The sequence below is a fragment of the Streptomyces sp. NPDC006430 genome, assembly GCF_040612395.1.
Taxonomy (GTDB): Bacteria; Actinomycetota; Actinomycetes; order Streptomycetales; family Streptomycetaceae; genus Streptomyces.
The window spans coordinates 225,344-328,413 of the sequence record NZ_JBEXQA010000006.1; the positions used below are offsets into that span (position 1 = coordinate 225,344).

Consider the following 103,070-nt stretch of genomic DNA (forward strand, 5'->3'; position numbering starts at 1 on the left):
CCCTCGCGCTCCCCGCCCAGTTGCGCCGCTATCTGGCCCGGCTGCTTCCGGCCGAGCGGCAGGCGGCCCGCGCCCTGCGCCCCGTACTGGCCCAGCTGGCAGGCGTGCCCATGCCCGCGCAGTGGCTGTACGAGGCCGCCGCGCGCTGGGACGAGGAGCTGGCCGCCGTCCAGGCCGTCGTAGAGGCCGACACCACCTCGCTGCGGCTGGTCGCCGAGCCGGGACCGGGGGCCGACGCGGCGCTGCGGACCGGCCTGCTCGGCATCGCCCTCCAGCAGCTTCCGGTCGAAGCGGTCGTCGCCAACCGGATGCTGCCCCAGGGCTCGCCCGACCCCTGGCTCGCCGGTCTCGTCGCCCAGCAGGAGAAGTACCTCGCACAGTGGGCCGGGAAGACGCCCCTGCTTCCGCTGGGCCACCTCGGGAGGGACCCCCGGGGCCCGGAGGAGCTGGGGCAGCTCCCGGGGGCCGAGAAGCTCGTTCCGAGGGCGGTGGGGACGTCGGCCGCCCCCGCGGCCCGTCGGGCCTGGACCGTCGAAGACCGGCGCGCCGAGGACGGGGTACTCGTCTGGGTGGTACCGCTGCCCGGCGCGCACAAGCGGGACCTCGACCTGGTCCGGCGCGGCGACGAGCTGCTGTTCGCGGCCGGCCCGTACCGAAGGATCGTTTCGTTGCCCTCGGCGCTGCGCCGTTGCACCGTCTCCGGTGCCGCCCTCGTCGACGGCGAGCTTCGCGTCCGGTTCACGCCGGACCCGGGACTGTGGCCCCGTAGGCCCTGAAACGTGGTACCCCCGTTCGGGTAACGTCGAAGGTAGTACGCACCGCACGCCCAGCAGCCGCCCGCAGGAGAGTCCGCCATGAGCGAGGCCACCGATCGTCCGACCGAAGACGCCTGGGCCAAGGCCTGCGCCGAAGACCTCGCCGCAGAGCGGGAACGCCGCCGGGCCGGGCAGCCGGGCGGCGGTACCGGTACCGCCGCCGAGGAACTGTTCAAGCTGTTCGGGGCCGTCGCCGACAAGGTGTCCGAGCTGAACAACCCACTCTTCGGCGTCGCCGCCCAGGGAGCGGTGCGCCAGTTCGTCAACCAGGCGAAAGCCGCCGCCAAGCCCGTCGTCGAGCGCAATCCCGAGGTGTTCGACCACCTCGCCGCCGCCGGCTCGGAGCTGCTCGCCGCCTACCGCTCGGCGGTGGAGGGCCACGAGCGGCGCTGGACCCGCGACGAGCCCGCGCCCGGCGGGGGTGCGGACCGGCCGTCGGGGGACGCCCGCGACCCCCGGCACGAGGACGGGAGCGGCCCGACGCAGCGGATCGATCTCGACTAAGACCCCGCTGCCCTCGGGTACCGTTGGCCGTGGCGGGGTTTGACCGGAAACCGAGGGACTAATGGGACTCACCATCGGCGTCGACATCGGCGGCACGAAGATCGCGGCCGGTGTGGTCGACGAAGAGGGCACGATCCTTGAGACGTACAAGGTGCCCACCCCGCCGACCGCGGACGGAGTGACGGACGCGATCTGCGCCGCAGTGTCCGAAGTCAGCAGCAACCACACCATCGAGGCCGTCGGCATCGGCGCCGCGGGATACGTGGACGACAAGCGTGCCACCGTACTCTTCGCGCCCAACATCAACTGGCGGCACGAGCCGCTCAAGGACAAGGTCGAGCAGCGCATCGGGCTGCCGGTCGTCGTCGAGAACGACGCGAACTGTGCGGCCTGGGGCGAGTACCGCTTCGGCGCCGGCCAGGGCCACGAGGACGTCATCTGCATCACGCTCGGCACGGGCCTGGGCGGTGGCATCATCATCGGCAACAAGCTGCGGCGTGGCCGCTTCGGCGTGGCCGCCGAGTTCGGGCACATCCGGGTGGTCCCGGACGGCCTGCTGTGCGGGTGCGGCAGCCAGGGCTGCTGGGAGCAGTACGCCTCCGGCCGCGCGCTCGTCCGGTACGCGAAGCAGCGTGCCAACGCCACTCCCGAGAACGCGGCGATCCTGCTCTCCCTCGGCGACGGCACCCCCGACGGCATCGAGGGCAAGCACATCAGCGAGGCCGCACGGGCCGGTGACCTGGTGGCCATCGACTCCTTCCGGGAGCTGGCCCGCTGGGCCGGTGCGGGCCTGGCGGACCTGGCATCGCTGTTCGACCCGTCGGCGTTCATCGTCGGCGGTGGGGTCTCGGACGAGGGCGACCTCGTCCTCGACCCGATCCGCAAGTCCTTCAAGCGCTGGCTGATCGGCGGCGCGTGGCGTCCGCACGCGCAGGTGCTGGCTGCTCAGCTGGGTGGCAAGGCCGGCCTGGTCGGCGCGGCGGACCTGGCCCGGCAGGGCTGACGACGTCGTTCACCGGACTGCCCGCCGCGCCCTCTGGGGCGCGGCGGGCAGTCTGGCTATGTTGCCGGGTATGGACGTGACTGCGATGCCCCCGCTGCCTTCGCCGCCGGACAGCGTGACGGAACCCGACGGGTCCGCCGTGATCCGGGTCCTCAGCTACAACATCCGCTCGCTACGGGACGACGAGGAGGCATTGGCGCGGGTGATCCGCGCCTGCGCTCCCGACCTGGTCTTCGTCCAGGAGGCCCCGCGGTTCTTCCGCTGGCGCAAGCACGCGGCGCGGCTGGCCGCCAAGTGCGACCTGGTGGTCCTGTCGGGCGGCGCGACCGCCGCGGGCCCGTTGCTCCTGTGTTCCCTGCGCGCCTTCGTGGAGCGGACGCAGGACGTACTGCTCCCGCTGACCCCGGGCCTGCACCGGCGCGGCTTCGCCACGGCGGTGGTCCGCTTCGGCTCGGTGCGGGTGGCGGTGCTGAGCGCGCACCTGTCGCTGGACGCGGCGGAACGTCGTACCCAGGCGGAACTGCTGCTGTCCCGGATCGGGTCCGCAGACGCCCCGTACGCGATCGCGGCGGGCGACATCAACGAGACGCCTTCGGGCCCGGCCTTCCGTCGCCTGTCCACCGCCCTCCAGGACTGTTGGACGGTGTCCCCCTGGGGCGGCGAACACACCTTCGTCCGGTCCGGCCCGCCGAGGCGGATCGACGCGATCTTCGCGACGCCCGGTGTGGAGGTCCTGACCTGCGGCGTTCCGGTCGGTCTGGAGGGGATCACGGAGTCGGATCTGTCCGCGGCGACGGACCACCTACCGGTGCTCGCCGCCCTGCGCCTCCCGGCACATCCGTAGCGCGCCTCCGTAGCGGGGAGCCGGCGCGGCCGGTTCCCCGCAGGGCGTCGGTCCTGCGGGGAACGGTCAGACCACGGCGCCGCGACCCGGGTCGTCGTCCTCGTCGTCGCCCTGGGACATCCGCGCCACCAGCGTGGCGAAGCCGCCGAGGAAGCCCCCGATGCCCAGCGTCGTGAGCCACCAGGTCATGTCCCACTGGAGTAGTACGGCCACCAGCAGCAGCACCGGCCCGCCCACCACCGCCAGCCACGCGAACTTCGCCGTCGTGTCCGCAGGCGGTAGCTCCGGCTCCGGAGGGACGAAGTGGCCCTCGTCCTTCTCGTCGGGCTCCGCCGGCGTGTGGTCCCGGGGACCGGTTCCGGCCCCCGGCCCCACGCCCGGGGCGAACACCACCGAGCTGCCCAACGCGGGGGCCGCGGGAGGCTCTTCGTCCGAGGGCGCCGCAGGCGTCTGCGGTGCCGTCGTCGGCTTCACGTCCTCTTCCGGCAGCATCAGGTTCTCGATCGGTCTGAAGGGTCGCGCTCCCGGCGGGTCAGGCGGCTCCTGCCCGTACCCGGCGACGATCGCCGCCCATGCCGCCTCCTCGTCCAGCGGGGGGACGCCCCCCGAGGACTCCTCGTGCTCAGCCACCGCTGGCCGCCCCTTCCCTGCCGACGCTCTTCGCGAGCCGCCCGACGAACGCATAGCTGTCCGCGAAGATCCGCTCCGCGTCATGGTCCAACGTCGCGACGTGGTAGCTCTGTTCCAGCAGGGTCTCGGTCACGTCCGTCGACGAGATCCGCGCGAGGATCCGCGCCGAGTCCGCCGGCGGCACGACGTGGTCCTGCGGGCTGTGCAGCAGCAGCACCGGCTGCGTCACCTGCGGCAGCTCGGCGTCCACCAGCTGGAAGAACTTCCGCAGCGAGTGCGCGGCCCGGGTCGGGACGCGGTCGTACCCGACCTCCTGGGCGCCCGGCTTCGCGATGTCGTTCGCGATGCCCGGGACCGACCGGAGGAAGTGCTTGGCCACCGGGAGGGCGAGGGCCAGCGGGTCGTGCACCTTGTTGGCCGGGTTGACGAGCACGATGCCGCTGATGGCGTCCCCGTGCTTCGCCGCCAGTCGCAGGGTCAGCGCCCCGCCCATCGACAGGCCGAAGACGAACACCTGCGTGCACCGGTCCAACAGGTCCCGCAGCGCCCGGTCCACCTCCGCGTACCAGTCCTGCCAGCCCGTGAGCTGCATGTCCTCCCAGCGCGTCCCGTGTCCGGGGAGCAGCGGCAGCGACACCGTCAGGCCCTGTCCGGCGAGGTAGTCGGCCCACGGGCGCAGCGACTGCGGGGTAGCGGTGAAGCCGTGGCAGAGGAGGACACCGACGTCCCCGCCCTCGTGGCGGAACGGCTCAGCTCCAGGGAGGACGGGCACCAGGGTCTCCTTAGGTGGGGTGGGGGTGCGTAGCGCTGTGTGACTTCACCGTACGCGACCGGGGTGACACCGACCAGGGTCGTCTGCCGCTGCGGCCCGAGCCAGGGGATAAGGTCTGTTCGACAGACACAGGAAGGCTTTCGAGTTGATCTACGGCGCAATGAAGTTCTCCATCGGGGGTTCCCTGAAGCTCGCCTTCAGGCCGTGGGTGGAGGGCCTCGAGAACATTCCCGCCGAAGGGCCGGCGATCCTCGCGAGCAACCACCTGTCCTTCTCGGACTCCTTCTTCCTGCCGGCCGTGCTGGACCGGAAGGTCACCTTCATCGCGAAGGCGGAGTACTTCACCTCCCCGGGCGTCAAGGGGAAGCTGACGGCCGCCTTCTTCAAGGGCGTCGGCCAGCTCCCGGTGGACCGCTCCGGCGCGCGGGGTGCGGGCGAGGCCGCGATCAAGAGCGGCATCGAGGTCATCGAGCGCGGGGAGCTGTTCGGTATCTACCCCGAGGGAACGCGTTCACCCGACGGCCGGCTCTACCGGGGCAAGCCCGGTGGCCTGGCCCGCGTCGCCCTGGCCACCGGAGCGCCCGTGATCCCCGTCGCGATGATCGACACGGAGAAGATCCAGCCGCCCGGCAAGGTCGTCCCGAAGCTGATGCGCCCGGGCATCCGGATCGGCAAGCCGCTGGACTTCAGCCGCTACCAGGGCATGGACAGCGACCGCTTCATCCTCCGCTCGGTGACCGACGAGGTCATGTACGAGATCATGAAGCTGTCCGGCCAGGAGTACGTCGACATCTATGCGACGGCCGCCAAGCGCCAGATCGCCGACGCCGAGAAGGCGGAGAAGGCGGCCAAGGCAGCTGCCGACAAGGCCGACAAGGCCGACTAGAGCGCGGAGCGGACCCGGGCGGCAGCGCCCGCAAGGGGTGGGGGAGATGGCGAAGCGCGAGCGCGTCGTACGCATGTCGGTCGAGCAGCCGTTGTGGCGGGCCCTGACCGCCTACCGGCTGATCACCATGGTGTACGCCGTGCTGCTGTTCGCCTCGGCGTACCGGCACTTCGACCACCCCTGGGTGGCCGTCGGGTACCTCGTCGTCCTCGCCGGTTGGACCCTGGCCACGTACGGCAAGGTGGCCAACGCCGCCCGCTGCACCAAGCGGTTCCTCGTCGCCGACCTCACCGTCGCCCTCGTCGGCATCCTGCTGACCCCGCTCGCGGACACGCAGGCGCGGATCGCCGCCGGCGGGCCCACGCTCCCCTCCATCTGGACGGCGGGATCCGTCCTCGCCTTCGCGATCAAGGGCGGCTGGCGCTGGGCCTGCGTCGCGTCGAGCTTCGTCGCCGCCGCCAACCTCGTGCAGCGGGGCGAGCCCACCCGCGACACCCTGCACAACGTCCTGCTGGTCTGGGTCGCGTCCATCGCCATCGGGTACGTCGTCGAGGTCGCCCGGGCCAGTGAGGCCACCCTCGCCCGCGCGCTGGAGATCGAGGCCGCCACCCGCGAGCGCGAGCGCCTCGCCCGGGACATCCACGACGGGGTCCTCCAGGTCCTCGCCATGGTCCAGCGGCGCGGCACCGAGCTGGGCGGCGAGGCCGCGGAGCTCGGCCGGATGGCCGGGGAGCAGGAGGTGGCGCTGCGCACCCTGGTCTCCAGCGGGCTGGTGCCCACCTCCCGGATCTCCCGCGACGAGTCGCTCGGCGCGCTGGTGGACACGTACGACGTGGAGGAGCCCGGCGCCGACCAGGGTGAGCTGGACCTGCGGACCCTGCTCGCCCCGCACGCCGGTTCCCGGGTCAGCTTCGCCGAGCCGGGAACGCCGGTGCTGCTCCCGGTGCCCGCGGCGAAGGAGCTGGCCGCCGCCGTCGGCGCCGCCCTCGACAACGTGCGCAAACACGCCGGGGACGGGGCCAGAGCCTGGATCCTGGTCGAGGACTGGGGCGACGAGGTGATCGTGACGGTCCGCGACGACGGCCCCGGCATCCCGGCCGGCCGGCTGGACCAGGCGGAGGGAGAGGGCCGGATGGGCGTGGCCCTGTCCATCCGCGGGCGGCTGCGCGATCTCGGCGGCACCGCCGAGCTGGTGTCCGTCCCCGGGCAGGGCACCGAAGTGGAACTGAAAGTACCGAGGGGGAGAACCCAGTGACCGAGCTGAGCGAGATCAAGGTGATGGTCGTCGACGACCATCCGATGTGGCGGGACGCCGTCGCCCGAGACCTGGCCGCCGCGGGCTTCGACGTGGTCGCCACCGCAGGCGACGGCTCCGAGGCGGTCCGCCGGGCCCGCGCCACCGCCCCCCACGTCCTGGTCCTCGACCTCAACCTGCCGGGCATGCCGGGGGTGCAGGTGTGCAAGGAGCTCGTCGGCGCCAACCCCGCCCTGCGCGTCCTGGTCCTGTCCGCCAGCGGGGAGCACGCCGACGTCCTGGAGGCGGTGAAGTCCGGCGCGACCGGCTACCTGCTGAAATCCGCGGGCGCCCAGGAACTGATCGACGCGGTCCGCCGCACGGCGGCCGGAGACCCGGTGTTCACCCCGGGCCTGGCCGGGCTGGTGCTCGGCGAGTACCGGCGCCTGGCCACCGACCCGTCGCCCGCCACCTCCGACGAGCCGAAGGCTCCGCAGCTGACCGACCGGGAGACCGAGGTGCTGCGGTTGGTGGCCAAGGGACTCTCGTACAAGCAGATCGCGGAGCGACTCGTCATCTCCCACCGCACGGTGCAGAACCACGTCCAGAACACCCTGGGCAAGCTCCAGTTGCACAACCGGGTCGAGCTCGTCCGGTACGCGATCGAGCGGGGCCTCGACGACGCGTAGCCCGCGCGAGCGGTGCCGTACGTCGTACTTACCTCCTCGTACGAGTGAACGGCGGTACTCAACGCCCCGTAATTCCACCGGAATTGCCCCTTCCAGCGCCCTCGATGTGACCTGGGTCACCACTAGCGTGACCGTCGTGCGGGCTCTGTGGCCCCTGTGGCGAAGGGAAATTCCATGAAGGTCGGAGTGCTGACGGGCGGCGGCGACTGCCCCGGGCTCAACGCGGTGATCCGGGGCGTCGTCCGCAAGGGCGTGCAGGAGTACGACTGCGGGTTCGTCGGGTTCAAGGACGGCTGGCGCGGAGCGGTCGAGGGGGACACCCTCCCCCTCGACATCTCCGCAGTCCGCGGCATCCTGCCGCGCGGCGGAACCATCCTCGGCTCCTCGCGCACCAACCCGTTCAAGCTGGAGAACGGCGTCCGGCGGATCAAGGAGAACCTCGCCAAGTACGAGGTCGACGCCCTCGTCGCGATCGGCGGCGAGGACACCCTCGGCGTGGCCGCCGAGTTGTACGGGGAGTACGGCATCCCGTGCGTCGGCGTCCCCAAGACCATCGACAACGACCTGTCGGCCACGGACTACACGTTCGGCTTCGACACGGCCGTGGGCATCGCCACGGAGGCCATCGACCGGCTGCACACCACGGCCGAGTCGCACATGCGGGTGCTCGTCGTCGAGGTGATGGGCCGGCATGCCGGATGGATCGCCCTGCACTCGGGGCTGGCGGGCGGCGCCAACGTCATCCTCATCCCCGAGCAGCGCTTCGACCTGGACCAGGTGTGCGCATGGGTGACCTCCCGGTTCAAGGCCAGTTACGCGCCGATCGTCGTGGTCGCCGAGGGCGCGATGCCCAAGGACGGGGAGATGGTGCTGAAGGACGCCACCACGGACTCGTTCGGCCACGTCCGACTGTCGGGGGTGGGGGAGTGGCTGGCCAAGGAGATCGAGGCGCGCACGGGCAAGGAGGCCCGCACCACGGTGCTGGGACACATCCAGCGCGGGGGCACGCCGAGCGCGTTCGACCGATGGCTGGCGACGCGGTTCGGACTGCACGCCATCGAAGCGGTGCACGACGGCGACTTCGGGAAGATGGTCGCGCTGAAGGGCACGGACATCGTGCGGGTGCCGATCGCCGACGCCACGTCGAAGCTGAAGACCGTGGACCCGGCGCTCTACCGGGAGGTCGGGGTCTTCTTCGGCTGAGCCTGCCCGGTCGGGGCAGGTGCGCGGACCGTGGGCCGTCCCGGTCGTAAGGTGGCAACGGCCCATGGTCCGATTCTTTTGCGCAGCGCGGGAGCGAACGTGGAAATCCTGGCATTCGGCGTGCAGGACGACGAGAAGCCGCTCATGGAGAGGGCGTTCGCCGTCGCGGGGGACCACGAGGTCCGCTGCCTGGGCGTCTTCCTGACCGAGGACACCGCTCCCATCGCGGCCGGGTACGAGATCGTCTCGTCCAGCGTGAACGCGGACCTCAGCGGACGGGTGTTGCGGACCCTGGCCGCGGGCGGGACCCGGATGATCGCCCAGAGGTCCACCGGCTTCAACAACATCGACCTGGCCGTCGCACGGCAGCTCGGCCTGACGGTGAGCCGGGTGTCGTACTACTCCCCGTACGCGGTGGCCGAGTTCGCCTGGACCCTGGCGCTGGCCGTGAACCGGCGGATCGTCCGGGCATCGAACCGGACGCGGGACTTCGACTTCCGGCTGAACGGGCTGATGGGCCGGGACATGCGGGGCCGCACGGTGGGCGTGCTCGGCACCGGCAAGATCGGGGAGGCGTTCACCCGGATCGCGCACGGCTTCGGCATGAACCTGCTGGGCTGGGACGTGGCGCGCAACCCCGCCTGCGTGGAGCTGGGCATGAAGTACGTGGACAAGGACGAGCTGCTCACGTCCGCGGACCTGGTCAGCCTGCACGTCCCGCTGCTGGAGTCCACGCACCACATCATCGACGCGGCGGCGCTGCGGATGATGAAGGACGAGGCGATCCTGGTGAACACCAGCCGGGGCGGGTTGATCGACACGGATGCGCTGGTGTCGGAGCTGCGGGCCGGGCGCTTCACGGGGGTGGGCCTGGACGTGTACGAGGCGGAGGCCGGGCTCTTCTTCCTGGACAAGTCCCTGGAAGCCGTGGGGGACGACACCCTGGCGCGCCTGATCACGTTCCCGAACGTGGTGGTCACCTCGCACCAGGCCTACTACACGCATGACGCCGTGGGACAGATCGTCGACACGACGGTCCAGAACGTGGCGGACTACCTGGCCGGCCGCCGCTCGGAGAACACCCTGTCCCCCGCCCCCTAGTCGTATTGCCCCCGGACTTCGGCTCGCGTTCACTCGGCCGTCGCATGGTGCGGGCGGGCGGCGACTATATTCCTCACGTGGATTTCTCCGATCTCAACCGCTGGGTTTTCGCCGGCCTGGCCCTCCTGACCCTGGCCGTCCTGGTGCGGGAGATCCGCCGGCTGCGCCGGGCGGAGCCCGGCGACCGGGCCGGCCGTAGGTGGGACGTCGCCGACCAGTGCGTCGGGCTGGTGGTCGCCGTCGGCGGCGCGCTCGGCAGCATGGAGCTCTTCCTGGCCGGCCTGGCCCTGACCGGCGTGGTGCTCGGTGCCGAGGCCGTCCGCGCGGTCCTGGCCCGCCGCCGCAGGACGGCGGACCGGCCGAGCGCGTGACCCGTGGCTGCGCCCGCACGCGGGCGGCGGCCCCGCCCGGGCGCGGGTCCGGGCCGCGCAGCCCGGACCCGCGCCCGGCCCTAGACCGCTGCGGCCGTCACTGTGGCCAGGAGCTCGCGCAGCAGGTCCGCGCCGTGGAGGGTGAGGACCGATTCCGGGTGGAACTGGACGCCCGTGAAGCCCCCGGCGGCCGAGCGCAGGGCGTGCACCTCGGCCGTCACCGGGTCGCGGGAGACCTCCACGCCCGACAGGGCCAGCCGGCCGGCGAGCTCGTCGGGGCAGTGCGCCGTGTACGTGTTGTAGAAGCCCACCACCTCCTGCGTACCGAAGAAGTCGATCCGGGTCTGCGCCCCCTGCGCCGGCTCCGCCTTGCGGACCAGCGGCAGCCCCAGCTCCGCCGCCAGCAACTCGTGCCCCAGGCAGACCCCGAGCAGGCCGCCCCGGTGCCCGGCCAGGAGTTCGCCGGCCAGCCCGCGCAGCATCCGCATCTTGGGGTCGGCCGGATCCGCCGGGTTCCCCGGGCCCGGGCCCAGCACGATCGGGCCGTCCCAGTTCAGCGCCGTGTCCCGCAGTCCCGGATCGTCGTAGCGGCGTACGGTCACCTCCAGCCCGGTCACCCGCAGGACGTGCGCCAGCATCGCGGTGAAGGTGTCCTCGCCGTCCACCACCAGCGCGTGGCCGGCCAGCGAGGCGGGCTGCTCCTGGGGTCGGAGCCAGAAGGGGGCCAGGTCCGCCCGCCGGGACGCCAGGGCCGCCTGCACCCGGGGGTCGTCCGCCAGCCGCATCCCCTCGAAGGCCGGCCGGGGCGCGGCCGTACGGACCCCGAGGGCCGCCAGCACCCCGGCCGCCTTCGCGTGCGTCTCGGCCACCTCGCCCGCCGGGTCCGAATGCCGCACCAGCGTGGCGCCCACCGGAACCCGCAGGGTGCCGTCCGCGGCGATGTCCGCCGTCCGGATCAGGATGGGGGAGTCCAGCGTCTGCGCACCGGCGGAATCGACGCCCAGCAGCGCCAGCGCCCCCGCGTAGTAGCCGCGCCCGCCCGTCTCGTACCGCTCGATCACCCGGCAGGCGTTCTGCACGGGCGAGCCGGTCACGGTCGCCGCGAACATGGTCTCGCGCAGCACCTCGCGCACGTCCAGCGAGGTCCGGCCGCGCAGCTCGTACTCGGTGTGCGCCAGGTGCGCCATCTCCTTCAGCCGCGGCCCGACGACAACCCTCCCCCTACGCCCTGCGGGCCTGGGTGAACCCCCACCCCAGTCGCCGACCGTGCACATCATCTTCAGCTCCTCGTCGACCACCATCGACAGTTCCTCGGTCTCCTTGCGGTCGCCGAGGAAGTCGAGGAGGGACTCGGCTGTCGGACCCCCGGCCGGATAGCGGTACGTCCCGCTGATCGGGTTCATCACGACCGTGCCGCTGGACACCCGCACGTGCACCTCGGGGCTGGCCCCGACGAGCGTGCGCCCACCCGTCACGCGCCCCCGCCCGTTCGAGGAGGACCGTTCGGGCCCTTGTCCGTTTCCGGTGTGCACGACGTACGTCCAGTACGCGCCCCGCTCGCCCAGCAGCAGCCGTCGGAACAGCGCGAGGGCGTCGGCCCGGCCGAAGCCGTCGATCCGACCCTCGTACGTCCGCCGGATGACGAAGTTCGCGCCCTCGCCGCGCCCGATCTCGTCCCGGATCACGCGCTCGACGATGGTCGCGTACTCCTCGTCGGGCACGTCGAAGCCGCCGCCCTCGACCCGCACGGGGTGGTCCGGCAGTGCGGCCAGCACCTCGGCGAGGGGCAGCTCGTACGCCTGCTCGGCGACCAGCACGCTCAGGGGCGTGCCGTCGTCGCGCACGTCGAAACCGCGCTCCCGGATCTGTCGGAAGGGGACGAGGGCGAGGGTGGGCAGAGCGCGGACGGGTAGATCGGCGAGGTGCTCGACCTCGTGGACCGCGCCGATCAGGAGCTCGACGGTGTCGTGGTCGCGGCCGGGCGTCCGGCGGCGCAGCAGGGCGAACGGCGGGCAGGAGTCGTCGTCGAGCAGGCCGAGCAGTCGGCCGGGTTCCGTGCGGCGTTCCATGGTGGTCGTCCTTTCGGTGGATCTCTTCGAAAGGGGCGGCCGGGCTTCGCACACACCGAAGGCCGCCCCTCGGGGCGGCCTTCGCGTCGTTCGTGTCAGTGGGTACGCGCGAGGTGTGGGCCGCCGGGAGCGGTCCACCACCAGTTCTGGATCACGTGCGCGTACATGCGGGAAACCCTAGCCCACCCGGCGGCGCGACGGGCCGACAACACCAGGAGAGACATCCGTCTCACGTAGTGGGCGTCGGAGTGGACGCCGCGCGTGACGACGTAATGTGTACGGGGTGACCGTGAACGCTGAAACCCAAGCCCCCGCCGACAAGGCGACCTGGCGAGACCTTCCCGCGGCGCAGCAGCCTTCGTACCCCGATGCCGAGGCACTGCGCGCTGTCGTCGCGGACCTCGAGTCGTATCCTCCGCTCGTTTTCGCGGGTGAGTGCGACCAGCTGCGCGCCCGTCTGGGAGCCGTCGCCAAGGGCGAGGCGTTCCTGCTCCAGGGCGGCGACTGCGCCGAGGCCTTCGACGCCGTGTCCGCCGACCACATCCGCGCCAAGCTGAAGACGCTGCTCCAGATGAGTGCCGTACTGACGTATGCGGCCTCCGTGCCCGTCGTCAAGGTCGGCCGCATCGCGGGCCAGTACTCCAAGCCGCGCTCCAAGGACACCGAGACCCGCGACGGCGTCACCCTGCCGACCTACCGCGGCGACTCCGTCAACGGCTTCGCCTTCACCGAAGAGGCCCGGATCCCGGACCCCGAGCGGCTGAAGCGCATGTACCACGCGTCCGCGTCGACGCTGAACCTGGTGCGCGCCTTCACCACCGGCGGTTACGCCGACCTGCGCCAGGTGCACGCCTGGAACCAGGACTTCGTGAAGTCCTCCCCCTCCGGGCAGCGCTACGAGCAGCTCGCGCGGGAGATCGACAACGCGCTGAACTTCATGAAGGCGTGCGGCACCGACCCGGCCGAGTTCAAGGCGGTCGAGTTCTACGCCTCCCACGAGGCGCTGCTGCTCGACTACGAGGGCGCGCTGACCCGCACGGACTCGCGCACCGGCAAGCTGTACGACACCTCCGGCCACATGGTCTGGATCGGCGAGCGCACCCGCCAGCTGGACCATGCGCACATCGAGTTCTGCTCGCAGATCGCCAACCCGATCGGCATCAAGCTCGGCCCCACCACCACGGTGGATGAGGCGCTCACGTACATCGACCGCCTGGACCCCGAGCGCCAGCCGGGCCGGCTGACCTTCGTCGTCCGCATGGGCGCCGACAAGGTCCGCGACAAGCTCCCCGAGCTGGTCGAGAAGGTCACGGCCTCGGGCGCGACCGTCGCCTGGGTCACCGACCCGATGCACGGCAACACCTTCGAGGCGGCCTCCGGCCACAAGACGCGCCGTTTCGACGACGTGCTCGACGAGGTCAAGGGCTTCTTCGAGGTCCACAAGGCCCTCGGCACCCACCCGGGTGGCATCCACGTCGAGCTCACCGGTGACGACGTCACCGAGTGCGTGGGCGGCGGCGACGAGATCTTCGTCGACGACCTGCACCAGCGCTACGAGACGGCCTGCGACCCGCGGCTCAACCGCAGCCAGTCCCTGGACCTGGCCTTCCTGGTCGCCGAAATGTACCGCGATCAGTGAGTGCCGTTCGTGACGGCCTGAACGCCTGAACAGCTACGACAGTGGGGCGCGGATCCGTGTGATCCGCGCCCCACTGTCGTTCCCGGGACTTTCCGGCGACCCGCACTTTAGGTACGGTTAGGTAAGCCTCACCGAATCGGGGATGGCTCAAGAACCGTTCCTGTCAGGGAGGTGAACCGCGTGTACGTCTGCTCTTGCTTCGGCATCACCGACGAGCAGGTCAAGGACCACGCGGCCGCCGGGGCCTGCACCCCCCGCCAGATCGCCTCGGTGACCAAGGCCGGCACCGACTGCGGATCCTGCGTGCGCACCATCCAGGGCATCCTGGGTCGTGGGGCCTGCCCGCGCCGGGAGCTGTTGGAGAAGGGCAAGGCGTCCGCCGCGCTCGCCGCCGCCCCGGAGCTCGCGGAAGCCGCGTAGGGGCCCTACCCCACGCCGGCGCGGCCCTCGGGCCCGTCCCCGGTTTTCGGATCAGCTCTCCGGCTGCTCGATCTGCTGCGCGAGGTAGAGAGGCTCCCCGAGGCTCTCGACGAGCTCCAGCTGGGTGTCGAGGTAGTCGATGTGGTGCTCCTCGTCCGCGAGGATGTCCTCGAACAGACGCGCGGAGGTCACGTCGCCCTTGCCGCGCATCACCTCGATCCCGCGCTTGAGGCGGTCGATCGCCTCCACCTCGACCTGCCGGTCCGCCTGGAACATCTCCGTCACTGTCTGGCCGACCCGTACGTGGAAGAGGCGCTGGTAGTTCGGAAGCGCGTCCAGCATCAGGATGCGCTCGGTGAGCTTGTCCGCGTGCTTCATCTCGTCCATGGACTCGGCGCGGGTGTAGTTCGCGAGCTTGGTCCAACCGTTGCTGTCCTGGATCCGGTAGTGGAGCCAGTACTGGTTGATCGCCGTGAGCTCGCCGGTCAACTGCTCGTTCAGAAACTCGATGACCTCGGGGTCGCCCTGCATCGCAGAGGCTCCTTCCAAGCAATGTCAGCTACGTGACGGGGCCGGGGCACCTCCCGGCCGGAGACCGGGGGGAGTGCGCGCATCCTCGCACCGCCACGGGGGGTCGTCCAGTAAGTACCTCCTTAGTGGGAGTTGCCATGACTTGCCCGTATAGGGAGGTACCAGGTCGTGACCACCCCGCAGCGTCTGTCACCATGGAGCCATGGGTCAGCCGGAAAGCCGGGAATCTCCGGAAGCAGAGCAGCTGGAGCTTCCACCGGGGCAGCGGTTGCAGCGAGGCTGGCCGGTCACCCACTACGGGCCGGTCCCCAAGTTCAAGCCGGACCGCTGGGAGTTCCGCGTCTTCGGGGCCACCGCCGACGGCGAGAAGCACTGCTGGAACCACGAGGAGTTCACGGCCCTGCCGTTCGAATCGGTCGTGGCGGACCTGCACTGCGTGACGAAGTTCAGCATGCTCGGCGCCGAATGGGGCGGGGTCCTCGCCCGCCGGATCCTCGCCCTGGCGCCACCGGCGCCGCAGGTCACGCACGTGATGGTGTGGGCCGAGTACGGTTTCAGCTCCAACCTGCGGCTGGCCGACTTCGCTTCCGAGCGCACCGTGTTCGCCACCCACCAGGGGGGCGAACTGCTCACCGCCGAGCACGGTTTCCCGGTGCGGCTCGTGGTTCCGCACCTGTACGCCTGGAAGGGTCCCAAGTGGGTCCGCGGCATCGAGTACATGACCGCCGACCGCCGCGGCTTCTGGGAGGAGCGCGGCTACCACAACATCGGCGACCCCTGGCGCGAGCAGCGCTACTCGTACCAGGAGGAGCCGGGGGACGGCCCCGAGCTGTAGCCGGTCGTGACGGCGAAGACGATCGCTACGGGACAGCCCTCAGGGCTGGTGGAAGCCGCGCAGTTCCTTCAGCAGCGCCACGTCCCTCGCGTGCCCCTCCTTGCCGCCCGGCGTCTCGATGATCAGCGGGACGCCCTCCGTCGCCGGGTGCGCGAACAGCTCCGCGAACGCGTCCCGGCCGATGTGACCCTGCCCGATGTTGGCGTGGCGGTCCTTGTGGGCGCCCACGCCCTCCTTCGAGTCGTTGGCGTGGATCAGCTTCAGCCGCCCCTCGCCCACCGTGTCCACCAGCAGGTCGAGCGTCTGCTTGACCCCGCCCGGCTCCGCCAGGTCGTGCCCGGCGGCGAAGACGTGGCAGGTGTCCAGGCAGATCCCGAGCTTCGGATGGTGGTCCAGTGCCTCGAAGTACGGACCGAAGTCCCAGGTCCGCGAGCACAGCGAGGAGCCCTGCCCGGCCGTGGACTCCAGCAGCAGGAACGGGTCGTCGTCATGCGTCAGCTCGTCCAGCAGGGCCAGCACGTGCTCCCTGACCTGCGTGTACGCCGCCTCCCGCGGGCGCCCTCCGGTCGCCGAGCCGGTGTGGACGACCACGCCGAGCGCGCCGATCTCCCGGCCGCGGCGCAGTGAGTGCCGCAGGGACTCCACCGACTTCTCGACGGTCGCCTCGGTGTGCGAACCGAAGTTGATCAGGTACGGGGCGTGCACGTACGCCGGGATCGACCCGGCCGCGCACCCGGCACGGAACAGTTCGTCCTGCGCCGGGTTCCCGACCGGGGTGGCCCAGCCGCGCGGATTGGCCACGAAGACCTGGACGGCCTCCGCCCCCATCTCGCGGGCGTACGTCAGGCCCACCGAAGCGAGCCCGCCCGCGACGGGGATGTGCCCGCCTACGGGATTGCGCACGGCCCGTTCCATCCGCTACAGCCCCTTGGTCCGCAGGACGATCGTGCTGCCCTCCGGGGCGCTCTGGCCGCCCGCAACCGACTGGGCGTCCACCGTGTTGCGGAAGGAGAGGAACGGACGTTCCACCTTCACCTTGAAACCGGCCGCCTCCAGCGTCCTGCGCGCCGCGTCCGCCTCCTGCCCGATCACGTTCGGCACCGGGATCTGACGGGGGCCCTTGGAGAGGGCGAGCGTCACCGTGTCGCCCGCCGCGGCCTGGGCGCCGGCGCCGACCGACTGGTTGGCGACCGTACCGGCCGGGAAGGGCGAGTTGATCTGGTCGGCGGCCGTCTCGACCTTCAGCCCGAGGTCCTGGAGGGCTTCTCGGGCCTGGTCGAGGGGCCTGCCGGTCACGTTCGGCACCGGCACCGGCCGGCCCTTGCTGACCACGATCGTGATCGCCGTGTCGGGTGCCCGCCGCTGTCCGCCCCCCGGGTTGGTGTCGATCACCGACCCCTGCGCGACGTCCTGGCTGAACGCCTGCGTGATCAGGCCGGGCGCCAGACCGCTCTTGGTCAGCTCGGCCTTCGCCTCCTCCAGCGGCCGGCCCTTGAGATCGGGCACGACGACGACCTGCGGACCGCGCGAGACGGTCAGCACCACAGCGCCGTTCCCGCGGATGCGCTTGCCGCCCGCGGGGTCGGAGTCCATCACCGTCCCGCGGTCGAAGGCGTCGCTGAACTTCCGGTCGACCCGCTTCACGCCGAGCCCGGCGGCGGACAGCTCGGACTTGGCCTGCTCCTCCGTCTTGCCGAGCAGGTTGGGGACCTTCGTGAACTGGCCCGAGTTGATGTACCAGACCCCCGTGCCGAGGCCCAGGGCGAGCAGGACCCCGACGACGACGAGGAGCACGCCGCGGCGCGGTCGACGCCCCGCCGGGGGGGCCGGCGGCTGCGGCAGCGCCTCGGGACCCTCCGGGAGCTCCAGCCGGGAGGTGCGCTGCACGAGCTGGTCCCCGGCCACTGCCGAGGACGTCCTCGGCGGTGTCGCGACGGGCCGCGGGACCACGCTGGTGCGGTCCTCGGTGGAGCTCCGCTCCACGGCACGGGCCTGCGGCGGTATGGCGTCCAGCTCGGCGTCGGTCAGTCGCGCCCGGACGTCGAGGGTCAGCCCGAGGAGGGCGGCGGCGTCGGAGGGCCGCAGGTCCGGGTTGCGGGCGGCGGCGCACGTGACGAGCTCGTCGAGGCCGACCGCGAGACCGGGGACGGCTGCCGACGGGGGCGGCACGTCCTCGTGGAGCTGCTGGTACAGCACCTGGGCGGGGGTGCCGCCGGTGTGCGGCTTGGAGCCGGTGAGCATCTCGTACAGGACGACGCCGCAGGCGTAGACGTCCACACGGGTGTCGCCGAAGCCGGTCTCGATCTGCTCGGGTGCCAGGTAGGAGACGGTGCCGAGGACGGAACCGGTGGTGCTGGTGACCGTGTCGACGGACCGGACCAGTCCGAAGTCCGCCACCTTGACCCGTCCGTCGTCGCCGATCAGGACGTTCTCGGGCTTCATGTCGCGGTGCACGAACCCGGCCCGGTGGGCGGCGCCGAGGGCCGCCAGGACCGGTTCGAGGATGTCGAGGGCCGCGCGGGGCTGGAGCGCGCCCCGCTCGCGGAGCACGTCGCGCAAGGTGCAGCCGGAGACGTACTCCATGGCGAGGTACGTGTACGGCCCGTCGGTGCCCTGGTCGAAGACGGCGACGACGTTGGGGTGGGCGAGACGGGCGATGGACTTCGCCTCGCGGATGAACCGGTCGACGAACGCGCCGTCGGCGGCGAGGGCCGGATGCATCACCTTCAACGCGAGGACGCGGTCGAGGCGGGTGTCGACGGCCCGGTAGACCGTGGCCATGCCGCCGGCCGCGATTCGGGCATCGATGCGGTAGCGGCCGTCGAGCGTCTGCCCGACGAGGGGGTCATCCAGGGTCGTGTCCACCCGGCGATTCTACGAGCGTCCGGGACGGCGCCGGGCTGGGGCGGGTCGGGTTGCAGCGCACCTGTGACGTCCCGCCACCGTTTCCCCTCCCGTACCGCGCCCCGCGGCGCGCCCGGTTTCCCCTCCCGCACTGCGCCCGCACGAGCCCCGGCGCCGCCGCCCCGAGCCCCGTACGACGGGCGTCGGCGGGGCCGGAGCGGCCGGCGGGAACCTCCCCGCGGCAGCGGTCAGAAGGCCGGGCGTTCCGGGTCCAGAGCGGCCCGGCCCTCCGTGGGGGATGAGGCCTCGGCGAAGCGGCGTTGCGGGATGCGGCCCGCGCGGAAGGCCAGGCGGCCCGCCGACACCGCGTCGCGCATGGCCGCGGCCATCAAGGCGGGGGCCTGCGCCCGCGTCACCGCGGAGGCCAGCATCACTGCGGCGCACCCCAACTCCATCGCCAGCGCCACGTCCGACGCGGTGCCCGCGCCCGCGTCCAGGATCACCGGCACGCCGGCCCGCTCCGCGATGAGCTCGAAGTTGTGCGGGTTGCGGATGCCCATGCCCGAGCCGATCGGGGACCCCAGCGGCATGATCGCCGCGCAGCCCGCGTCCTCCAGTTTGCGGGCCAGTACCGGGTCGTCGTTCGTGTAGGGCAGCACGGTGAAGCCCTCGTCCACCAAGGTCTCCGCCGCATCCAGCAGTTCGACCCCGTCCGGCAGCAGGGTCCGCTCGTCGGCCACCACTTCCAGCTTGATCCAGTCCGTGCCGAGCGCCTCCCGGGCCAGCCGGGCCGTCAGTACCGCCTCGCCCGCCGTGAAGCAGCCCGCGGTGTTCGGCAGGACAGCGATCCCGAGGCGGGACAGCACCGAGAGCACCGAACCCTGGACGGTCGGGTCGAGCCGGCGCATCGCCACCGTCGTGAGCTCCGTACCGGACGCGATCAGCGCCCGTTCCAGCACGTCCAGGCTCGGGGCCCCGCCCGTTCCCATGATCAGGCGGGACGAGAAGGTCCGGCCGCCCAGCACGAAAGCGTCGTCTGCCATCGCGTTCAACCCCCCTGCACAGCGGTGAGGACCTCGACGCGGTCGCCCTCGCCCACCGGCGTGAGCGACCACTGCCCGCGCGGCACCACGGCCTCGTTGAGTGCGGCCGCGACGCCGGACGGTGCCGCGGTCAGGGTGGCGACCACCGCGTCGAGGGTGGTGCCGGCCGCGACCTCGCGCGGCTCGCCGTTGACGGAGATGGTCATGCGTAGGACTCCTGACGTGCGGGGCAGAAGCGGCGCGGGGTGAACGGGCGGGCGATCTCCGGCAGGCTGCCGGTGGTCAGCAGGTCCGCCATCACATCGCCGGTGAGCGGGGTCAGCAGCACCCCGTTGCGGTAGTGCCCGGTGGCCACGTGCAGGCCGGGCAGGTCGGTCGGGCCGAGCAGCGGGGCGTTGTCCGGGGAACCGGGCCGCAGTCCGGCCCGGGTCTCGGTCAGCGCCAGTTCGGTGATGCCGGGCACCAACTCGTGTGCGTCGCGGAGCAGTTCGTACACCCCGCCCGCGGTGACCGTGGTGTCCCAGCCGAGTTCCTCGCTGGTGGCGCCGATGACCAGCTCGCCGTTCTCGCGCGGCACCAGGTACACGTGGCTGCCGCGCACGACCGCCCGTACCGTCCGCGACAGGAACGGCGCGTACGCCGCCGGCACCGCGAGCCGGAGCACCTGCCCCTTCACCGGCCGTACGGGAGGCAGCGCGTGGGCCGGTACTCCGGCCAGCTTGCCGCTGAGCGAGCCGGCCGCCAGGACCACCTGGTCGGCGCGCAGCTGCGTACCGTCGTCGAGCAGCGCGCCGACGGCCCGGTCGGCGGTCACGAGCAGCCGCTCCGCGCCCGCCCGTCGGATCTCCACGCCGGCGCCCTCGCAGGCGGCCAGCAACGCGGCTGCCAGGCGGCGCGGATCGACCTGGTGGTCGCCGTCCACGCGCAGGCCGCCGCGCACGCCGGGGGCCAGCATCGGCTCCAGGCGGCGGCACTCGCGGCCGGTGAGCCACTCGGACTCCAGCCCGCAACGGCGTTGCAGGGCGTGCAGCTCGCGCAGGTGGAGCCGGTCGTCCGCGTCGAGGGCGACCGCGAGGGTGCCGCAGGCGCGGTAGCCGATGTCCGTCCCGCCGCTGGCGTCGGCCAGCTCGGCGGCGAACTCCGGGTAGCGGGCGGCGGAGGCGAGGCCCAGGCCCAACAGGGCCTCCTCGCCGTAGTGCAGCTCGGAGACGGCGGCGAGCATGCCGGCCGCCACCTGGGCGGCGCCGCCCCCGGGCGCCGGATCGGCGAGCACGGTCCGCAGCCCGCGCTGCGCCGCCCGCCAGGCCGTGACCAGTCCGATGATCCCGCCCCCGATGACGAGGACGTCGGATCCCGCGGTGGGTCCCGCGGTGGGTCCTGTGTCGGATCCCTTCCGAGATGAATGCATGGGCGTCCAGCCCCTCCCTTCGCCGGCATGACCCGGATCAGGTTCGTACGGTCGGAGGCCGTCCAGCCTCCCTCTCAGCCCGGTGCGTCCGGACTCCCGCGATAGGTACGGCAGCCAGGTTAACCCCGGTGCCGGCCCCGGGTAAGGCTGCCTCCCCGGGCCGCTATTCCTGACGTACTGTCAGATCGCTAGGGTGGGTGGCGTGAGCGAGCAGACGGAACAGACACAGAGCGGCGTCGTCATCGTCGGCGCCGGAATGGCCGGGGTGCAGACCGCGGTCGCCCTTCGTGAGCAGGGGTGGAGCGGCCCCGTGACCCTGTTGGGCGCCGAGCCCCATCAACCCTACGACCGGCCTCCGCTGTCGAAAGCGGTCCTGCTCGGCAAGGCCGAGGACTCCGCCTTCGACGTGGACTTCGAAGGGCTGGACATCGAGCTCCGCCTCGGTGTCGAGGTCACCGGGCTGCGGGCCGCCGAGCGCGAGCTCGACACCGAGGCCGGGCCGGTCCCCTACGAGGTCCTCGTGCTGGCGACGGGAGCCGAACCCCTGACCCTGCCCGGGGCCGAAGGCGTCCCCGGCGTGCACCTGCTGCGCACGCTGGACGACGCGGCCCGGCTGCGACCGGTGCTGGCCGAGGCGCCGGCGACCGTGGTCGTGGGGGCGGGGTGGATCGGCGCGGAGTTCGCCACCGCGGCCCGGGAGGCGGGCTGCGCGGTGACCGTGGTCGAGGCGGCGGACCGGGTGCTGGCCGGGGCGCTGCCGGCGGAGGTCGCGGCCCCCATGGCGCAGTGGTACGAGGAGGCCGGGGCAGCCCTGCTGACCGGCGCCAAGGTGGCCTCGGTGGAGCCAGGGCGGGTCCTGCTCGCGGACGGGCGGGAGCTGCCGGCAGGGGCGGTCGTCGTGGGCATCGGAGCCCGGCCGGCGACGCGGTGGCTGGCGGGGGCGGGGGTCGAGCTCGGCGCGGACGGCTCGGTGACGGCGGACGCGTACCTGCGGACCTCCCTGCCCGGCGTGTACGCGGTCGGCGACTGCGCCTCGTTCCCGTCGGGGCGGTACGGGGCGCGGCTGCTCGTGCACCACTGGGACAACGCGTTGCAGGGGCCCCGGGTGGTCGCGGCGAACATCGTGGCGCGGGCCCCGGTCCAGGTCTACGACCCGGTGCCGTACTTCTGGTCGGAGCAGTTCGGGCGCTTCGTGCAGTACGCGGGGCATCATGCCGGGGCGGACGAGCCGGTGTGGCGGGGCGACCCGGCCGCCGAGGCCGCCTGGTCGGTGTGCTGGCTGCGGGACGGGGTGCTGGTCGCGGTCCTGGCGGTGGGCCGGCCGCGGGATCTGGCCCAGGGGCGGAAGCTGATCGAGGCGGGCGTTCCCGTCGACCCCGCGAAGGTCCGGGACCCCGCGACCCCGCTGAAATCGGCCCTGGCGTAGGGCCCGGCCCCGGGCGTGGGGGAGCCGCCGGGACCCGGACGGGTCGGCTCGGGTACCGGCGGCCAGTCCGAGGTGGCAGGCTTGTCCTCGTGACCGAGATTGACGCAAAGATCGATGCCCTTGTCCCCGCCTGGCTGTACCTCCCCGACATCGCGGAGATGCTCGACATCGAAGTGACCCGGGTCCGCCAGCTGGTCAAGGAAGGTCAGCTGATCGCCGTGCGCCGCGGTGAGAACCGCGCGCTCCAGGTGCCCGCTCCCTTCATCGACGGCGACAAGGTGGTCAAGGGCCTCTCCGGCCTGCTGACCGTGCTCCGCGACGACGGCTTCTCCGACGAGGAGATGCTGGAGTGGCTCTTCACCGCCGACCCGACCCTGCCCGGCACCCCCGTGCAGGCGCTAAGCGAGAATCGCGGCACGGAGGTGAAGCGCCGCGCTCAGGCGCTCGCCCTCTGAGTCGAGCCGCCTGATCCATCTGCGGTGCGCGGGCCCCGGAAGGCCCGTGCACCGCTCCCACCCGGGGGTACCCATGTCCGCGAACGCCCTGCTGTCCGATGCCCGGCTCTACCTGTGCACGGACGCCCGCACGCGGCAGGGGGACCTCCCCGAGTTCCTCGACGCCGTCCTGGCCGGCGGCGTGGACATCGTCCAGCTCCGGGACAAGGGCATGGAGGCCGGCGAGGAACTGGAACACCTCCAGGTGTTCGCCGAAGCGGCCCGCAGGCACGGCAAGCTCCTCGCGGTGAACGACCGCGCCGACGTCGCCCACGCCATCGGCTCCGACGTCCTGCACCTCGGCCAGGGCGACATCCCGGTGCCCGCAGCCCGCGCGATCCTCGGCGAGGACGTCGTGATCGGCCGTTCTTGTCACGCCGAGTCCGAGGTCGACGCCGCCGTCGCCGAGCCCGGCGTGGACTACTTCTGCACCGGCCCCTGCTGGCCCACCCCCACCAAGCCCGGCCGGTACGCCCCCGGCCTCGGACTGGTCCGGTACGCGGCCTCGCTGGCTCCGGCCCGCCCCTGGTTCGCCATCGGCGGCATCGACGCCGGCAACCTCGACGAGGTCCTCGACGCCGGGGCCGCCCGGATCGTGGTCGTCCGCGCCCTCACGGAGGCCTCCGACCCGGGCGCCGCCGCCGCCGAGCTGGCCGAGCGGATCCGGGCCCGCGTCGGCGCGTAGGCGTCCTCGCCGTGACCCGCGTCGGACCCGGCGCGTGTCCAAAAACATGTCCAAAAGATGGACACGGCTTCGGCGTCCGGGAACCCGCGTCTAACCTGCCCGTATGGCCCTTGGAACCGCTTCCACCCGAACGGACCGTGCACGCACGGTCCGCGACCTGCTGGCGTCCGGGAGCCGGTCGTACTCCTTCGAGTTCTGGGCCCCCAAGACGGAGAAGGGCGAGCGCAACCTCTGGAACGCGCTGCGCCGGATCGAGGCGGTGGGCCCGAGCTTCGTCTCCGTGACCTACGGGGCAGGCGGTTCCACCCGCGGCGGTACCGTCCGGGCCACCCAGCAGATCGCCGCCGACACCACCTTGACCCCCGTCGCGCACCTCACCGCCGTCGACCACTCCATCGCCGAGCTGCGCAACGTGATCGGCCAGTTCGCCGACGCCGGCATCCGCAACATGCTCGCCGTGCGCGGAGACCCGCCGGGCGACCCCATGGGCCCCTGGGTGGCGCATCCCGAGGGCGTGCACTACGCGGCCGACCTGGTCCGGCTGCTCAAGGAGTCCGGCGACTTCTGCGTGGGCGTCGCGGCCTTCCCCGAGATGCACCCGCGCTCGGAGGACTGGGACACGGACATCCGCCACTTCGTGGACAAGTGCCGCGCGGGCGCCGACTACGCGATCACCCAGATGTTCTTCGATCCCGAGAATTATCTGCGGCTGCGCGACAGTGCGCAGAAGGCGGGCTGCGAGACCCCGATCATCCCCGAGGTCATGCCTGTTGTGGGCATCAAGCAGCTGGACCGGCTGCCACAACTCAGCAATGCAGTCTTCCCCGCAGCCGTGAAAGAGCGCATGCTCGCGGTCAAGGACGATCCGGCCGCTGTACGCTCCATGGGGATCGAGTTCGCCACGGAGTTCTGCGCGCGGCTGCTGTCCGAGGGTGTCCCGGGGCTGCACTTCATCACGCTGAACAACTCCACGGCGACTCTCGAGATCTACGAGAACCTGGGCCTGCACCAGCGGGCCTGATCGGCCGGCCCCCCTTTCCTGGGCGGTTGGCCGTACCGAGAGGTGCCACGCATGGGAATGACGGTCCTCTACATCGCGTTCGGTTTCGTCGCGCTGTGGCTGCTTGCCGAGGTCCTGATGCAGTACAAGGCCCGGCTGCGCTGGCGCCTGCTCGCGTTCGCCGGGTTCCTGGGCGTGGTCGCCGGGGTGGTGCTGCCGTCGGTGCTGGTCATCGGCGTCGGCGCGGCGGCGTTCGCCGTGGGCCAGACCCTGGTGACGCTCTCCTTCCGCAAGGGCTTCGAGGCCGGCTGGGCGCTGCGCCGGGGCGGCGAACCCGTGCGGAAGACCCGGCGGCGCCGGGCGGGCGGTCCGCGTCCCGAGCCCGCGTTGGAGGTCACCGGGCTGGAGTACGGGCCGGGTGGGGCGTCCGTAGACGCCGACGGGGCCGACGCGTCCGAGCAGGAGCAGTCGGAGCAGCCGGAGCCGCAGTTCCAGCCCGCGACCGCGGAGTACTACAGCCCGGAGCCGCTGCCCGAGGACACCGGGTCGTACGGGATACAGAGCTTCGCCCCCACCGCCGACGCGGGGCAGACGGCGGCCTTCGCCCCGCCGTTCGGCACGGCCGAGCAGGACGCCCACCAGTACGCCGCGTACTACGACGCGCAGGGCCAGGGCGGCTACGACTACTCCGCCGGCTATCCGATGGGCGGCGAACAGCAGGTCTACGCCGCGTACTCGGACCCGTACATCGGCACGGGCGGGGGCGTCATCCCGCAGCAGCCGTACGACTACGCGCCGTACCCCGACTACCCCACCGACCCGTACGCGAGCGCGCAGCAGCAGTACTCCATGGACACCCCGCCGGGCGGGGTGTGGGTGCCGCAGCAGCGGTCCACCGACCAGTCGGCCCAGCCCTACCCGGGGGACGACCAGCAGTACCCGCAGCAGCCGCAGCAGCCGCAGCAGTACCCGTACCAGGGCACCGGCGAGTACGAGCAGTACCGCTACTGAGGCCGGTGCCGCGGGGCGGCCGGCTCACCGGGAGCCGCGGAATTGCGCGCCCTCCACGATCAGGCCGGCCACCAGGGCCCCGGTCATCCCGGCGTGCGCCAGCCCGCCGCCGGGGTGCGCCCAGCCGCCCGCGAGGAACAGGCCGGGCAGGGCCGAGGTGTTTGCGGGGTAGAGCAGTCGGCCGTCCGCTCCGGCGAGTGCCGGCGGGGGCACCGCGCCGCCCGGGGCGCCGGTGGCCGCCTCGATGTCAGCGGGCGTACGCGCCTGCGTCCACACGAGCCGCTCGCGCAGCCCGGGCACGGCACGGGCGGCCAGGTCCAGGAGCTCCTCCGCACGGGGCTCAGGGGTACCTTCCGGGCCGCACACGGCGCTCACGGTGATCGCCTCGTGGTCCGCGTCGGGCCGGCAGGCGGGGTCGTCGGGGCGCAGCACGGTGAGCTGGACGCCGGGGGAGTGGACCAGGGTGCGGTGAACGGCGTCCGCGGGGCGGGCGCCGCGCAGCGCGAGCAGCAGGGTGAACCGGCTCGCCACCCCCGGCCCGCGCGCGGGGGCGCCGCCGGCCGGCAGCGGGGCCCGCAGCTGCCGCGGGTCGGCCCCGCAGACCACGAGGTCGGCGGCCACCTCGGAGCCGTCGGCCAGGAGCAGTCCGGCCGCCCGGCCGTCGCGCTCCAGGACCTCCCGCACCGGTGCGTCGAGCACGAAGGTGACCTTCCGCTCCCGGCAGCGCTCGTACACGGCGGTGGCGAGCGCCCGCATCCCCCCGCGCACGTACCAGCTGCCGAAGGTCTGCTCCATGTACGGCAGCACCGCCGCGGAGGCGGGTGCGGTGGCGGGATCGATCCCGTACGCGCGCACACGGGCGGCCAGCAGCTCACCGAGCGCGCCGCCCAGCTCGCGGTCGGCCACCTCGGCGAGGGTCGGCGGACGGCGGCGCAGCAGACCGCTCCGGCGCAGCGCGGGGTACGGATCCCGACCGAGCACCTGCCAGTCGGGGCGCAGCGGCTCCTCCAGCAGGGGGCGGCGGGTCGCGTCCCAGGCGTCCCGGGCCCGGCCCAGGACGCCGTTCCAGCGCTCTCCGGCGCCCGCGCCGAAGGTTTCGTCGAGGACTGCGGCGGCGCCGCCGCGCGAGGCGCCCGGGAGGGTGACGGCCGTGCCGTCGGCCAGGACGTGCCGGACAGCCGGATCCACCTGGACCATGTCGACGCAGTCCTCCAGGGGCCGCTTGCCGGTCTTGACGAACAGGTCGCGGTAGACGGCGGGCAGGTGCAGCAGCCCCGGGCCGGTGTCGAAGGCGAAGCCATCGCGCTCGTAGCGGCCGACGGAGCCGCCGTACGTCGACCCGCGCTCGTACACCGTCACCTGGTGTCCCGCTACGGCCAGCCGGGCCGCCGTAGCCATCGCGCCCATCCCAGCGCCGATCACCGCAATTCGTGCCATGCGGATGACCCTACCGAGCGGGATCCGAGGAGGTCAGCGGGGTGGGGCTGCGGACCGCCCGGCGGCTTCGGGGTCGTGCGGGGGGCCGGATCAGTGGAGCGGGCCGGAGCGGCGGAGCAGAGCAGTGAGGGGACGGCCTACCCGGCCGCCGGCCGGGAGCTGCCCTCAGGGCGCCGTCCCCTCACTCGTGTCTGCGCGGGGCTAGTGCCCCTGCTCGTCGCGGCGGCGCTGCCACCGCTCCTCGATGCGGGTCATCATCGACCGACGCTGCCGGTTCCGGCCGTGGGCCGAACCGCCTGCACTGCCGGAGACGGGCTGCTCGCCGGGCTTGGGTGCCTTGCGCCAACCGGTGACCACGAGGACCGTACAACCCAGCATGACGAGGAACCCCACCACGCTGACCCAGAGTACGTTCGGAATGATCACGCCGGTCATGAGGAGCGCGATGCCCACCACAATGCCTGCGGCTGCCTGGTAGACCCGTCGCCGGGTGTACGTGCGCAGCCCGCTTCCCTCAAGCGCTGTCGCGAACTTGGGGTCTTCGGCGTACAGCGCTCGCTCCATCTGCTCGAGCATGCGCTGCTCGTGCTCCGAGAGCGGCACGGGAGTCCTCCTCATCCGTCGGTCGCGGGGGGAGCGACCAGGGGTCCCCTTCAGGATAGGCGGGGAATCGCCCCCGTGACACCCGCCCTCTACGCCACGTTACAAAAACACGGCCCGAAAAAAGCACTGCCCGAAAACGCACTGCCTGAGCAAAGCCACTGCAGGGAACCGTACCGCCGGGTGGGCGGCCACTGAGGCGCTTATTCCCCAACGGTTCGTCCACCATGCCGGTCCCTGTTCACGATCATACGGGGCGGGCCCTCGGAGCGGAGGGTGTCCCGAACACTCCGTGGAGGCGAACTCCGCAGATCAGGCGCGCTTCTCGCCCAAAACGTGCAACTGGGTGGCGACCGCGTGGAAGGCGGGCAGCTCCGCTGCGGCCTCCTCCAGGCGCAGCAGGGCCTCGACCGCACCCGGCTCGGTGTCCACCAGGACTCCGGGGACGAGGTCGGCGAAGATGCGCACTCCGTGCACCGCACCGACCTCCAGGCCGGCCCCGCGGACCAGTTCGGTGAGCTGCTCGGCGGTGAAGCGCCGCGGTACCGGGTCCCCCGCGCCCCAGCGGCCGGCCGGGTCGGTGAGTGCCGTACGGGCCTCGGTGAAGTGGCCGGCCAGCGCGCGGGCCAGCACGGCCCCGCCGAGCCCGGCGCCGAGCAGGCTCAGCGTGCCGCCGGGGCGCAGGGCCGCCACCGCGTTGGCCACGCCTTCCGCCGGGTCGTCCACGTACTCCAGCACGCCGTGGCAGAGCACCACGTCGTACGCCTCGCGCTCGACGACGTCGAGCAGGCCCTGGGCGTCGCCCTGTACGCCGCGCACCAGGTCGGCGACACCGGCTTCCGCGACGCGGCGCTCCAGCCCGAACAGCGCGTTCGGGCTGGGGTCCACCACGGTCACCCGGTGGCCCAGTCGGGCCACGGGCACGGCGAACTTGCCGGTGCCGCCACCGGTGTCCAGCACGTCCAGCACATCCCGCCCGGTCGCCTTCGCCCGGCGGTCGAGCGCCTCCTTGAGGACCTCCCACACCACGGCGGTGCGGAGGGAGGCACGGGGGCGGGAAGTTTCCGACACGGCTGATGGCTCCTCGGCGCGATAAGGGTGAGAGACGCGTGTCCCACCCTATGGCCTGAGGGGTGTCCTGCCGGTCATTCCCCCTGGCGCCGCCCGCAGGCACCCCGCAGCGGCTCGGCCCGCGCCCGACGCTCAGCCCGCGTCCGGATGCTCCGGGCCCTCGGGGCGGGGCTGTGGCAGGGCCGGCGCGACCGGTTGGAGGGCGAGCATCCGCTCCACCAGCCGCAGGAACATCGACACGGCGCGCACCAGGTCGTCCGCATCCCGGGCCGTCGCCGCGTCCCGTATCCCCGCCTCGGCCCGCGCCCGGCGGGCGGCGCCGGAGGCGAACAGCGCGCTCCACTCCGTCAGTTCCGGTGCTATCTCCGGCAGTACCTCCCAGGCGCTGCGGATCCGGGGCCGCCGCCGCGGGTGCACTGGTTCCGGCCGCCCGCGCGCGGCGAGCACGGCCGCGGCGGTACGCAGCGCGGCGAGGTGCGCGGTGGCGTACCGCTCGTTGGGCCGGGTCAGACGGGCGGCCTCGGCCAGGCCGTCGCGGGCCTTGGCGAGCAGGTCGAGCGCGGCTGGGGGTGCAGCCGACCTGCGCGGGACGGGGTGGACAGGGGACGGGGACGGTGTGGCCATGACGAACCTCCTGTCGTTGCGTACTGCTGTGTCTGTGTTTGTGCCTGCATTCATCGTGACGGTCGCCACTGACAATCGCGCTGACCTGCGACTTTGCCCCCTCTGCCCGGCCAACTGGCCCCCGTGCGGGTGGGCTGCACCCGAAGGTGCTAAATTTTTGAACTGACCAGTCAGTTCAAAAGAAGGGGGACGGCGTGGACAGCCCGCACGGTGCGGCCGTCACAGCCGAGAACTTCGGACTCAAGGGCCCGCGCGGCTGGGTGTTCCGGGGGGTGGGGATCGATGCGGAGCCCGGCTCGCTCATCGTGATCGAAGGCCCCTCCGGCAGTGGTCGGACCTGCCTGCTCCTCGCCCTCACCGGACGCATGAAGCCCAGCGAGGGCCATGCCGAGATCGCCCACCACCGGCTGCCCAGGCACATGGCCGCGGTTCGCCGGATCGCCGCGCTCGGCCCCGTTGCCGGGGTCAACGAGCTCGACCAGGCCCTCACCGTCGCCGAGCAACTGCGCGAGGGCGCACTGCTCCAACGCCGATACGAGGGCCCGGTCCGTGCCCTGCTGCGCCCGCGCTCCGAGCGCAGCACCAGCAGCCAGGCCCGGATCGACGCCGCCCTGGCCGCCGCCGGGCTCGACCTCGACACGCTGCCCAAGGGCCCCCGCACTTCCGTACGGGACCTCGAACGACTGGAGGCGGTCCGGCTCTCCGTGGCCATCGCCCTGATGGGATCGCCGCGGCTGCTCGCCTTGGACGACCTCGACCTCAAGCTCTCGGACGCCGAACGCGCCCAGGCCTGGATCATGCTCCGCTCGATCGCCGCCGGGGGGACCACCGTCCTCGCGGTGTGCAGCGAGGCCCCGGACGGCGTGACGGTCCTGCGCACGGGCGCCGAGGTCGAGCCGGCCGAACCCGCCGTTCCCGGGGCCGGGGCCGTCCAGCCCGCCGCGGACGAGAACCCCGGCGACACCGACGACACCGACGACACCGACGAGACCGACGACACGAAGGGGGCGGACGATGCACTCGCCGAAGCTGGCCGCGCTTGAGCTGAAGCGGTTCGGGCGGGGGAAGCTGCCCCGGGCCGCCCTCGTCGCGCTGCTCCTGCTGCCACTGCTCTACGGAGCCCTGTACCTCTGGTCCTTCTGGGACCCGTACAGCCGCCTCGACAGGGTGCCCGTCGCCCTCGTCAACTCCGACAAGGGTGCCACCGTCGACGGCAACCGCATCGACGCCGGCGGCGAGATCACCAAGAAGCTGCACGCCAGCAAGACCTTCGAGTGGCACGACGTGAGCGCCGACGAGGCGGCCAAGGGTCTGGAGAACGGGACGTACTACCTGTCCCTGACCATGCCTGCCGACTTCAGCGCGAAGATCGCTTCCAGCTCCGGCGAGGACCCGACCGCCAGCGCCCTCCAGGTCCGCACCAACGACGCGAACAACTACATCGTCGGCTCGATCTCCCGCACGGTGTTCTCCGAGGTCCGCTCGGCGGCGTCCACCAACGCCTCCCGCGGCTTCCTCGACAAGATCTTCGTCAACTTCTCCGACCTGCACGACAAGACCGCCGAGGCCGCGGAGGGCGCCGACAAGCTCAAGGACGGCGCGAGCAAGGCCCAGAAGGGCGCCAAGGACATCGCCGACGGCCTCGACACGGTCGAGGAGAAGAACGGCGAGATCACCGGCGGTCTGAAGAAGCTCAACTCGGCCGCCGGCAAGCTGGAGACCGGTACGAAGGACATCGCCGACGGCACCCAGACGCTCGCCGACAAGGTCAACGGCGCCGCCTCCCAGGCCAAGCCGTTCCTGAAGGACCCCAAGCAGGTGGCCGACACCGCCCTGCTCGTCGCGGACACCGCCAAGGTGGTCAACAACCACCTGGACACCTTCGCCAAGAAGGCCCCGGCCGCCGCCGCCGTGACCCAGCGGGTCTCCACCGGTACCGCCGACGTCTACGGGAAGACCTGCACCGCGGGTACCCAGCCGGTCCCCGCCACCTGCCCCCAGCTGAAGAAGCTCAAGGACGACGCGGCCGAGGCCGCCCTGCTCGCCGGCGATGTCAACACCCTCGTCAAGGACACCAACGGCGACCTCGGCAAGCTCAAGCGGGAGTTGACCGTCCTGGAGAAGCAGGCCCGGGACCTCGCCGCGGCAGCCCCCGGCCTCTCCTCCAAGCTCGACGCGGCCGTCACCCAGGTCAACGCCCTCAACACCGGCGCCCACAAGGTCGCCACCGGCATGGCCCAACTGCACACCGGCCTCGGCAAGGCCACCGACGGCTCCGAGGCCCTCGGCGAGGGCGTCGGCAAGATCGGCGACGGTGCGCACAGCCTCGACGGCGGCCTGTACAAGCTCGCCGACGGCAACGGCACCCTCGCCGACGGCCTGCACACCGGCGCCGACAAGATCCCGGACTACGACCAGCAGCAGCGCGACGCCCGCACCGAGGTCATGGCCGACCCGGTCAAGCTCGCCAACCAGGCCCTGCACAAGGCGCCCAACTACGGCACCGGATTCGCCCCGTACTTCATCCCGCTCTCCCTCTGGGTCGGCGCGATGGTCGCCTACATGCTGATCGCGCCGATGAACCGGCGGGCCCTGGCCGCCGGCGCCTCGCCCTGGCGGATCGCCCTCGCGGGCTGGCTGCCCGTGGCCGGCCTGGGCGTCCTGCAGGTGGCCGCCCTGATGTCCGTACTGCACTGGGCCCCGGGGCTCGGCCTGCAGATGGAGCGCCCGGCCCTCACCATCGGGTTCCTGATGCTGGTCACCGGCTGCTTCGCCGCGATCGTCCAGTGGCTCAACGCCAAGTTCGGTGCGGCCGGCCGCATCCTGGTGCTGGCCGTCCTGATGCTCCAGCTGACCTCGGCGGGCGGTACGTACCCCGTCCAGACCAGTCCGGACTTCTTCAACGACATCCACCCGTACCTGCCGATGTCGTACATCGTCGAGAGCCTGCGCCGCCTCATCACCGGTGGTGACCTCGCCCCGGTCTGGCAGGGCAGCGCGGTCCTGGCCGCCTTCACCGCCGGCGCGCTCGCCCTCACCGCGCTCGCCGCCCGCGGCAAGCAGGTGTGGACGATGGACCGGCTGCACCCGGAACTGAGCCTGTAGAGATCGGTTGACCTGTGAGAATCAGCGCTATGGACAGCAGCAGCACCGGTACCGGCGGCAGTGGCCGCCGCCAGGCGACGCGTCAGAAGCTCTACGAGGCGGCCGTCACGCTCATCGCCGAGCAGGGCTTCTCCGCGACGACGGTCGACGAGATCGCCGAACGGGCGGGGGTCGCGAAGGGCACCGTCTACTACAACTTCGCGAGCAAGAACGAGCTCTTCGAGGAGTTGCTGCGGCACGGCGTCGGGCTACTGACGGCCTCCCTGCGCACCGCGGCCGAGGAGACGGAACTGCGGGGCGGCAGCCGGGTCGAGGCGCTCGACGCGATGATCCGGGCCGGCCTCGTCTTCATCGACCGGTACCCGGCCTTCACCCAGCTGTACGTGGCCGAGCTGTGGCGGACCAACCGGGCGTGGCAGTCCACGCTGATGGTCGTCCGGCGGGAGGCGGTGGCCGTGGTGGAGACGGTCCTGCGGGAGGGCGTGGAGCGGGGCGAGCTCAGCGCCGAGATCGACGTGCCGCTGACCGCCGCCGCCATGGTGGGGATGGTGCTGGTGGCCGCGCTGGACTGGCAGTCCTTCCAGAGCGAGCGGTCGCTGGACGATGTGCACTCGGCACTGTCGCTGCTCCTGCGGGGCCGGGTCAGCGGGAACCGTTGAGGCGGTGACCCCCGATCGGCGGTGCCGCGCCGCGCCGTGACGGCGTAGAACTGGTGGCGCCCGCTCCGCCTGTCGCCGCGGCCTGAGTACCCGTACCTAGGCGCGGAGATGAGTACCTGCGCGGATGGGCTCCCACCTGCGCGGACGCCAGACTGGGGACAACGGACGGGGACCTGGTCCGGACCGCCGACACGGGGCGGCCGGTGCGGGCCGGGTACCTTCGCCGTGACCGGGAGGAACGGAGGCCCGGTCCAGCAGTACGTCGACGCGGCGGGGCTCGGGGGGATCGAGCCTCGCCGCGTCGTCGTACCAGGGGTCGAGCGGGGTGCCGCTGCGCCGGGACGAGCCGCCCAGAGCCGCCCGCAGGGACACGGCCTCAGCCGCGGCCCCGGAGGGGGAGCCGGGCGAGCACGGCCGAGGCCCGGGCGAGCGGGGCCGCGGCCCGGCGCGTCAGGGACGACCAGCGGGCCGCCACCGACCAGCGCAGCCGGACCGCCGAGCGGGGCAGGAGCAGCGCGCGCAGCCGGGTACGGCGGCTGACCGCCGACAGCAGGGCGGCGCGCGCCAGCAGGACGTCCGCCGATAGGTCCTCGTACGAGACTTCCGCGCCCGGCGGGGCGTACAGCGCCCGCTCCACCGCGCTGGCGACCCGGTGCACCGCGTCCGCCGCGTCCTGCTCCAGCCGGCCCAGCACCACGATCCGTCCCGCGGCCCGCCGCGGCGACAGGGCCCCGTCCGGGGTGATGCCCACGTCCCAGGCCGCATCGCCCAGTTCCTGCCAGGCCGGCAGGACGCCATCCGCCGCCAGGCGGCGGGTGCGCAGCCGTGTCCGCCACAGCAGGGGCAGCAGCGGGAGGGCCAGCAGGACCAGCACCGACAGCGTCCAACCGAGCACCGCGGTCAGTGACGGTCCGCCGCCCCCGGTACCGGCGCTCTGGTGCGGCGCCGCGGCCCCGCACTCGCCCAGCTTCTTCTGGTCCGGCGGGCACTCGTCGGACTTCGACGGCGCCGCCGACGGCTGCGTCGCACCCTGCGAGGGCAGCGATGTCGGGGCGGACGGCTGGGGCGCCGGGGCCTCGGCCCGCGAGTAGTCCGGAATCGTGATGCCCTGGCGCGGCGTCGGCTCGAACCGGGTCCAGCCCACGCCCTCGAAGTAGAGCTCCGGCCACGCGTGCGCGTCCCGCATGGACACGTTCACGCTGCCGTCCGACTGCTTCTCGCCGGGCGTGAAGCCCACCGCCACCCGCGCCGGAATGCCCAGGGACCGCGACATCGCAGCCATCGAGAACGCGAAGTGGATGCAGAACCCTTCCTTGTCCGCGAGGAACCGGGCGATGGCCTGCGGTCCCGTACCCGAGGCGACCTTGGTGTCGTAGCGGAACCCGCCGTCCACGGCGAAGTAGTCCTGGAGCTTCACGGCCCGCGTGTAGTCGTCCTTCGCGCCCCGGGTGACCTCGCGCGCCGTGTCGGCGACGACCGGGGGCAGGTTGTCCGGCAGCTTCGTGTACTCGGCGCGGATCGCCGGGTTCGGCAGCGGCGCCGCCTGGAGCTGCGCCGCCGTCGGCCGGAGCAACAGGCTGCGCACCGTGTACATGGCCCCCTGGACGTTCTGGAACTTGTCCTTGCCCAGCTGGTCCCCGACCAGGGTCCGGCCGACGGGCTCGAAACGCCACTTGCCGGGGATGTCCACGCCCGTCGCCGGGTACGGCATCGGCAGGTAGCGCTGTGCGTACGTGTCCGCCGCCGAAATGCTCGTCCGCACCTCGGTGCCGGTCTGCCGGACCTGTTCGCTCAAGCCCGGCGGGGTCGGCATCCGCTCAGGTACGTCGGTCAGGGCCCGCCCCGAGGCCTCCCACTTGACGCCGTTGAACTCGTCCAGCGCCAGGATCCGCAGGTACTGCTCGCCGAGCTGGGGACTGTCCGTGCGGTACTTCAGCACCACCCGGTTGTCCTGCGCGTTCAGGCTGCCCTGGAGCGAGACCAGCGGGTTGACCGCCGAGATCGTCCCGCCGACCCCGGTGCCGCCGCCCTCGGCGTCGCCCTGCACGCCCAGCAGCCCGCCGCCGAGCGCGGGCAGCGCCGCCGGCACGGCCAGCGCGATTCCCAGGGCCACCGCGCCGATCCGCCGCCCGGTGCGTACGGGAGCCAGCGCCTGGCCCGTGCCGTCGCCGTACCCCGAGGCCGCCGAGGACGTCGGGACCTGCCCGCGCGGGGCCCCGCCGAAGACCCGGCCCCATTGGGCCAGCCGGTCGCGGCCCTCGGCCAGCAGGAGCAACAGGTAGCCGCAGCCGGCCAGCAGGAAGAAGATCCAGGAGGTTCCGCCGCCGCCCGAGAGTCCGGCGGCCACCGAGTACAGCGCGAGCAGCGGCAGCCCGGCCGCGGCCGCGGTCCGCAGCGTCACCGCCAACAGGTCCACCAGCAGCCCGATCACCAGCACGCCGGTCAGCAACAGCAGGTGGATGCCGTCCGTGAGCGGCGCCGGTATCGCGAACTCGCCGACGTCCTGCACGCCCTGCCGGAACAGGGCACCGAAGTCCATCACCAGATAGGCCATCGGCCCGGTCCCGGTGGACTCGCCCTTCCCCGCGAACAGGAAGACGAGCGCCAGCAGCGACACCAGGACCTGCGCCGCGACGGTGAGGACGCGCCCCACCGGCACCCGACGGGCCCCCGCCCCCACCGCACCCTGCAGGGCGAGCAGCGCCGCCGCCTGCGGTAGCCAGCTCGTCGAATCCACCAGCGAGGCCAGCGAACACGCGGTGAGTAGGGTCGCCAGTACCGCGAAGAGCGTCACGCGCGCTCGCCCGCTCATGCCCAACCTCCGGACGTACCCGTGCCGAGCGGGGCGTCGCCCAGCTGGCGCCACAGCTCTGCGAAAGCCACTCCGGGCGGCGCGGCCAGGGCCGTCCAGCCCGCGTCGCGCAGTCTGCCCAGCCGTACCTCCACCTGCGAGGGCCGCCCGGCCCAGAGCGCGGAGTCCAGTACGAAGGCCACCGCGCCCCCGGTGCGCTGGCGCATCTTGGCCGCCAGTTCCGTCTGTGCGTCGTCCAGGTCCCCGAAGAAGGCGATGAGGAGCCCGTCACCGCCGGCTCCGCCGAAGCTCCCGCCGCCGTCACCGCCGCCGCGCACCGCGTCGTAGGCGCGCGAGAGGCCGGCGCCGTCGGAGTGCCCGATGATCGCGAGGGTGTCCATCATCAGTCCGGCGGCTTCCGCGGACTCCTGTCCGCCGGAGGAGAAGCCGGCGCCGTCGCCGGGGACGGAAGTTCCGGTGTCCGTGAGCAGCCGTACCGAGAAGCCCTGCTCCAGCAGGTGCACCAGGGACGAGGCCGCCCCGGACACTGCCCACTCGAAGGCGGAGTCGGGTCCGGCGCCCTCGAAGGCGACACCGCGGGTGTCCAGCAGGACGGTGGCCCTGCTGCGTTGCGGCTGCTCCTCGCGGCGCACCATCAGCTCGCCGTAGCGGGCCGTGGAGCGCCAGTGCACCCGGCGCAGGTCGTCGCCGCGCCGGTAGCCGCGCGGGATCACGTCGTCGTCGCCGGCCAGGGCCAGGGAGCGGCGGCTGCCGTCGCCGTAGCCGGAGGTTTCGCCGCTCAGTCGGACTGGGGCCAGCACCTCGGTGCGCGGGACGACGGTGAGCGTGTCGTACGTACTGAACGAACGGGTCAGTTCGACCAGCCCGAAGGGGTCGGTCAGCCGCAACTGGAGCGGGCCCAGCGGGTAGCGGCCCCGAAGGTCGGAGCGGACGCGGTAGGAGACCTCGCGGCGCCCGCCGGGCTCGACCCGGTCCAGGACGAAGCGGGGCCGGGGCCCCAGCACGTACGGCACCCGGTCCTGGAGCATCAGCAGGCCGGTGGGCAGCCGGGAGACGTTCTCCATGCGCAGCTGGACCCGGGCCTCGCCGCCCGCGGGCACCCGCATCGGGGTCAGCCGGCGGCTGCCGGAGACCCGGTGGCGGGTGCGGTGCAGGGCGAGGACGCAGATCAGCGGGAGGACGGCGAGCAGCAGACCGACCCGGAGCAGCTCGCCCTGGCCCAGGGTGTACGCGCACAGGGCGGCGGCGATCCCGGCGGCCAGGAAGGACCGGCCGCGGGTCGTCAGTCCCGCCAGCGAGGCGCGCAGTCCGCCGGCGCCTCCCCGGCTCCCGCCGCCGGCGCCGTGCGGGGCACCGGCACTCATCAGAAGCCCCGGATGCCCGCGCCGGGCGGCATCTCGCCGCGGGCGTGTGCGGCCGGGACGGGGGTGCGCTGGAGGATGTCGTGGACGACCTGCTCGGCGGTGCGCCGGCTCAGCTGGGCCTGTGCGGTGGGCAGCAGTCGGTGCGCAAGGACGGGGGCTGCCAACGCCTGCACGTCGTCGGGCAGCACGTAGTCCCGGCCGGACAGGGCGGCGGAGGCCTTGACGGCGCGCAGCAGGTGGAGGGTGGCGCGCGGCGAGGCACCCAGGCGCAGGTCCGGGTGGCTTCGGGTGGCGGAGACCAGGTCGACGACGTAGCGCCGGACGGGCTCGGCGACGTACACCTCGCGGACGGCTTCTATCAGCTTGACGATGTCGTGGGCGTGCGCGACGGCCTGGAAGTCGTCGAGCGGGGAGATCCCGCCGTGCACGTCGAGCATCTGGAGCTCGGCCTCGGGGCTCGGGTAGCCGACGGAGACGCGGGCCATGAAGCGGTCGCGCTGGGCCTCGGGGAGGGGGTAGGTGCCCTCCATCTCCACCGGGTTCTGGGTGGCGACCACCATGAACGGGCTCGGCAGCGTGTACGTGGTGCCGTCGATGGTGACCTGGCGCTCCTCCATCGACTCCAGGAGCGCGGACTGCGTCTTCGGCGAGGCGCGGTTGATCTCGTCGCCGATGACGATCTGCGCGAAGATCGCGCCCGGCTTGAACTCGAACTCGCGGCGCTGCTGGTCGTAGATGCTGACGCCGGTGATGTCGGAGGGCAGCAGGTCCGGCGTGAACTGGATGCGCTGCACCGAGCAGTCGATGGACTTGGCGAGCGTCTTGGCGAGCATGGTCTTGCCCACGCCGGGGACGTCCTCGATCAGCAGGTGTCCCTCGGCGAGCAGCACGGTCAGCGCGATGCGTACGACCTCGGGCTTGCCCTCGATCACGCTCTCGACCGAGTGGCGCACCCGCTCGGCCGTGCTCGTCAGATCCGCGAGGCTCGCTCGGTCGTCATACGTCGTCACCTGGTTCTCCTCGGCCCTTTCCGCAGGGCCGACGCCCTCGGCGCACTCCGGCCCACCCCGACAAGGACGCCCACCCGGACGGTTTCCGGGTGGCGTCTTCTCGCATTCTTGACGGCGTTACGGCCTTGTGTCACTCACGAGGCGGGATCGATCTCCCTGAGGAGCCCGGTGTGCACGTCGAAGACGAAGCCTCGCACATCGTCCCGGTGGGGCAGGAAGGGGTTCGTCCGGACCCGCTGCATGGACTGGCGAACGTCCTGGTCCACGTCCCGGAAGGCCTCGACGGCCCAGGCGGGACGCTGGCCGACCTCGTCCTCAAGCTCGTGCCGGAAGTCCTCGGTCAGGCTTTCGAGGCCGCAGCCGGTGTGGTGGATGAGTATCACCGCGCGGGTGCCCAGGGCGCGCTGGCTGATGGTGAGGGAGCGGATGGTGTCGTCGGTCACCACGCCTCCCGCGTTGCGGATCGTGTGGCAGTCGCCGAGTTCGAGGCCGAGGGCGGCGTGCAGGTCGAGACGGGCGTCCATACAGGCCACGACGGCTACGTGCAGGACGGGACGGGCGTCCATGCCCGGGTCCGTGAACGCCGCGGCGTACTGCTGGTTCGCCGCTACCAGCCGATCGGTGACGGAGCCGCCGCTGGATGCCTGGGGGGTGGACTCTGCGGGCAGGGATGCGGAAGTCGTCATGCCTACGACGTTAATGGTCACCGCCGGTAAAGGCATGGAGTGAGGGTGGACAAAGAAGGTCAACCGTCCTTGTTGTGAGCTAACCCACAGGGGTGAGCTGCCGGTGGCCATCCGGGTGATTCGCGGCTTTTGCGGGTTCCGTGCGAGTGCGGCGCACGGCGCGCGGGGCGGTTCGTTGACCGCGGCGACCGTTGCACTAAAGTGACGCGAACCGGCCGGAGCCCGGCCCTGACCGGCCGCCCGGCCCCCTGGTAACACTCCGCGTGCGCGGCGCGGCGTATGCCTGCCGCGCCGTTATCTGAGAGGGCGCTTTGACTAGCGAGTCCCGACATGTCCCGGTGATGCTCCAGCGGTGCCTGGACCTGTTGGCCCCACCGCTGGAGAGGCCCGGGGCGGTCGTCGTCGACTGCACCCTCGGCCTCGGCGGCCACAGCGAGGCCCTGCTCACCCGGTTCCCCGAAGTCCACCTGATCGGCCTCGACCGCGACAAGGAAGCCCTACGGCTCTCCGGCGAACGGCTCGCGCCCTTCGGCGACCGCGCCACCCTCGTCCACGCCGTCTACGACGAGCTGCCCGACGTACTGGACCGGCTCGGCACCCCCACCGTCCAGGGCATCCTCTTCGACCTCGGCGTCTCCTCCATGCAGCTCGACGAGGCCGACCGCGGGTTCGCGTACGCGCAGGACGCACCGCTGGACATGCGGATGGACCAGACGACGGGGATGAGTGCCGCCGAGGTGCTCAACACCTACCCGCCGGGCGAGCTCGTACGGATCCTGCGCCAGTACGGCGAGGAGAAGCAGGCGAAGCGGATCGTCTCGGCGATCGTGCGGGAGCGGGACAAGGAGCCGTTCACGAACAGCGCGCGCCTGGTCGAGCTGATTCGCGACGCCCTGCCGCAGGCGGCCAAGCGCACGGGCGGCAACCCCGCCAAGCGGACCTTCCAGGCCCTGCGCATCGAGGTCAACGGCGAGCTGTCGGTCCTGGAGCGGGCGATCCCGGCGGCCGTGGAACGGATCGCCGTGGGCGGCCGTATCGCGGTGCTCTCGTACCACTCGCTGGAGGACCGCCTCGTCAAGCAGGTCTTCGCGGCCGGCGCGGCCTCCACGGCTCCGCCCGGGCTGCCGGTGGTCCCCGAGAAGTACCAGCCCAAGCTGAAGCTGCTCACCCGGGGCGCGGAGCTGCCCACGGAGGAGGAGATCGCCGAGAACCGCCGAGCTGCCCCGGCCCGTTTCCGCGGGGTCGAGCGCATCCGGGAGGCGCGACTGTGAGCAGGGCCGGGGGACTGGGGCGGCTGCGCGGCCCCTCGGGGCAAGCGGCGCGGACACCGTTCGTCCTGCTCGTGGTGGCGCTGCTCGCCGGCGGACTGATCAGCCTGTTGCTGCTGAACTCGGCCCTCAACCAGGGCTCCTTCCAGCTGAGCAAGTTGAAGAAGGAGACCACCGCGCTGACGGACGAGGAACAGGCCCTCCAACGGGACGTGGACGGCTACTCGGCGCCGGACGCGTTGCAGCGCCGGGCGCAGGAGCTGGGCCTGGTCCCCGGCGGCAGCCCGGTCTTCATCGGCCCGGACGGCAAGGTCACCGGCGCCGCCGCCGCGGCGGAGACGCCGGCCCCGACCTCGCCCACCGCCGCGCCCCCGGCCGCGTCCCCGACGAACGCCGCGACCGTCCCGAGCCCCGCCGGCCCCCCGGCCACGACCGCGCCGTCCGCGGCGCCGCAGAGCGCCCCGGGCTCCAGCCAGCCCGCCGCACCCCAGAACGTCCCGGGTTCCGCCCCGGCCGGTGCCCCACAGGGCGGCCAGCCGGCCCCCGGCGCGGCCCCCCAGTCCAACCAGCCTCCCGGAAGGTGACGTCGTGACGCGGACCCCTGCGGGGCCTTTCCCCACCCCGTCCTTCTCCCTCCTCCCACCACCGCCGGGAACGCCCCCGCGTCCCCCGGGCCAGGCCCGGACCCGGGCACGTTGCGCCCCGCCGACGATCGGAGGGCGGTACGGCGGGGGCGCCGGCAGCGGCGTCGCGGTCCTGCAGGGGGTGGCCGCGTGAGCCCCCGGGTCCCCGGGCCCGGGCGGCCGAGGCCCGGCGGTGAGCGGGCGAGGGCCGCCGGCGTCCGGCCGGCGAGCCGGCCCGCGACCCGCAGGCCCGCCCCCGCACGGCATCCGCACACGATCCGGCTCGGCAGCGCCAAGCCCCGGCTGCGCCTCGTCAGCGTCGGGCTCACCCTCGTGATGCTCGCCTTCGTCGTGCGGCTGCTCCAGGTGCAGGCCGTCGACGCCTCCGCTTACTCCGCCAAGGCCTCCGAGAACCGCTTCGCCAGCTACACCCTGGCCGCCGAGCGCGGTGAGATCACCGACCGTAAGGGCGTGGCCCTCGCGACCAGCGTCGACGCGTACGACATCACCGCCGACCCGAAGATGTTCACCCCGCAGGACAGCAAGGCCCCCGACGCCCCCGAGCAGGCCGCGGCCCTCCTCGCGCCGATCCTCGGCAAGGACGCCGAGGAACTCACCGCCCTCCTGAAGACCAAGAACACCCGCTACGTCGTCCTCGCCCGCCGCCAGACCCCGCAGGTCTGGAACCAGATCAAGGACCTCAAGCGGGTCTTCGCCGACAGGGCCGCCGCGGACAAGAAGAACAACGGCCCCGGCGCCAACGTGCTGGCGGGCGTCTTCAACGAGGACAGCAGCAAGCGCGTGTACCCGGGCGGGGACCTGGCCGCCGGGATACTGGGCTACGTCAACGCCGAGGGGAAGGGCGCGGGCGGCCTGGAGTCCTCCCTGGACAAGAAGCTGGCCGGCAAGGACGGCGCCATCACGTACGCCCAGTCCGGCGGGCGCCGGGTGCCCACCGCCGGATCCAGCGAGAAGCCCGCCGTGCCCGGCGAGGACATCGAGCTGACCATCGACCGCGACATCCAGTGGGCGGCGCAGAGCGCCATCACCGAACAGGTCCAGAAGTCCGAGGCCGACCGCGGCTACGTCATCGTCCAGGACACCCGCACCGGAGAGGTGCTGGCCATGGCCAACGCCCCCGGCTTCGACCCCAACGACCTGTCCAGGGCCAGCTCCGCCGCCATGGGCAACGCGGCCCTCCAGGACGTGTACGAGCCCGGCTCCACCGCCAAGGTGATGTCGATGGCCGCCGTGCTGGAGGAGAAGAAGGCCACTCCGGAGACGTACGTGGAGGTCCCCAACCGACTGCACCGCGGCGACCGGCTGTTCAAGGACGACATCGACCACCCGACCTGGTACCTGACCCTGAACGGGGTCCTCGCCAAGTCCTCCAACATCGGCACGATCCTGGCCACCGGCCAGCTCGGCGCCACCCAGCCCGAGGCCAACCGGGTCCTCTACTCCTACCTGAACAAATTCGGCATCGGCCAGCCCACCGGCCTGAACTACCCGGGTGAGTCCCGCGGCATCCTGGCCCGGCCGGAGGCCTGGTCCACCTCCCAGCAGTACACGATCCCTTTCGGCCAGGGCCTCTCGCTCAACGCCATGCAAGCGGCCTCCGTGTACTCGACGATCGCCAACGGCGGAGTCCGGATCACCCCCACCCTCGTCCGCGGTAGCAAGGGCCCCGACGGCCGCTTCACCCCGGCCCCGGCACCCGAGCAGACCCGCGTGATCAGCCACGAGACCGCCAAGGCCCTGTCCGAGATGCTTGAGTCGGTGGTCGACGACCAAGAGGGAACCGGCACCAAGGCCCGCATCCCCGGCTACCGGGTCGGCGGCAAGACCGGCACCTCCAACCGAGTGGATCCGGCCACCGGCCGCTACAAGGGCTACACCGCCTCCTTCGCCGGCTTCGCACCCGCCGACAGCCCGCGCATCACCGTCTACTGCGCCATCCAGAACCCCACCAAGGGCAGCTACTTCGGGGGCCAGATCTGCGGCCCGATCTACAAGAAGGTCATGGAGTTCGCCCTCAAGACCCTCCAGATCGCCCCCACGGGAAGCGCACCCGCCGGACTCCCGGTCACCTTCGACACAGCCCCGCAGCCCGCCCAATAGCCCGCCGCACCGTCCAGCCCGCAGCCCGGCCAGTGACCCGGCCGCCCCTTCGGCCCGCCAGAGAACCGTGAGGCACCATCAGTGACAACGATCACCCCGAAACCCGGGAACCAATCGGCCGCCGGCTCCACGGCCGGGCCCTCGCTTCGCGGGCCGGCCGCCGCGCCCGGTACGCTCACCGCCGTGCCTCACGCTGATCAGCCCAGAACCGCCCAGAAAGACGCCCCGGCAGCGCCGCCGGGAGCGCCCCGGCCCGTGTCCGCCCGCCCGATCCCCCTGGGCGAGCTGGCCACCCTGCTGGGCACCGACGTCGCCGGCCCGGACGCCGCGCCGCAGCCGCAGATCACCGGCATCACGCACGACTCCCGTGCGGTGCGCCCCGGTGACCTGTACGCGGCCCTGCCCGGCGCCAAGCTGCACGGCGCCGACTTCGCGGCGCAGGCGGCTGCACTCGGCGCCGCGGCCGTCCTGACCGACCCGGCGGGCGCCCCCCGCGCGGCCGCGACGGGCCTGCCCGTCCTCGCCGTCGCCGACCCGCGCGCCCGGATGGGGGAGCTCGCCGCCACGATCTACGGGCACCCGGGCGAGGGCCTGCTGCAGCTCGGCATCACCGGCACTTCCGGCAAGACCACCACGGCGTACCTCGTCGAGGGCGGTCTGCGCGGGGCCGGACGCAGCACCGGACTCGTCGGCACCGTCGAGATGCGCATCGGCGACGAGCGCATCAAGTCGGAGCGGACCACCCCCGAGGCCACCGACCTCCAGGCCCTCTTCGCGGTCATGCGCGAACGCGGCGTCGAGGCCGTCGCCATGGAGGTCTCCAGCCACGCCCTGGTGCTCGGCCGGGTCGACGGCTGCGTCTTCGACGTCGCCGTCTTCAACAACCTGAGCCCGGAACACATGGAGTTCCACTCGGACATGGAGGACTACTTCCAGGCCAAGGCACAGCTCTTCACCGAGCGTCGTGCCCGCCTCGGCGTGGTCAACGTCGACGACGAGTACGGCCGCCGCCTCGCCAAGGAGGCGACGATCCCGGTGGTCACCTTCTCCGCCACCGGAGACCCGGCCGCCGACTGGCGTGCCGAGGACGTCGTCTTCGGGCAGATGGACTCCACGCTGACCGTGCTGGGTCCGGACGGGCAGCGCGTCCGGGCCACCGCCCCGCTGCCCGGGCCGTTCAACGTGGCCAACACCCTCGCCGCGATCGTCACGCTCGCCGCCGCCGGCCTCGACCCGCAGGCCGCCGCCGACGGCGTCGCCGCGGTCCCCGGGGTCCCCGGCCGGCTGGAGCGGGTGGACGCGGGCCAGCCCTACCTCGCCGTCGTCGACTACGCGCACAAGACGGACGCCGTCGAATCGGTGCTGCGCGCACTGCGCGAGGTCACCACCGGCAAGCTGCACATCGTGCTCGGCTGCGGCGGCGACCGGGACACCACCAAGCGCGCCCCGATGGGCGCCGCGGCTGCCCGGTTCGCCGACACCGCCGTGCTGACCTCGGACAACCCGCGCTCCGAGGACCCCCTCGCGATCCTCGCCGCGATGTTCGAAGGCGCCGTGTCCGTACCGCCCGCCGAGCGGGCCGTCGTCCTCGTCGACGCCGACCGAGCCGCGGCGATCGCCGCGGCCATCGCACGCGCCGAGCCCGGCGACACCGTGCTGGTGGCCGGCAAGGGCCACGAGCAGGGCCAGGACACCGCGGGTGTCGTACGCCCCTTCGACGACCGCGCGGTGCTCCGTGCCGCGATCGAGGCACGGCAGGCCGTGCCCGCAGACCACGTCAACGTCCGACAGGCCGAGGTGAACCAGTGATCGCCCTCTCCCTCGCCGAGATCGCCGACATCACCGGCGGGCGGCCCCACGACATACCGGATCCATCCGTGCGGATCACCGGTCCCGTCGTCATCGACTCCCGCCAGGTGGAGGCCGGCAGCCTGTTCGCCGCCTTCGTCGGTGAGCACGTCGACGGCCACGACTACGCCGAGCGCGCCGTCGCATCCGGCGCCGCGGCCGTGCTCGCAGCCCGGCCCGTCGGCGTACCCGCGATCGTCGTCGCCGACGTCGAGAAGGCGCTCGGTGCCCTCGCCCGAGCCGTCGTCGAACGCCTCGGCACCGACGTGGTGGCCCTGACCGGTTCCGCCGGCAAGACCTCCACCAAGGACCTCATCGCCCAGGTGCTCCAGGCGCACGCACCCACCGTGTGGACGCCGGGTTCCCTGAACAACGAGATCGGCCTGCCGCTCACCGCGCTGCGCGCCACCGAGGAAACCCGGCACCTGGTACTGGAGATGGGCGCCCGCGGCATCGGGCACATCGACTACCTCACCGACCTGACACCGCCGCGCATCGGACTCGTCCTCAACGTCGGCACCGCGCACATCGGCGAGTTCGGCGGCCGGGAGCAGATCGCCCGGGCCAAGGGCGAGCTGGTCGAGGCCCTGCCGGCCGAGTCGGACGGCGGGGTCGCCGTCCTCAACGCCGACGACCCGCTGGTGCGGGCGATGTCCGCCCGGACGAAGGCCCGTACGGTGCTCTTCGGCGAGGCCGAGGACGCCGAAGTACGGGCCACCGAAGTCCGTATGACGCCTGCGGGACAACCCTCCTTCACACTCCACACACCCACCGGGTGCGGCGAAGTGACCTTGCGCCTGTACGGTGAGCACCACGTGTCGAACGCGCTCGCCGCGGCCGCCGTGGCCCATGTACTGGGCATGTCCGTCGAGGAGATCGCCACCGCGCTCTCCGAAGCGGGCACCTTGTCCCGGTGGCGCATGGAGGTCACCGAGCGGGCGGACGGCGTGACGATCGTCAACGACGCCTACAACGCGAATCCCGAGTCCATGCGGGCCGCCCTGCGCGCACTTGCCGCGATGGGCGGTGCCGCCAGGGCCGACGGGGGACGTACGTGGGCGGTGCTCGGTCCCATGGCCGAGCTCGGGGACGCATCGTTGGCCGAGCACGATGCGGTGGGACGGCTTGCCGTCCGGCTCAACGTGAGCAAGCTCGTCGCAGTCGGGGGCAGGGAAGCGTCCTGGCTGCAACTGGGCGCATATAACGAGGGTTCGTGGGGTGAGGAGTCGGTGGTCGTGTCCGACGCGCAGGCGGCGGTCGACCTGTTGCGCAGTGAACTGCGCCCGGGTGACGTCGTGCTGGTGAAGGCATCCAGGTCGGTCGGCCTGGAGCGGGTCGCGCTGGCGTTGCTGGAGCGCGAGGGCGAGGTTGCCGACCGATGAGGCAGATCCTGTTCGCCGGTGTCATCGGCATGTTCCTGACCGTCATTGGAACGCCGCTCCTGATCAAGGGGCTGGCCCGCAAGGGCTACGGCCAGTTCATCCGTGACGACGGCCCGCGCGGCCACGCCGGGAAGAAGGGCACGCCCACCATGGGCGGCATCTCCTTCATCCTGGCCACCCTCGTCGCGTACGCGCTGACGAAGGTGATCACCGGCAGTCAGCCGACCTTCTCCGGCGTGCTGGTGCTGTTCCTGATGGCGGGCATGGGCCTGGTCGGCTTCCTGGACGACTACATCAAGATCGTCAAGCAGCGTTCCCTGGGTCTGCGGGCGAAGGCCAAGATGGCCGGCCAGCTGATCGTCGGCATCGCCTTCGCCGTGCTCGCGCTCCAGTTCAAGGACGTCCGCGGCAACGCCCCGGCCTCGACCAAGCTGTCGTTCGTCACGGACTTCGGCTGGTCGATCGGCCCGGTGCTGTTCGTGGTCTGGGCCCTGTTCATGATCCTGGCGATGTCCAACGGCGTGAACCTGACGGATGGTCTGGACGGCCTGGCAACCGGCGCCGCCGTCATGGTCTTCGGTGCCTACACCTTCATCGGCGTCTGGCAGTTCCAGGAGTCCTGCGCCAACGCCCTGGACCTGACCAACCCGAACGCCTGCTTCGAGGTGCGCGATCCGCTGGACCTCGCGATCGTCGCCTCCGCGCTGATGGGCGCCTGCTTCGGCTTCCTGTGGTGGAACACCTCGCCCGCCAAGATCTTCATGGGCGACACCGGCTCGCTGGCCCTCGGCGGCGCGCTCGCCGGTCTCGCGATCTGCTCCCGCACGGAGTTCCTGATCGCGCTCCTCGGCGGCCTCTTCGTCCTGATCACCATGTCGGTCGTCATCCAGGTCGGCTCCTTCAAGCTCACCGGGAAGCGCGTCTTCCGGATGGCGCCGCTCCAGCACCACTTCGAACTCAAGGGGTGGTCCGAAGTCCTCGTGGTGGTCCGGTTCTGGATCATCCAGGGCATGTGCGTGATCGTCGGCCTCGGACTCTTCTACGCGGGATGGGCAGCGGACAAGTGACCTCCTGGCAGGGCAAGAACATCACCGTCGCCGGTCTCGGCGTGAGCGGCATCAGTGCCGCCCGCGCCCTGGCCGGCCTCGGCGCATCCGTCACCGTCGTGGACGGCGGCGACAGCGAGGGCCACCGCGCCCGCGCCGCCGAACTCGGCGAGCTGGGCATCTCCGTACGCCTCGCGGATGCGAAGACCCTGCCCGAGGGCACCGACCTCGTGGTCACCTCGCCGGGCTGGAAGCCCGACAGCCCGCTCTTCGCGGCGGCGGCCACAGCCGGCGTGGACGTCGTGGGCGACGTCGAGATCGCCTGGCTCCTGCGTGACGTCGGTGCCGACCTGCGCGCAGCGCGGTCCGGCGAGGCCGCAGCGGGTGCGCCCCGCCGGGAGCCTGCGCCATGGCTGGCGATCACCGGCACGAACGGCAAGACCACCACCACGCAGATGCTCGCGTCGATCCTGAGGGCCGCCGGCCTGAGGACCGCGGCCGTCGGCAACATCGGCACCCCGATCATCGACGTGGTGCTCGGCGAGGAGACGTACGACGTGCTCGCCGTCGAACTCTCCAGCTACCAGCTGCACTGGGCGCCCTCGCTGCGCGCCCACTCGGCGGCCGTGCTCAACCTGGCACCGGACCATCTCGACTGGCACGGCTCCATGGAGGCGTACGCCGCCGACAAGGGCCGGATCTACGAGGGCAACACGGTGGCCTGCGTCTACAACGTCGCGGACCCGGCCACCGAGGCCCTGGTCGTGGAAGCCGACGTCGAGGAGGGCTGCCGGGCGATCGGCTTCACCCTCGGCGCCCCCGGCCCCTCGATGCTCGGCGTCGTCGACGGCATCCTCGTCGACCGCGCCTTCGTGGCGGACCGGCACAAGAACGCCCAGGAGCTCGCCGAGGTCAAGGACGTCAATCCGCCCGCCCCGCACAACATCGCCAATGCCCTCGCGGCGGCGGCCCTGGCCCGCGCCTTCGGCGTCGAGCCGCGCGCGGTCCGAGACGGTCTGCGCGACTTCCGCCCCGACGCGCACCGCGTCGCGCACGTGGGCGAGGTAGCGGGAGTCACCTACGTCGACGACTCCAAGGCCACCAACACCCACGCCGCCGAGGCTTCCCTCGCGGCCTTCGAGCCCGTCGTGTGGGTCGCCGGCGGTCTCGCCAAGGGCGCGACCTTCGACGAGCTGGTACAGAAGTCGGCGAAGCGGCTGCGCGGGGTGGTGCTGATCGGCGCCGACCGGGCGCTGATCGCCGAGGCGCTGGCGCGACACGCCCCCGAGGTCCCGGTCGTCGACCTCGACCGGACCGACACTGGGGCGATGCTCGCAGCGGTCCGGGAAGCGGCCCGGCTCGCCGAGCCCGGCGACACGGTTCTGCTGGCACCGGCCTGTGCCTCGATGGACATGTTCGCGAACTACAACAAGCGCGGGGACGCATTCGCGGACGCGGTGCGCGAGCTGACCGCCGAGAGCGCGTAGGTCCGGCTGGCCCGTTCTCAGGTCGGCGAGTCCTCCCCGACCGGCTGCTCGCCTCGTACGAGTGGAGGGGAAGGTCACAGATGCCGGCCAAGCAAATGCTGCCCGGGCGGCGGCCGTCCGCCGTGAAGGCCGTCAAGTCCGCCAAGGCCGCGAAAGCGGTCAGGGCGCAGGGCCGCAGACGTCCGGCGGGGGGCGCGAAGCGGCCTGCCGGACGCGGGCCCCTGGACCGGTTCCGGCGTACGCAGCGGCAGTTGCGTAAGGCATGGGACCGTCCCCTCACTGCGTATTACCTGATCTTCGGCAGTTCGATGCTCATCACGGTGCTCGGCCTGGTGATGGTCTACTCGGCTTCGATGATCAAGGCGCTCCAGCTGGGCCTGGGCGACGCGTACTTCTTCAAGAAGCAGTTCCTGGCCGCTCTGATCGGCACCGTTCTGCTGCTGCTCGCCTCCCGGATGCCGGTCAAACTGCACCGGGCCCTGTCCTATCCCGTGCTGGCAGGAACCCTGTTCCTGATGGTCCTGGTGCAGGTGCCCGGGATAGGAGTGGCGATCAACGGCAACCAGAATTGGATCTCCCTTGGTGGTCCGTTCATGCTCCAGCCCAGTGAGTTCGGCAAGCTGGCTCTGATCCTGTGGGGAGCCGACCTGCTGGCCCGCAAGGGCGACAAGGAGCTGCTGAGCCAGTGGAAGCACCTGCTGGTGCCGCTGGTCCCGGTGGCCTTCCTGCTGCTCGGGCTGATCATGCTGGGTGGGGACATGGGCACCGCGATGATCCTCGGAGCCATCCTGTTCGGCCTGCTGTGGCTGGCGGGCGCCCCGACGCGGATGTTCGTGGCGGTGCTGGCCTTCGCGGGTGTGATCGTCGCACTGCTGATCAAGACCAGCCCGCACCGGATGGACCGGCTCGCCTGCATCGGCGCGACGGAACCCGGCAAGAACGACCTGTGCTGGCAGGCCGTGCACGGCATCTATGCCCTCGCATCCGGCGGATGGTTCGGTTCCGGCCTGGGTGCAAGTGTGGAAAAATGGGGGCAACTGCCGGAAGCCCACACGGACTTCATCTTCGCCATCACCGGGGAGGAACTGGGTCTGGCAGGGACGCTGTCGGTGCTCGCCCTGTTCGCGGCTCTAGGCTATGCGGGTATCCGCGTGGCCGGACGCACGGAGGACTCCTTCGTACGCTATGCCGCGGGAGGCGTGACCACCTGGATCACGGCCCAGGCCGTGATCAACATCGGTGCGGTGCTCGGTCTGCTGCCGATCGCCGGAGTCCCGCTCCCGCTGTTCTCGTACGGAGGTTCCGCGCTGCTGCCGACGATGTTCGCGGTCGGACTGCTCATCGCGTTCGCGCGGGAGGAGCCGGCGGCGCGCGCGGCGCTCGCGATGCGCCAGCCGAAGGCAGGTTGGAAGCGGACCGGGCAGAGATGGAAATCGATGAGACGGAGCGTCAAGAGGCGTCCGTCCGGAGAGCGGTGAATTTCGGTGCATGTCGTACTCGCCGGTGGGGGGACCGCCGGCCACATCGAGCCGGCGCTCGCCCTCGCGGACGCCCTGCGCAGGCAGGACCCTTCCGTGGGCATCACCGCCCTCGGCACGGAGCGCGGGCTCGAAACCCGTCTGGTGCCCGAGCGTGGCTATGAGCTGGGGCTGATCCCCGCCGTCCCGCTGCCCCGCAAGCCCACCCCAGAGCTGATCACCGTCCCCGGGCGGCTGCGCGGCACGATCAAGGCCGCCGAGGAGATCCTGGAGCGCACCAAGGCCGACTGCGTCGTCGGCTTCGGCGGCTACGTGGCCCTGCCCGGCTACCTCGCCGCCAAGCGGCTCGGCGTGCCGATCATCGTCCACGAGGCCAACGCTCGGCCGGGACTGGCCAATAAGATCGGCTCCCGCTACGCCTACGCCGTCGCGGTCTCCACCCCCGACAGCAAGCTGCGCGGCGCCCGCTACGTGGGCATCCCGCTGCGCCGCAGCATCTCCACCCTGGACCGGGCCGCGGTCCGCCCGGAGGCGCGCGCCGCGTTCGGTCTGGACCCCAACCTGCCGACCCTGCTGGTCTCCGGCGGCTCGCAGGGCGCCCGCCGCCTCAACGAGACCATCCAGCAGATCGCTCCGACCCTCCAGCGCTCCGGGATCCAGATCCTGCACGCGGTGGGCCCGAAGAACGAACTGCCGCGTGTCGACAACATGCCCGGGATGCCGCCGTATGTGCCGGTACCGTACGTGGACCGGATGGATCTCGCGTACGCCGCCGCCGACATGATGCTGTGCCGTGCGGGCGCGATGACCGTCGCCGAACTCTCCGCCGTCGGGCTGCCCGCCGCCTACGTCCCGCTGCCGATCGGCAACGGCGAACAGCGGCTCAACGCCCAGCCGGTGGTCAAGGCCGGCGGCGGCCTGCTCGTCGACGACGCGGAACTGACGCCCGAGTGGGTGCTCAACCAGGTCCTTCCGGTACTCGCCGACCCGCACCGCCTGTACGAGATGTCCCGCGCCGCCGCCGAGTTCGGCCGGCGGGACGCCGACGAGCTGTTGGTCGCGATGGTGTACGAGGCGATCGCCGCCCACAAGGCCCGCTGACGCGGGGAGCACTGACGCAGGAGGCACAGGAGTGGCCGGAGCGACGACCGCACAGCGAGGCAGTTCCGGGTCCGCCCGGAAGGGCAAGGGTTCCGGCTCTCCCGAGCCGCCCCGGTCGTCGAAGGGATCCGGCCCGCGAGGCCCCGGTCTGCAACGCCTCGTCCGGCGTTTGCTCCGGGGCCCCGTCCTGGTCCCCCTCACGGCAGCCGTGGTCCTCGTCGGGGGCGGGAGCTGGGTGCTCTACGGCTCCTCCTGGCTCCGGGTCGAGAAGGCGACCGCGAGCGGAACGAAGGTGCTGACCCCCGAACAGGTGCTCGCCGCTGCGGAGGTACCCGTCGGCGCCCCGTTGGCGAGCGTGGACACCGACGAGATCGCCGGCCGGGTCCGCAGCCGGCTGCCCCGTGTCGATTCGGTCGACGTGGTGCGCGCCTGGCCGCATGGAATCGGGCTGAAGGTGACGGAGCGCAAACCCGTCCTGCTCATCAAAAAGGACGCCAAGTTCGTCGAAGTGGACGCTTCGGGTGTGCGATTCGACACGGTTGCGAAAGCACCGGCCAGCGTTCCGGTCCTCGAATTGTCCGCAGCACAGTCACCGAGCGGCCGTCGCTTCGACGAGGAGCGGCTGCTGCACGAGGCTGTGGGCATCGCTGGGGACCTCCCAGAGGCGGTCGCGAAGGAGACCGTGCAGGTCAAGGTGGGGTCGTACGACTCGGTCGTACTGGAGTTGACCCGTGGTCGGACGGTGGTGTGGGGGAGCGGAGAGCAGGGCGAGGCGAAGGGGCGCGCCCTGACCGCCCTGTTGAAAGCCGCGCCCAAGGCTGCGCACTTTGATGTGAGCGTCCCCACCGCCCCTGCGGTGTCCGGGAGTTGACGTCGAGTCGAACAGCGACGCACCCTGGTTGGCCACCGATACGGGTGATCACATAGGGTGAAAAGAAAAACGGGAGGTTCGGCGTGTTCGTTGAACACGCGCTACTTGTCGACTTAGTGTCCTGTTCGGGAGAGTCCAAGGAACAGACACATACTTAACCCTAAACTTCAGGGTTAGGGTTCGGGTCGGCGCGTTCGGACCGTCCCATATTTCGGCATCAGTCGTCGCAACGCAGGCCCGCGAGGCGGCGACACGTAACTCGAGGCGAGAGGCCTTCGACGTGGCAGCACCGCAGAACTACCTCGCAGTCATCAAGGTCATCGGTGTCGGCGGCGGTGGTGTCAATGCCATCAACCGAATGATCGAGGTCGGTCTCAAGGGCGTCGAGTTCATCGCCATCAACACGGACGCCCAGGCGCTGTTGATGAGCGACGCCGACGTCAAGCTCGACGTCGGCCGTGAACTCACCCGGGGCCTCGGCGCCGGCGCCAACCCGGCAGTCGGTCGCAAGGCGGCAGAGGACCACCGCGAGGAGATCGAGGAGGTCCTCAAGGGGGCCGACATGGTCTTCGTCACCGCCGGCGAGGGCGGCGGCACCGGCACCGGCGGCGCACCCGTCGTCGCCAACATCGCGCGCTCGCTCGGAGCCCTGACGATCGGTGTGGTCACCCGGCCGTTCACCTTCGAGGGTCGGCGCCGCGCGAACCAGGCGGAGGACGGCATCGCCGAGCTCCGCGAAGAGGTCGACACCCTCATCGTCATCCCCAATGACCGACTGCTGTCCATCTCGGACCGCCAGGTATCGGTCCTGGACGCTTTCAAGTCGGCCGATCAGGTCCTGCTCTCGGGTGTCCAGGGCATCACCGACCTCATCACCACCCCGGGTCTGATCAACCTCGACTTCGCCGACGTCAAGTCCGTGATGTCCGAGGCCGGCTCGGCCCTCATGGGCATCGGCTCGGCCCGTGGCGACGACCGCGCGGTGGCCGCCGCCGAGATGGCGATCTCCTCGCCGCTCCTGGAGGCGTCCATCGACGGCGCCCGTGGCGTGCTGCTCTCCATCTCCGGCGGCTCGGACCTCGGTCTCTTCGAGATCAACGAGGCGGCACAGCTGGTCAGCGAGGCCGCCCACCCCGAGGCGAACATCATCTTCGGCGCCGTCATCGACGACGCGCTCGGCGACGAGGTGCGGGTCACCGTCATCGCGGCCGGGTTCGACGGCGGACAGCCCCCGGCCCGCCGGGACAACGTCATCGGCGCCGCGTCCACCAAGCGCGAGGAGCCGGCTCCGGCGCCGGTCCGCGCGGCCGAGCCGGTGCGTCCGGCCTTCGGCGGACTGGGTACGGTCACCCCGCGCGAGGAGCCCCCGGCCCCGGTCGAGACGGTTCCCGCCCCGGTCGAGTCCCCCGCGCCGCAGGTTCCCACGGCCCGGCCGTACCAGGACAGCCCGGCCGAGGAACTGGATGTTCCGGACTTCTTGAAGTGACGCTGGGGCAGCACATCGAGAGCGGCGCGCATTTCGCCTTCACCGACCGGTGGGGCGGGGTGAGCGCCGTTCCGTACGAGGAGCTCAACCTCGGCGGAGCGGTCGGAGACGACCCCGCCGCCGTTCTCGCGAACCGGGCGATCGCGGCCGGGGCCCTGGGCATCGACCCGACCCGCGTGGTCTGGATGAACCAGGTCCACGGCCGTGACGTGGCCGTGGTCTCCGAGCCCTGGGGCGCCGGCGCCGATCTCCCGGCGGTGGACGCCGTGGTGACCGCCCGGCGGGGGCTCGCCCTCGCGGTGCTCACTGCGGACTGCACACCGGTGCTGCTGGCCGACCCCGTCGCCGGGGTCGCCGCCGCGGCGCACGCCGGGCGCCCCGGACTGGTCGCCGGGGTGGTGCCCGCCGCCGTCGAGGCGATGGTCGCCCTCGGGGCGGAGCCCGGGCGGATCATCGCCCGTACCGGCCCCGCGATCTGCGGGCGCTGCTACGAAGTGCCGGCCGAGATGCGGGACGCGGTCGCCGAGGCGGTACCGGCCGCTCGCGGCGAGACGAGTTGGGGGACGCCGTCCGTCGACGTGGTCGCCGGAGTGCACGCGCAGCTTGCGGAGGCGGGGGTGGTGAACCTGCACCGTTCGCCGGTCTGCACACTGGAGTCGCGGGACCACTTCTCGTACCGCCGCGACCGGGTGACCGGGCGGCTTGCCGGATATGTCTGGTTGGGCGCTGTGCCTTCCCGGGGGGCGACCCCCGGACCCCCGGTAGGAAAGAATCAATGACGGATCGTAAGTCGGAACTCGCGGAGAACCTGGCGCGGGTGGAGGAACGCATCGCGTCCGCGTGCGCGGCTGCGGGGCGGGGGCGGGAGGAGGTGACCCTCATCGTGGTCACCAAGACCTACCCCGCGAGCGACGTACGACTGCTGGCGGACCTGGGGGTCCGTCATGTTGCGGAGAATCGGGACCAGGACGCCGCCCCCAAGGCCGCGGCCTGTGCGGATCTGCCGCTCAGCTGGCACTTCGTGGGCCAGTTGCAGACGAACAAAGTCCGTTCCGTGGCGGGATATGCGCACGTGGTGCAGTCGGTCGACCGGCCGAAGCTCGTCACGGCGCTCTCGGCGGCCGCGCAGGGCGCCGGGCGCGAACTCGGCTGCCTCGTGCAGATCGCCCTCGACGCCGAGTCCGGGGAGCGCGGGTCCCGTGGCGGAGCCGCTCCCGACCAGCTCGCCGAACTCGCGGACCTCGTGGCCGGGGCGCCGGGACTGCGGATCGACGGCGTGATGACGGTGGCACCGCTGGCCGGGCCCTACGCGGGGCGCGAACAGGCCGCTTTCGAGCGGTTGGTGGAATTGTCATCCCGGCTGCGCGTGGACCATCCGGCTGCCACGATGGTGTCGGCCGGGATGAGTGCAGACCTGGAACAGGCCGTTGCGGCCGGTGCGACACATGTACGCGTCGGCACTGCGGTACTCGGCGCGAGACCCCGGCTCGGGTAACGTCGCGAAGAAAGTCGGACCACAGCAGAAAATATGGTCATTCCCGCCGGTGGGCGGACAGACCACGTGGATCGCGGGCAGTTGGTGACTTTGGTGACACAGCGACACACCTGCGACAGGGCGATCCACCACAGAGCGGAGGACTCAGAGAATGGCCGGCGCGATGCGCAAGATGGCGGTCTACCTCGGCCTCGTGGAGGACGACCGGTACGACAACCCGGGGTACGACCCCGACGACGAGTTCGAGCCCGAGCCGGAACCGGAGCGGGATCGCCGGCGCCAGCAGCCCGTGCACCAACCACCCGTAACGGACGAACCGCCGCGAGTCGCGCAGCCTCCGGCGCAACGGGAACCCATCCCATTGCCGGCGGAAAACGGACGTCCTGCGCGAATCGCCCCCGTGGCATCCATCACACCTGAACGCTCGAACCTGGAGAAGAACGCCCCCGTGATCATGCCCAAGGTCGTCTCCGAGCGGGAGCCGTACCGCATCACGACGCTGCACCCCCGGACCTACAACGAGGCCCGTACCATCGGGGAACACTTCCGTGAGGGCACTCCGGTGATCATGAACCTCACGGAGATGGACGACACGGATGCGAAGCGACTTGTCGACTTCGCGGCCGGCCTCGTCTTCGGTCTGCACGGCAGTATTGAACGAGTGACACAGAAGGTGTTCCTGCTGTCGCCTGCTAACGTCGATGTCACGGCGGAGGACAAGGCCCGCATCGCGGAGGGCGGGTTCTTCAACCAAAGCTAGACCGATCCGTCAGACACGGGGCCGGGAACAGGTGAGAGCAGGGGAGAGGGAAGCGCGGGATGGGCGTCGCACTGCAGGTGGTCTACATCGCGCTGATGTGCTTCCTTATCGTGCTGATCTTCCGACTGGTGATGGACTACGTCTTCCAGTTCGCACGTTCATGGACACCCGGCAAGGCGATGGTGGTCGTCCTGGAGGCGACCTACACTGTCACCGACCCACCGCTCAAGCTTCTCCGGCGATTCATCCCGCCGTTGCGTCTCGGGGGCGTGGCACTCGACCTGTCCTTCTTTGTTCTGATGATCATCGTTTACATCCTCATCAGTTTCGTGAGCACCGCTGCGAGAAGCGTGTGAACGATGAGCTTCTCCGCGCGCGCGGGGACAGTCCCGATACGGTCTTGCCGACTGCCGACGACTACGTAGAGGTGAAGAAGACATGCCGCTGACTCCCGAGGACGTGCGGAACAAGCAGTTCACGACCGTCCGCCTCCGAGAAGGCTATGACGAGGACGAGGTCGATGCCTTCCTCGACGAGGTCGAGTCCGAACTGACGCGCCTGCTGCGCGAGAACGAGGACCTGCGCGCCAAGCTGGCCGCCGCCACGCGTGCCGCCGCGCAGAACCAGCAGCAGCAGGGCATGCGCAAGCCGGAACCCCAGGACCAGCGAGGGCCCGGTGCCCCCGTGCCCGCGGCCATATCCGGCCCGCCGGCGCAGCAGGGCCCGCCGCAGATGGGGCCGCCGCAGCTGCCGGGCGGCCAGCCGCAGCTTCCGGCCGGCCCCGGCGGACACGGACCGCAGGGTCCGGGCGGCCCGGGCCCGATGGGCGGCCCCATGCACACCATGGGCGGCCAGCAGCAGATGGGCCAGCAGTCCATGGGTGGCCAGAACCCGCTCGGCCAGATGCAGCCCATGGGGCAGCAGATGCAGCCGATGGGCCAGCAGATGCAGCCCATGGGCCAGCAGATGCAGCAGATGCAGCAGCCGCAGCTCCCGCAGCAGGGCCCCGGTGGAGACAGCGCCGCCCGCGTCCTGTCGCTGGCGCAGCAGACCGCGGACCAGGCGATCGCGGAGGCCCGCTCCGAGGCCAACAAGATCGTCGGCGAGGCGCGCAGCCGCGCCGAGGGCCTGGAGCGGGACGCCCGCGCCAAGGCCGACGCGCTGGAGCGGGACGCCCAGGAGAAGCACCGCGTCGCGATGGGCTCCCTGGAGTCCGCCCGCGCCACGCTGGAGCGCAAGGTCGAGGACCTGCGGGGCTTCGAGCGTGAGTACCGTACGCGTCTGAAGTCCTACCTGGAGTCGCAGCTGCGCCAGCTCGAAACCCAGGCCGACGACTCCCTGGCCCCGCCGCGCAACCCGGCCGGTCCGGCCCTGCCGCCGTCGCCCACGCCGTCGATGGCTCCGGCCGGCGCGATGGGCCACTCGATGGGCAACCCGTCGATGGGCGCACCGTCGCCGATGGGCGGCCCCTCGCCGATGGGTGGCCCGTCCCCGATGGGCGGCCCCTCGTACGGTGGCCAGCAGCAGATGTCTCCCGCCATGACGCAGCCGATGGCTCCGGTGCGGCCGGCTGCGCCGCAGCCGATGCAGGCGCCCTCGCCGATGCGGGGCTTCCTGATCGACGAGGACGACAACTAGGCGCCCGCCGCCTCGGTCGGCAGTCGTTTCACGGGCCGGGCCCGGTTCCCCTTCGGGGGCACCGGGCCCGGCCCGTTCCCATACCCGGGTCCGGGCCGAGCCCGGGTGGGGTGTCCCGCGGACGGAGGGCGAGGAGGGGGAAGGCCGGGGCGGGAGAAACGAAGCGGCCCGCACCTCCCTCGCCGGGAGGTGCGGGCCGCCGGGGCCCGGGTTACGCCTTGCGGAGGCGGAACGTCAGGCCGAGGGGTTCGTCCGTGAACGGGTCGCCGTACGCGGCGTCCGCCTCGCCCGCCGCGAAGTCGGTGGCCAGCACCTCGTCCGCGATCAGCGCCGCGTGGTCCGTCAGGGCCGTCACGACCTCCGGGTCCGCCGAGGACCAGCGCAGGGCGATCCGGTCCGCCACGTCCAGGCCGGAGTTCTTCCGTGCCTCCTGGATCAGGCGGATCGCGTCACGCGCCAGCCCGGCCAGCCGCAGCTCCGGGGTGATCTCCAGGTCGAGGGCGACCGTCGCGCCGGAGTCGGACGCCACCGACCAGCCCTCGCGCGGGGTCTCCGTGATGATGACCTCCTCCGGGGTGAGGGCCACCGACTCGCCGTTCACCTCGACCGTGGCCGTGCCCGAGCGCAGGGCCAGGGACAGCGCCGCCGCGTCGGCCGCGGCCACCGCCTTCGCGACGTCCTGGACGCCCTTGCCGAAGCGCTTGCCCAGCGCCCGGAAGTTCGCCTTCGCCGTCGTGTCCACCAGCGAACCGCCGACCTCCGAGAGGGAGGCCAGGGAGGAGACGTTCAGCTCCTCCGTGATCTGGGACCGGAGCTCGGCAGACAGTGCGTCGAAGCCGGCCGCGCCGACCAGGGCCCGGGAGAGCGGCTGGCGGGTTTTGACGCCCGACTCCGCACGCGTGGCACGGCCCAGCTCCACCAACCGGCGGACCAGCAGCATCTGCTGGGAGAGGACCGGGTCCACCGCCGCGGTGTCCGCCGTGGGCCACGACGACAGGTGGACGGACTCCGGGGCGTCCGGGGTGACCGGGACGATCATGTCCTGCCAGACCCGCTCCGTGATGAACGGGGTCAGCGGGGCCATCAGCCGGGTGACCGTCTCCACGACCTCGTGGAGGGTGCGCAGGGCCGAGGCGTCACCCTGCCAGAAGCGGCGGCGGGAGCGGCGCACGTACCAGTTCGAGAGGTCGTCCACGAAGGAGGACAGGAGCTTGCCGGCGCGCTGGGTGTCGTACGACTCCATCGCGTCCGTGACCTCGGAGGTCAGCGTGTGCAGCTCCGAGAGCAGCCAGCGGTCCAGGACGGTGCGGTCCGCCGGTGCCGGGTCGGCCGCCGACGGGGCCCAGTTCGACGTGCGGGCGTACAGCGCCTGGAAGGCGACCGTGTTCCAGTAGGTCAGGAGCGTCTTGCGGACGACTTCCTGGATCGTGCCGTGGCCCACGCGCCGCGCCGCCCAGGGGGAGCCGCCGGCCGCCATGAACCAGCGCACCGCGTCCGCGCCGTGCTGGTCCATCAGCGGGATGGGCTGGAGGATGTTGCCCAGGTGCTTGGACATCTTGCGGCCGTCCTCGGCGAGGATGTGGCCGAGGCACACCACGTTCTCGTACGACGACTTGTCGAAGACGAGCGTGCCGACCGCCATCAGCGTGTAGAACCACCCACGCGTCTGGTCGATGGCCTCCGAGATGAACTGCGCCGGATAGCGCTTCTCGAAGATCTCCTTGTTCTTGTACGGGTAGCCCCACTGCGCGAACGGCATCGAGCCCGAGTCGTACCAGGCGTCGATGACCTCGGGGACGCGGACGGCTTCGAGCGAGCAGCCCTCGGCCGTGCAGGCGAAGGTGACGTCGTCGATGTACGGGCGGTGCGGGTCCAGGCCGGACTGGTCCCGTCCGGACAGCTCGCTCAGTTCGGCGCGCGAGCCCACGCACGTGAGGTGGTTCTCCTCGCAGCGCCAGATCGGGAGCGGGGTGCCCCAGTAGCGGTTGCGGGACAGCGCCCAGTCGATGTTGTTGTTCAGCCAGTCGCCGAAGCGGCCCTGCTTGACCGACTCGGGGAACCAGTTCGTCTTCTCGTTCTCCCGCAGCATCGCGTCCTTGACGGCGGTGGTGCGGATGTACCAGGACGGCTGCGCGTAGTAGAGGAGCGCGGTGTGGCAGCGCCAGCAGTGCGGGTAGCTGTGCTCGTACGCGATGTGCTTGAAGAGCAGGCCGCGCGCGTCGAGGTCGGCGGTCAGCTTCTCGTCGGCCTTCTTGAAGAAGACGCCGCCGACCAGCGGGACCTCCTCCTCGAAGGTGCCGTCGGGGCGGACCGGGTTCACGACCGGCAGACCGTACGCGCGGCAGACCGCGAGGTCGTCGGCGCCGAAGGCGGGGGACTGGTGGACCAGACCGGTGCCGTCCTCGGTCGTGACGTACTCGGCGTTCACGACGTAGTGGGCCTCGGCGGGGAATTCCACGAGCTCGAAGGGGCGCTGGTAGGTCCAGCGCTCCATCTCCTTGCCGGTGAAGGTCTCGCCGGTGACCTCCCAGCCTTCGCCGAGTGCCTTCTCCAGCAGCGGCTGGGCGACGACCAGCTTCTCCCTGCCGTCGGTCGCCACGACGTAGGTGACCTCGGGGTGGGCCGCCACGGCGGTGTTGGAGACCAGGGTCCAGGGGGTCGTCGTCCAGACCAGCAGCGACGCCTCGCCCGCCAGGGGGCCGGAGGTCAGCGGGAAGCGGACGAAGACCGACGGGTCGACGACCGTCTCGTAGCCCTGGGCCAGCTCGTGGTCGGACAGGCCGGTGCCACAACGCGGGCACCAGGGGGCGACCCGGTGGTCCTGGACCAGCAGGCCCTTGTTGAAGATCTCCTTGAGCGACCACCACACGGACTCGACGTACTCGGGGTCCATGGTCCGGTACGCGTCGTCCAGGTCCACCCAGTAGCCCATGCGGGTCGTGAGCTCGGCGAACGCGTCGGTGTGGCGGGTCACGGACTCGCGGCACTTGGCGTTGAACTCTGCGATGCCGTAGGCCTCGATGTCCTGCTTGCCGTTGAAGCCGAGCTCTTTCTCGACGGCGAGCTCGACGGGCAGGCCGTGGCAGTCCCAGCCGGCCTTGCGGGCCACGTGGTAGCCGCGCATGGTGCGGAACCGGGGGAAGACGTCCTTGAAGACGCGGGCCTCGATGTGGTGCGCGCCGGGCATGCCGTTCGCGGTCGGCGGGCCTTCGTAGAAGACCCACTCGGGGCGTCCCTCGGACTGCTCCAGGGTCTTGGCGAAGGTCTTGTTCTCGCGCCAGAAGTCGAGAACGGCGTGTTCGAGGGCGGGCAGGTCGACCTGGGCGGGGACCGGGCGGTACTGCGGCGGTGTGGTCATGAGGCTGAACTCTTCCTCCGGCGGGGTGTCACTTCCGTCCGGAGGGACGAGAGCGCGAACGGCTCCCGCGGTACCACCCTCCTTGGCCTCCGGACGGGTCCGGCGGCCCCCTCATTGGGGTGCGAAGCCGGTTCTACTTGCCGGTGCGGGCCCCGTGGGGGCCCGTGACGGCTTTCTTCCGGCGGCTCAGGGGTGATCCTTCGCATCGCGCTCGCCCCCGGGCTCTCACCGTCCCCGGGTCGCTCATGGCTGCGTCCGACGCTACTCGTCCCCGTCCGTGCCTTTCGCTGGGCCCAGTGTACGGGGCGGGGGCACGCGCGGCAGAACCGTTTACGGCTGTGGCGGCGCGGCCCCCGGTGGGGTTTGCGGCCGGGCCTTCGGCGGGATCCTCGGCGGGGCGCGGAGCGGTGCACCTGCGGGGTCGCGGGAGTGACCCGAACGGCCTGACGGGCCGGTTCGGGCTCCGGTGTGACGGATGGGGCGGATTACCAAGCTCCCCGCTGGGCACAACGGATGCAGGTCGGCATCGATGGACGCGTGCCCCGTTGCCGCGAGGCCGGAGCCGATTTATCGTTCCGGCACGATGCGCGAGCAAGATCACAGTATGTGAAGGGGCCGCGGCCATGGTGGCGAAAAAGACCGCCGGGAGAACTGCCGAGAAGGCTGTCGAGAAGGCCGCTGGGAAGGCGAAGGCGGCCGAAGGGGCCGCTCCGGCCCGGAAGGCGACCACGAAGTCGGCAGCCGCGGCGGCGGCCACCACGAGGGCGGCCGGGAAGGTGCCCGCCAGGAAGTCGTCGGTCGTGAAGGCCGACGGTAAGGCCTCGGCCAAGAAGACCTCGGCCGTGAACACGACGGCCGTGAAGAAGGCGGCCGCCAAGAAGACGGCCGCCAAGAAGGCGACCGGCGTCAAGAAGACGACCGCGGCCAAAGCGGCCGAGGCCGAGGGGGCGGCGCAGGCCGCGCAACAGACGGGAGCCCGGAAAGTGGTTGCCAAGAAGAGTACCGGCAGGGCCAGGAAGACGGCCGAGGCCGCCACCAGTGGGCTGCCCAAGGTCCGGATCGCGGCGCCCGCGGAGCCCGGCGAACTCGCCGTACGGCCTGGAGAGGACCCTTGGACCCCCGTGGAGGTCGCCGAGGCGCGGGCCGAGCTGGAGGGCGAGGTACTGCGGCTGCGCGCCGAGCTGCACGCGTCCGACGAGGCCATCACGGGCCTCATGCGGGACTCCGGCGACGGCGCGGGCGACGATCAGGCGGACACGGGTACCAAGAACATCACCCGGGAGTCCGAGCTGGCTCTCGCCGCCAACGCCCGCGAGATGCTTCAGCAGACCGAGCGGGCCCTGGAGCGGCTGGACACGGGCACGTACGGGCTCTGCGAGAACTGCGGTCAGCCCATCGGCAAGGCCAGGATGCAGGCCTTCCCGCGGGCGACGCTGTGCGTGGACTGCAAGCAGAAGCAGGAGCGGCGGCACTAGGGTCCCGGCGGCGGTCCCGGCGGGCCGGGACCCCCAGGGCCGGTCCCGGGGCGGGGCGGGTGCGCCCCCCGGGGCCGTACCACCGTGACGGGCCGGGCGGCGCCGCGGGGGGACCCTGACGTACTCTCGTGTTTCGTCAGGGTCCAGGAACCTGGCAGTGCTGTGTCGTCGGCAACCTGGTTCGAGCTACTTCGAGGGACTCACGTGGCAGAGGCGGAGAGCATCATCGGTACGCCGGAGGTCGGGGACGGCGCCCAGCCGGAGTCCGTCGAGCCCAAGGGGCGTCGGCGGATCATCGCGCTGCTCGTCGTCGCACTGCTCGCCTACCTGCTCGACTTCGGCAGCAAGATGCTGGTCGTCGCGAAGCTGGAGCACGAGCCGCCGATCAGGATCGTCGGCGACCTGCTGAAGTTCGAGGCGATCCGCAACCCGGGCGCTGCCTTCGGCTTCGGCGAGGCCTTCACGATCATCTTCACCTGCATCGCGGCCACCGTGATCGTGGTGATCGTGCGGCTGGCCCGCAAGCTGTACAGCCTGCCGTGGGCGATCGCGCTGGGCCTGCTGCTGGGCGGTGCGCTGGGCAATCTCACCGACCGCATCTTCCGTTCCCCGGGCGTCTTCCGGGGGGCCGTCGTCGACTTCATCGCACCCGCCCACTTCGCCGTCTTCAACCTCGCGGACTCGGCGATCGTGTGCGGCGGCATCCTGATCGTGCTGCTGTCGTTCAAGGGCCTCGACCCGGACGGCACGGTCCACAAGGACTGATCGCACGGCGTTCGCGCACGGTTCGCGCACCCGTCGAGCACCGAGCGCGGATCGGCTCCGCCGTCGAGTCCTGCATACTCGACAGGTGAGTACGATTCCCGAGATCCGCACCCTGCCCGTTCCCGATGGCCTCGAAGGCGAGCGCGTCGACGCCGCCATCGCCCGTATGTTCGGTTTTTCCCGGACGAAGGCGGCCGAGCTCGCTGCCGCGGGGAAGGTGTCGGTCGACGGCAGCGTCGTCGGGAAGTCCGAGCGCGTGCACGGCGGCGCCTGGCTCGAAGTCGAGATGCCCGCGCCGCCGCGGCCGGTCGAGATCGTCGCCGAGCCCGTCCCGGGCATGGAGATCATCCACGATGACGACGACGTCGTGGTCATCATGAAGCCGGTGGGCGTCGCCGCCCACCCGAGCCCCGGCTGGACCGGCACCACCGTGATCGGCGGCCTCGCCGCCGCCGGCTACCGCATCTCCACCTCCGGCGCGGCCGAGCGCCAGGGCATCGTGCACCGGCTCGACGTCGGCACGTCCGGCCTGATGGCGGTCGCGAAGTCGGAGCGCGCGTACACCTCGCTGAAGAACCAGTTCCGCGAGCGGGTCGTGGACAAGCGCTACCACGCGCTCGTACAGGGGCACCCGGACCCGATGAGCGGCACCATCGACGCGCCGATCGGCCGTCACCCGAGTGCGGACTACAAGTGGGCCGTGACCCAGGAGGGCAAGCCCTCGGTCACCCACTACGACCTCATCGAGGCCTTCCGCGCCGCGTCGCTGCTGGACATCAAGCTGGAGACCGGACGTACGCACCAGATCCGCGTGCACATGTCCGCCCACCGGCACCCCTGCGTGGGCGACCTGACCTACGGAGCCGATCCGACCGTCGCCAAGCGGCTGGGGCTGACCCGGCAGTGGCTGCACGCGGTCCGCCTCGGCTTCGAGCACCCCTCCGACGGCCAGTGGGTGGAGTTCGAGAGCGGCTACCCGGCCGACCTCCAGCACGCGCTGGACGTGATCCGGGCCGAGAGCGAGTGACCGTCGCCGCGGCCTTCGAGGTCCGGCTCGTCGCCTCCGACGAGCGGCTGGGCTACGAGGCCTACGGCCCGGAGTTCGAGGACGCCGGCATCCCGCACCGCGCCATGCGACGACACCTGCCGTAACCCCGCGGTGCGGCGGGCTGCGGGGCGCAGCCCCGACACGTAGCCGCGGCCCCGCCGTCGTGCGCCGCCGGGCGCAGCGGACTGGCAGGGTGGGGGAGTGGATCAGCTTGCGCTGCTGTTCGTACTGCTGCTGGGCGCCGTGGTCACGGTGCCGCTCGGAGACCGGCTCGGGCTGCCCCCGCCCGTCCTGATGACCCTCGTCGGGGTCGTGATCGCGCTGGTGCCGGTCGTACCGAACGTCGACGTCCCGCCCGAGTACATCCTGCCGCTCGTGCTGCCCCCGCTGCTCTACGCCTCCGTGCAACGCACCTCCTGGCGGCAGTTCACCGCGAACGTCCGTCCCATCCTGCTGCTCGCCGTGGCCCTCGTGTTCGTCACGACCGCTGCGGTCGCCGCCGTCGCGCAGGCCGTCGTACCGGGTCTCCCGCTCGCCGCCGCCGTCGCGCTCGGCGCCCTCGTGGCCCCGCCCGACCCCGTCGCCGCGACGGCCGTCGCCGGATCGCTCGGGTTGCCGCGCCGCCTGGTGTCGATCCTGGAGGGCGAGGGCCTGTTCAACGACGTCACCGCGATCGTGCTCTACCACGTGGCCATCGCCGCCGCCGTCAGCGGCAGTTTCTCCTGGCCGGACGCGCTGGGGGAGTTCGTGCTCTCCGCCGTGGTCGCCGTGGCCGTCGGCCTCGGCCTCGGCTGGGCCACCCGGACGCTCATGGGGCGGCTCGGCGATGCCACGCTGCAGATCGGGCTGACGCTCCTGGTGCCGTTCGTCTCGTACGTGCTGGCCGAGGAGTTCCATGGGTCGGGGGTGCTGGCCGTGCTGACGACGGCCCTGTTCCTCGCGGAGTACGCGACCGACGCGGACGACGTGCTGGGAAGGCTGGCCGGGCACACCTTCTGGGAAGTCGTGGACATGCTGGTCACGGGGGTGGCGTTCGGGCTGATCGGGCTGGAGCTGCACAACGTCTTCGGCATCGCGCGCGGCCGGCCGGGGGAGACGGCGGGGTGGGCGGCGGCCGTGACCGCGGTGGTGGTCGCCGTACGGCTGGTGTGGCTGCTGCCGGCCGGCTGGCTCGCCAAACGGCTGCACAAGCGGCGCGACTACGACGAGGAGATCCCGCTGAGTTGGCGGGAGAGCGTGGTCATGTGGTGGGCCGGGATGCGCGGGGTGGCCTCCGTGGCGCTTGCGCTGGCCGTTCCGTTGAAGGTGGCGGGCGGGGAACCGTTCCCGGCACGGGACGAGATCGTCTTCATCGCCTTCGCCGTGATCATGGTGACGTTGGTGTGCCAGGGGCTGACGTTGCCCTGGCTGGTGCGCAGGCTCGGGGTGGAAGCCGACGTGGACGCCGAGCGGGAGACGGAGCGGCAGTTGGCGATCCGCGCGGCGAAGGCCGCGAAGCGGCGGCTGAGGGAGATCGAGGAGGTGGAGGATCTGGGGGAGGACCTGGTGGAGCAGTTGTACCGGCGGGCGTACGACGTGGGGGCGAGGATCAGCCCCGACATGGTGGACGAGGAGCGCAGGGAGGCGTACGTGAAGCGGGTGGAGCGGATCCGGGTCATCCAGCGGATCCAGCGGGAGATGATGTCGGCCGCGCGGCACGAGGTGCTGGCGGCGCGCAGTGAGCCGGGGGCCGATCCGGAGATCGTGGACCGGGTGCTGAGGCATCTGGACGTCCGCAGCCTGCGCGGCGCCTGACGGGGTCCGATGCGCCCGGTGCGCCGGCGGGGTCAGACCGCGGGAGGCCGGGGGTCGGCCGGTGACGTGGCGATGCGGGGCAGGGCGTACGGGTGGTGGGCGACCAGCCAGGCGATCAGGCGTTCGCGGACCGCGCAGCGGACGGTCCAGATGTCCGTGGCGTCCTTCGCGGTGACCACCGCCCGCACCTGGATCGTGTGCGGGGTCGTGTCGGTGACCGCCAGGGTGCCGGTCCGGCCGTCCCATTCCGGGATCCCTTCCAAGATCCTCTGGAGCTGTTCGCGCAGCAGGTCCAGCGGTGCCCCGTGGTCCAGGTGCCAGAAGACCGTGCCGGTCATCTGCGCGCCGCCGCGCGACCAGTTCTCGTACGGCTTGCTCGTGAAGTACGACACGGGCATCGTGATGCGGCGTTCGTCCCAGGTGCGGACCACCAGGAAAGTCAGGGTGATCTCCTCGACCGTCCCCCACTCCCCGTCCACGACCACCGTGTCACCGATCCGCACGGTGTCGCCGAAGGCGATCTGCAGGCCGGCGAAGAGGTTGCCCAGCGAGGACTGGGCGGCGATGCCCGCCACGATGCCGATGAGGCCCGCCGAGGCCAGCACCGAGGCCCCGACCGCCCGCATCGGGGGGAAGGTGAGCAGCATCGCCGCCGCCGCGACCACGACGACCACCGCCGTGACCACCCGGTGGATCAGGGTCACCTGGGTGCGGACGCGGCGCAGCCGGGCGGCGTCCGGGTGCTGCGCCGCGTAGCGCGCGTACGCGGAGTCGACGATCGCCGTCGCGACGCGCACCAGCAACCAGGCCGCCGAGGCGATCAGTGCGAGGGTCAGGGCGCGGCCCACGGCCCAGGCGTAGTCGGCGGGGATCCCGGCCCGGCGGTAGGAGCCGCGCAGCAGCGTCGTACCCAGGACGAATTGGAAGGGCAGCCGGCAGTGGCGCAGCAGCCCCCACAACGGCGTCTCGCCGTGGCGGGCGTCGGCCCGGCGCAGCAGCAGGTCCAGTAGCCCTCCGGCGAGCAGGGTGACGACCAGGGCGCCGCCGAGGACCGCGAGCGGGCGCAGAACGGTGTCCGTGTCCATCCCTTGATCTTCGCAGGGGATCCCGGCTTTCAGGCGGGGCGGGAGTGCGATCCTCGGCCCGGAGGCGCGGAGCGCCGAAGTTCGTTGCGCCTTCGGGGTGACGATCAGATGGGCCGCTTCTGGTTTTCGATGTACTCCTTGACGATGCTGAGCGGTGCGCCGCCGCAGGACCCCACGAAGTACGAGGGTGCCCAGAACACCGAGCCCATGCCGATCCGGTTGATCCGGCCGGTGTACTCCGCTCGCAGGTAGCGGGAGCTGACGCCCTTGAGGCTGTTGACCAGCTTCGAGAGGGCGATCTTCGGCGGGTAGTGCACGAGGAGGTGCACGTGGTCACCCCCGCCGTTGAACTCCCGCACCTGCGCGCCGAAGCTCCCGCACACGTCCTTCATGATCGCTTCGCAGCGCGTCAGCATCTCGTCGCTGAAGACATCCCGCCGGTACTTGGTGACGAATACCAAGTGTGCGTGCAGGTGGTAGGTGACATGGTTTCCCCGGCGGATATCAGGGTCTGGTTCCCAGCGTGGTGACATACGCCAAGCGTATTATGATCACCGGGCGGACCAAGGAAGGGGGTGGGCCGGATGATCCGTGGGTACAAGTTCCTCATGCGGCCCACCGTGGGCCAGCAGATCGCGCTGGGCGAGATGCTCCGCGATCACTGCTCCCTCTACAACGGCGCGTTGCAGGAACGCCGTGACGCCTACCGACACGTGTCGAAGACGAGCGTCAAGTACGGGATGCAGTCCGCGCAGCTCAAGGAGATCCGGGCGCTCGACCCGGAGCGTCAGGGCCGGTGGTCGTTCTCCTCTCAGCAGGCAACGCTTCGTCGTCTCGACAAGGCGTTCGCCGCCTTCTTCCGCCGGATCAAGTCCGGTGAGACGCCCGGCTACCCGCGCTTTCGCGGGGTCAGCTGGTTCGACACGGTCGACTTCCCGAAGGACGGCGACGGCTGCCGCTGGGACAGTACGCCGCACGACCCCGCGACCCGCGTCCGCTTCCAGGGTGTCGGGCACGTCAAGGTCAACCAGCACCGTGCGGTGGTCGGCAAGGTCAAGACCGTGTCGCTCAAGCGTGAGGGCGGCAAGTGGTTCCTCGTGCTGACCGCCGAGCAGGAGCAGCCCGAGCCGCTTCCCGCGACGGGCAGTGAGGTCGGGATCGACCTGGGCATCGCCTCGTTCCTGACCACCTCCAACGGCGAGCACATCCCAAACCCGCGCCACGCCCGCAAGGCCGCCAAGAAGCTCGAAGCGGCACAGCAGGCGCTCAGCCGGTTCCCCCGCCGCAAGGCCAAGGACCGCACCCGTAATCATCAGCGCGCCGTGGAGAAGGTCGCGGCCCTGCACGGCAAGGTCCGCCGTCAGCGACTCGACCACGCGCACAAGACCGCGCTGGCCTTGGTGCGCGAGCACGACTTCATCGCGCATGAAGACGTGGGGATCCGCAACATGGTCAAGGCCCCCGCGCTGAAGCCCGACCCCGATCAGCCGGGCACCTTCCTGCCCAACGGGGCCGCCGCCAAGGCCCGGTTGAACCGCTCGATAGCTGAAGCCGGTTGGGGGGTGTTCCTCGCGATCCTGAATGCAAAGGCTGAGAGTGCCGGGCGGGAAGTGATGGCCGTGGACCCCCGCAACACCTCCCGGCAGTGCCCCGAATGCGGGCACACCGCCAAGGAGAACCGGCCCACACAGGAGAAGTTCCACTGCGTTAGCTGCGGCCACCACGCACACGCCGACGCCGTCGGAGCACTCAACGTTCTACGGGCCGGGCTGGTCCGTCGCGACGCCAACCAGGTATAGCGAGAAGCCCCCTCATTTATGAGGGGGAGGAGTCACGGTCCTCAACGTAACCGGAACGCGGCGTCGGCCCCTCGCATTCGACGAATGGCACGATGGGGGGCATGAACATCATGCTTTTCCATTCGACGTACGGGCTGCGACCCGCGGTGCACGCGGCGGCCGATCGGCTGCGCGCCGCCGGTCACCAGGTCCAGGTGCCGGACCTCTTCGAGGGGCGCACCTTCGAGACCGTCGAGGAGGGCATGGCACACCAGGACGAGATCGGCCGTGACGAGCTGCTCAAACGTGCGGTGCTGGCCTCCGCCCCCTACTCCGACCAGGGTCTGGTCTACGCCGGGTTCTCCTTCGGCGGTTCCGTCGCCCAGCACCTGGCCCTGGCCGACGAGAAGGCGCGCGGGGTGCTGCTCCTGCACGGGACGGCGGACCTGGAGGAGGACACCGTGGTCGACGAGCTGCCGGTGCAGCTGCACATCGCGGACCCGGACCCCTTCGAGCCGCACGACTGGCTGACCGCCTGGTACCTGCGGATGCAGCGTGCGGGTGCGGACGTGGAGGTGCACCGCTACCCGGGCGCCGGGCACCTGTTCACCGATCCGGACCTCGACGATTACGACGCGGAGGCCGCGGAGCAGACGTGGAAGGCCGCGATCGCCTTCCTCGACAGCCTGTAGGGAAAGGGAAACGGCGGGGGGCAGGGCACGCACGCGTGCCCTGCCCCCCGCCGCTCGTTGCGGGCCGTGCTCAGGCGCGGTACGCGGTCCACATGCTCTTCATGCGGGCCACCTGACCCGCCGTGAACTGGTACATGCAGGAGTCGTACGTGTAGTCCATGAAGTTGTGGATCGGGTCGACGCCCGACTTGTTGGTGCAGGTGTCACGGCCGGTCGGGCACTCGAAGGCGGCGCTCTTCTCGGCCGGGGTGTCGGAGACCGAGTCACCGCTGCCCGAGCAGCCGCCCTGGAAGGTGTGGTAGAGGCCGAGCCAGTGGCCGACCTCGTGGGTGCCGGTGTCACCCTCGTTGTAGTTGGTGGCGGAACCGCCCGGCAGCGAGGTGTTGAGGAGGACCACGCCGTCCATCTTGGGCTGGGAGGCGTAGGAGCTCGGGAAGGTCGCCCAGCCGAGCAGGCCGCCGCCCAGGTTGGCGGTGTAGAGGTTGAGCGCGTTCGCGCCGCCCTTGCGCAGGGCGTTCTTCATGTCCTTCTCGGCCTGGGTGCCGTCGGAGACGTTGTACCAGGTGGAGTTGTCCGTGTAGTCGGTGCCGGCCAGGCTGAACTGGAAGCCGGAGTTGACATTGCCGGTGCCCGTGCCGTTGTAGGCCGCGTTGAGGACCGAGATCTGGTTGCTGATGTCCGTGGCGGTCAGCTTGCCGGCAGTGCCGGACGTGATGACGTGGACGTACACCGGGATGGTCGTCGCGGCGGTGGCCTCACCGGCGCGCATCAGCCGCTGCGGGCCCTGGTCGGCGAGCTTCTTCGTCAGGTCGGCGTCCATGGCCTTGACCTGGGTGTCCGTCACCTCGTTGGGGTCGGCCGCGTGCTGGGCCTTCGGGCGGGCGACCCGGGCGTTGGCGGAGGTGCCGGCGTCGGCGCAGGCCTCGGAACCGGTCTTAGCGGCCGCGGCCACGGTGGTGGGGGCCGTGAGCGGGGCGAACGCCAGGGTTCCGGCCAGGACGGCCGTACCCATGAGGCGGCGGCGGAGCAGGGGGGATATGCGGGCAGAGGCGCGCACGTTGACTCCTCGCGAAGCGTGGTGGGGGGTGAGGGTTTTCCTCACGCTGGCGCGAAGCTTATGTGTCCATGACATACATAAAGCAAGCCTTGTAAGTAAAAGATTTGTTGCTTCTGGGTTCGAAGGGGCCCCTGGTCTGCACCAGGAGCCCCTTTTCACAAGAGAATTGACGGAGCGTCAGTTGACGGGCTGGTAGGCCCGCTCCACCTTCTGCGTGCCGTTCAGCGTGCGGTACGAGCGGGCCCACGAGGTGGTGGCGTCCTGCTTCCGCTTGTCCGAGATCACGTAGTAGTCCATCTGGGAACGCTCGGCGGTCACGTCCAGCACTCCGTAGCCGTGCGCGTCCATGTCGAGCCACTTCACGTGCCAGTTGGCGGCCTTGATGGCCGATTCCGCTACCAGCGAGGCAGTGTCCGCCGGCACGTGCAGGAGGTCGTCGATGTTGTCGGAGGTCACCGACGTCACCACGAACTCGGTGGCCGCCGTGCCCGAGCCCGGGTACGTGGCCATGTTCATCGGGACCTCGTTCGCCCACGCCATGTGGATGTCACCGGTCAGGAACACGGTGTTCTTGATCTTGCGGTCCTTGAGGTGGCCCAGCAGCTCCTTGCGGTCGTCCGTGTACCCGTCCCACTGGTCCACGTTGATCGCGAGGCCGCCCTCGGGCAGACCGAGCAGTTTCGCGAGCGGTGCGAGCAGGTGCGCGGGCAGTGAGCCGAAGGCCACCGGGGAGATCATCACCGAGGTGCCGACCAGCTTCCAGGTCGCGTTCGAGTTCGCCAGGCCCGACTTGAGCCAGTCCAGCTGGGCGCGCCCGGTGATGGTGCGCTCCGGGTCGTCCACCGCGCCGCTGCCGACCTTGACCTGCTGCGAGCGGAAGGTGCGCAGGTCCAGCAGGTGCAGGTCGGCCAGTGTGCCGAAGCGCAGCCGCCGGTAGACGGTGCCGGCCGTGGAGGTGCGGACGGGCATCCACTCGAAGTACGCCTGCTTGGCGACGGCTGCGCGGGCCGCCCAGTCGCCCTCGGCGCCCGGCGTGTGGTTCTCCGCGCCGCCCGACCAGGCGTCGTTGGCGAACTCGTGGTCGTCCCAGATGGCGACGATGGGGTGCGCGGCGTGCAGCGCCTGGAGGTCGGCGTCGGTCTTGTAGTTCCCGTGCCGGGTCCGGTAGTCGGCGAGCGTGAGGATCTCGTGCCGCGGCTCGTGCGGGCGTACGACGTACTTCGCCTCGGGGTAGGCGCCGCTCTGGTACTCGTAGACGTAGTCGCCCAGGTGCAGGATCGCGTGCAGGTCGCTGCGCGCCGCCAGGTGGCGGTACGCCGAGAAGTAGCCGGACTCCCAGTTGGCGCAGGAGACCACGCCGAAACGGACCCCGGGCGTGGTCGCGTCGTGGCCCGGGGCGGTCAGGGTGCGGCCGACCGGGGAGACGGCGGCGCCGGCGGTGAACCGGTAGAAGTAGGGGGTCTGCGGTCGCAGTCCGCGCACGTCCGCCTTGACGGTGTGGTCGCAGGCGGCGGTCGCGGTGACGGAGCCGCTCGCGACGATCCGGGAGAAGGCCTTGTCCTCGGCGACTTCCCAGCCGACCGGAGTGGCCGGGCCGATGCCGGAGCCGGGCGCGGCCTCGGGGGTGGGGGTGACGCGGGTCCACAGCAGGATGCCATCGGGCAGCGGATCGCCGGAGGCGACGCCGTGCAGGAAGGCGGGCCCGTTCCCGGCCGCCGATGCGGAGGAGGTGCCCAGGGCGGCCGTCGCGAAGGGGGCGAGGGCGGCCGTGGCCGCCGCGGCCTTGACGACCGTACGACGGCGCGGAGTTGCCGCGGTGGGGGAAGAGAGATGACTGGTCACGGGCAGTCATATTACTGATGGGTATAACCGGCGGTACACCCCTGGGAAAGCAACGGGCGGGCGAACTCTGGGAGTTCGCCCGCCCGTTGGGTCCCGCTGCGACCGATCAGCCGGCGATGGCCTTGTCCACCGAAGCCGTGAAGTCCTCAGGGGTCATCTTCTGGATCTCGACCTTCTTGCCGTCCATCTTCAGCGACGGGGTGCCCGTGACCCCGCTCTTCTCGAAGGTCTTCGACATCTCGATCGCCCACCGGTTGTACGTGCCGTTCTCGACGGCCTTCTTGAACTCGGCGTTGCCCTTGAGCGCCGGCACCTCGTCCGCGATCTTCAGCAGGTAGTCGTCCTTGCTGAACTTGTCGTCCTTCTCCTCCGGGTGGTTCTCCTTGGAGTAGAGCGCCGACTTGTAGTCCAAGAACGCCTCGGGACTGACGTTCAGGGCCGCGCCCAGCGCGCTCAGGGCGTTCTTCGAACCGCTGCCGCTGAAGGCCTTGTCGAGGAAGGTCGCGCCGACGTACTGGAGCTTGTACTTGCCCGCGTCGAGGTCCTTCTTGATCTGCGGGCCGACGCCCTGCTCGAACGTGGAGCAGATCGGGCAGCGCGCGTCCTCGTAGAGTTCGAGGGTCTTCTTGGCGTCGGCCTTGCCTATGACCACGGTGGTGCCGTTCTCGCCCGTGGTGTTCTTCGGCGCGACCAGCTCCGCCTTCGCGGCCTTGTCCCACTCGCCGGGCTGGTTGGCCTGCACGACCGCGTAGCCGATGCCGCCGGCCAGGGCCAGGACGGCGACGACGGCGCCGGCCACGATGAACTGGCGGCGCACCTTGTCCTTCTTGGCCTGCTTCTCGCGCTCGGCACGCAGCCGCTCGCGGGCCGCCGCCTTGTTCGCCTGGCTGTTGCGTGAACTCATGGTGATCTCCGTGGGGTGTGACGGGGGAAGGGGACTGTCCCCCAGCTACCGCTGGGAAGTACCCCCAGTACGGGTGTCAGGCGCGGACGAGCGCGCCGCGTACGGGAGGTCCCCGACGTCCCACGGAATGGGCGGGGAAGCGGGTGCCGGCCCCCGCACCCGCAAGGGTGCGCAGCAGCAGCCGCCGCTGCACCGGGGCGACGGCCACCGCCGCCGAGGCCGCGGCCAGCCGCAGCGGCCGGAACGCGAGGGCGGCAACCGTACGCAGCAGCTGACCCAGGGCCCGCTCCCCGTACCGCAGCCAGGCCGCGGCCAGCAACCCGACCGTGACGTGCGCGGCGAGCAGCAGCCACGGAATCCAGGGGCCGGGCGAGGCGAGCAGGGACACCGCGCCGGGGACCGGCCCGGGCGCCTCGGCCAGCGGCGCGCCCAGCGGCGGCCCGCCGCACAGCTCGTCCAGGCCGAGGGCCCGCAACGGCCCCGCAACGGGCCCGCCGGCCGGGCCGTAACAGACGTGCTGCCCGGTGGTGAAGACGGTGTCGGCGGCCAGCTCCAGCGGTACGAGCAGCCCGGCGATGGGTCCGAAGCCCCGCTCGCGGCCCGCCAGTGCGTAGGCGACCAGGAACACGGCGGCGAAGGCCCCGATCGCCGTCGCGGGCGGCAGCGGGACCCGGGACATCAGGACGTGCGAGCCGGCCGAGAGCAGCACGACGAGTGCGCTGAACAGCGCGGCCCGCAGCCCCCGGAGTCCTGCCCCTGATATGTCCATCGCCGCGAGTGTGCCACGAGTCCCTGTGAAAGCGGGTCCCCGGACCCCCCGGGGCCGGGATCTAAGGCCGGATCCGACCGTTGCGGAACAGATCGACGAAGATCTGGTGGTCGGCGCGGGCCCGGGCGCCGTACGCGTGCGCGAAGTCGACCAGGAGCTCCGCGAAGCCCTCCTCGTCTGCGGCGATCGCCGCGTCGATGGCCCGCTCGGTGGAGAAGGGGACCAGCGTGTGCCCGCTCTCGTCCTCGTCGGCGGACGCGTGCATGGTCGCCGTCGCCCGCCCCAGGTCCGCGACCACGGCCGCGATCTCCTCGGGGTCGTCCAGGTCGGACCAGTCCAGGTCCACCGCGTACGGGGAGACCTCGGCCACCAGCTGACCGGCCCCGTCCAGCTCGGTCCAACCCAGCCACGGGTCGGCGTGCGCCTGCAGGGCCCGCTGGGAGATCACGGTGCGGTGTCCCTCGTGCTGGAAGTAGTCCTGTACCGCCCGGTCGGTGATGTGCCGGGACACGGCCGGGGTCTGGGCCTGCTTGAGGTAGATCACGACGTCGTTCTCCAGGGCGTCGCTGTGCCCCTCCAGCAGGATGTTGTACGAGGGCAGCCCGGCCGAGCCGATCCCGACGCCGCGGCGGCCCACCACGTCCTTGACCCGGTAGGAGTCCGGCCGGACCAGCGACTCGTCGGGCAGGGTCTCCAGGTACCCGTCGAAGGCGGCCAGCACCTTGTAGCGGGTGGCCGCGTCCAGTTCGATGGTGCCTCCGCCGGAGGCGAAGCGGCGCTCGTACTCCCGGATCTCGGTCATCGAGTCCAGCAGGGCGAAGCGGGTGCGGGAGCGGGCCGAGCGCAGGGCGCCCAGCAGCGGGCCCTCGGCGGTGTCCAGGGTGAAGGAGGGCACCTCGTCCTCGTCGCGGGCCTCGCCCCGGACGGCCAGGCGGTGGATCCGCTCCCGGTAGGCGCCCGCGTAGGTCCGCACCAGCTCGCTGATCTGCTCGTCGCTGAACGCCTTGGTGTAGCCGATCAGGGCGACGGAGGCCGCGAACCGCTTGAGGTCCCAGGTGAAGGGGCCGACGTACGCCTCGTCGAAGTCGTTGACGTTGAAGATCAGCCTGCCGTTGGAGTCCATGTAGGTGCCGAAGTTCTCGGCGTGCAGGTCGCCGTGGATCCACACCCGGCCGGTCCGCTCGTCCAGGTAGGGGCCGCCGTGCCGGTCCCGCTCCAGGTCGGCGTAGAAGAGGCAGGCCGTGCCCCGGTAGAAGGCGAACGCAGAGGCCGCCATCTTCCGGAACTTGACCTGGAAGGCGGCTGGGTCGGCAGCGAGGAGCTTACCGAACGCGATGTCGAAGACATCGAGTATCTGTTCGGCGCGCTGCTCGTGCGTCGTCTCGGGAACCGCCATGGCGGGTGCCTCCTGGTGGTGCTGGCCGGATCGTTTTTCGGACACTGTCCTTGGGTCTGCAACGCATGACCGTACCGTTCGGTGCCCCGGATCTGTCACCCGGCCGACGTAGACTTCGAGGCTGCCCCCCTCGTTGCCTCCGGAGGTCTGCCACCGTGACCAAGCCGCCGTTCACGCACCTGCACGTCCACACCCAGTACTCGCTGCTGGACGGTGCCGCGCGGCTCAAGGACATGTTCAACGCGTGCAATGAGATGGGCATGACGCACATCGCCATGTCCGACCACGGCAATCTGCACGGCGCGTACGACTTCTTCCATTCTGCCCAGAAGGCCGGAATCACGCCGATCATCGGCATCGAGGCGTATGTCGCCCCCGAGTCGCGGCGCAACAAGCGACGCATCCAGTGGGGCCAGCCCCACCAGAAACGGGACGACGTGTCCGGTTCTGGTGGTTACACCCACAAGACGATCTGGGCGGCGAACGCCACCGGCCTGCACAACCTCTTCCGGCTGTCCTCCGACGCGTACGCCGAGGGCTGGCTGACCAAGTGGCCGCGCATGGACAAGGAGACCATCAGCAAGTGGTCCGAGGGCCTGATCGCCTCCACCGGCTGCCCCTCCGGTGAGCTCCAGACCCGATTGCGCCTCGGTCAGTTCGACGAGGCCCTCAAGTCGGCCTCCGAGTACCAGGACATCTTCGGCAAGGACCGCTACTTCCTGGAGCTGATGGACCACGGCATCGAGATCGAGCGCCGGGTCCGCGACGGGCTGCTGGAGATCGGCAAGAAGCTCGGCATCCCGCCGCTGGTGACGAACGACTCGCACTACACGTACGCGAGCGAGGCGGGCGCCCACGACGCCCTGCTCTGCATCCAGACCGGCAAGAACCTCTCCGACCCCGATCGGTTCCGGTTCGACGGCTCCGGCTACTACCTGAAGTCCACGGACGAGATGTACGCCATCGACTCCTCGGACGCTTGGCAGGAGGGCTGCGCCAACACGAGGCTGGTCGCGGACCAGATCGACACCGAGGGCATGTTCACGTTCCGGAACCTGATGCCGAAGTTCGACATCCCGGAGGGCTACACCGAGGTCACCTGGTTCCGCGAGGAGACCATGCGCGGCATGCACCGCCGCTACCCCGAGGGCATCCCCGAGGACCGGATGAAGCAGGCCGAGTACGAGATGGACACGATCATCTCGATGGGCTTCCCCGGCTACTTCCTGGTGGTCGCCGACTTCATCATGTGGGCCAAGAACCAGGGCATCGCGGTCGGCCCCGGCCGAGGCTCCGCGGCCGGCTCGATCGTCGCGTACGCCATGGGCATCACCGACCTCGACCCGCTCACCCACGGTCTGATCTTCGAGCGCTTCCTGAACCCCGAGCGCGTCTCCATGCCCGACGTCGACATCGACTTCGACGAGCGCAGGCGCGTCGAGGTGATCCGGTACGTGACCGAGAAGTACGGCGCGGACAAGGTCGCCATGATCGGCACGTACGGCACCATCAAGGCCAAGAACGCGATCAAGGACTCCGCGCGCGTCCTGGGCTACCCGTACGCCATGGGCGACCGCCTCACCAAGGCGATGCCCGCGGACGTCCTCGGCAAGGGCATTCCGCTCTCCGGCATCCTCGACCCGAACCACCCCCGCTACAGCGAAGCGGGCGAGATCCGCTCGATGTACGAGAACGAGCCGGACGTGAAGAAGGTCATCGACACCGCCCGCGGTGTGGAGGGCCTGGTCCGCCAGATGGGCGTGCACGCCGCCGGCGTGATCATGTCCAGCGAGACGATCACCGACCACGTGCCCGTCTGGGTGCGGCACACCGACGGCGTCACCATCACCCAGTGGGACTACCCGAGCTGCGAGTCGCTCGGCCTGCTGAAGATGGACTTCCTGGGCCTGCGCAACCTCACGATCATGGACGACGCCGTCAAGATGGTGAAGGCCAACAAGGGGATCGACATCGATCTCCTGGCCCTGCCGCTCGACGACCCCAAGACCTTCGAACTGCTCGGCCGCGGTGACACCCTCGGCGTCTTCCAGTTCGACGGCGGCCCCATGCGCTCCCTGCTGCGCCTGATGAAGCCCGACAACTTCGAGGACATCTCCGCCGTCTCGGCCCTGTACCGGCCGGGCCCGATGGGCATGAACTCGCACACGAACTACGCCCTGCGCAAGAACAAGCAGCAGGAGATCACCCCGATCCACCCGGATCTGGAGAAGCCCCTCGAAGAGGTGCTCGCGGTCACCTACGGCCTGATCGTCTACCAGGAGCAGGTGCAGAAGGCCGCCCAGATCATCGCCGGGTACTCGCTCGGCGAGGCCGACATCCTGCGCCGCGTCATGGGCAAGAAGAAGCCCGAGGAGCTGGCGAAGAACTTCACCATCTTCCAGGAGGGCGCCCGCAAGAACGGCTACTCCGACCAGGCCATCCAGGCCCTGTGGGACGTCCTGGTCCCCTTCGCCGGCTACGCCTTCAACAAGGCCCACTCGGCCGCGTACGGACTGGTCTCGTACTGGACCGCCTACCTCAAGGCGAACTACCCGGCCGAGTACATGGCCGGCCTCCTCACCTCGGTCAAGGACGACAAGGACAAGTCCGCGATCTACCTGAACGAGTGCCGCCGCATGGGCATCAAGGTGCTCCCGCCGAACGTGAACGAGTCGGAGCCGAACTTCGCCGCCCAGGGCGACGACGTGATCCTCTTCGGCCTCACCGCCGTCCGCAACGTCGGCCAGAACGTCGTCGAGTCGATCATCAAGACCAGGAAGGCCAAGGGGAAGTTCTCCTCCTTCCCCGACTTCCTGGACAAGGTCGAGGCCGTCGTCTGCAACAAGCGCACCGTCGAGTCGCTGATCAAGGCCGGCGCCTTCGACGAGATGGGCCACACCCGCAAGGGCCTGGTCGCCCACCACGAGTCGATGATCGACAACGTGGTCGCGGTCAAGCGCAAGGAGGCCGAGGGACAGTTCGACCTCTTCGGCGGAATGGGGGACGAGGGCGCCGGCGACGAGCCCGGCTTCGGCCTCGACGTCGAGTTCTCCGACGTGGAGTGGGAGAAGTCCTACCTGCTCGCCCAGGAGCGGGAGATGCTCGGCCTCTACGTCTCCGACCATCCGCTCTTCGGCCTGGAGCACGTGCTCTCCGACAAGACCGACGCCGGCATCTCCCAGCTGACCGGCGGCGAACACTCCGACGGCGCCGTCGTCACCATCGGCGGCATCATCTCGGGCCTCCAGCGCAAGATGACCAAGCAGGGCAACGCCTGGGCCATCGCCACCGTCGAGGACCTCGCCGGGTCCATCGAGTGCATGTTCTTCCCCGCGACCTACCAGCTCGTCTCCACCCAGCTGGTCGAGGACACCGTCGTCTTCGTCAAGGGCCGTCTCGACAAGCGGGAAGACGTCCCCCGGCTGGTCGCCATGGAGATGATGGTCCCCGACCTCTCCTCGGCCGGCACGAACGCACCCGTCGTCCTCACCATCCCGACGGTCAAGGTCACTCCTCCGATGGTCACCCGGTTGGGCGAGATCCTTCGCCACCACAAGGGCAACACCGAGGTCCGGATCAAGCTCCAGGGGCCCCGGACGACCACCGTGCTGCGCCTCGACAAGCACCGGGTCCAGCCCGACCCGGCCCTCTTCGGGGACCTCAAGGTGCTCCTCGGGCCGTCCTGCCTGGCTGGATAACGCCGGTCGAACGGACCGTCGGAAGTAGCCGTACGTGAAGAAGGGCGCGCCCAGAGCTCTGGGCGCGCCCTCGTGCGTACGGCTCGCGGCAGCGTCAGTTGTGGCCGAACTTCCGCTGCTTGCCCTTGTGGGCCATGTCCAGCGGACTCGGGGACGGGCTCGGCGACGTGGACGGGGAATCCGCCGAGCTCTTGGCCGGATCCTGCGAGGACGAGCGGTTCTGCGGCTTCTGCGGCTGCTGACGGTTCTTGTTCTTGGCCATGGTGGAGCCTCCGTGAGGGTCTAGGGGCCAGGACCGCCTTCACCCTCACACGGCACCACAAACCGCGCATTTTGGATCTTTACTGCGCGTAGCCGGAACCCCTCCCCACGGGCCGCCGGAAGATCCGCCACGCCGATGATCGAGTTCCGGCCGTCAACACCCTTGCGGTCGGGCAGACTCGGGGAAAACTCAGAGGACCCCCCAGGGAAGAGGTGGAACGCGTGGACCGCTGCGTCGTCCTGGTGGACGCCGGCTACCTGCTGGGCGCCGCCGCCAGCCTTCTCGCAGGGGAGCCCTCCCGCTCCCGCATCACCGTCGACCATGCCGCCCTCATCCAAGGTCTGCGCGAGCGGGCCGAGGCCGACACCGAACAGCCCCTGCTACGCATCTACTGGTTCGACGGGGCGCCCGACCGGGTGCCCCAGCCCGAGCACCGGCGGCTGCGCGTCATGCCCCGCGTGACCGTCCGCCTCGGCGCCCTGACCCGCAGCGACGGCCGCTGGGCGCAGAAGGGCGTGGACGCGGCGATGCACGCCGAGCTCACCGAGCTGGCCCGCAACCGCGCCTGTTCCGACGTCGTCCTGGTCACCGGCGACGGAGACCTGCTGCCCGGCCTGATGTCCGCCAAGGAGCACGGGGTCGCCGTCCACCTCTGGGCCGTCCAAGCCGCCGACGGCGACTACAACCAGTCCGAGGACCTCGTCGCCGAGGCCGACGAACGCCGGGTCCTGGACCGGGCCTGGATCACCCGGGCCGTCCGGGCCAAGGACCTCGCCGGGCTGTGCGCCCCTCCCCCCGCACCCCGCCCAGAGATCGCCGCGATCCTCTCCGCCCCGCTGCCCGAGGCCGCCCTCGCCGAGGCCGCCCGCAGTGCCGGCGGCAACGGCGACACCGGAGCCCCCGCCCCGGCCGAACCCGAGGGGCACGGGGGTGCCCCCGTACCCGCGCCCACCGTCGGGGGCAAGACCGTACCCACGCCCAAGGACCTCGCTGGTTCGCTGCGCGCCCCCGGCCAGCAGCCCGGCCCCCCGGGCGGCCAGGGTGCCGCGCCGCAACCCGCTGGCAGCGCCCTGCGCTGGTCCTCCGACAAGGGGTGGATCGACCGGGCCGGACCGCTCGGGGAACCCGCCGAGACCGCCTCGCTGCCCACCCTCGCCCAGCTCACCAGCGCCGAGCAGCGCTGGGCGGACCGGGAGGAGGACATCACCACCGTCGGCGGCGACCCCTTCGAGGTCGGGCAGGTGTTCGCCAGGCGCTGGATGGAACGCCTCCCCGAGACCGGGCACCTGCAGAAGCTCGCCACCATGTACCCGCGCATCCCGCACCGGATCGACGGGGAGCTGCTGCGCTACGCCGCCCGGTTCGGGCTGCTCGCACACAAGGACGACCAGATCGACGAACACGACCGGTACGCCATCCGGGCCGGGTTCTGGCGGGAGATCGACGTACGCGCAGCCGCGGAACACGTGGCCGGCGCCCCTTCCGCCATGCCCGCGGGACCAGCGGCCCTGGCGGCCGAGTAGGGGTCGGGGGTACCTCCCAGCGGCGGCCGGGGGAAAAGCGCGTAGGCTGCTCCCTCGTGAGTACGGGCACGGCATCAGCGCAACGGAGCACCACAGTGGCCGCGGAAGCGGCCTCGGACGTGGTCTGCGCGGTGCGTGACCTGGTCAAGACGTACCCCGCCGTGCGCGGTCGGCGCGGGGCCCCCGCCCTGCCCGAGACCCGGGCCACCGACGGGATCTCCCTCGACGTCCGGCGCGGTGAGATCTTCGGCCTGCTCGGCCCCAACGGCGCCGGCAAGTCCACCCTGGTCCGTCAGCTCACCGGGCTGATGCGGCCCGACTCGGGCACCGTGACGCTGCTCGGCCACGACCTCGTGCGCCACCCCGAGCGCGCGTCCCGGCTGCTCGCCTACCTGGGGCAGGAGTCCACCGCCCTCGACGAACTCACGGTGGCGCTGGCCGCCGAGACCACGGGCCGGCTGCGCGGCCTGGACGCACGAGCGGCACGCGCCGGGCGGGACGCCGTCCTGGAGGAGCTCGGGCTGACCCCGATCGCCGGGCGACCCCTGAAGAAGCTTTCCGGCGGCCAGCGGCGGCTGGCCTGCTTCGCCGCCGCACTGGTGGGGGAGCGGCCGGTGCTGGTCCTCGACGAACCCACCACCGGTATGGACCCCGTGGCCCGGCGGGCGGTGTGGGCCGCCGTGGACCGGCGGCGCGCCCAGCACGGTGCCACGGTCCTGCTCGTCACGCACAACGTCATGGAGGCCGAGACCGTCCTCGACCGGGTCGCCGTCATCGACCAGGGCCGGGTCGTCGGCTGCGACACGCCCTCCGGGCTGAAGGCCAGGGTCTCCGGCGAGGTCCGGCTGGAGCTGGTGTGGCGGACCGCGCCCCCGCTGGAGGTACCGGAGGTCGCCGGGCTCGCACCGCTGGCCGTCGAATCCGGACGGCGTTGGGCGCTGAGGCTGGCGCCCGACGAGGCGCGCGCCGCGGTGGCCGCGGTGACCGGTGGACCAGCCTTCGCCGCCCTCGACGACTTCACGCTGGCGACTCCGAGCCTGGAGGACGTCTACCTCGCGCTGGGCGGGCGTACGTCGAAGGGTCTGGTGAAGTCGTGAGTGCTGCCGTCGTGGGCGTGCTGGCCCCCCGGGCCCCGCTGTTCCCGTCGCTGGCCGCCGTGTACCGGGCGCAGCTCTCCCGGGCCCGGGTGTCGCGGATCCCGCTGCTGTTCGTGGCCACCTTCCAGTCCGTCGGGATCATGATCCTGATGCGCGGGGTGGTGGACGGGGGCTCGGAGGCCCGGGCCGTGGTCGCGGGTTCGTCCGTACTGGTCGTCGCCTTCGTCGCGCTGAACCTGCTCGCGCAGTACTTCGGGCAGCTGCGGGCGAGCGGCGGGCTGGACCACTACGCCACGCTGCCGGTGCCGCCCGCCTCGGTGGTGCTGGGCGCGGCCGGCGCGTACGCCTCCTTCACGCTGCCGGGCACGCTGGTGACCGCGGTGTTCGGGTGCCTGCTGTTCGGACTGCCGATGAGCGGGCTGTGGATCCTGGTCGCGGTGGTGCCGTTGGCCGGGGCGGCACTGGCGGGGCTGGGCGCGGCACTGGGGCTGCTGGCCCCGCGGCAGGAACTGGCCACACTGGCCGGGCAACTGGGCATGTCGGCGGCGCTGCTGCTGGGGGTGCTGCCGCCCGAGCGGATGCCGGACGTGATCGTGTGGGCCCGGGACCTGTTGCCGTCGACGTACGGGGTGGAGGCGTTCGCGCGGACCTTCGCGCCGCATCCGGACTGGGCCGCGGTCACGGTCGACCTCGGGGTGTGCGCAGCGGTGGCGGTCCTCTCGCTGGCCGTCGCCACGTGGGCGTACCGACGGGCGTCTGTCCGCTGATGCCGGGTCGTGGGCAGCGGTTCGCGGATGCCCCTCCGCTGACGCCGGTGCCGGGCGCACCTGGCACGATGTGGGGGTGACCGAAGCCGTGACCACGCCGTCCCCGTTCGAACCGTCGCTCCCGCACGAGGAGCCGGGCGACTCCACCCGGGCCATCACCCTGGGGGACATCCGCGACGGCGCCGCCGTGGCCCTGGTGATCGGTGTGGCCGGCGTGCTGCTCGGCGCGCTGTGGGCGTGGCTCGCCCCGCGGGCGCAGTACGTGTCCAACGGCGAGGCCGTCTTCCTGCGGAACACCGAGAGCGAGGCCCGGATCGGGGCCGACGCGACGTTCTTCCTGCTGTCGGTGGGGTTCGGCGTGCTGAGCGCGGTGCTCGTCTTCCTGTGGCGGCGCCGTGGCGGAGTCCCGCTGGTCATCGGCCTGGCGGTCGGGTCCGGGTTCGCCGCGTTGGTGGGGTGGCGGCTGGGGCTGTGGCTGGGGCCGACGTCGGACGTGGCCGCCGCCGCGCTGAAGGCGGGCAAGGGGGTGCCGTTCGACGCACCGCTGCAGTTGCTGGCCAACGGCGTGCTGCTGGTCTGGCCGATGGTGGCCCTGGTCGTACACCTCGGGCTGACGGCCCTGTGGTCCCCGTACGACCCCGACCCGGGCGTCTCGTCGGACCGGCCGGGCGGGTACCCGCCGCCGCACGTCCACGCCGGTCCGTCGTCGGACCCGGCCACCGATCCGGGGCCCCCGCGGTCCTGACCCGGTCGTGACCCGGGCCCGCCCCCGGTTCGACCGTCGCTGGGGAGGGCTACGCGCGGGCGATGGGGGCCAAGGTGGCGCCCGTCAGAGCGGCCAGGGTGGCGGGCGCCAGCTCGACCTCCAGGCCCCGGCGACCCGCCGAGACGCAGATCGTGGGGTGGCCCTCCGCCGACGCGTCCACCACCGTGCGCAGGCGCTTGCGCTGCCCCAGCGGCGAAATGCCGCCCAGGACGTAACCCGTGGTGCGCTCCGCCAGGGCCGGTTCGGCCATCACCGCCCGCTTGGCGCCCACTGCGCCGGCCAGGGCCTTCAGGTCCAGGCTGCCCGAGACCGGGACCACCGCCACCGTCAGTACGCCGTCCACGTCCGCGACCAGGGTCTTGAAGACCCGGTCCGCCGGGACGCCGAGCGCCTGCGCCGCCTCCTCGCCGTACGAGGGGTGCGACGGGTCGTGGGCGTAGGCGTGCACCGTGAAGGCGGCCTGCGCGGCCGTCAGTGCCGCGATCGCCGGGGTGCCGGCCGGAGCCTTCTTCTTCGCCATCGGTTCGGGTCCGCCCTCAGTTCTGGCTCGTCGGCGTGCGCGTCAGGTCCACCGCAGGCAGCGACGGGAGGTGGCGGATGACCGCCGTCTCGGCGCGCAACAGCTTCAGCTCCTCCGCGAGGCGGGTCGCGGTGTCCGGCGCCTGGAGCAGGCGCTGCTTCGCCGGGATGTCCAGGACGGCTGCCGCCGCCACCAGGTACGAGACCACCGACGGCTCGTCCGGCAGGTCCTGACTCGACGCCAGGGACCGCTCACGGGCCCCGGCCAGCCGCTTCTGGTAGTTCCGGAAGGCCCGCAGGACCCCCTCCGCCAGCGCGCCCGCGCCGTCGCCCGCTTCCTCCGGGAGTTCCTCCAGCTCCGCCACCAGGTACGGGCCCGAGGCGTCCACCGACAGCAGGCGGACCCGTGCGGTACCGGTCGCGAGGACCTCGAAGCTGCCGTCCTCCCGTTCCCGGATCGTCGCCGCGTCCGCGATGCAGCCCACCCGGTGGAAGGCCTGGATCGGGTCGGCTCCGAAGCCCGCTGTCGGGCCCCGCTCGGGCAGGGCCGTCTGGTCCGGCAGGCCGGGTGCGGTCGGCGCGACCTCCCGGCCGTCGCGGATCGCGACGACCGCGAAGCGGCGCGGTTCTTCGTCGCCCGTCTTCAGCAGTTCCCGCATCATGGCGCGATAACGCTCCTCGAAGACGTTCAGCGGGAGGACGAGTCCCGGGAACAGCACCGAGTTGAGCGGGAAGAGGGGCAGGCGAACGGTGGTCACGAGGCACAGGGTAGTGGCCGCGGGCCCGCGCCCGTCACCTCAGTCGTTCCGCGCCGACGCCCCTCATCCCCGCCTCAGCAGGCGCGAGGCGCCCGCCGCCACCGTCGTCGCCAGGATCCACCCCAGCAGGACGAGGGCGGCCGAGCCCCACTGCCAGTAGCCCTCCATCATCCACTGGCCGTCCTGGCCGAGATCGATGACCGGGAGCAGGAGGTCCAGGGCGTAGAGCGACGGATTCCACTCGGGGTGCTCGTCCGCCTTGATCGCCTGGGGTTCGAGCCGGGCGAAGAGCAGCGCCCCCGCCGCCCACAGCACCGCCATCCACAGGGCGGCCCGGCCCGGCCGGTACCCGTAGGCCACCGTCCAGTCCTGGAGGTACCCCCACGCCTTGAGCGCCGGCGGCAGCGTGGCGCGTCGCCGCCGCTGCTTGGCCAGCAGCACCTCGCGGGCGTCCGCGTCCTCACCGCTGGCGCGCAGGACGGAGGCCAGCCGCTCGTACGGCTCGGGCGAGTACTCCGGGGTGGCCGCCTCCACCCAGGCCAGCCGGCGCACCAGCGGGAAGTGGCCGCGGGGCGCGAGGTTCTCGTAGGCGAACCCCTCGATCGACACCCCGCCCTGGCCGGGCCAGCTCGTAGAGGTGTCGACCAGTTTGACCACCTTCGCCCCGGACAGCACCACCCGCCCCCGCTCCGGCCGCTCGCCGACGAACCGCAGCTCCGGGGTCTGGATCCGGCGCAGCGACACCTCCTGCTCCCCGGTCAGGATGAACCGGGCGCCGTAGAAGTCGACCGCGTCGCCGAAGCGGCCGTCGTCCAGGCGCAGCCCGCCCCGGCACTCGAAGCGCTGGGCGCGCTGTCCGCGGGCGGGTGTCTGGCCGAGGCCGTACGGGGGCGTGGAGGACCCGGAATCGCCGAGGACGTAGTCCAGGGCGATCGAGGTCAGGTACAGGGTCCGCTCGACGGTCAACTGCGGGGCGTTCAGTGCGCGCCGCCCGTACGGGTTGCGCAGGCGGGCCCCGCGCAGGTTCATCGACACGCCGACCTTCGCACCCCGCAGACTCACCTCCCCGTACGTCTCCAGCAGCTCGCCCTGGAAGTCCTGCGCGACCGACATCCCGTCCGCGGCGATCGCCCGGCCCTTGTTGTCCCGCTGCACCACGGCCTGGCTGATCAGCAGGTCGGTGCCGATCTGCGCATCGGTCAGCCGGATGCCGCGGGCCACCCGGCAGCGCGGTAGGTGCAGGTCGCCCTCGGTGTGTAGGCGGGAGGCGTCCAGCCGGGGGATCGCACAGTTGACCAGGCGCAGGGTGCCGAACCGGGTCTCCGACAGCTGGACCTCGCTGTCGAAGCGGCAGGACTGGAGTTCGACGTACGGCTGCACCGTGCCGCCGGACAGGTCCAGGCGCCCGGTAATCCGTACGCCGCGCAGTTTCAGCGAGGCCACCCGGCCCGGAACCGGCGGTGGCCCGTGGAGCAGCAGCAGCGCCACCACCTGGGCACGGACGCTGCGCCGCTCGTCCCAGACCCGGTCACCGTGCGGATCGTCCTCGTCGGCGGCCCGGGCGCTGAGGTCGCAGGTGTTCCCCGTGCGGTACGCCTGCCACATGCGCCGTTCGGGATCGGTGAGATCCGCCAGTTCCTCGTCCGCGCGTGCCTCGGTCATGGCGGCCCCCCTCCGCTGTGCATACGTGTACGGGAACGCTAATCGGCGGCCGTGACGTGCGGGGCGTGTATCAGCCAGTGATACGGGCGGACAGTGGCGGGAAGCGGTCTGAGAGAATTGGGAGGTGATCTCTCGTATCGACCTGCGCGGTGACGCCCTCCCCGAGGGTGGCGCCCTGCGCGATCTGCTGCCCCGTGCCGAGTTCGACGTGGAAGCCGCCCTGGAGAAGGTGCGGCCCATCTGCGAGGACGTCCATCATCGTGGCACGGCGGCACTGATCGAGTACGCGCAGAAGTTTGACGGCGTGCAGTTGGAGCAGGTCAGGGTGCCCGCAGAGGCGCTGCAAACCGCCCTCGACGAGCTCGACCCGGCCGTCCGCGCCGCCCTGGAGGAGTCGATCCGGCGCGCCCGGATAGTGCACCGGAGCCAGCGCCGCACCGAGCACACCACCCAGGTGGTCCCCGGCGGCACCGTGACCGAGAAGTGGGTTCCGGTCGAGCGCGTGGGGCTGTACGCCCCGGGCGGTCGCTCCGTGTACCCGTCCTCCGTCGTCATGAACGTCGTCCCGGCCCAGGAAGCGGGCGTCGAATCGATCGCGCTCGCGTCCCCGCCGCAGAGCGAGTTCGGCGGCCTGCCGCACCCCACGATCCTCGCCGCGTGCGCCCTGCTCGGCGTGGACGAGGTGTACGCGGCCGGCGGCGCGGTGGCCGTCGCGATGTTCGCGTACGGCACCGAGGACTGCCTGCCCGTGAACATGGTGACCGGCCCCGGCAACATCTGGGTCGCCGCCGCCAAGCGCTACTTCACCGGACGGATCGGCATCGACACCGAGGCCGGCCCGACCGAGATCGCGGTGCTCGCGGACTCCACCGCCGACCCGGTGCACGTCGCCGCCGACCTGATCAGCCAGGCCGAGCACGACCCGTTGGCCGCCGCCGTGCTCGTCACGGACTCCGAGGAGCTCGCGGCGGCCGTGGAGAAGGAGCTGGCGCCGCAGGTCGCGGCGACCAAGCACGTCGAGGACCGGATCAAGCCGGCGCTCGCGGGCAAGCAGTCCGCGATCGTGCTGGTCGACGACCTGGAGGACGGCCTCAAGGTCGTGGACGCCTACGGCGCCGAGCACCTGGAGATCCAGACCGCCGACTCCGCGGCCCTGGCCGCCCGGGTGCGCAACGCCGGCGCGATCTTCGTCGGCCCGTGGGCCCCGGTCTCGCTCGGCGACTACTGCGCCGGGTCGAACCACGTGCTGCCCACCGGCGGCTGCGCCTGCCACTCCTCCGGCCTGTCCGTACAGTCCTTCCTGCGCGGCATCCACATCGTCGACTACACCCGGGACGCCCTCGCCGAGGTCACCCACCACGTGGTGACGCTGGCCGAGGCCGAGGACCTGCCCGCGCACGGCGCCGCCCTCAAGGCGCGCTTCGGGTGGAAGGTGCCGAGCGCGTGACCGGGATCGACGACCTCCCCATCCGGGACGAGCTGCGCGGCAAGAGCCCGTACGGCGCCCCCCAGCTCGACGTGCCCGTCCAGCTGAACACCAACGAGAACCCCTACGAGCTCCCCGAGGAGCTGGTGCAACGCATCGCCGAGCGCGTCGCGCAGGCCGCCCGCACCCTCAACCGCTACCCTGACCGGGACGCGGTCGAGCTGCGCACCGCACTGGCCGCCTACCTCACCCGTACCGGCAAGCACCCGGTGGCGCGGGAGAACGTATGGGCCGCCAACGGCTCCAACGAGGTCATCCAGCAGCTGCTTCAGACCTTCGGCGGACCCGGCCGCACCGCGATCGGCTTCGAGCCCTCGTACTCGATGCACGCCCTGATCGCCCGCGGCACCGGGACGGGTTGGATCTCCGGCCCGCGGCGGGACGACTTCACCATCGACCTCGCGGCGGCCGAGCAGGCCATCGCCGAGAACGCCCCCGACGTCGTCTTCATCACCTCGCCCAACAACCCCACGGGTACCGCGGTCGAGGCGGAGACGGTCCTCGCCCTGTACGAGGCCGCGCAGGCGGCCAAGCCCTCCCTGGTGGTCGTGGACGAGGCGTACGTCGAATTCAGCCACCGGGACTCCCTCCTCCCGCTGATCGAGGGCCGCCCGAACCTGGTGGTCTCCCGGACCATGTCGAAGGCCTTCGGCGCCGCCGGCCTGCGCCTGGGCTACCTGGCGGCGCACCCGGCCGTGGTCGACGCCGTGCAGCTCGTACGCCTGCCGTACCATCTGTCGGCCGTCACCCAGGCGACCGCGCTGGCCGCCCTGGAGTACACCGACACCCTGCTCGGTTACGTCGAGCAGCTCAAGGCCGAGCGGGACCGCCTCGTGGCCGAACTGCGGGCGATCGGCTACGAGGTCACCGAGTCCGACGCGAACTTCATCCAGTTCGGGAAGTTCGAGGACTCCCACACCGCCTGGCAGAAGATCCTCGATCGAGGCGTCCTGGTCAGGGACAACGGCGTACCGGGCTGGCTGCGGGTCACCGCCGGCACTCCGGCCGAGAACGACGCGTTCCTGGAAGCGGTTCGCGCACTGAAGAAGGAGCAGCACGCATGAGCCGCATCGGACGGGTCGAACGGACCACGAAGGAGACCTCGGTCGTCGTCGAGATAAACCTCGACGGCACCGGCAAGGTCGACGTCTCGACGGGCGTGGGCTTCTACGACCACATGCTCGACCAGCTCGGCCGCCACGGCCTCTTCGACCTCACGGTCAAGACCGACGGTGACCTGCACATCGACAGCCACCACACCATCGAGGACACCGCGCTCGCCCTCGGTGCCGCGTTCAAGCAGGCCCTCGGCGACAAGGTGGGCATCTACCGCTTCGGCAACTGCACCGTCCCGCTGGACGAGTCCCTCGCCCAGGTGACCGTGGACCTGTCCGGCCGCCCGTACCTCGTGCACTCCGAGCCCGAGAACATGGCGCCGATGATCGGCGCGTACGACACGACGATGACCCGGCACATCCTCGAATCCTTCGTCGCGCAGGCGCAGATCGCCCTGCACGTCCACGTCCCGTACGGCCGCAACGCCCACCACATCGTGGAATGCCAGTTCAAGGCCCTCGCCCGGGCCCTGCGGTACGCCGCCGAGTTCGACCCGCGCGCTGCCGGAATCCTGCCCTCCACGAAGGGTGCCCTCTAGCCGTGAACGGCCTGAACAGCATTCTGATCGTCCTCGGCCTGTTCCTGGCCGGGGGCGTCTACTCCTTCCACAAGCAGCAGATGCCCAAGTCGGTCGTCATCCTGCTCGCCATCGGCTCCGCGATGTGTCTGGCCGCCGGAGTCCTGCGGATCCAAGGAATCTGGGATTGACCTCTCCCCCCCGCGACGGGGGGAGATCCCACCCTTGCGGGTGGGGTTTCCTGCTTCACCACGGACCGCCCCGACCGAGAGGAGGACTCCCGATGAGGTCTTACACCCGCTCCACAGGCAGCAACCGCCAGCCCGGCGGCCAGAAGATTCATCGCCGCGTTCCCGTCCCGGTCATGGGTCGTCCTGCAGCTCTCGCACGTCCATTCACGGACGGTCAGCCGCATCTTGCGGGCCATGGTTCCACAGGCCGAGCACAGGTGTGTGCTGGGGAACCACCGGTCGACGGTGATCAGCTCGCGTCCGTACCAGGCCGTCTTGTACTACGCGGTGAGCATGGCCGACGTCTGGCCGTAGTCCATACGGTTCTGGCGGGTTCAGACATCCCCGCGGGCGGCCAGGGCCAGGTTGTAGACCTTCCGGACACACCCGAACGTCCGCGACAGCTCGGCTGCCTGCGCGTCGGTCGGATAGAAGCGGTATTTGAACGCACGCTTCACCGGAAGAGAATTTCCCACGCCCCGGACGCTAGGGGCGGTCACGATCCGAACACAAGTACAGGTCACGGCATTACACAGTGGCACCGCCCCTGGGCGCGGTTCCGAACTGCGGATGCCTTCCCTACCCGGCCGAAGCCGGGAGTTTTCACGCAAGGAGGTTGGGATGAGCGCCGCTAGTCCCGCCAGACCAACCAAGACGGTCGTCGTCTTCGACTACGGCTTCGGCAACGTCCGCTCCGCCGAACGCGCCCTCGCGCGCGTCGGTGCGGACGTCGAGATCACCCGCGACTACGACAAGGCGATGGACGCCGACGGCCTCCTCGTCCCCGGAGTCGGTGCCTTCTCCGCCTGCATGCAGGGCCTCAAGGACGTCCGCGGTGACTGGATCATCGGCCGCCGCCTCTCCGGCGGCCGTCCGGTCATGGGCATCTGCGTGGGCATGCAGATCCTCTTCGAGCGCGGCATCGAGCACGGCGTGGAGACCGAAGGCCTCGACGAGTGGCCCGGCACCGTCGAGCCGCTGCGCGCCCCGATCGTCCCCCACATGGGCTGGAACACCGTGGACGCCCCGGCCGACAGCCAGGCCTTCGCCGGTCTGGACGCCGACGCCCGCTTCTACTTCGTGCACTCGTACGCGGTGCGCTCCTGGAACCTGGAGGTCACCAACCCGGTGATCCGCGCCCCCAAGGTCACCTGGGCCACCCACGGCGAGCGCTTCGTCGCGGCGGTGGAGAACGGGGCCCTGTGGGCCACCCAGTTCCACCCCGAGAAGTCCGGCGACGCCGGAGCCCAGCTCCTCACCAACTGGATCGAGACCCTGTGATGACTCAGACGCCGAAGACGCTTGAGCTCCTTCCCGCCGTCGACGTCCGCGACGGCCAGGCCGTTCGCCTCGTGCACGGGGTGTCCGGCAGCGAGACCTCCTACGGCTCCCCGCTCCAGGCGGCGCTCGCCTGGCAGGGCTCCGGCGCCGAATGGCTGCACCTGGTCGACCTCGACGCCGCGTTCGGCACCGGCGACAACCGCGCCCTGGTCGCCGAGATCACCGGTGCCATGGACATCAAGGTCGAACTGTCCGGCGGCATCCGTGACGACGCCTCGCTCGCCGCGGCCCTCGCCACCGGCTGCACCCGCGTCAACTTGGGCACCGCCGCCCTGGAGACCCCCGAGTGGGCCGCCAAGGCCATCGCCGAGCACGGCGACAAGATCGCGGTCGGGCTCGACGTACGCGGCACGACCCTCAAGGGCCGTGGCTGGACCAGCGAAGGCGGGGACCTCTACGAGACCCTCGCGCGACTGGACTCCGAGGGCTGCGCCCGGTACGTCGTCACCGACATCGGCAAGGACGGTACGCTGACCGGCCCCAACCTGGAGCTGCTCCGCAACGTGTGCGCCGCCACGGACCGGCCGGTCGTGGCCTCCGGCGGCGTCTCCTCGCTGGACGACCTGCGGGCACTGTCCGAGCTGGTGCCGCTGGGCGTCGAGGGCGCGATCGTGGGCAAGGCCCTGTACGCCGAGGCCTTCACCCTGGAAGAGGCCCTCCGGGTGGTGTCCGGTTCATGAGCAGTGCAGGTGGGATCCGCCGCTACTCCTCCGGCGGTCCGTGGGAGGAGGCCGTGGGCTACTCCCGTGCCGTCGAGCTGCCGAACGGGCTGGTCCTCGTCTCCGGCTGCGCCTCCGTCGTCGACGGCAAGATCGTGGCCGGCGGCCCCTACGAACAGACCGTCAACTCCTTCCGCGTCGCCTTCGACGCGCTGGAGCAGGCGGGGCTGGGAGCGGAGCACGTCGTCCGCACCCGCATGTACATCACCCACGCGCGGGACGTGGAGGACGTGGGCCGCGCCCACAAGGAGCTCTTCGACTCCGTCCGCCCCGCCGCCTCCATGATCATCGTGTCCGGCTTCATCGACCCAAGCCTGGTCGTCGAGGTCGAGGTAGAAGCCTTCCGAGGGGAGTCCTGATGTCGCTCGCCGTACGAGTGATCCCCTGCCTGGACGTGGACAACGGCCGCGTCGTCAAGGGCGTCAACTTCCAGAACCTGCGGGACGCCGGTGACCCGGTGGAGATGGCCAAGCTGTACGACGCCGAGGGCGCCGACGAGCTGACCTTCCTCGACATCACCGCGTCGTCCGGGAACCGTGAGACCACGTACGACGTGGTGCGGCGGACCGCCGAGCAGGTCTTCATCCCGCTGACCGTGGGCGGCGGCGTCCGTACCGCGGACGACGTGGACAAGCTGCTGCGGGCGGGCGCGGACAAGGTCGGCGTGAACACCGCCGCCATCGCCCGGCCCGAGCTGATCCAGGAGATCGCGGAGCGCTTCGGACGGCAGGTGCTGGTGCTCTCGGTCGACGCCCGGCGCACGCCCACCGGCTCCTTCGAGGTCACCACGCACGGCGGACGCCGGGGCACCGGCATGGACGCCGTCGAGTGGGCGCACCGGGCGGCCGAACTGGGCGCCGGGGAGATCCTGTTGAACTCGATGGACGCCGACGGCACCAAGGACGGCTATGACACCGAGATGATCGCGGCCGTGCGCAAGCACGTCACGGTGCCGGTGATCGCCTCGGGCGGCGCGGGCCGGCTGGAGCACTTCCCCCCGGCGATCGCGGCCGGCGCCGACGCGGTGCTCGCGGCATCCGTGTTCCACTTCGGCGACCTGCGGATCGGGCAGGTCAAGGACGCGCTGCGGGCAGCCGGCCACCCGGTGCGCTGAGCCCCTCCCGGGGTCGGGGTGAACGGGGGCCGGAACGCGGAACGCGGAACGCCCACGGTCACCCCGCCCCGGGGTTCAGATGCCCAGCTTCGCCGTCGTCAGCTGGGCGATGGCCTCCTTCGGGCCGTCCAGTTCCACCGCCGCCGCGTCCTGGCGCCCGAAGCAGAACAGCGTCAGCTCGCCCGGCTCTCCGGTGACCGTGACCACCGGCGTCCCCTTGTGCGCCACGGCCGTCTGGCCGTTCGGGCGGCGCAGCACCAGACCCACCGGGGAGCGGCGGCCCGTTAGGCGGGCCAGCTTCTCCAGGCGCGACCACAGGGCGTCCGAGAACACCGGGTCGAGCTGGCGCGGAGACCAGTCCGGCTGGGCGCGCCGGACGTCCTCCGCGTGTACGAAGAACTCCACCGCGTTCGCCGCCTCGTCGATCTGCTTCAGCGAGTACGGCGACAGCTTCGGCGGGCCGGTCCGGATCAGCTGGATCAGTTCCTCGTACGGCTTGGCCGCGTACTCGGCCATCGCCCTGTCCAGCCGGTCCTTCAGGACGTTCAGCAGGAGACCTGCCGCCGCGTCCGGGCGACGCTCCCGGACCACCACGTGCGCCGCCAGCTCCCGGGTCCGCCAGCCGTCGCACAGCGTCGGCGCCTGCGGCCCCGCCGCCTCCAACAGGTCCGCCAGCAGCAGGCGTTCACGCTTCGCATGGGTAGACATGGGGGCCAGCCTACGGCCGGAACCCGCCCCGTGCCCGCTCATCAGGCGGACAGTGATCCATCGCAGGGCCCTTCTCGCGGCACAATGGCCCCCATGAGTACGTCCTCCCTCGACCCCGCCATCGCCGCCCGGCTCAAGCGCTCCGCCGACGGCCTCGTACCGGCCATCGCCCAGCAGTACGACACTGGAGAGGTGCTCATGCTCGGCTGGATGGACGACGAGGCGCTGCACCGCACCTTGACCACCGGACGCTGCACGTACTGGTCCCGCAGCCGCCAGGAGTACTGGGTGAAGGGGGACACTTCCGGCCACTTCCAGCACGTGAAGTCGGTCGCCCTCGATTGCGACGCCGACACCCTGCTGGTCAAGGTCGACCAGGTCGGCGCCGCCTGCCACACGGGTGCCCGCACGTGCTTCGACGCCGATGTCCTTCTGCTGGCCGAATAGGTAGGTAGGGTCCCACTTCATGGATCTTGAGACGTTCCGCAAGCTTGCGGCGGACCGCCGCGTCATTCCCGTGAGCCGCAAGCTCCTGGCCGACGGGGACACCCCCGTCGGGCTCTACCGGAAGCTGGCCGCCGAACGCCCGGGCACCTTCCTCCTGGAGTCGGCCGAGAACGGCCGCTCCTGGTCCCGGTACTCCTTCGTCGGGGTGCGCAGCGACGCGACGCTGACCGTCCGGGACGGTCAGGCGCACTGGATCGGGACCCCGCCGGTCGGCGTGCCCGTCGACGGCGACCCGCTCGACGCCCTGCGCTCCACCGTGCAGGCCCTGCACACTCCCCGCGACCTCGCGGGCGGGATGCCCCCCTTCACCGGCGGCATGGTCGGATACCTGGGCTACGACATCGTGCGCCGCTTGGAGCGCATCGGCGAGCACGGTGTCGACGACCTGGAGCTGCCCGAGCTGACGATGCTGCTCACCTCCGACCTGGCGGTCATGGACCACTGGGACGGCACGGTCCAGCTCATCGCCAACGCCATCAACCACAACGACCTCGACACCGGCGTGGACGAGGCGTACGCCGACGCGACGGCCCGGCTCGACGCCATGGAGGCCGACCTCGCGCGGCCCGCCCCGTACACCCCCAAGCCGCTGCCCGCCTCCGAGGCGCCCGGTTTCGAGGACGGCACCGTCTCGGCCCGGTGGGGCGGCGAGCAGTTCCGGGTGGCGGTGGAGGACATCAAGGAGCGCATCCGGGCCGGCGAGGCCTTCCAGGTGGTGCCCTCGCAGCGGTTCGAGACCCCCTGCGAGGCCTCCGCGCTGGACGTCTACCGGGTGCTGCGGGCCACGAACCCGTCCCCGTACATGTACCTCTTCCGCTTCGAGAACGGTTTCGACGTCGTCGGCTCCAGCCCCGAGGCCCTGGTCAAGGTCGAGGACGGGCGGGCCATGGTCCACCCGATCGCCGGCACCCGCCACCGCGGGGCGACCCCGCAGGAGGACCACGAGCTCGCCGAGGAGCTGCTGGCCGACCCCAAGGAGCGCGCCGAGCACCTGATGCTCGTCGACCTGGGCCGCAACGACCTGGGGCGGGTGTGCGAGCCGGGTTCGGTGGAGGTCGTCGACTTCATGTCGATCGAGCGCTACTCCCACGTGATGCACATCGTCTCCACCGTCACCGGACGGGTCGCCGAGGGCAAGACCGCCTTCGACGTGCTGACCGCCTGCTTCCCGGCCGGAACCCTCTCGGGGGCGCCCAAGCCGCGCGCCATGCAGATCATCGAGGAGCTGGAGCCCGCCCGCCGCGGTCTGTACGGCGGCTGCGTCGGCTACCTCGACTTCGCCGGGGACTCCGACACGGCCATCGCCATCCGCACCGCCCTGCTGCGCGACGGTACGGCGTACGTGCAGGCCGGCGCGGGCGTCGTGGCGGACTCGGTGCCCGAGCTGGAGGACAACGAGTGCCGCAACAAGGCGGCTGCGGTGCTGCGTGCGGTGGGAGCGGCGAACCGCCTCCACAGCTCCTGAGGCCGTAGGGGATAGTGGGGTACGTGAGTGCCGTACCCCCACCCCGAAACGACGCCGACGCCGAGACCCCCGCCGACGCCCCCGCCGGTGCCCCTGCCACGGAGGGCCGGGGCAGCCGACGCAGCGTGGCCGTCGCCCTGCTGCTCGGTGCGCTGGGCGCCACCGTCGTCCTGCTCGCCTCCGGCCGCGTCTGGGCCCGGGGCACCGCCGCCGTCGGGGGCGGCTCGCTCCCGCTGACCGCGGACGGGCGGGCCGTCACCGGGCTGCCGGCGGCCCTGGCCATCGTGGGCCTGGCCGCGCTGGTGGCCGTGTTCGCCGTACGCGGCAAGAGCCGACTGCTGGTCTCCGGGCTGCTCGCGCTGAGCGGGCTGGGCGCGGCGCTCTCCGCGGTGCTGGCCGCCGACGACCGGCAGGCGCTGGATGCGCAGGCGGCCCGTACGACCGCGGACACCGCGGCGCAGGTGGGGGCGCTGACGCACACGGCCTGGCCGTACGTCACGGCTGCCGGCGCGGCCCTGATCCTGGTCGCCGGACTGCTGGCCCTGCGCTTCGGCCGCAGCTGGCCCGCCATGGGCGGCCGTTACGAGCGGGACGGCAGCCCCCGTGGCCGGCGGCCCGCGACGGTCGACCCCGACCGGCCCGAGGACCTGTGGAAGGCCCTGGACCGCGGTGAGGACCCGACCCGCTGACCATGCACCGCGCTCGGTGCGGGACAATGGGCAGCGAGCGTTCGACACAGTACGTGCGACAGAGCAAACGAGGAGCAACTCATGGCGGGCACTAGCCACGGACACACCCCGGCCGCCTGGACCGGTGTCATCATCGCCTTCATCGGTTTCTGCATCTCCGGCGCCTTCATGGTGATCGCGAACCCGATCGGGTTCTGGGCCGGTCTCGTCGTCGTCGCGCTCGGCGGTGTCGTCGGCATGGCGATGAGCGCCGCGGGCATGGGCGCGCCGAAGGCCGCCCACGACGACCTGGCCGTGGTCATCGCGGCCAACAAGGCCGCTGCCAAGGTCTGAGCCGGTGCACACCGTCGAAAGGCGCGGCCCCGCCGGGCTGCGCCTTTTGTCATGACTGGAGAGAATCAGCGGGTGGACGCCTCTCACAGCCCCCTCTCCGCGCCCGTGCCGCCGCCGGTACCGCCCGTGCCGCGGGCCCCGGCCGCGCCGCCGGTACCGCCCGTGCCGGCGGTCTCGGCTTCCCGCAGCCGGAGGCTGGCCACGCCGGCGCTCACGTTGGCGTCGGCGGCCCTGGCCTTTGCGTACGTGGGCGCCGTGGATCCCAATGAACCCGGCCACTATCCGGTCTGCCCCCTTTTCCGAGTGACCGGAATCCTGTGCCCCGGATGTGGTGGGCTGCGCAGTGCGCACGCGTTCGCCCACGGCGATCTGATCACCGCATTCGGGGCAAATGCCCTGGCTGTCGTGGGCTACTTCGTCTTCGCCGGCTTCATGGTCCTGTGGCTCAATCGTGCCTGGCGCGGCGGCCCCACTCCGCGTTTCACCCTGCGGGGGCCGTACTGGTGGGCCATCGGTGTGGTAGCCCTGGCTTTCGTGGTTGTCCGAAACCTGCCCATCGGATCCGCGCTGGCCCCGTGAGGCCCTTATGAATCGCGGATTCCGAATGTCCAGACATTGGGATGCCGTCAACCGCGTGCGGAGAGTAAGGCCTCCTGCGGATACCATTTGATTGCTGACCTTGCAGTTGTACGTGTCTGCAAGGCGGCCGACCGTCATCGACCCGGAAGGGGGCCGCTCGCGTGAGTGTGCTCGACGAGATCATCGAAGGGGTCCGCGAAGACCTTGCCGAACGGCAGGCCCGCGTGAGCCTCGACGAGCTCAAGGAGCGTGCCGCCAAGGCGCCCCAGGCCAAGGACGGCGTCGCGGCCCTGCGTGGCGACGGCGTCAAGGTGATCTGCGAGGTCAAGCGGTCCAGCCCCTCCAAGGGTGCACTGGCCGCGATCGCCGATCCGGCCGGACTGGCCGCCGACTACGAGGCGGGCGGTGCGGCGGTCATCTCCGTCCTGACCGAGCAGCGCCGTTTCGGCGGCTCGCTGGCCGACCTGGAGGCCGTCCGCGCCCGCGTGGACATCCCGATCCTGCGCAAGGACTTCATCGTCACGGCGTACCAACTGTGGGAGGCCCGCGCCTACGGCGCCGACCTCGTGCTGCTGATCGTCGCGGCCCTGGAACAGGAGGCCCTCGTCTCCCTCATCGAGCGGGCCGAGTCCATCGGCCTCACCCCGCTCGTCGAGGTCCACGACGAGGAGGAGGTCGAGCGCGCGGTTGCGGCCGGCGCCAAGATCATCGGCGTCAATGCCCGCAACCTCAAGGACCTCAAGGTCGACCGCTCCACCTTCGAGCGCGTCGTCGGCGAGATCCCGGCCCACATCGTCAAGGTCGCCGAGTCCGGCATCCGCGGGCCGCACGACCTGATCGCCTACGCCAACGAGGGCGCGGACGCCGTCCTCGTCGGGGAGTCCCTGGTCACCGGACGCGACCCGAAGGCGGCCGTGGCCGACCTCGTCGCGGCCGGCGCCCACCCCGCCCTGCGCCACGGACGGAGCTGACCCGTCCCATGGCCCCCCACCGCCCCTCCGTCCGCACCCGACCGGGCCCCGGCCCGGCCGGCGTGCCGACGGCGCACGCGCCCCTGGCGCGCGGCTGCCGCCCCCGCGGCTGCCGCGCCCCGGCCCGGCGGGTGCACGGGCGACGGGTCAGGTACGTGATCGGCTCCGAGCCCGGTCAGGTCAACGGCATGCGATGGCGCACGACAGGCGCGCTGTAACGAGGACCGTCCCGGTCCGGTACGTCCGACCCCGTCCGGCGTACCGCTCCGAGCGGTGTTCGCTTGCGGCCCGCCGCCCCGAGCCGTCGGCTCCGGGCACGGGTCGTTGCGCCCGTACGCGTTCACCCCAGCGGGGTGCGAGTGCGGCGGGCCCGCAGCGCAATACGGTGCACCCATCCCATCGCACCCGTAGGAGTACTGGGCATGTCCAGCAGCTCGTTCTTCATTCCGGACCCGCAGGGTCACGTCCCCAACGCCGAGGGTTACTTCGGCGAATTCGGCGGCAAGTTCATCCCGGAGGCGCTCGTCGCGGCCGTGGACGAGGTCGCCGTCGAGTACGAGAAGGCCAAAGGGGACCCGGCCTTCGCGGCCGAGCTCAATGACCTGATGGTCAACTACACCGGCCGGCCCAGCGCCCTCACCGAAGTGCCGCGGTTCGCCGAGCACGCCGGCGGTGCCCGGATCTTCCTCAAGCGCGAGGACCTCAACCACACCGGCTCGCACAAGATCAACAACGTGCTGGGCCAGGCGCTGCTCACCAAGCGCATGGGCAAGACCCGCGTCATCGCCGAGACCGGAGCCGGCCAGCACGGCGTGGCCACGGCCACCGCCTGCGCGCTCTTCGGCCTCGACTGCACCATCTACATGGGCGAGGTCGACACCCAGCGCCAGGCCCTGAACGTGGCCCGGATGCGCATGCTGGGCGCCGAGGTCATCGCGGTCAAGTCCGGCTCCCGGACCCTCAAGGACGCCATCAACGAGGCGTTCCGCGACTGGGTCGCCAACGTGGACCGCACCCACTACCTCTTCGGCACGGTCGCCGGCCCGCACCCCTTCCCGGCCATGGTCCGCGACTTCCACCGGGTCATCGGCGTCGAGGCCCGCCGCCAGATCCTGGAGCGCACGGGCCGACTGCCCGACGCCGTCGCGGCCTGCGTCGGTGGCGGCTCCAACGCCATCGGCCTCTTCCACGCCTTCATCCCGGACGCGGACGTCCGCCTCGTCGGGTTCGAGCCCGCCGGGCACGGGGTCGAGACCGGCGAACACGCGGCCACGCTGACCGCCGGCGAACCGGGAATCCTGCACGGTTCCCGCAGCTACGTCCTCCAGGACGAGGAGGGCCAGATCACCGAGCCGTACTCGATCTCGGCCGGACTGGACTACCCGGGCATCGGGCCGGAGCACTCCTTCCTCAAGGATTCGGGTCGCGCCGAGTACCGCGCGGTCACCGACGACGCCGCGATGCAGGCCCTGCGCCTGCTCTCGCGCACCGAGGGCATCATCCCGGCGATCGAGTCGGCGCACGCCCTCGCCGGCGCGCTCGACCTGGGCAAGGAACTGGGCAAGGACGGCCTGATGGTGGTCAACCTGTCCGGTCGCGGCGACAAGGACATGGACACGGCCGCCCGCTACTTCGGGCTGTACGACGCAACTGCCGAGGGGGAGTCGAAGTGACCACGGGCAACATCCAGCTGCTGAGCGACACCCTGGCCAAGGCCAAGTCCGAGGACCGCGCGGCCCTCGTCGCCTACCTCCCGGCGGGCTTCCCCACCATCGACGGCGGCATCGAGGCCGTCAAGGCCGTCATCGCGGGCGGCGCGGACGTGGTCGAGATCGGCCTGCCGCACAGCGACCCGGTCCTGGACGGCGCGATCATCCAGACCGCGGACGACATCGCCCTGCGCGGCGGCGTCAAGATCGCCGACGTGCTGCGCACCGTGCGCGAGGCGCACCGGGCGACCGGGGCCCCGGTGCTGGTGATGACGTACTGGAACCCCATCGACAGCTACGGCGTGGAACGGTTCGCCACCGAGCTCGCCGAGGCGGGCGGCGCGGGCTGCATCCTGCCCGACCTGCCGGTACAGGAGTCCGCGCTGTGGCGTGAGCACGCCGACAAGCACGGTCTGGCGACCGTGTTCGTCGTCGCCCCCAGCAGCAAGGACGAGCGCCTGGCGACCATCACGGCCGCCGGTTCCGGCTTCGTCTACGCCGCCTCGCTGATGGGTGTCACCGGCACCCGCGAGTCGGTCGGCCACGAGGCCCAGGAACTGGTGCGCCGCACCCGCGTCACCGCCGGCGACCGCGGGCTCCCCGTCTGCGTGGGCCTGGGCGTCTCCAACGCGGTCCAGGCCAAGGAGGTCGCGGGCTTCGCCGACGGGGTGATCGTCGGCTCGGCCTTCGTGAAGCTCCTGCTGGAGGCACCGGACCTGCCGGCCGGGCTGGCCGCCGTACGGGCACTGGCGGGCGAGCTCGCGGAAGGCGTACGCAGGAGCTGACCCGCGCGTTCGATCGGCGGCATGAACGCCTGAGCGGGTTCTGTAGCCCGATCGGGTGGAAGTGGGAGCGGGGAGGCACGCGAGTGCCTCCCCGCTTCGTTTGGCCGAACGTGAGCGAGAAGAACGACGGTGCGAACCGCGAAGTGAAACGATCGGCCCGCGAGCGACTCCAGGCGGAGCGCGAGCGCGAGAAGAAGAGGGAGAAGCGGCGGCGGACCCTCATCGTGGCGTCGGCCGTGGTCGGCGTACTCGGTCTGGCGACCGTCGTCGGCCTGATCGCGGCCAACACCGGCAAGGGCGGCAAGTCCGAGGCGGGCCCGGTGACGGCCCCCTCGGGGGCCACGGGCAAGGACGCGCTCGCCATCCAGACGGGCAAGGCCGAAGCCACGTCCACGCTGACCGTGTGGGAGGACTTCCGCTGCCCGGCGTGCAAGACCTTCGAGACGAACTACCGGGACACGATCCACGAGCTGGAGGCCAAGGGCCTGCTCAAGGTCGACTACCACCTGGTCACCCTGATCGACGGGAACATGGGCGGCAGCGGCTCGCTGAAGGGTGCGAACGCTGCCGCCTGCGCCCAGGACGCCGGGAAGTTCGCCGCGTACCACGACGTCCTGTTCGAGAACCAGCCGCAGGAGACCGACGACGCGTACGGCAAGAACGCCAAGCTGCTGGAACTGGCCGCCAAGGTGGACGGGCTGGACACCCCGGAGTTCCGTCGGTGCGTCGAGGACGGGACGCACAACAGCTGGGTGAACAAGTCGTTCGAGGCCTTCCGCGCCGGAAAGTTCCGGGGCACCCCGAGCGTGCTGCTGAACGGCAAGGACATCTTCGCCGACCAGGCCAGCCCGATCACCCCGCAGAAGCTCAAGGAGCAGGTGGAGGGCTCCGTGAAGGGGGCTCCCTCACCGTCCGCCTCCGCCTCCGCCTCGGCCTCGGCGAAGGGGTCCAAGACCTCGTCGTCCGCATCGCCGTCGGCCTCGTCCTCGACCGCGGCGAAGTCCTCGTCCCGCTCGTCGGGCCTGTCGGGCTCGTCGGGCTCCCCCGGTTCGTCGGGTTCCACCTCGACGGGATCGAAACCGAGCGCTACCGGGGCTTCCAAGGGGGGTGCCGGGGACTGACAGTCCCGTCTCGATTCAATGCCAGGTTGCCGGGCGGGTTGCGGTCGGTACCGCCCGGCAGGGTAGCGTCGGCTCTGCCATGAACCTTGCCTATATCCCCAGCCCGTCCACCGGCGTGATCCATCTCGGACCGATCCCGCTGCGCGGCTACGCGTTCTGCATCATCATCGGCGTCTTCGTCGCCGTCTGGCTCGGCAACAAGCGGTGGATCGCGCGCGGTGGAAAGCCGGGCACGGTCGCGGACATCGCCGTGTGGGCCGTGCCGTTCGGCCTGATCGGCGGTCGCCTCTACCACGTGATCACCGACTACCAGCTCTACTTCGTCGAGGGCCGCAACTGGGTCGACGCCTTCAAGATCTGGGAGGGCGGCCTCGGTATCTGGGGCGCGATCGCGCTGGGCGCGGTGGGCGCCTGGATCGGCTGCCGCCTGCGCGGGATCCCGCTGCCGGCCTGGGCCGACGCCCTGGCCCCCGGCATCGCGCTGGCCCAGGCGTTCGGCCGCTGGGGCAACTGGTTCAACCAGGAGCTGTACGGCCGGGCCACCGACCTGCCCTGGGCGGTGAAGATCAGCGAAGGCCCCAACCGGGTCGCCGGTACCTACCACCCGACCTTCCTGTACGAGTCGCTGTGGTGCCTCGGCGTCGCCGCGCTCGTCATCTGGGCCGACCGCCGCTTCAAGCTCGGCCACGGCCGTGCGTTCGCCCTGTACGTCGCCGCGTACTGCCTCGGCCGCGGTTGGATCGAGTACATGCGGGTCGACGAGGCCCACCACGTCCTCGGTCTGCGGCTGAACGTCTGGACCGCGATCGTCGTCTTCATCCTGGCGGTCGTCTACTTCGTCCTGTCGGCGAAGCTGCGGCCGGGCCGCGAGGAGGTCGTGGAGCCGGACCGCGGCCCCACGGCGTCCGACCCGGAGGCCAAGGACGAGGTGAAGGGCGCCGATGCGGACGCACCGGCCGTCACCGAGACCAAGAGTCCGCAGCCGAAGACGGTGACCGAGGACTCCAGGACCGAGGACTCCGAGCCGAAGGCCGAGGCCAAGACCGGAAACGAGCCCGCGGACGCCGTGAAGACGGACGCCGAGGCGCCCGAGGCCACGAAGAACCTCTGACCGGCCTGCTCACAGCAACGGGAGGGGGGGCGCGCCCCCCCCCGGGGCGCCCCCCCGGTTGAGCAAGTGCCGGTTTTGGAAGTCCAAAAGGGCGGGGGGGGGGCCCCCCCCCCCCCCCCCCCCAA

General features: G+C 71.4%; 99 protein-coding genes, 3 pseudogenes and 1 riboswitch (1 of these 103 cut by a window edge). Of the genes and pseudogenes, 68 read left to right on the top strand and 34 right to left on the bottom strand.

The window, feature by feature from the left end:
- From ABZZ20_RS12335 to ABZZ20_RS12350, 4 genes are all read left to right on the top strand, one after another.
- A protein-coding gene (locus tag ABZZ20_RS12335) for an ArsA-related P-loop ATPase (protein ID WP_356869337.1) crosses the window boundary here: on the top strand, positions 1-776 show its 3' portion. 442 nt of this gene lie to the left of the window's left edge; the window shows 776 of its 1,218 coding nt (coding positions 443-1,218); its start codon lies beyond the left edge, outside the window; it ends in the stop codon at positions 774-776.
- A 78-nt stretch (positions 777-854) separates the two neighbouring features.
- Complete coding sequence (locus ABZZ20_RS12340) at positions 855-1,319, top strand: DUF5304 domain-containing protein (RefSeq protein WP_356869338.1); 465 nt, start codon at positions 855-857, stop codon at positions 1,317-1,319.
- A 61-nt stretch (positions 1,320-1,380) separates the two neighbouring features.
- Positions 1,381-2,322, top strand: a complete 942-nt coding sequence (locus tag ABZZ20_RS12345) for an ROK family glucokinase (RefSeq protein ID WP_356869339.1) — start codon at positions 1,381-1,383, stop codon at positions 2,320-2,322.
- Positions 2,323-2,392: 70 nt separating this feature from the next.
- Complete coding sequence (locus ABZZ20_RS12350; protein WP_356869340.1) at positions 2,393-3,166, top strand: endonuclease/exonuclease/phosphatase family protein; 774 nt, start codon at positions 2,393-2,395, stop codon at positions 3,164-3,166.
- 66 nt (positions 3,167-3,232) lie between these two features.
- Here ABZZ20_RS12350 and ABZZ20_RS12355 read toward each other — a convergent pair whose 3' ends face one another.
- Complete coding sequence (locus tag ABZZ20_RS12355; RefSeq protein ID WP_356869341.1) at positions 3,233-3,796, bottom strand: hypothetical protein; 564 nt, start codon at positions 3,794-3,796, stop codon at positions 3,233-3,235.
- Entirely contained in the window at positions 3,789-4,568 is a 780-nt protein-coding gene (locus tag ABZZ20_RS12360; RefSeq protein ID WP_356869342.1) for an alpha/beta fold hydrolase, read from the bottom strand. The genes ABZZ20_RS12355 and ABZZ20_RS12360 overlap by 8 nt, the downstream gene beginning before the upstream one ends.
- A gap of 160 nt (positions 4,569-4,728) precedes the next feature.
- On the opposite strand from ABZZ20_RS12360, the gene ABZZ20_RS12365 reads away from it, so the two are divergent.
- The 6 genes from ABZZ20_RS12365 to ABZZ20_RS12390 all read left to right on the top strand — a co-directional run bounded on the left by ABZZ20_RS12365 (position 4,729) and on the right by ABZZ20_RS12390 (position 10,052).
- Positions 4,729-5,454: a lysophospholipid acyltransferase family protein gene (locus ABZZ20_RS12365; RefSeq protein WP_356869444.1), complete on the top strand. Its 726-nt coding sequence runs from the start codon at positions 4,729-4,731 to the stop codon at positions 5,452-5,454.
- Between the two features lie 46 nt (positions 5,455-5,500).
- Positions 5,501-6,709 carry a DUF5931 domain-containing protein gene (locus ABZZ20_RS12370; protein WP_356869343.1) on the top strand — a complete coding sequence of 403 codons (1,209 nt, stop codon included), beginning with the start codon at positions 5,501-5,503 and terminating at the stop codon, positions 6,707-6,709.
- Between the two features lie 23 nt (positions 6,710-6,732).
- Positions 6,733-7,377, top strand: a complete 645-nt coding sequence (locus ABZZ20_RS12375; RefSeq protein WP_356869445.1) for a response regulator transcription factor — start codon at positions 6,733-6,735, stop codon at positions 7,375-7,377.
- A 174-nt stretch (positions 7,378-7,551) separates the two neighbouring features.
- Positions 7,552-8,580: a 6-phosphofructokinase gene (locus tag ABZZ20_RS12380; RefSeq protein WP_356869344.1), complete on the top strand. Its 1,029-nt coding sequence runs from the start codon at positions 7,552-7,554 to the stop codon at positions 8,578-8,580.
- A 99-nt stretch (positions 8,581-8,679) separates the two neighbouring features.
- Entirely contained in the window at positions 8,680-9,681 is a 1,002-nt protein-coding gene (locus ABZZ20_RS12385) for a 2-hydroxyacid dehydrogenase (protein WP_356869345.1), read from the top strand.
- Positions 9,682-9,758: 77 nt separating this feature from the next.
- Complete coding sequence (locus ABZZ20_RS12390; RefSeq protein ID WP_356869346.1) at positions 9,759-10,052, top strand: hypothetical protein; 294 nt, start codon at positions 9,759-9,761, stop codon at positions 10,050-10,052.
- Positions 10,053-10,132: 80 nt separating this feature from the next.
- Here ABZZ20_RS12390 and ABZZ20_RS12395 read toward each other — a convergent pair whose 3' ends face one another.
- Positions 10,133-12,121, bottom strand: a complete 1,989-nt coding sequence (locus tag ABZZ20_RS12395; protein WP_356869347.1) for a chorismate-binding protein — start codon at positions 12,119-12,121, stop codon at positions 10,133-10,135.
- Positions 12,122-12,216: 95 nt separating this feature from the next.
- Positions 12,217-12,345 (bottom strand): trp operon leader peptide, encoded by a 129-nt coding sequence (locus ABZZ20_RS12400; protein ID WP_356869446.1) that lies wholly within the window; start codon positions 12,343-12,345, stop codon positions 12,217-12,219.
- Positions 12,346-12,404: 59 nt separating this feature from the next.
- Between ABZZ20_RS12400 and ABZZ20_RS12405 the strand changes: the two genes are divergently transcribed.
- Together ABZZ20_RS12405 and ABZZ20_RS12410 are read left to right on the top strand one after the other, a co-directional pair.
- Positions 12,405-13,760 (top strand): class II 3-deoxy-7-phosphoheptulonate synthase, encoded by a 1,356-nt coding sequence (locus tag ABZZ20_RS12405; protein ID WP_356869348.1) that lies wholly within the window; start codon positions 12,405-12,407, stop codon positions 13,758-13,760.
- A gap of 180 nt (positions 13,761-13,940) precedes the next feature.
- The gene (locus ABZZ20_RS12410; protein ID WP_356869349.1) at positions 13,941-14,180 is read left to right on the top strand and encodes a (2Fe-2S)-binding protein; all 240 of its coding nucleotides are present in this window, start codon (positions 13,941-13,943) and stop codon (positions 14,178-14,180) included.
- A 51-nt stretch (positions 14,181-14,231) separates the two neighbouring features.
- Here ABZZ20_RS12410 and bfr read toward each other — a convergent pair whose 3' ends face one another.
- Entirely contained in the window at positions 14,232-14,711 is a 480-nt protein-coding gene (bfr, locus tag ABZZ20_RS12415; protein ID WP_356869350.1) for a bacterioferritin, read from the bottom strand.
- A gap of 202 nt (positions 14,712-14,913) precedes the next feature.
- Between bfr and ABZZ20_RS12420 the strand changes: the two genes are divergently transcribed.
- Complete coding sequence (locus ABZZ20_RS12420; protein WP_356869351.1) at positions 14,914-15,546, top strand: sulfite oxidase-like oxidoreductase; 633 nt, start codon at positions 14,914-14,916, stop codon at positions 15,544-15,546.
- 39 nt (positions 15,547-15,585) lie between these two features.
- Here ABZZ20_RS12420 and ABZZ20_RS12425 read toward each other — a convergent pair whose 3' ends face one another.
- From ABZZ20_RS12425 to thiO, 5 genes are all read right to left on the bottom strand, one after another.
- Positions 15,586-16,461 (bottom strand): deoxyribonuclease IV, encoded by an 876-nt coding sequence (locus tag ABZZ20_RS12425; protein ID WP_356869352.1) that lies wholly within the window; start codon positions 16,459-16,461, stop codon positions 15,586-15,588.
- A 3-nt stretch (positions 16,462-16,464) separates the two neighbouring features.
- Complete coding sequence (pknB, locus tag ABZZ20_RS12430) at positions 16,465-18,411, bottom strand: Stk1 family PASTA domain-containing Ser/Thr kinase (RefSeq protein WP_356869353.1); 1,947 nt, start codon at positions 18,409-18,411, stop codon at positions 16,465-16,467.
- A gap of 227 nt (positions 18,412-18,638) precedes the next feature.
- The gene (locus ABZZ20_RS12435) at positions 18,639-19,433 is read right to left on the bottom strand and encodes a thiazole synthase (protein WP_356869354.1); all 795 of its coding nucleotides are present in this window, start codon (positions 19,431-19,433) and stop codon (positions 18,639-18,641) included.
- 5 nt (positions 19,434-19,438) lie between these two features.
- Positions 19,439-19,639, bottom strand: a complete 201-nt coding sequence (gene thiS / locus ABZZ20_RS12440) for a sulfur carrier protein ThiS (RefSeq protein ID WP_356869355.1) — start codon at positions 19,637-19,639, stop codon at positions 19,439-19,441.
- Positions 19,636-20,841: a glycine oxidase ThiO gene (thiO, locus tag ABZZ20_RS12445; protein ID WP_356869356.1), complete on the bottom strand. Its 1,206-nt coding sequence runs from the start codon at positions 20,839-20,841 to the stop codon at positions 19,636-19,638. The genes thiS and thiO overlap by 4 nt, the downstream gene beginning before the upstream one ends.
- Positions 20,839-20,951, bottom strand: a riboswitch (TPP riboswitch). (Overlaps the previous gene by 3 nt.)
- A gap of 92 nt (positions 20,952-21,043) precedes the next feature.
- On the opposite strand from thiO, the gene ABZZ20_RS12450 reads away from it, so the two are divergent.
- The 5 genes from ABZZ20_RS12450 (at position 21,044) to ABZZ20_RS12470 (ending at position 25,457) form a co-directional block, all read left to right on the top strand.
- Positions 21,044-22,267 (top strand): FAD-dependent oxidoreductase, encoded by a 1,224-nt coding sequence (locus ABZZ20_RS12450; RefSeq protein ID WP_356869357.1) that lies wholly within the window; start codon positions 21,044-21,046, stop codon positions 22,265-22,267.
- An 89-nt stretch (positions 22,268-22,356) separates the two neighbouring features.
- Complete coding sequence (locus ABZZ20_RS12455) at positions 22,357-22,722, top strand: Rv2175c family DNA-binding protein (RefSeq protein WP_356869358.1); 366 nt, start codon at positions 22,357-22,359, stop codon at positions 22,720-22,722.
- Positions 22,723-22,795: 73 nt separating this feature from the next.
- On the top strand, positions 22,796-23,446 hold the full coding sequence (thiE, locus tag ABZZ20_RS12460; protein ID WP_356869359.1) for a thiamine phosphate synthase: 651 nt from the start codon (positions 22,796-22,798) through the stop codon (positions 23,444-23,446).
- 103 nt (positions 23,447-23,549) lie between these two features.
- Positions 23,550-24,467: a methylenetetrahydrofolate reductase [NAD(P)H] gene (gene metF / locus ABZZ20_RS12465; protein ID WP_356869360.1), complete on the top strand. Its 918-nt coding sequence runs from the start codon at positions 23,550-23,552 to the stop codon at positions 24,465-24,467.
- Between the two features lie 51 nt (positions 24,468-24,518).
- Positions 24,519-25,457: a hypothetical protein gene (locus ABZZ20_RS12470; protein ID WP_356869361.1), complete on the top strand. Its 939-nt coding sequence runs from the start codon at positions 24,519-24,521 to the stop codon at positions 25,455-25,457.
- A gap of 24 nt (positions 25,458-25,481) precedes the next feature.
- On the opposite strand, the gene ABZZ20_RS12475 is transcribed toward ABZZ20_RS12470, so the two are convergent.
- From ABZZ20_RS12475 to ABZZ20_RS12490, 4 genes are all read right to left on the bottom strand, one after another.
- On the bottom strand, positions 25,482-26,894 hold the full coding sequence (locus ABZZ20_RS12475; RefSeq protein ID WP_356869362.1) for an NAD(P)/FAD-dependent oxidoreductase: 1,413 nt from the start codon (positions 26,892-26,894) through the stop codon (positions 25,482-25,484).
- A 201-nt stretch (positions 26,895-27,095) separates the two neighbouring features.
- A complete protein-coding gene (locus ABZZ20_RS12480; RefSeq protein WP_356869363.1) occupies positions 27,096-27,497 on the bottom strand; it encodes a DUF3040 domain-containing protein in 402 nt (133 codons plus the stop codon).
- A gap of 309 nt (positions 27,498-27,806) precedes the next feature.
- Positions 27,807-28,565: a methyltransferase gene (locus tag ABZZ20_RS12485; RefSeq protein ID WP_356869364.1), complete on the bottom strand. Its 759-nt coding sequence runs from the start codon at positions 28,563-28,565 to the stop codon at positions 27,807-27,809.
- A 132-nt stretch (positions 28,566-28,697) separates the two neighbouring features.
- Entirely contained in the window at positions 28,698-29,189 is a 492-nt protein-coding gene (locus ABZZ20_RS12490; RefSeq protein ID WP_356869365.1) for an SAV_6107 family HEPN domain-containing protein, read from the bottom strand.
- A 194-nt stretch (positions 29,190-29,383) separates the two neighbouring features.
- On the opposite strand from ABZZ20_RS12490, the gene ABZZ20_RS12495 reads away from it, so the two are divergent.
- From ABZZ20_RS12495 to ABZZ20_RS12505, 3 genes are read left to right on the top strand one after another with little or no spacing between them, the layout of a single operon-like run.
- Entirely contained in the window at positions 29,384-30,232 is an 849-nt protein-coding gene (locus tag ABZZ20_RS12495) for an ATP-binding cassette domain-containing protein (RefSeq protein WP_356869366.1), read from the top strand.
- Positions 30,204-32,294, top strand: a complete 2,091-nt coding sequence (locus tag ABZZ20_RS12500; protein WP_356869367.1) for a YhgE/Pip domain-containing protein — start codon at positions 30,204-30,206, stop codon at positions 32,292-32,294. Before ABZZ20_RS12495 ends, ABZZ20_RS12500 begins: the two co-directional genes overlap by 29 nt.
- Positions 32,295-32,323: 29 nt before the next feature.
- Positions 32,324-32,953 carry a helix-turn-helix domain-containing protein gene (locus tag ABZZ20_RS12505; protein WP_356869368.1) on the top strand — a complete coding sequence of 210 codons (630 nt, stop codon included), beginning with the start codon at positions 32,324-32,326 and terminating at the stop codon, positions 32,951-32,953.
- Positions 32,954-33,329: 376 nt separating this feature from the next.
- Here ABZZ20_RS12505 and ABZZ20_RS12510 read toward each other — a convergent pair whose 3' ends face one another.
- The 4 genes from ABZZ20_RS12510 to ABZZ20_RS12525 form a co-directional block, all read right to left on the bottom strand.
- Complete coding sequence (locus ABZZ20_RS12510) at positions 33,330-35,765, bottom strand: transglutaminaseTgpA domain-containing protein (RefSeq protein WP_356869369.1); 2,436 nt, start codon at positions 35,763-35,765, stop codon at positions 33,330-33,332.
- Positions 35,762-37,129, bottom strand: a complete 1,368-nt coding sequence (locus tag ABZZ20_RS12515; RefSeq protein ID WP_356869370.1) for a DUF58 domain-containing protein — start codon at positions 37,127-37,129, stop codon at positions 35,762-35,764. The genes ABZZ20_RS12510 and ABZZ20_RS12515 overlap by 4 nt, the downstream gene beginning before the upstream one ends.
- The gene (locus tag ABZZ20_RS12520; RefSeq protein ID WP_356869371.1) at positions 37,129-38,139 is read right to left on the bottom strand and encodes a MoxR family ATPase; all 1,011 of its coding nucleotides are present in this window, start codon (positions 38,137-38,139) and stop codon (positions 37,129-37,131) included. The genes ABZZ20_RS12515 and ABZZ20_RS12520 overlap by 1 nt, the downstream gene beginning before the upstream one ends.
- Before the next feature lie 134 nt (positions 38,140-38,273).
- Positions 38,274-38,825 (bottom strand): carbonic anhydrase, encoded by a 552-nt coding sequence (locus ABZZ20_RS12525; protein ID WP_356869372.1) that lies wholly within the window; start codon positions 38,823-38,825, stop codon positions 38,274-38,276.
- Between the two features lie 311 nt (positions 38,826-39,136).
- On the opposite strand from ABZZ20_RS12525, the gene rsmH reads away from it, so the two are divergent.
- The 16 genes from rsmH (at position 39,137) to ABZZ20_RS12605 (ending at position 57,429) form a co-directional block, all read left to right on the top strand.
- The gene (gene rsmH, locus ABZZ20_RS12530) at positions 39,137-40,096 is read left to right on the top strand and encodes a 16S rRNA (cytosine(1402)-N(4))-methyltransferase RsmH (protein ID WP_356869373.1); all 960 of its coding nucleotides are present in this window, start codon (positions 39,137-39,139) and stop codon (positions 40,094-40,096) included.
- Positions 40,093-40,677: a hypothetical protein gene (locus ABZZ20_RS12535; protein WP_356869374.1), complete on the top strand. Its 585-nt coding sequence runs from the start codon at positions 40,093-40,095 to the stop codon at positions 40,675-40,677. Before rsmH ends, ABZZ20_RS12535 begins: the two co-directional genes overlap by 4 nt.
- A gap of 189 nt (positions 40,678-40,866) precedes the next feature.
- A complete protein-coding gene (locus ABZZ20_RS12540) occupies positions 40,867-42,837 on the top strand; it encodes a penicillin-binding protein 2 (protein ID WP_356869375.1) in 1,971 nt (656 codons plus the stop codon).
- 81 nt (positions 42,838-42,918) lie between these two features.
- Positions 42,919-44,646, top strand: a complete 1,728-nt coding sequence (locus tag ABZZ20_RS12545; RefSeq protein ID WP_356869376.1) for a UDP-N-acetylmuramoyl-L-alanyl-D-glutamate--2,6-diaminopimelate ligase — start codon at positions 42,919-42,921, stop codon at positions 44,644-44,646.
- Positions 44,643-46,067: a UDP-N-acetylmuramoyl-tripeptide--D-alanyl-D-alanine ligase gene (murF, locus tag ABZZ20_RS12550; protein ID WP_356869377.1), complete on the top strand. Its 1,425-nt coding sequence runs from the start codon at positions 44,643-44,645 to the stop codon at positions 46,065-46,067. Before ABZZ20_RS12545 ends, murF begins: the two co-directional genes overlap by 4 nt.
- Positions 46,064-47,134 (top strand): phospho-N-acetylmuramoyl-pentapeptide-transferase, encoded by a 1,071-nt coding sequence (mraY, locus tag ABZZ20_RS12555; RefSeq protein WP_356869378.1) that lies wholly within the window; start codon positions 46,064-46,066, stop codon positions 47,132-47,134. The genes murF and mraY overlap by 4 nt, the downstream gene beginning before the upstream one ends.
- Positions 47,116-48,600, top strand: a complete 1,485-nt coding sequence (gene murD, locus ABZZ20_RS12560) for a UDP-N-acetylmuramoyl-L-alanine--D-glutamate ligase (protein WP_356869379.1) — start codon at positions 47,116-47,118, stop codon at positions 48,598-48,600. The genes mraY and murD overlap by 19 nt, the downstream gene beginning before the upstream one ends.
- Positions 48,601-48,680: 80 nt before the next feature.
- Entirely contained in the window at positions 48,681-50,078 is a 1,398-nt protein-coding gene (gene ftsW, locus ABZZ20_RS12565) for a putative lipid II flippase FtsW (protein ID WP_356869380.1), read from the top strand.
- 6 nt (positions 50,079-50,084) lie between these two features.
- A complete protein-coding gene (murG, locus tag ABZZ20_RS12570; RefSeq protein WP_356869381.1) occupies positions 50,085-51,179 on the top strand; it encodes an undecaprenyldiphospho-muramoylpentapeptide beta-N-acetylglucosaminyltransferase in 1,095 nt (364 codons plus the stop codon).
- A 148-nt stretch (positions 51,180-51,327) separates the two neighbouring features.
- A complete protein-coding gene (locus ABZZ20_RS12575; RefSeq protein ID WP_356869447.1) occupies positions 51,328-52,050 on the top strand; it encodes an FtsQ-type POTRA domain-containing protein in 723 nt (240 codons plus the stop codon).
- A 280-nt stretch (positions 52,051-52,330) separates the two neighbouring features.
- A complete protein-coding gene (gene ftsZ, locus ABZZ20_RS12580) occupies positions 52,331-53,536 on the top strand; it encodes a cell division protein FtsZ (RefSeq protein WP_356869382.1) in 1,206 nt (401 codons plus the stop codon).
- A complete protein-coding gene (gene pgeF / locus ABZZ20_RS12585; RefSeq protein WP_356869383.1) occupies positions 53,533-54,315 on the top strand; it encodes a peptidoglycan editing factor PgeF in 783 nt (260 codons plus the stop codon). Before ftsZ ends, pgeF begins: the two co-directional genes overlap by 4 nt.
- Positions 54,312-55,031 carry a YggS family pyridoxal phosphate-dependent enzyme gene (locus ABZZ20_RS12590; protein WP_356869384.1) on the top strand — a complete coding sequence of 240 codons (720 nt, stop codon included), beginning with the start codon at positions 54,312-54,314 and terminating at the stop codon, positions 55,029-55,031. Before pgeF ends, ABZZ20_RS12590 begins: the two co-directional genes overlap by 4 nt.
- Positions 55,032-55,182: 151 nt before the next feature.
- Positions 55,183-55,791, top strand: a complete 609-nt coding sequence (gene sepF, locus ABZZ20_RS12595) for a cell division protein SepF (protein ID WP_356869385.1) — start codon at positions 55,183-55,185, stop codon at positions 55,789-55,791.
- Between the two features lie 59 nt (positions 55,792-55,850).
- A complete protein-coding gene (locus tag ABZZ20_RS12600; protein ID WP_030155988.1) occupies positions 55,851-56,147 on the top strand; it encodes a YggT family protein in 297 nt (98 codons plus the stop codon).
- Between the two features lie 82 nt (positions 56,148-56,229).
- Positions 56,230-57,429, top strand: a complete 1,200-nt coding sequence (locus ABZZ20_RS12605) for a DivIVA domain-containing protein (RefSeq protein WP_356869386.1) — start codon at positions 56,230-56,232, stop codon at positions 57,427-57,429.
- Between the two features lie 211 nt (positions 57,430-57,640).
- On the opposite strand, the gene ileS is transcribed toward ABZZ20_RS12605, so the two are convergent.
- Positions 57,641-60,787 carry an isoleucine--tRNA ligase gene (gene ileS / locus ABZZ20_RS12610; protein ID WP_356869387.1) on the bottom strand — a complete coding sequence of 1,049 codons (3,147 nt, stop codon included), beginning with the start codon at positions 60,785-60,787 and terminating at the stop codon, positions 57,641-57,643.
- A 623-nt stretch (positions 60,788-61,410) separates the two neighbouring features.
- Here ileS and ABZZ20_RS12615 point away from each other — a divergent pair.
- The 5 genes and pseudogenes from ABZZ20_RS12615 (at position 61,411) to ABZZ20_RS12635 (ending at position 65,869) form a co-directional block, all read left to right on the top strand.
- The gene (locus tag ABZZ20_RS12615; RefSeq protein ID WP_356869388.1) at positions 61,411-62,262 is read left to right on the top strand and encodes a TraR/DksA family transcriptional regulator; all 852 of its coding nucleotides are present in this window, start codon (positions 61,411-61,413) and stop codon (positions 62,260-62,262) included.
- Between the two features lie 204 nt (positions 62,263-62,466).
- A complete protein-coding gene (lspA, locus tag ABZZ20_RS12620; RefSeq protein ID WP_356869389.1) occupies positions 62,467-63,027 on the top strand; it encodes a signal peptidase II in 561 nt (186 codons plus the stop codon).
- A gap of 85 nt (positions 63,028-63,112) precedes the next feature.
- The gene (locus ABZZ20_RS12625; RefSeq protein WP_356869390.1) at positions 63,113-64,054 is read left to right on the top strand and encodes an RluA family pseudouridine synthase; all 942 of its coding nucleotides are present in this window, start codon (positions 63,113-63,115) and stop codon (positions 64,052-64,054) included.
- A 41-nt stretch (positions 64,055-64,095) separates the two neighbouring features.
- Positions 64,096-64,179 (top strand): annotated as a pseudogene (locus ABZZ20_RS12630) (GNAT family N-acetyltransferase); the annotation flags it as partial.
- 97 nt (positions 64,180-64,276) lie between these two features.
- Positions 64,277-65,869: a Na+/H+ antiporter gene (locus ABZZ20_RS12635; protein WP_356869391.1), complete on the top strand. Its 1,593-nt coding sequence runs from the start codon at positions 64,277-64,279 to the stop codon at positions 65,867-65,869.
- Between the two features lie 32 nt (positions 65,870-65,901).
- On the opposite strand, the gene ABZZ20_RS12640 is transcribed toward ABZZ20_RS12635, so the two are convergent.
- Complete coding sequence (locus ABZZ20_RS12640; RefSeq protein WP_356869392.1) at positions 65,902-66,954, bottom strand: mechanosensitive ion channel domain-containing protein; 1,053 nt, start codon at positions 66,952-66,954, stop codon at positions 65,902-65,904.
- A gap of 104 nt (positions 66,955-67,058) precedes the next feature.
- Complete coding sequence (tnpA, locus tag ABZZ20_RS12645) at positions 67,059-67,487, bottom strand: IS200/IS605 family transposase (RefSeq protein ID WP_356869393.1); 429 nt, start codon at positions 67,485-67,487, stop codon at positions 67,059-67,061.
- A gap of 51 nt (positions 67,488-67,538) precedes the next feature.
- On the opposite strand from tnpA, the gene ABZZ20_RS12650 reads away from it, so the two are divergent.
- Positions 67,539-68,753, top strand: coding sequence for a transposase (locus tag ABZZ20_RS12650; protein WP_356869394.1), 1,215 nt, complete (start codon positions 67,539-67,541; stop codon positions 68,751-68,753).
- Positions 68,754-68,845: 92 nt separating this feature from the next.
- The gene (locus tag ABZZ20_RS12655) at positions 68,846-69,424 is read left to right on the top strand and encodes a dienelactone hydrolase family protein (protein ID WP_356869395.1); all 579 of its coding nucleotides are present in this window, start codon (positions 68,846-68,848) and stop codon (positions 69,422-69,424) included.
- A 70-nt stretch (positions 69,425-69,494) separates the two neighbouring features.
- On the opposite strand, the gene ABZZ20_RS12660 is transcribed toward ABZZ20_RS12655, so the two are convergent.
- The 5 genes from ABZZ20_RS12660 to ABZZ20_RS12680 all read right to left on the bottom strand — a co-directional run bounded on the left by ABZZ20_RS12660 (position 69,495) and on the right by ABZZ20_RS12680 (position 75,392).
- Entirely contained in the window at positions 69,495-70,436 is a 942-nt protein-coding gene (locus tag ABZZ20_RS12660) for a zinc metalloprotease (protein ID WP_356869448.1), read from the bottom strand.
- A 222-nt stretch (positions 70,437-70,658) separates the two neighbouring features.
- Positions 70,659-72,323, bottom strand: a complete 1,665-nt coding sequence (locus ABZZ20_RS12665) for an alkaline phosphatase D family protein (RefSeq protein WP_356869396.1) — start codon at positions 72,321-72,323, stop codon at positions 70,659-70,661.
- Between the two features lie 106 nt (positions 72,324-72,429).
- Complete coding sequence (locus tag ABZZ20_RS12670) at positions 72,430-73,227, bottom strand: thioredoxin domain-containing protein (RefSeq protein WP_356869397.1); 798 nt, start codon at positions 73,225-73,227, stop codon at positions 72,430-72,432.
- A 76-nt stretch (positions 73,228-73,303) separates the two neighbouring features.
- Positions 73,304-73,996 carry a hypothetical protein gene (locus ABZZ20_RS12675; protein ID WP_356869398.1) on the bottom strand — a complete coding sequence of 231 codons (693 nt, stop codon included), beginning with the start codon at positions 73,994-73,996 and terminating at the stop codon, positions 73,304-73,306.
- A gap of 61 nt (positions 73,997-74,057) precedes the next feature.
- Complete coding sequence (locus ABZZ20_RS12680; RefSeq protein ID WP_356869399.1) at positions 74,058-75,392, bottom strand: DUF2252 domain-containing protein; 1,335 nt, start codon at positions 75,390-75,392, stop codon at positions 74,058-74,060.
- A gap of 155 nt (positions 75,393-75,547) precedes the next feature.
- On the opposite strand from ABZZ20_RS12680, the gene dnaE reads away from it, so the two are divergent.
- Complete coding sequence (gene dnaE, locus ABZZ20_RS12685; RefSeq protein WP_356869400.1) at positions 75,548-79,090, top strand: DNA polymerase III subunit alpha; 3,543 nt, start codon at positions 75,548-75,550, stop codon at positions 79,088-79,090.
- Positions 79,091-79,184: 94 nt separating this feature from the next.
- Here dnaE and ABZZ20_RS12690 read toward each other — a convergent pair whose 3' ends face one another.
- On the bottom strand, positions 79,185-79,352 hold the full coding sequence (locus tag ABZZ20_RS12690) for a hypothetical protein (protein WP_356869401.1): 168 nt from the start codon (positions 79,350-79,352) through the stop codon (positions 79,185-79,187).
- A 212-nt stretch (positions 79,353-79,564) separates the two neighbouring features.
- Between ABZZ20_RS12690 and ABZZ20_RS12695 the strand changes: the two genes are divergently transcribed.
- From ABZZ20_RS12695 to ABZZ20_RS12710, 4 genes are all read left to right on the top strand, one after another.
- The gene (locus tag ABZZ20_RS12695) at positions 79,565-80,875 is read left to right on the top strand and encodes an NYN domain-containing protein (protein WP_356869402.1); all 1,311 of its coding nucleotides are present in this window, start codon (positions 79,565-79,567) and stop codon (positions 80,873-80,875) included.
- 95 nt (positions 80,876-80,970) lie between these two features.
- Positions 80,971-81,972 carry an ABC transporter ATP-binding protein gene (locus ABZZ20_RS12700; RefSeq protein ID WP_356869403.1) on the top strand — a complete coding sequence of 334 codons (1,002 nt, stop codon included), beginning with the start codon at positions 80,971-80,973 and terminating at the stop codon, positions 81,970-81,972.
- Positions 81,969-82,739 carry an ABC transporter permease gene (locus ABZZ20_RS12705; RefSeq protein WP_356869404.1) on the top strand — a complete coding sequence of 257 codons (771 nt, stop codon included), beginning with the start codon at positions 81,969-81,971 and terminating at the stop codon, positions 82,737-82,739. The genes ABZZ20_RS12700 and ABZZ20_RS12705 overlap by 4 nt, the downstream gene beginning before the upstream one ends.
- 76 nt (positions 82,740-82,815) lie before the next feature.
- A complete protein-coding gene (locus ABZZ20_RS12710; RefSeq protein WP_356869405.1) occupies positions 82,816-83,484 on the top strand; it encodes a DUF2567 domain-containing protein in 669 nt (222 codons plus the stop codon).
- A gap of 49 nt (positions 83,485-83,533) precedes the next feature.
- On the opposite strand, the gene ybaK is transcribed toward ABZZ20_RS12710, so the two are convergent.
- The 3 genes from ybaK to ABZZ20_RS12725 form a co-directional block, all read right to left on the bottom strand.
- Positions 83,534-84,025, bottom strand: coding sequence for a Cys-tRNA(Pro) deacylase (gene ybaK / locus ABZZ20_RS12715; protein ID WP_356869406.1), 492 nt, complete (start codon positions 84,023-84,025; stop codon positions 83,534-83,536).
- Positions 84,026-84,041: 16 nt separating this feature from the next.
- Entirely contained in the window at positions 84,042-84,782 is a 741-nt protein-coding gene (locus tag ABZZ20_RS12720; RefSeq protein WP_356869407.1) for an LON peptidase substrate-binding domain-containing protein, read from the bottom strand.
- 63 nt (positions 84,783-84,845) lie between these two features.
- On the bottom strand, positions 84,846-86,444 hold the full coding sequence (locus tag ABZZ20_RS12725; protein WP_356869408.1) for an oxidoreductase: 1,599 nt from the start codon (positions 86,442-86,444) through the stop codon (positions 84,846-84,848).
- 124 nt (positions 86,445-86,568) lie between these two features.
- Here ABZZ20_RS12725 and hisD point away from each other — a divergent pair, with 124 nt between their 5' ends.
- The 4 genes from hisD to ABZZ20_RS12745 are packed head-to-tail and all read left to right on the top strand — an operon-like array spanning position 86,569 to position 89,754.
- Positions 86,569-87,891: a histidinol dehydrogenase gene (hisD, locus tag ABZZ20_RS12730; RefSeq protein ID WP_356869409.1), complete on the top strand. Its 1,323-nt coding sequence runs from the start codon at positions 86,569-86,571 to the stop codon at positions 87,889-87,891.
- Positions 87,888-88,994 (top strand): histidinol-phosphate transaminase, encoded by a 1,107-nt coding sequence (locus tag ABZZ20_RS12735; RefSeq protein ID WP_356869410.1) that lies wholly within the window; start codon positions 87,888-87,890, stop codon positions 88,992-88,994. The genes hisD and ABZZ20_RS12735 overlap by 4 nt, the downstream gene beginning before the upstream one ends.
- On the top strand, positions 88,991-89,584 hold the full coding sequence (hisB, locus tag ABZZ20_RS12740) for an imidazoleglycerol-phosphate dehydratase HisB (protein ID WP_356869411.1): 594 nt from the start codon (positions 88,991-88,993) through the stop codon (positions 89,582-89,584). The genes ABZZ20_RS12735 and hisB overlap by 4 nt, the downstream gene beginning before the upstream one ends.
- Before the next feature lie 2 nt (positions 89,585-89,586).
- Complete coding sequence (locus ABZZ20_RS12745) at positions 89,587-89,754, top strand: hypothetical protein (RefSeq protein ID WP_356869412.1); 168 nt, start codon at positions 89,587-89,589, stop codon at positions 89,752-89,754.
- A gap of 47 nt (positions 89,755-89,801) precedes the next feature.
- On the opposite strand, the pseudogene ABZZ20_RS12750 reads toward ABZZ20_RS12745, so the two are convergent.
- Together ABZZ20_RS12750 and ABZZ20_RS12755 are read right to left on the bottom strand one after the other, a co-directional pair.
- Positions 89,802-90,074: pseudogene (locus tag ABZZ20_RS12750) on the bottom strand (zinc ribbon domain-containing protein); the annotation flags it as partial.
- 54 nt (positions 90,075-90,128) lie between these two features.
- Complete coding sequence (locus ABZZ20_RS12755) at positions 90,129-90,269, bottom strand: helix-turn-helix domain-containing protein (protein ID WP_356869413.1); 141 nt, start codon at positions 90,267-90,269, stop codon at positions 90,129-90,131.
- Between the two features lie 145 nt (positions 90,270-90,414).
- On the opposite strand from ABZZ20_RS12755, the gene hisH reads away from it, so the two are divergent.
- The 4 genes from hisH to hisF are packed head-to-tail and all read left to right on the top strand — an operon-like array spanning position 90,415 to position 92,967.
- A complete protein-coding gene (gene hisH, locus ABZZ20_RS12760) occupies positions 90,415-91,074 on the top strand; it encodes an imidazole glycerol phosphate synthase subunit HisH (RefSeq protein ID WP_356869414.1) in 660 nt (219 codons plus the stop codon).
- Positions 91,074-91,814, top strand: coding sequence for a bifunctional 1-(5-phosphoribosyl)-5-((5-phosphoribosylamino)methylideneamino)imidazole-4-carboxamide isomerase/phosphoribosylanthranilate isomerase PriA (gene priA, locus ABZZ20_RS12765; RefSeq protein ID WP_356869415.1), 741 nt, complete (start codon positions 91,074-91,076; stop codon positions 91,812-91,814). Before hisH ends, priA begins: the two co-directional genes overlap by 1 nt.
- Positions 91,811-92,212, top strand: a complete 402-nt coding sequence (locus ABZZ20_RS12770; protein WP_356869416.1) for a RidA family protein — start codon at positions 91,811-91,813, stop codon at positions 92,210-92,212. The genes priA and ABZZ20_RS12770 overlap by 4 nt, the downstream gene beginning before the upstream one ends.
- Complete coding sequence (hisF, locus tag ABZZ20_RS12775) at positions 92,212-92,967, top strand: imidazole glycerol phosphate synthase subunit HisF (protein WP_356869417.1); 756 nt, start codon at positions 92,212-92,214, stop codon at positions 92,965-92,967. Before ABZZ20_RS12770 ends, hisF begins: the two co-directional genes overlap by 1 nt.
- 75 nt (positions 92,968-93,042) lie before the next feature.
- Here hisF and ABZZ20_RS12780 read toward each other — a convergent pair whose 3' ends face one another.
- The gene (locus ABZZ20_RS12780) at positions 93,043-93,675 is read right to left on the bottom strand and encodes a TIGR03085 family metal-binding protein (RefSeq protein ID WP_356869418.1); all 633 of its coding nucleotides are present in this window, start codon (positions 93,673-93,675) and stop codon (positions 93,043-93,045) included.
- A gap of 84 nt (positions 93,676-93,759) precedes the next feature.
- Here ABZZ20_RS12780 and hisI point away from each other — a divergent pair, with 84 nt between their 5' ends.
- The 4 genes from hisI to ABZZ20_RS12800 all read left to right on the top strand — a co-directional run bounded on the left by hisI (position 93,760) and on the right by ABZZ20_RS12800 (position 96,669).
- On the top strand, positions 93,760-94,122 hold the full coding sequence (hisI, locus tag ABZZ20_RS12785) for a phosphoribosyl-AMP cyclohydrolase (protein ID WP_356869419.1): 363 nt from the start codon (positions 93,760-93,762) through the stop codon (positions 94,120-94,122).
- A gap of 19 nt (positions 94,123-94,141) precedes the next feature.
- A complete protein-coding gene (locus tag ABZZ20_RS12790) occupies positions 94,142-95,647 on the top strand; it encodes an anthranilate synthase component I (protein ID WP_356869420.1) in 1,506 nt (501 codons plus the stop codon).
- A 14-nt stretch (positions 95,648-95,661) separates the two neighbouring features.
- On the top strand, positions 95,662-96,336 hold the full coding sequence (locus ABZZ20_RS12795) for a TIGR02234 family membrane protein (RefSeq protein ID WP_356869421.1): 675 nt from the start codon (positions 95,662-95,664) through the stop codon (positions 96,334-96,336).
- A gap of 81 nt (positions 96,337-96,417) precedes the next feature.
- Positions 96,418-96,669, top strand: a complete 252-nt coding sequence (locus ABZZ20_RS12800) for an HGxxPAAW family protein (RefSeq protein WP_356869422.1) — start codon at positions 96,418-96,420, stop codon at positions 96,667-96,669.
- An 83-nt stretch (positions 96,670-96,752) separates the two neighbouring features.
- On the opposite strand, the gene ABZZ20_RS12805 is transcribed toward ABZZ20_RS12800, so the two are convergent.
- The gene (locus tag ABZZ20_RS12805) at positions 96,753-96,935 is read right to left on the bottom strand and encodes a hypothetical protein (RefSeq protein ID WP_356869450.1); all 183 of its coding nucleotides are present in this window, start codon (positions 96,933-96,935) and stop codon (positions 96,753-96,755) included.
- Between ABZZ20_RS12805 and ABZZ20_RS12810 the strand changes: the two genes are divergently transcribed.
- The 7 genes and pseudogenes from ABZZ20_RS12810 to lgt all read left to right on the top strand — a co-directional run bounded on the left by ABZZ20_RS12810 (position 96,865) and on the right by lgt (position 102,945).
- Positions 96,865-97,248 carry a DUF2752 domain-containing protein gene (locus ABZZ20_RS12810; protein WP_356869449.1) on the top strand — a complete coding sequence of 128 codons (384 nt, stop codon included), beginning with the start codon at positions 96,865-96,867 and terminating at the stop codon, positions 97,246-97,248. The genes ABZZ20_RS12805 and ABZZ20_RS12810 overlap by 71 nt on opposite strands.
- 161 nt (positions 97,249-97,409) lie before the next feature.
- The gene (gene trpC / locus ABZZ20_RS12815) at positions 97,410-98,219 is read left to right on the top strand and encodes an indole-3-glycerol phosphate synthase TrpC (protein WP_356869423.1); all 810 of its coding nucleotides are present in this window, start codon (positions 97,410-97,412) and stop codon (positions 98,217-98,219) included.
- An 8-nt stretch (positions 98,220-98,227) separates the two neighbouring features.
- Positions 98,228-98,437 (top strand): tryptophan synthase subunit(beta), encoded by a 210-nt coding sequence (locus ABZZ20_RS12820; RefSeq protein WP_356869424.1) that lies wholly within the window; start codon positions 98,228-98,230, stop codon positions 98,435-98,437.
- Between the two features lie 204 nt (positions 98,438-98,641).
- Positions 98,642-99,892 carry a tryptophan synthase subunit beta gene (trpB, locus tag ABZZ20_RS12825; RefSeq protein WP_356869425.1) on the top strand — a complete coding sequence of 417 codons (1,251 nt, stop codon included), beginning with the start codon at positions 98,642-98,644 and terminating at the stop codon, positions 99,890-99,892.
- Positions 99,889-100,713 carry a tryptophan synthase subunit alpha gene (gene trpA, locus ABZZ20_RS12830; RefSeq protein ID WP_356869426.1) on the top strand — a complete coding sequence of 275 codons (825 nt, stop codon included), beginning with the start codon at positions 99,889-99,891 and terminating at the stop codon, positions 100,711-100,713. Before trpB ends, trpA begins: the two co-directional genes overlap by 4 nt.
- Positions 100,714-100,823: 110 nt before the next feature.
- A pseudogene (locus tag ABZZ20_RS12835) lies at positions 100,824-101,612 on the top strand (thioredoxin domain-containing protein); the annotation flags it as partial.
- 301 nt (positions 101,613-101,913) lie between these two features.
- Entirely contained in the window at positions 101,914-102,945 is a 1,032-nt protein-coding gene (gene lgt / locus ABZZ20_RS12840) for a prolipoprotein diacylglyceryl transferase (RefSeq protein ID WP_356869427.1), read from the top strand.
- Positions 102,946-103,070 lie beyond the last annotated feature (125 nt).

Coding starts and splice junctions, on each gene's coding strand:
- ABZZ20_RS12340 (WP_356869338.1), top strand. CDS start 855: ATGAGCGAGGCCACCGATCGTCCGACCGAAGACGCCTGGGCCAAGGCC.
- ABZZ20_RS12345 (WP_356869339.1), top strand. CDS start 1,381: ATGGGACTCACCATCGGCGTCGACATCGGCGGCACGAAGATCGCGGCC.
- ABZZ20_RS12350 (WP_356869340.1), top strand. CDS start 2,393: ATGGACGTGACTGCGATGCCCCCGCTGCCTTCGCCGCCGGACAGCGTG.
- ABZZ20_RS12365 (WP_356869444.1), top strand. CDS start 4,729: ATGAAGTTCTCCATCGGGGGTTCCCTGAAGCTCGCCTTCAGGCCGTGG.
- ABZZ20_RS12370 (WP_356869343.1), top strand. CDS start 5,501: ATGGCGAAGCGCGAGCGCGTCGTACGCATGTCGGTCGAGCAGCCGTTG.
- ABZZ20_RS12375 (WP_356869445.1), top strand. CDS start 6,733: ATGGTCGTCGACGACCATCCGATGTGGCGGGACGCCGTCGCCCGAGAC.
- ABZZ20_RS12380 (WP_356869344.1), top strand. CDS start 7,552: ATGAAGGTCGGAGTGCTGACGGGCGGCGGCGACTGCCCCGGGCTCAAC.
- ABZZ20_RS12395 (WP_356869347.1), bottom strand. CDS start 12,121: ATGGAACGCCGCACGGAACCCGGCCGACTGCTCGGCCTGCTCGACGAC.
- ABZZ20_RS12400 (WP_356869446.1), bottom strand. CDS start 12,345: ATGTCTCTCCTGGTGTTGTCGGCCCGTCGCGCCGCCGGGTGGGCTAGG.
- bfr (WP_356869350.1), bottom strand. CDS start 14,711: ATGCAGGGCGACCCCGAGGTCATCGAGTTTCTGAACGAGCAGTTGACC.
- ABZZ20_RS12420 (WP_356869351.1), top strand. CDS start 14,914: ATGGGTCAGCCGGAAAGCCGGGAATCTCCGGAAGCAGAGCAGCTGGAG.
- ABZZ20_RS12425 (WP_356869352.1), bottom strand. CDS start 16,461: ATGGAACGGGCCGTGCGCAATCCCGTAGGCGGGCACATCCCCGTCGCG.
- ABZZ20_RS12435 (WP_356869354.1), bottom strand. CDS start 19,433: ATGGCAGACGACGCTTTCGTGCTGGGCGGCCGGACCTTCTCGTCCCGC.
- thiS (WP_356869355.1), bottom strand. CDS start 19,639: ATGACCATCTCCGTCAACGGCGAGCCGCGCGAGGTCGCGGCCGGCACC.
- thiO (WP_356869356.1), bottom strand. CDS start 20,841: ATGCATTCATCTCGGAAGGGATCCGACACAGGACCCACCGCGGGACCC.
- thiE (WP_356869359.1), top strand. CDS start 22,796: ATGTCCGCGAACGCCCTGCTGTCCGATGCCCGGCTCTACCTGTGCACG.
- metF (WP_356869360.1), top strand. CDS start 23,550: ATGGCCCTTGGAACCGCTTCCACCCGAACGGACCGTGCACGCACGGTC.
- ABZZ20_RS12470 (WP_356869361.1), top strand. CDS start 24,519: ATGGGAATGACGGTCCTCTACATCGCGTTCGGTTTCGTCGCGCTGTGG.
- ABZZ20_RS12475 (WP_356869362.1), bottom strand. CDS start 26,894: ATGGCACGAATTGCGGTGATCGGCGCTGGGATGGGCGCGATGGCTACG.
- ABZZ20_RS12490 (WP_356869365.1), bottom strand. CDS start 29,189: ATGGCCACACCGTCCCCGTCCCCTGTCCACCCCGTCCCGCGCAGGTCG.
- ABZZ20_RS12500 (WP_356869367.1), top strand. CDS start 30,204: ATGCACTCGCCGAAGCTGGCCGCGCTTGAGCTGAAGCGGTTCGGGCGG.
- ABZZ20_RS12505 (WP_356869368.1), top strand. CDS start 32,324: ATGGACAGCAGCAGCACCGGTACCGGCGGCAGTGGCCGCCGCCAGGCG.
- ABZZ20_RS12510 (WP_356869369.1), bottom strand. CDS start 35,765: ATGAGCGGGCGAGCGCGCGTGACGCTCTTCGCGGTACTGGCGACCCTA.
- ABZZ20_RS12515 (WP_356869370.1), bottom strand. CDS start 37,129: ATGAGTGCCGGTGCCCCGCACGGCGCCGGCGGCGGGAGCCGGGGAGGC.
- ABZZ20_RS12525 (WP_356869372.1), bottom strand. CDS start 38,825: ATGACGACTTCCGCATCCCTGCCCGCAGAGTCCACCCCCCAGGCATCC.
- mraY (WP_356869378.1), top strand. CDS start 46,064: ATGAGGCAGATCCTGTTCGCCGGTGTCATCGGCATGTTCCTGACCGTC.
- murD (WP_356869379.1), top strand. CDS start 47,116: ATGGGCAGCGGACAAGTGACCTCCTGGCAGGGCAAGAACATCACCGTC.
- ftsW (WP_356869380.1), top strand. CDS start 48,681: ATGCCGGCCAAGCAAATGCTGCCCGGGCGGCGGCCGTCCGCCGTGAAG.
- ABZZ20_RS12590 (WP_356869384.1), top strand. CDS start 54,312: ATGACGGATCGTAAGTCGGAACTCGCGGAGAACCTGGCGCGGGTGGAG.
- sepF (WP_356869385.1), top strand. CDS start 55,183: ATGGCCGGCGCGATGCGCAAGATGGCGGTCTACCTCGGCCTCGTGGAG.
- ABZZ20_RS12600 (WP_030155988.1), top strand. CDS start 55,851: ATGGGCGTCGCACTGCAGGTGGTCTACATCGCGCTGATGTGCTTCCTT.
- ABZZ20_RS12605 (WP_356869386.1), top strand. CDS start 56,230: ATGCCGCTGACTCCCGAGGACGTGCGGAACAAGCAGTTCACGACCGTC.
- ileS (WP_356869387.1), bottom strand. CDS start 60,787: ATGACCACACCGCCGCAGTACCGCCCGGTCCCCGCCCAGGTCGACCTG.
- ABZZ20_RS12615 (WP_356869388.1), top strand. CDS start 61,411: ATGGTGGCGAAAAAGACCGCCGGGAGAACTGCCGAGAAGGCTGTCGAG.
- ABZZ20_RS12640 (WP_356869392.1), bottom strand. CDS start 66,954: ATGGACACGGACACCGTTCTGCGCCCGCTCGCGGTCCTCGGCGGCGCC.
- tnpA (WP_356869393.1), bottom strand. CDS start 67,487: ATGTCACCACGCTGGGAACCAGACCCTGATATCCGCCGGGGAAACCAT.
- ABZZ20_RS12650 (WP_356869394.1), top strand. CDS start 67,539: ATGATCCGTGGGTACAAGTTCCTCATGCGGCCCACCGTGGGCCAGCAG.
- ABZZ20_RS12655 (WP_356869395.1), top strand. CDS start 68,846: ATGGGGGGCATGAACATCATGCTTTTCCATTCGACGTACGGGCTGCGA.
- ABZZ20_RS12660 (WP_356869448.1), bottom strand. CDS start 70,436: ATGGGTACGGCCGTCCTGGCCGGAACCCTGGCGTTCGCCCCGCTCACG.
- ABZZ20_RS12670 (WP_356869397.1), bottom strand. CDS start 73,227: ATGAGTTCACGCAACAGCCAGGCGAACAAGGCGGCGGCCCGCGAGCGG.
- ABZZ20_RS12675 (WP_356869398.1), bottom strand. CDS start 73,996: ATGGACATATCAGGGGCAGGACTCCGGGGGCTGCGGGCCGCGCTGTTC.
- ABZZ20_RS12680 (WP_356869399.1), bottom strand. CDS start 75,392: ATGGCGGTTCCCGAGACGACGCACGAGCAGCGCGCCGAACAGATACTC.
- ABZZ20_RS12690 (WP_356869401.1), bottom strand. CDS start 79,352: ATGGCCAAGAACAAGAACCGTCAGCAGCCGCAGAAGCCGCAGAACCGC.
- ybaK (WP_356869406.1), bottom strand. CDS start 84,025: ATGGCGAAGAAGAAGGCTCCGGCCGGCACCCCGGCGATCGCGGCACTG.
- ABZZ20_RS12725 (WP_356869408.1), bottom strand. CDS start 86,444: ATGACCGAGGCACGCGCGGACGAGGAACTGGCGGATCTCACCGATCCC.
- hisB (WP_356869411.1), top strand. CDS start 88,991: ATGAGCCGCATCGGACGGGTCGAACGGACCACGAAGGAGACCTCGGTC.
- hisH (WP_356869414.1), top strand. CDS start 90,415: ATGAGCGCCGCTAGTCCCGCCAGACCAACCAAGACGGTCGTCGTCTTC.
- priA (WP_356869415.1), top strand. CDS start 91,074: ATGACTCAGACGCCGAAGACGCTTGAGCTCCTTCCCGCCGTCGACGTC.
- ABZZ20_RS12770 (WP_356869416.1), top strand. CDS start 91,811: ATGAGCAGTGCAGGTGGGATCCGCCGCTACTCCTCCGGCGGTCCGTGG.
- hisF (WP_356869417.1), top strand. CDS start 92,212: ATGTCGCTCGCCGTACGAGTGATCCCCTGCCTGGACGTGGACAACGGC.
- ABZZ20_RS12780 (WP_356869418.1), bottom strand. CDS start 93,675: ATGTCTACCCATGCGAAGCGTGAACGCCTGCTGCTGGCGGACCTGTTG.
- hisI (WP_356869419.1), top strand. CDS start 93,760: ATGGCCCCCATGAGTACGTCCTCCCTCGACCCCGCCATCGCCGCCCGG.
- ABZZ20_RS12790 (WP_356869420.1), top strand. CDS start 94,142: ATGGATCTTGAGACGTTCCGCAAGCTTGCGGCGGACCGCCGCGTCATT.
- ABZZ20_RS12800 (WP_356869422.1), top strand. CDS start 96,418: ATGGCGGGCACTAGCCACGGACACACCCCGGCCGCCTGGACCGGTGTC.
- ABZZ20_RS12820 (WP_356869424.1), top strand. CDS start 98,228: ATGGCCCCCCACCGCCCCTCCGTCCGCACCCGACCGGGCCCCGGCCCG.
- trpB (WP_356869425.1), top strand. CDS start 98,642: ATGTCCAGCAGCTCGTTCTTCATTCCGGACCCGCAGGGTCACGTCCCC.
- lgt (WP_356869427.1), top strand. CDS start 101,914: ATGAACCTTGCCTATATCCCCAGCCCGTCCACCGGCGTGATCCATCTC.